100 protein-coding genes and 10 tRNA genes (2 of these 110 only partly in view) are annotated in these 115,343 nt (G+C 60.5%); 25 read left to right on the top strand and 85 right to left on the bottom strand.

Annotation, left to right across the window (positions count from 1 at the left end; translation table 11 throughout):
* From AC0R79_RS11155 to AC0R79_RS11105, 11 genes are all read right to left on the bottom strand, one after another.
* A protein-coding gene (locus AC0R79_RS11155; protein WP_007956055.1) for an ABC transporter permease crosses the window boundary here: on the bottom strand, positions 1 to 930 show its 5' portion. 93 nt of this gene lie to the left of the window's left edge; only the first 930 of its 1,023 coding nucleotides appear in the window; its start codon is at positions 928 to 930; the stop codon falls past the left edge of the window.
* 57 nt (positions 931 to 987) lie between these two features.
* Positions 988 to 2,553 (bottom strand): sugar ABC transporter ATP-binding protein, encoded by a 1,566-nt coding sequence (locus AC0R79_RS11150; RefSeq protein WP_474734410.1) that lies wholly within the window; start codon positions 2,551 to 2,553, stop codon positions 988 to 990.
* Between the two features lie 70 nt (positions 2,554 to 2,623).
* Positions 2,624 to 3,550 carry a sugar ABC transporter substrate-binding protein gene (locus AC0R79_RS11145; protein WP_007956051.1) on the bottom strand — a complete coding sequence of 309 codons (927 nt, stop codon included), beginning with the start codon at positions 3,548 to 3,550 and terminating at the stop codon, positions 2,624 to 2,626.
* A 160-nt stretch (positions 3,551 to 3,710) separates the two neighbouring features.
* Entirely contained in the window at positions 3,711 to 4,760 is a 1,050-nt protein-coding gene (locus AC0R79_RS11140; protein ID WP_221534585.1) for a Gfo/Idh/MocA family protein, read from the bottom strand.
* A gap of 66 nt (positions 4,761 to 4,826) precedes the next feature.
* Positions 4,827 to 5,852, bottom strand: a complete 1,026-nt coding sequence (iolG, locus tag AC0R79_RS11135; protein WP_474734409.1) for a bifunctional inositol 2-dehydrogenase/D-chiro-inositol 1-dehydrogenase — start codon at positions 5,850 to 5,852, stop codon at positions 4,827 to 4,829.
* Positions 5,853 to 5,887: 35 nt separating this feature from the next.
* A complete protein-coding gene (iolD, locus tag AC0R79_RS11130) occupies positions 5,888 to 7,819 on the bottom strand; it encodes a 3D-(3,5/4)-trihydroxycyclohexane-1,2-dione acylhydrolase (decyclizing) (protein ID WP_474734408.1) in 1,932 nt (643 codons plus the stop codon).
* 45 nt (positions 7,820 to 7,864) lie between these two features.
* A complete protein-coding gene (locus tag AC0R79_RS11125) occupies positions 7,865 to 8,686 on the bottom strand; it encodes a TIM barrel protein (RefSeq protein WP_375746514.1) in 822 nt (273 codons plus the stop codon).
* Positions 8,687 to 8,711: 25 nt separating this feature from the next.
* Positions 8,712 to 10,214 (bottom strand): CoA-acylating methylmalonate-semialdehyde dehydrogenase, encoded by a 1,503-nt coding sequence (locus tag AC0R79_RS11120; RefSeq protein WP_474734407.1) that lies wholly within the window; start codon positions 10,212 to 10,214, stop codon positions 8,712 to 8,714.
* A gap of 30 nt (positions 10,215 to 10,244) precedes the next feature.
* Entirely contained in the window at positions 10,245 to 11,054 is an 810-nt protein-coding gene (gene iolB / locus AC0R79_RS11115; RefSeq protein ID WP_474734406.1) for a 5-deoxy-glucuronate isomerase, read from the bottom strand.
* Positions 11,051 to 11,944 carry a myo-inosose-2 dehydratase gene (iolE, locus tag AC0R79_RS11110; protein ID WP_007956043.1) on the bottom strand — a complete coding sequence of 298 codons (894 nt, stop codon included), beginning with the start codon at positions 11,942 to 11,944 and terminating at the stop codon, positions 11,051 to 11,053. Before iolE ends, iolB begins: the two co-directional genes overlap by 4 nt.
* Before the next feature lie 43 nt (positions 11,945 to 11,987).
* On the bottom strand, positions 11,988 to 13,925 hold the full coding sequence (locus tag AC0R79_RS11105; protein ID WP_474734404.1) for a bifunctional 5-dehydro-2-deoxygluconokinase/5-dehydro-2-deoxyphosphogluconate aldolase: 1,938 nt from the start codon (positions 13,923 to 13,925) through the stop codon (positions 11,988 to 11,990).
* Between the two features lie 308 nt (positions 13,926 to 14,233).
* Between AC0R79_RS11105 and AC0R79_RS11100 the strand changes: the two genes are divergently transcribed.
* Entirely contained in the window at positions 14,234 to 15,154 is a 921-nt protein-coding gene (locus AC0R79_RS11100; protein WP_085607793.1) for a MurR/RpiR family transcriptional regulator, read from the top strand.
* 120 nt (positions 15,155 to 15,274) lie between these two features.
* A complete protein-coding gene (locus AC0R79_RS11095; protein ID WP_474734403.1) occupies positions 15,275 to 16,396 on the top strand; it encodes a Gfo/Idh/MocA family protein in 1,122 nt (373 codons plus the stop codon).
* Between the two features lie 144 nt (positions 16,397 to 16,540).
* Here AC0R79_RS11095 and AC0R79_RS11090 read toward each other — a convergent pair.
* From AC0R79_RS11090 to thrS, 9 genes are all read right to left on the bottom strand, one after another.
* Positions 16,541 to 16,617, bottom strand: a tRNA-Pro gene (locus AC0R79_RS11090).
* An 89-nt stretch (positions 16,618 to 16,706) separates the two neighbouring features.
* Positions 16,707 to 17,063, bottom strand: coding sequence for a MerR family transcriptional regulator (locus AC0R79_RS11085; RefSeq protein ID WP_003179985.1), 357 nt, complete (start codon positions 17,061 to 17,063; stop codon positions 16,707 to 16,709).
* Positions 17,044 to 17,346 carry an integration host factor subunit alpha gene (ihfA, locus tag AC0R79_RS11080; protein ID WP_002553164.1) on the bottom strand — a complete coding sequence of 101 codons (303 nt, stop codon included), beginning with the start codon at positions 17,344 to 17,346 and terminating at the stop codon, positions 17,044 to 17,046. Before ihfA ends, AC0R79_RS11085 begins: the two co-directional genes overlap by 20 nt.
* 3 nt (positions 17,347 to 17,349) lie before the next feature.
* The gene (gene pheT / locus AC0R79_RS11075) at positions 17,350 to 19,728 is read right to left on the bottom strand and encodes a phenylalanine--tRNA ligase subunit beta (protein ID WP_474734400.1); all 2,379 of its coding nucleotides are present in this window, start codon (positions 19,726 to 19,728) and stop codon (positions 17,350 to 17,352) included.
* Between the two features lie 26 nt (positions 19,729 to 19,754).
* Positions 19,755 to 20,771 (bottom strand): phenylalanine--tRNA ligase subunit alpha, encoded by a 1,017-nt coding sequence (pheS, locus tag AC0R79_RS11070; RefSeq protein WP_011333387.1) that lies wholly within the window; start codon positions 20,769 to 20,771, stop codon positions 19,755 to 19,757.
* A 109-nt stretch (positions 20,772 to 20,880) separates the two neighbouring features.
* Positions 20,881 to 21,237 carry a 50S ribosomal protein L20 gene (gene rplT / locus AC0R79_RS11065; protein WP_007913489.1) on the bottom strand — a complete coding sequence of 119 codons (357 nt, stop codon included), beginning with the start codon at positions 21,235 to 21,237 and terminating at the stop codon, positions 20,881 to 20,883.
* A 30-nt stretch (positions 21,238 to 21,267) separates the two neighbouring features.
* Positions 21,268 to 21,462, bottom strand: a complete 195-nt coding sequence (gene rpmI, locus AC0R79_RS11060; protein WP_002553160.1) for a 50S ribosomal protein L35 — start codon at positions 21,460 to 21,462, stop codon at positions 21,268 to 21,270.
* A gap of 60 nt (positions 21,463 to 21,522) precedes the next feature.
* Entirely contained in the window at positions 21,523 to 22,074 is a 552-nt protein-coding gene (infC, locus tag AC0R79_RS11055; protein WP_170929410.1) for a translation initiation factor IF-3, read from the bottom strand.
* Entirely contained in the window at positions 22,074 to 23,996 is a 1,923-nt protein-coding gene (gene thrS, locus AC0R79_RS11050) for a threonine--tRNA ligase (RefSeq protein WP_007956031.1), read from the bottom strand. Before thrS ends, infC begins: the two co-directional genes overlap by 1 nt.
* Before the next feature lie 372 nt (positions 23,997 to 24,368).
* Here thrS and AC0R79_RS11045 point away from each other — a divergent pair, with 372 nt between their 5' ends.
* Both AC0R79_RS11045 and AC0R79_RS11040 read left to right on the top strand, forming a co-directional pair.
* Positions 24,369 to 24,671, top strand: coding sequence for a hypothetical protein (locus AC0R79_RS11045; RefSeq protein ID WP_011333385.1), 303 nt, complete (start codon positions 24,369 to 24,371; stop codon positions 24,669 to 24,671).
* 289 nt (positions 24,672 to 24,960) lie between these two features.
* Positions 24,961 to 25,173 carry a cold-shock protein gene (locus AC0R79_RS11040; protein WP_007956027.1) on the top strand — a complete coding sequence of 71 codons (213 nt, stop codon included), beginning with the start codon at positions 24,961 to 24,963 and terminating at the stop codon, positions 25,171 to 25,173.
* Between the two features lie 72 nt (positions 25,174 to 25,245).
* Here AC0R79_RS11040 and AC0R79_RS11035 read toward each other — a convergent pair whose 3' ends face one another.
* Together AC0R79_RS11035 and AC0R79_RS11030 are read right to left on the bottom strand one after the other, a co-directional pair.
* Entirely contained in the window at positions 25,246 to 25,563 is a 318-nt protein-coding gene (locus tag AC0R79_RS11035) for an I78 family peptidase inhibitor (protein ID WP_127797499.1), read from the bottom strand.
* A gap of 167 nt (positions 25,564 to 25,730) precedes the next feature.
* On the bottom strand, positions 25,731 to 26,036 hold the full coding sequence (locus AC0R79_RS11030; protein WP_007956024.1) for a hypothetical protein: 306 nt from the start codon (positions 26,034 to 26,036) through the stop codon (positions 25,731 to 25,733).
* Between the two features lie 128 nt (positions 26,037 to 26,164).
* Between AC0R79_RS11030 and AC0R79_RS11025 the strand changes: the two genes are divergently transcribed.
* Positions 26,165 to 26,377: a hypothetical protein gene (locus AC0R79_RS11025; RefSeq protein WP_474734397.1), complete on the top strand. Its 213-nt coding sequence runs from the start codon at positions 26,165 to 26,167 to the stop codon at positions 26,375 to 26,377.
* A 33-nt stretch (positions 26,378 to 26,410) separates the two neighbouring features.
* Here AC0R79_RS11025 and AC0R79_RS11020 read toward each other — a convergent pair whose 3' ends face one another.
* The 8 genes from AC0R79_RS11020 to AC0R79_RS10985 form a co-directional block, all read right to left on the bottom strand.
* Positions 26,411 to 27,439, bottom strand: coding sequence for a nucleoside hydrolase (locus tag AC0R79_RS11020; RefSeq protein ID WP_085612793.1), 1,029 nt, complete (start codon positions 27,437 to 27,439; stop codon positions 26,411 to 26,413).
* A gap of 44 nt (positions 27,440 to 27,483) precedes the next feature.
* Positions 27,484 to 27,888: a D-ribose pyranase gene (rbsD, locus tag AC0R79_RS11015; protein ID WP_007956017.1), complete on the bottom strand. Its 405-nt coding sequence runs from the start codon at positions 27,886 to 27,888 to the stop codon at positions 27,484 to 27,486.
* The gene (gene rbsK / locus AC0R79_RS11010; protein ID WP_474734395.1) at positions 27,885 to 28,802 is read right to left on the bottom strand and encodes a ribokinase; all 918 of its coding nucleotides are present in this window, start codon (positions 28,800 to 28,802) and stop codon (positions 27,885 to 27,887) included. The genes rbsD and rbsK overlap by 4 nt, the downstream gene beginning before the upstream one ends.
* A gap of 23 nt (positions 28,803 to 28,825) precedes the next feature.
* Entirely contained in the window at positions 28,826 to 29,845 is a 1,020-nt protein-coding gene (locus tag AC0R79_RS11005) for a LacI family DNA-binding transcriptional regulator (protein WP_474734394.1), read from the bottom strand.
* 3 nt (positions 29,846 to 29,848) lie between these two features.
* Positions 29,849 to 30,826: an ABC transporter permease gene (locus AC0R79_RS11000; RefSeq protein ID WP_007956013.1), complete on the bottom strand. Its 978-nt coding sequence runs from the start codon at positions 30,824 to 30,826 to the stop codon at positions 29,849 to 29,851.
* Positions 30,823 to 32,376 (bottom strand): sugar ABC transporter ATP-binding protein, encoded by a 1,554-nt coding sequence (locus AC0R79_RS10995; RefSeq protein ID WP_474734392.1) that lies wholly within the window; start codon positions 32,374 to 32,376, stop codon positions 30,823 to 30,825. The genes AC0R79_RS11000 and AC0R79_RS10995 overlap by 4 nt, the downstream gene beginning before the upstream one ends.
* 55 nt (positions 32,377 to 32,431) lie before the next feature.
* A complete protein-coding gene (locus AC0R79_RS10990; protein WP_474734391.1) occupies positions 32,432 to 33,388 on the bottom strand; it encodes a substrate-binding domain-containing protein in 957 nt (318 codons plus the stop codon).
* 200 nt (positions 33,389 to 33,588) lie between these two features.
* Positions 33,589 to 34,041, bottom strand: a complete 453-nt coding sequence (locus AC0R79_RS10985) for a hypothetical protein (RefSeq protein ID WP_127797496.1) — start codon at positions 34,039 to 34,041, stop codon at positions 33,589 to 33,591.
* Positions 34,042 to 34,390: 349 nt separating this feature from the next.
* Here AC0R79_RS10985 and AC0R79_RS10980 point away from each other — a divergent pair, with 349 nt between their 5' ends.
* The 3 genes from AC0R79_RS10980 (at position 34,391) to AC0R79_RS10970 (ending at position 36,629) form a co-directional block, all read left to right on the top strand.
* Positions 34,391 to 35,479 (top strand): asparaginase, encoded by a 1,089-nt coding sequence (locus AC0R79_RS10980; RefSeq protein ID WP_007956004.1) that lies wholly within the window; start codon positions 34,391 to 34,393, stop codon positions 35,477 to 35,479.
* Positions 35,480 to 35,665: 186 nt separating this feature from the next.
* Complete coding sequence (locus tag AC0R79_RS10975) at positions 35,666 to 35,935, top strand: DUF1654 domain-containing protein (RefSeq protein WP_371857356.1); 270 nt, start codon at positions 35,666 to 35,668, stop codon at positions 35,933 to 35,935.
* Positions 35,936 to 35,939: 4 nt separating this feature from the next.
* The gene (locus tag AC0R79_RS10970) at positions 35,940 to 36,629 is read left to right on the top strand and encodes an endonuclease (RefSeq protein WP_007956001.1); all 690 of its coding nucleotides are present in this window, start codon (positions 35,940 to 35,942) and stop codon (positions 36,627 to 36,629) included.
* A gap of 55 nt (positions 36,630 to 36,684) precedes the next feature.
* On the opposite strand, the gene AC0R79_RS10965 is transcribed toward AC0R79_RS10970, so the two are convergent.
* On the bottom strand, positions 36,685 to 37,587 hold the full coding sequence (locus AC0R79_RS10965; RefSeq protein ID WP_474734389.1) for a siderophore-interacting protein: 903 nt from the start codon (positions 37,585 to 37,587) through the stop codon (positions 36,685 to 36,687).
* Positions 37,588 to 37,673: 86 nt separating this feature from the next.
* A complete protein-coding gene (locus AC0R79_RS10960) occupies positions 37,674 to 38,039 on the bottom strand; it encodes an SPOR domain-containing protein (protein WP_007955999.1) in 366 nt (121 codons plus the stop codon).
* A 251-nt stretch (positions 38,040 to 38,290) separates the two neighbouring features.
* On the opposite strand from AC0R79_RS10960, the gene csrA reads away from it, so the two are divergent.
* Positions 38,291 to 38,485: a carbon storage regulator CsrA gene (csrA, locus tag AC0R79_RS10955; RefSeq protein WP_003179932.1), complete on the top strand. Its 195-nt coding sequence runs from the start codon at positions 38,291 to 38,293 to the stop codon at positions 38,483 to 38,485.
* Positions 38,486 to 38,692: 207 nt separating this feature from the next.
* Here csrA and AC0R79_RS10950 read toward each other — a convergent pair whose 3' ends face one another.
* The 3 genes from AC0R79_RS10950 to AC0R79_RS10940 all read right to left on the bottom strand — a co-directional run bounded on the left by AC0R79_RS10950 (position 38,693) and on the right by AC0R79_RS10940 (position 40,171).
* Positions 38,693 to 39,148 carry a DUF2214 family protein gene (locus AC0R79_RS10950; RefSeq protein WP_127797493.1) on the bottom strand — a complete coding sequence of 152 codons (456 nt, stop codon included), beginning with the start codon at positions 39,146 to 39,148 and terminating at the stop codon, positions 38,693 to 38,695.
* 341 nt (positions 39,149 to 39,489) lie between these two features.
* Positions 39,490 to 39,951: a GNAT family N-acetyltransferase gene (locus tag AC0R79_RS10945; RefSeq protein ID WP_127797492.1), complete on the bottom strand. Its 462-nt coding sequence runs from the start codon at positions 39,949 to 39,951 to the stop codon at positions 39,490 to 39,492.
* Between the two features lie 143 nt (positions 39,952 to 40,094).
* Positions 40,095 to 40,171: transfer RNA gene (locus tag AC0R79_RS10940), tRNA-Val, on the bottom strand.
* A gap of 184 nt (positions 40,172 to 40,355) precedes the next feature.
* On the opposite strand from AC0R79_RS10940, the gene AC0R79_RS10935 reads away from it, so the two are divergent.
* A complete protein-coding gene (locus AC0R79_RS10935; protein ID WP_375746433.1) occupies positions 40,356 to 41,639 on the top strand; it encodes an NAD(P)/FAD-dependent oxidoreductase in 1,284 nt (427 codons plus the stop codon).
* 52 nt (positions 41,640 to 41,691) lie between these two features.
* Here AC0R79_RS10935 and AC0R79_RS10930 read toward each other — a convergent pair whose 3' ends face one another.
* The 23 genes from AC0R79_RS10930 to leuC all read right to left on the bottom strand — a co-directional run bounded on the left by AC0R79_RS10930 (position 41,692) and on the right by leuC (position 66,438).
* Positions 41,692 to 42,663, bottom strand: a complete 972-nt coding sequence (locus AC0R79_RS10930; RefSeq protein WP_474734386.1) for an XdhC family protein — start codon at positions 42,661 to 42,663, stop codon at positions 41,692 to 41,694.
* A gap of 2 nt (positions 42,664 to 42,665) precedes the next feature.
* Positions 42,666 to 43,901 (bottom strand): c-type cytochrome, encoded by a 1,236-nt coding sequence (locus tag AC0R79_RS10925; RefSeq protein WP_474734385.1) that lies wholly within the window; start codon positions 43,899 to 43,901, stop codon positions 42,666 to 42,668.
* A gap of 2 nt (positions 43,902 to 43,903) precedes the next feature.
* Positions 43,904 to 44,443, bottom strand: a complete 540-nt coding sequence (locus tag AC0R79_RS10920) for a (2Fe-2S)-binding protein (RefSeq protein WP_007956473.1) — start codon at positions 44,441 to 44,443, stop codon at positions 43,904 to 43,906.
* A complete protein-coding gene (locus tag AC0R79_RS10915) occupies positions 44,436 to 47,267 on the bottom strand; it encodes a xanthine dehydrogenase family protein molybdopterin-binding subunit (protein WP_474734384.1) in 2,832 nt (943 codons plus the stop codon). Before AC0R79_RS10915 ends, AC0R79_RS10920 begins: the two co-directional genes overlap by 8 nt.
* A gap of 422 nt (positions 47,268 to 47,689) precedes the next feature.
* Positions 47,690 to 47,766 (bottom strand) — tRNA-Asp (locus AC0R79_RS10910).
* A gap of 93 nt (positions 47,767 to 47,859) precedes the next feature.
* Positions 47,860 to 47,936, bottom strand: a tRNA-Asp gene (locus AC0R79_RS10905).
* Positions 47,937 to 47,991: 55 nt separating this feature from the next.
* Positions 47,992 to 48,067: transfer RNA gene (locus AC0R79_RS10900), tRNA-Val, on the bottom strand.
* Positions 48,068 to 48,157: 90 nt separating this feature from the next.
* Positions 48,158 to 48,934 (bottom strand): SDR family oxidoreductase, encoded by a 777-nt coding sequence (locus AC0R79_RS10895; protein WP_007956470.1) that lies wholly within the window; start codon positions 48,932 to 48,934, stop codon positions 48,158 to 48,160.
* On the bottom strand, positions 48,931 to 50,142 hold the full coding sequence (locus AC0R79_RS10890; RefSeq protein ID WP_064594841.1) for an O-succinylhomoserine sulfhydrylase: 1,212 nt from the start codon (positions 50,140 to 50,142) through the stop codon (positions 48,931 to 48,933). The genes AC0R79_RS10895 and AC0R79_RS10890 overlap by 4 nt, the downstream gene beginning before the upstream one ends.
* A gap of 80 nt (positions 50,143 to 50,222) precedes the next feature.
* On the bottom strand, positions 50,223 to 51,728 hold the full coding sequence (purF, locus tag AC0R79_RS10885) for an amidophosphoribosyltransferase (RefSeq protein ID WP_007956466.1): 1,506 nt from the start codon (positions 51,726 to 51,728) through the stop codon (positions 50,223 to 50,225).
* A gap of 41 nt (positions 51,729 to 51,769) precedes the next feature.
* Positions 51,770 to 52,330 carry a CvpA family protein gene (locus tag AC0R79_RS10880; RefSeq protein ID WP_007956464.1) on the bottom strand — a complete coding sequence of 187 codons (561 nt, stop codon included), beginning with the start codon at positions 52,328 to 52,330 and terminating at the stop codon, positions 51,770 to 51,772.
* Positions 52,331 to 52,428: 98 nt separating this feature from the next.
* A complete protein-coding gene (locus AC0R79_RS10875) occupies positions 52,429 to 53,097 on the bottom strand; it encodes an SPOR domain-containing protein (protein ID WP_459796958.1) in 669 nt (222 codons plus the stop codon).
* On the bottom strand, positions 53,081 to 54,388 hold the full coding sequence (folC, locus tag AC0R79_RS10870) for a bifunctional tetrahydrofolate synthase/dihydrofolate synthase (RefSeq protein WP_474734382.1): 1,308 nt from the start codon (positions 54,386 to 54,388) through the stop codon (positions 53,081 to 53,083). Before folC ends, AC0R79_RS10875 begins: the two co-directional genes overlap by 17 nt.
* On the bottom strand, positions 54,385 to 55,305 hold the full coding sequence (accD, locus tag AC0R79_RS10865) for an acetyl-CoA carboxylase, carboxyltransferase subunit beta (RefSeq protein WP_007956457.1): 921 nt from the start codon (positions 55,303 to 55,305) through the stop codon (positions 54,385 to 54,387). Before accD ends, folC begins: the two co-directional genes overlap by 4 nt.
* Before the next feature lie 192 nt (positions 55,306 to 55,497).
* On the bottom strand, positions 55,498 to 56,112 hold the full coding sequence (locus AC0R79_RS10860) for a phosphoribosylanthranilate isomerase (protein ID WP_127797484.1): 615 nt from the start codon (positions 56,110 to 56,112) through the stop codon (positions 55,498 to 55,500).
* A gap of 64 nt (positions 56,113 to 56,176) precedes the next feature.
* The gene (truA, locus tag AC0R79_RS10855; RefSeq protein ID WP_474735089.1) at positions 56,177 to 57,001 is read right to left on the bottom strand and encodes a tRNA pseudouridine(38-40) synthase TruA; all 825 of its coding nucleotides are present in this window, start codon (positions 56,999 to 57,001) and stop codon (positions 56,177 to 56,179) included.
* A gap of 151 nt (positions 57,002 to 57,152) precedes the next feature.
* On the bottom strand, positions 57,153 to 59,816 hold the full coding sequence (locus tag AC0R79_RS10850; RefSeq protein WP_474734381.1) for a motility hub landmark protein FimV: 2,664 nt from the start codon (positions 59,814 to 59,816) through the stop codon (positions 57,153 to 57,155).
* Between the two features lie 209 nt (positions 59,817 to 60,025).
* On the bottom strand, positions 60,026 to 61,036 hold the full coding sequence (locus AC0R79_RS10845; RefSeq protein WP_007956453.1) for an aspartate-semialdehyde dehydrogenase: 1,011 nt from the start codon (positions 61,034 to 61,036) through the stop codon (positions 60,026 to 60,028).
* 193 nt (positions 61,037 to 61,229) lie between these two features.
* Positions 61,230 to 62,342 carry an aspartate-semialdehyde dehydrogenase gene (asd, locus tag AC0R79_RS10840; protein WP_085607866.1) on the bottom strand — a complete coding sequence of 371 codons (1,113 nt, stop codon included), beginning with the start codon at positions 62,340 to 62,342 and terminating at the stop codon, positions 61,230 to 61,232.
* Between the two features lie 66 nt (positions 62,343 to 62,408).
* Entirely contained in the window at positions 62,409 to 63,491 is a 1,083-nt protein-coding gene (gene leuB, locus AC0R79_RS10835) for a 3-isopropylmalate dehydrogenase (protein WP_085655206.1), read from the bottom strand.
* 69 nt (positions 63,492 to 63,560) lie between these two features.
* Positions 63,561 to 64,328, bottom strand: coding sequence for a class I SAM-dependent methyltransferase (locus tag AC0R79_RS10830; protein WP_474734379.1), 768 nt, complete (start codon positions 64,326 to 64,328; stop codon positions 63,561 to 63,563).
* Positions 64,329 to 64,363: 35 nt separating this feature from the next.
* Positions 64,364 to 65,008, bottom strand: coding sequence for a 3-isopropylmalate dehydratase small subunit (gene leuD, locus AC0R79_RS10825; RefSeq protein WP_007956446.1), 645 nt, complete (start codon positions 65,006 to 65,008; stop codon positions 64,364 to 64,366).
* Positions 65,009 to 65,019: 11 nt separating this feature from the next.
* Entirely contained in the window at positions 65,020 to 66,438 is a 1,419-nt protein-coding gene (gene leuC / locus AC0R79_RS10820) for a 3-isopropylmalate dehydratase large subunit (protein WP_007956445.1), read from the bottom strand.
* A gap of 140 nt (positions 66,439 to 66,578) precedes the next feature.
* Here leuC and AC0R79_RS10815 point away from each other — a divergent pair, with 140 nt between their 5' ends.
* From AC0R79_RS10815 to AC0R79_RS10805, 3 genes are all read left to right on the top strand, one after another.
* Complete coding sequence (locus AC0R79_RS10815) at positions 66,579 to 67,469, top strand: LysR family transcriptional regulator (RefSeq protein WP_007956444.1); 891 nt, start codon at positions 66,579 to 66,581, stop codon at positions 67,467 to 67,469.
* 68 nt (positions 67,470 to 67,537) lie between these two features.
* Positions 67,538 to 70,816, top strand: a complete 3,279-nt coding sequence (locus AC0R79_RS10810) for a PAS domain S-box protein (protein ID WP_474734377.1) — start codon at positions 67,538 to 67,540, stop codon at positions 70,814 to 70,816.
* Positions 70,817 to 70,924: 108 nt separating this feature from the next.
* Positions 70,925 to 72,616, top strand: coding sequence for an Hsp70 family protein (locus AC0R79_RS10805; protein WP_474734375.1), 1,692 nt, complete (start codon positions 70,925 to 70,927; stop codon positions 72,614 to 72,616).
* Here AC0R79_RS10805 and AC0R79_RS10800 read toward each other — a convergent pair.
* The 12 genes from AC0R79_RS10800 to gltX form a co-directional block, all read right to left on the bottom strand.
* Positions 72,613 to 75,309 carry a DUF805 domain-containing protein gene (locus tag AC0R79_RS10800; protein ID WP_474734373.1) on the bottom strand — a complete coding sequence of 899 codons (2,697 nt, stop codon included), beginning with the start codon at positions 75,307 to 75,309 and terminating at the stop codon, positions 72,613 to 72,615. The two genes, AC0R79_RS10805 and AC0R79_RS10800, sit on opposite strands and share 4 nt — an antisense overlap.
* A complete protein-coding gene (locus AC0R79_RS10795; RefSeq protein ID WP_474734371.1) occupies positions 75,306 to 76,001 on the bottom strand; it encodes a DUF1266 domain-containing protein in 696 nt (231 codons plus the stop codon). Before AC0R79_RS10795 ends, AC0R79_RS10800 begins: the two co-directional genes overlap by 4 nt.
* Positions 76,002 to 76,187: 186 nt before the next feature.
* Positions 76,188 to 76,634, bottom strand: coding sequence for an Hsp20 family protein (locus AC0R79_RS10790; protein WP_063429319.1), 447 nt, complete (start codon positions 76,632 to 76,634; stop codon positions 76,188 to 76,190).
* Positions 76,635 to 76,754: 120 nt separating this feature from the next.
* Positions 76,755 to 77,714 carry a tRNA dihydrouridine synthase gene (locus AC0R79_RS10785; protein ID WP_127797474.1) on the bottom strand — a complete coding sequence of 320 codons (960 nt, stop codon included), beginning with the start codon at positions 77,712 to 77,714 and terminating at the stop codon, positions 76,755 to 76,757.
* A 35-nt stretch (positions 77,715 to 77,749) separates the two neighbouring features.
* Positions 77,750 to 78,211 carry an acyl-CoA thioesterase gene (locus AC0R79_RS10780; protein ID WP_011333342.1) on the bottom strand — a complete coding sequence of 154 codons (462 nt, stop codon included), beginning with the start codon at positions 78,209 to 78,211 and terminating at the stop codon, positions 77,750 to 77,752.
* A gap of 47 nt (positions 78,212 to 78,258) precedes the next feature.
* Positions 78,259 to 79,092, bottom strand: a complete 834-nt coding sequence (locus AC0R79_RS10775; protein WP_007956433.1) for an alpha/beta fold hydrolase — start codon at positions 79,090 to 79,092, stop codon at positions 78,259 to 78,261.
* A 30-nt stretch (positions 79,093 to 79,122) separates the two neighbouring features.
* Positions 79,123 to 79,662 carry a TetR/AcrR family transcriptional regulator gene (locus AC0R79_RS10770; protein WP_007956432.1) on the bottom strand — a complete coding sequence of 180 codons (540 nt, stop codon included), beginning with the start codon at positions 79,660 to 79,662 and terminating at the stop codon, positions 79,123 to 79,125.
* A gap of 183 nt (positions 79,663 to 79,845) precedes the next feature.
* Positions 79,846 to 79,921, bottom strand: a tRNA-Glu gene (locus tag AC0R79_RS10765).
* 78 nt (positions 79,922 to 79,999) lie between these two features.
* A tRNA-Ala gene (locus AC0R79_RS10760) sits at positions 80,000 to 80,075 on the bottom strand.
* A gap of 53 nt (positions 80,076 to 80,128) precedes the next feature.
* Positions 80,129 to 80,204 (bottom strand) — tRNA-Glu (locus AC0R79_RS10755).
* Positions 80,205 to 80,283: 79 nt separating this feature from the next.
* Positions 80,284 to 80,359 (bottom strand) — tRNA-Ala (locus AC0R79_RS10750).
* Positions 80,360 to 80,561: 202 nt separating this feature from the next.
* Positions 80,562 to 82,043 carry a glutamate--tRNA ligase gene (gltX, locus tag AC0R79_RS10745; protein WP_007956429.1) on the bottom strand — a complete coding sequence of 494 codons (1,482 nt, stop codon included), beginning with the start codon at positions 82,041 to 82,043 and terminating at the stop codon, positions 80,562 to 80,564.
* A gap of 230 nt (positions 82,044 to 82,273) precedes the next feature.
* Between gltX and AC0R79_RS10740 the strand changes: the two genes are divergently transcribed.
* Positions 82,274 to 83,323 (top strand): HlyD family secretion protein, encoded by a 1,050-nt coding sequence (locus tag AC0R79_RS10740; RefSeq protein WP_085607876.1) that lies wholly within the window; start codon positions 82,274 to 82,276, stop codon positions 83,321 to 83,323.
* Complete coding sequence (locus AC0R79_RS10735; protein WP_474734368.1) at positions 83,313 to 84,863, top strand: MDR family MFS transporter; 1,551 nt, start codon at positions 83,313 to 83,315, stop codon at positions 84,861 to 84,863. Before AC0R79_RS10740 ends, AC0R79_RS10735 begins: the two co-directional genes overlap by 11 nt.
* A gap of 60 nt (positions 84,864 to 84,923) precedes the next feature.
* Here the strand turns inward: AC0R79_RS10735 and uvrB are convergent, their stop codons facing one another.
* Entirely contained in the window at positions 84,924 to 86,939 is a 2,016-nt protein-coding gene (gene uvrB, locus AC0R79_RS10730; protein ID WP_007956424.1) for an excinuclease ABC subunit UvrB, read from the bottom strand.
* Positions 86,940 to 87,275: 336 nt separating this feature from the next.
* Here uvrB and AC0R79_RS10725 point away from each other — a divergent pair, with 336 nt between their 5' ends.
* Entirely contained in the window at positions 87,276 to 88,472 is a 1,197-nt protein-coding gene (locus AC0R79_RS10725) for an amino acid aminotransferase (RefSeq protein ID WP_007956422.1), read from the top strand.
* A gap of 111 nt (positions 88,473 to 88,583) precedes the next feature.
* Complete coding sequence (locus tag AC0R79_RS10720) at positions 88,584 to 88,784, top strand: hypothetical protein (RefSeq protein WP_007956421.1); 201 nt, start codon at positions 88,584 to 88,586, stop codon at positions 88,782 to 88,784.
* On the opposite strand, the gene AC0R79_RS10715 is transcribed toward AC0R79_RS10720, so the two are convergent.
* A complete protein-coding gene (locus AC0R79_RS10715; RefSeq protein WP_007956420.1) occupies positions 88,781 to 89,011 on the bottom strand; it encodes a hypothetical protein in 231 nt (76 codons plus the stop codon). The genes AC0R79_RS10720 and AC0R79_RS10715 overlap by 4 nt on opposite strands.
* Before the next feature lie 228 nt (positions 89,012 to 89,239).
* On the opposite strand from AC0R79_RS10715, the gene AC0R79_RS10710 reads away from it, so the two are divergent.
* Positions 89,240 to 89,315 (top strand) — tRNA-Asn (locus tag AC0R79_RS10710).
* A 122-nt stretch (positions 89,316 to 89,437) separates the two neighbouring features.
* On the opposite strand, the gene AC0R79_RS10705 is transcribed toward AC0R79_RS10710, so the two are convergent.
* On the bottom strand, positions 89,438 to 90,958 hold the full coding sequence (locus tag AC0R79_RS10705; protein WP_007956419.1) for a nucleobase:cation symporter-2 family protein: 1,521 nt from the start codon (positions 90,956 to 90,958) through the stop codon (positions 89,438 to 89,440).
* A gap of 348 nt (positions 90,959 to 91,306) precedes the next feature.
* On the opposite strand from AC0R79_RS10705, the gene AC0R79_RS10700 reads away from it, so the two are divergent.
* Positions 91,307 to 91,636, top strand: coding sequence for a BrnA antitoxin family protein (locus AC0R79_RS10700; protein WP_474734366.1), 330 nt, complete (start codon positions 91,307 to 91,309; stop codon positions 91,634 to 91,636).
* A 3-nt stretch (positions 91,637 to 91,639) separates the two neighbouring features.
* Here AC0R79_RS10700 and AC0R79_RS10695 read toward each other — a convergent pair whose 3' ends face one another.
* Positions 91,640 to 92,467, bottom strand: a complete 828-nt coding sequence (locus AC0R79_RS10695; RefSeq protein WP_474734364.1) for an arylamine N-acetyltransferase family protein — start codon at positions 92,465 to 92,467, stop codon at positions 91,640 to 91,642.
* Between the two features lie 100 nt (positions 92,468 to 92,567).
* Positions 92,568 to 93,362: an exodeoxyribonuclease III gene (locus AC0R79_RS10690; protein WP_474734362.1), complete on the bottom strand. Its 795-nt coding sequence runs from the start codon at positions 93,360 to 93,362 to the stop codon at positions 92,568 to 92,570.
* Between the two features lie 117 nt (positions 93,363 to 93,479).
* Between AC0R79_RS10690 and AC0R79_RS10685 the strand changes: the two genes are divergently transcribed.
* Complete coding sequence (locus AC0R79_RS10685; protein ID WP_127797464.1) at positions 93,480 to 94,067, top strand: GNAT family N-acetyltransferase; 588 nt, start codon at positions 93,480 to 93,482, stop codon at positions 94,065 to 94,067.
* Positions 94,068 to 94,070: 3 nt separating this feature from the next.
* Here AC0R79_RS10685 and AC0R79_RS10680 read toward each other — a convergent pair whose 3' ends face one another.
* Positions 94,071 to 95,513 (bottom strand): mechanosensitive ion channel family protein, encoded by a 1,443-nt coding sequence (locus tag AC0R79_RS10680; RefSeq protein ID WP_273900015.1) that lies wholly within the window; start codon positions 95,511 to 95,513, stop codon positions 94,071 to 94,073.
* 139 nt (positions 95,514 to 95,652) lie between these two features.
* Complete coding sequence (locus tag AC0R79_RS10675) at positions 95,653 to 96,519, bottom strand: pirin family protein (protein WP_474734360.1); 867 nt, start codon at positions 96,517 to 96,519, stop codon at positions 95,653 to 95,655.
* Between the two features lie 221 nt (positions 96,520 to 96,740).
* Here AC0R79_RS10675 and dkgB point away from each other — a divergent pair, with 221 nt between their 5' ends.
* A complete protein-coding gene (gene dkgB, locus AC0R79_RS10670; RefSeq protein ID WP_474734358.1) occupies positions 96,741 to 97,544 on the top strand; it encodes a 2,5-didehydrogluconate reductase DkgB in 804 nt (267 codons plus the stop codon).
* A gap of 4 nt (positions 97,545 to 97,548) precedes the next feature.
* Here the strand turns inward: dkgB and AC0R79_RS10665 are convergent, their stop codons facing one another.
* The 7 genes from AC0R79_RS10665 to AC0R79_RS10635 form a co-directional block, all read right to left on the bottom strand.
* Positions 97,549 to 100,767 carry an ATP-binding protein gene (locus tag AC0R79_RS10665; protein WP_474734356.1) on the bottom strand — a complete coding sequence of 1,073 codons (3,219 nt, stop codon included), beginning with the start codon at positions 100,765 to 100,767 and terminating at the stop codon, positions 97,549 to 97,551.
* Positions 100,768 to 100,775: 8 nt separating this feature from the next.
* The gene (locus AC0R79_RS10660; RefSeq protein ID WP_127797459.1) at positions 100,776 to 101,405 is read right to left on the bottom strand and encodes a response regulator transcription factor; all 630 of its coding nucleotides are present in this window, start codon (positions 101,403 to 101,405) and stop codon (positions 100,776 to 100,778) included.
* 107 nt (positions 101,406 to 101,512) lie between these two features.
* Complete coding sequence (locus AC0R79_RS10655; RefSeq protein ID WP_474734354.1) at positions 101,513 to 101,947, bottom strand: chemotaxis protein CheY; 435 nt, start codon at positions 101,945 to 101,947, stop codon at positions 101,513 to 101,515.
* A gap of 109 nt (positions 101,948 to 102,056) precedes the next feature.
* A complete protein-coding gene (locus AC0R79_RS10650; protein ID WP_085607898.1) occupies positions 102,057 to 102,773 on the bottom strand; it encodes an MgtC/SapB family protein in 717 nt (238 codons plus the stop codon).
* A gap of 55 nt (positions 102,774 to 102,828) precedes the next feature.
* Positions 102,829 to 105,528 carry a magnesium-translocating P-type ATPase gene (gene mgtA / locus AC0R79_RS10645; protein ID WP_474734352.1) on the bottom strand — a complete coding sequence of 900 codons (2,700 nt, stop codon included), beginning with the start codon at positions 105,526 to 105,528 and terminating at the stop codon, positions 102,829 to 102,831.
* Between the two features lie 585 nt (positions 105,529 to 106,113).
* Positions 106,114 to 107,451: a lysine N(6)-hydroxylase/L-ornithine N(5)-oxygenase family protein gene (locus AC0R79_RS10640; RefSeq protein WP_085607901.1), complete on the bottom strand. Its 1,338-nt coding sequence runs from the start codon at positions 107,449 to 107,451 to the stop codon at positions 106,114 to 106,116.
* A 113-nt stretch (positions 107,452 to 107,564) separates the two neighbouring features.
* Positions 107,565 to 108,047, bottom strand: a complete 483-nt coding sequence (locus tag AC0R79_RS10635) for a sigma-70 family RNA polymerase sigma factor (protein ID WP_007956380.1) — start codon at positions 108,045 to 108,047, stop codon at positions 107,565 to 107,567.
* A gap of 319 nt (positions 108,048 to 108,366) precedes the next feature.
* Here AC0R79_RS10635 and AC0R79_RS10630 point away from each other — a divergent pair, with 319 nt between their 5' ends.
* From AC0R79_RS10630 to AC0R79_RS10620, 3 genes are read left to right on the top strand one after another with little or no spacing between them, the layout of a single operon-like run.
* Positions 108,367 to 109,539 (top strand): efflux RND transporter periplasmic adaptor subunit, encoded by a 1,173-nt coding sequence (locus AC0R79_RS10630; RefSeq protein WP_375746379.1) that lies wholly within the window; start codon positions 108,367 to 108,369, stop codon positions 109,537 to 109,539.
* Entirely contained in the window at positions 109,540 to 111,513 is a 1,974-nt protein-coding gene (locus AC0R79_RS10625) for a MacB family efflux pump subunit (protein WP_127797455.1), read from the top strand.
* A 7-nt stretch (positions 111,514 to 111,520) separates the two neighbouring features.
* A complete protein-coding gene (locus AC0R79_RS10620; protein ID WP_127797454.1) occupies positions 111,521 to 112,915 on the top strand; it encodes an efflux transporter outer membrane subunit in 1,395 nt (464 codons plus the stop codon).
* A gap of 131 nt (positions 112,916 to 113,046) precedes the next feature.
* Here the strand turns inward: AC0R79_RS10620 and pvdP are convergent, their stop codons facing one another.
* Positions 113,047 to 114,666, bottom strand: a complete 1,620-nt coding sequence (gene pvdP, locus AC0R79_RS10615; RefSeq protein WP_127797453.1) for a pyoverdine maturation tyrosinase PvdP — start codon at positions 114,664 to 114,666, stop codon at positions 113,047 to 113,049.
* Positions 114,667 to 114,840: 174 nt separating this feature from the next.
* Here pvdP and pvdM point away from each other — a divergent pair, with 174 nt between their 5' ends.
* On the top strand, positions 114,841 to 115,343 hold the 5' end (the start) of the coding sequence (gene pvdM, locus AC0R79_RS10610; protein WP_007956370.1) for a pyoverdine-tailoring dipeptidase-like protein PvdM. 868 nt of this gene lie beyond the right edge of the window; only the first 503 of its 1,371 coding nucleotides appear in the window; the start codon lies at positions 114,841 to 114,843; its stop codon lies off the right edge, out of view.

Below are 115,343 nucleotides of genomic sequence, written 5' to 3'. Positions count from 1 at the left end.
GACCCCGACAAACGTGAACCCGCTGGCCATCACCCCAAGAATCAGAGCGCCAATCACCGTGCCGGTGATGCGCCCCACTCCGCCCGCCAGACTGGTACCACCGATAACTGCGGCGGCAATCGCATCCAGCTCATAGGACATGCCCATCCCGGCCTGCCCGGTGGCGGCGCGGGCCGAAGCCACTACGCCTGCCAGCCCCGCCAGCAATCCGGCGATGCTGTAGACGATGACCAGATGGCGTTTGACGTTGATACCGGATGTGCGCGCCGCCTGCATGTTGCCGCCGATGGCGTAGGTGTATTTGCCGTACTTGGTGTAGCGCAGCGCGATGTGGAAGATCACCGCCACCACCAGAAAAATGATCACCGGCATCGCGCCGTGGCCGATGGCCGTGTAGGAATCCGAGAGCATGCTCACCGGCTGGCCTTCGGTGTAGTAACGCGCCAGGCCACGGGCCGAAACCATCATGCCCAGCGTGGCAATGAACGGCGGAATCCCGGTGATGGCGATGATGCTGCCATTGATCGCCCCCGCCAGCAGCCCGACACCGAGCCCGGCAATCACCGGAATCCAGACCGGCAAATCGGTCAGTGACGGGAACACCGCCCGAGCGAAATCCGAAGTCTGCGCCAGACTGGCCGCGATCATCGCCGACAACGCGAGCACCGAGCCCGACGACAGGTCGATACCCGTGGTGATGATCACCTGAGTCACGCCAATCGCCAGCAGGCCGATGATCGACACTTGCAGGATCATCAACACCAGCCGCTGGGAGTTCATCAGGAAGCTCTGGTCGCGCACGATCCAGCCGAACAGTTCGAACACCAGGCCAATGCCGATCAGCACCAGGAAAATGCTCAGTTCCGTCGGAAAGCGCCGGCGACTCTTGACCGGTGCCGTGGCCGGTTTGTTTTCCAGTATCGCGTTCATAACCACTCACCTTTCTATCGCATCATCGACGGCGGCCTCGGCCACCAGCGGTATCCATTAATGAACCGAGGACAGGCCCGAAGCCAGTTGCATCACCCGCTCCTGAGTCGCCTCGCTGCGGTCGAGGGTGCCCATCAGGTCGCCCTCGTGCATGACCATTACCCGGTCACTCATGCCGAGCACTTCCGGCAGTTCCGAAGAAATCATGATCACCGCCATGCCTTCGCTGGCGAGGTAGGCGATGAGCCGGTAAATCTCGGCCTTGGCGCCTACATCGATGCCACGGGTCGGCTCGTCGAGAATCAGGATGCGCGGGTTGGTCATCAGCCAGCGGGCCAGCAAGGCTTTCTGCTGATTGCCACCTGACAGGGTGTCGATGCACTGCTCCAGCGACGGGGTTTTCACCCGCAGCTTCTTGCACATGTCTTCGCACAAGGCGCGCAAGGCTTTTTGCTGGATGAACCCGTGGCCGGCGTAGTGCGGCAGCACTGCCATTTCCATGTTTTCCAGCACCGAGAGGCACGGGAACAGACCACTGAGCTTGCGATCCTCGGTCAACAGCGCGAAGCCCTTCTCGATCGCCATGTGCGGATCGCTGATGCGCACCACCTCGCCATCGAGGCGGATCTCGCCACCGTCGCTGGGCGTGATGCCGAAGATCGCTTCGGCCACGTTGGTCCGGCCGGAGCCCATCAACCCGGCGATGCCGAGGATTTCCCCGGCGTGCAGGTCGAAGGAAACACCCTTGAAGATGCCATCGAGCTTGAGGTCGCGCACCGACAGCAACAGATCGCCGATCGGCTTTTCCCGCACCGGAAACAACTGGCTCAACTCGCGCCCGACCATCATCGAAATCAGGCTGTCGCTGTCCATGGAATCGGCCCGCTGCAGGCCGATGTAGGCACCGTCGCGGAACACCGCCACTTCATCGGCGATCGCGAACACTTCGTTCATTTTGTGGGTGATGTAGATGATGCCTTTGCCCTGGCTTTTCAGGTCGGCAATGATCGAGAACAGATGGGCGACTTCCTTGTCGGTGATGGCCGACGTCGGTTCGTCCATGATCAGGATGTCGGAATCGTAGGACACGGCTTTGGCGATCTCGACCATCTGCCGCTCGGCGATACTCAGGTTGCCGACCAGCTCTTCAGGGTCGAGGTTGATCCGCAGGCGCTCCAGCAGTTTCGCCGTGCAGCGGTGCATTTCCCGGTGGTCGATCATGTGCAAGCCGTTGAGCTGCTCGCGGCCGATCCAGATGTTTTCGGCGATGCTCATGTGCGGCATCAGGTTGAGTTCCTGGTGGATCATCGCGATCCCGGCCTGAAGCGCTGCCAGTGGCGTTTCGAACACCACCGGCTTACCCCGCAGGCGCAGCTCGCCGGCGTCTGGCTGGTAAATGCCGGCAATGATTTTCATCAAGGTGGATTTGCCCGCGCCATTCTCGCCCATGAGCGCCAGCACGGAACCGGGGCGTACCCGCAGTTGCACATCGGACAATGCCACCACACCGGGAAAACCCTTGCTGACGTTGACGATCTCCAGCAGGTACGGCTCTTCGACAGGTGTTGCAGTGGGCGGGCTCCCCGTCAAAGGGGTGCTCGAAGCAGTCGCTGAAGCGAACATGATCAGGTACTCCATCAGCAAGGTCGCGATCGCCACCTTGCGGGCTTATTGTTGTTATTGAACGGACGGACTATTTGAACTGGTCAACGTTTTGCGGCGTGATCAGGCGGAATGGCACCCAGACTGCCGGCTCGACCGGCTCGTTCTTCGCCATTCTCACCGCGGTATCGATGGAGCCGTCGGCCTGACCCTTGGCGTCCTGGAACACGGAAGCGGCCAGGGAGCCCTTCTTCACAGCGTTCAAGCCGTCCGGCGTACCATCGACACCCGCGATCAACACGCTGCCTTTGGCGACGCCGGCCTGTTGCAGGGCCATCGCGGCACCGATGGCCATTTCGTCGTTGTTGGAGACGACCGCGTCGAACTTGCGGCCCTGGGTCAGCCAGTCATTGACCAAGGTCATGCCCTTATCTCGCAGCCAGACGCCGCTCTGTTCCTGCTCGACCTTGATGTCCGGGTATTTGGCCAGCACCTCTTTGACGCCCTTGGTGCGGTTGGTGGTGGAGTTGTTCGCCAGATCGCCCAGCAGAATCACGATGTCGCCCTTGCCGCCCATTTTGTCGGCGAGGTACTGCATCTGCATCTCGCCGGCCTCCAGGTCGTTGGAGGCGACAGTCACTACACCTTTGGGCAGGTTCAGGTCATCGGGGCGGCGGTTGACATAGACCAGTGGGATGCCGGCCTTCACTGCCGCTTCAGTAATCTTTTTGGTGGCGGCGGTATCCACCGGATTGACCACGATGGCGTCGACCTTCTGGCTGATGAAGCTTTCGACCTGGCTCAGTTGCTTGACCACGTCGCTGCGGGCGTCTTCGAACTGCAGCTTGACGCCGTCGGGATAGGACTTGGCTTTCTTGTCCATGGATTCACGCAGGTAGGTCAGCCAGGTGTCATCGAACTGGGACATGCTGACGCCGATCTTCATATCGGCCAGCGCAGCGCCGCTGGCGAACATCAGGGACAAGGCCAGTGAGGCAAAACGGGTCTTGGTCTTCATGAAAAGTCTTTCTCCACATTCTTGTTGGTTTTATGGATAAGGCATGACGATTTCAGTAAGCGGACAAGCAGTCGAAGCGTTGGAACGTATCCCGAGACAGTGAATCTGGAATCGACTTTATTGGAAAATATTTTCCATATCAACCCGTTTTAGAATTTTATTATGATTTTATTCCATGGCTTGCAAACTCGCTCAGCTCCACCACCTGATGACGCTTGAAACTCAGTCGCGCAGCGTCTAGCACGCGGGTTGTCGCCAGTGCATCACGGGCGTCCACGGGCAGTGGGCCACCGTTTTGCAACGCGATTTGTAGCTGCAAATAGAACTGACTCCAGCAGCCGCGCTCAGACGGAACCCGTTCGCGTTCTTCTCCGTGCTCGAACCAGCCCCAACGGCGGTGCTCCTCGACGCCCCAGCGCTCGCCTTCGGTTTTCGGCGAGAGCCCGGCCAGTGCCTGGGCCTCCTGCCCGTCCAGCCCCTCGACGCTGTAACAACCCAGCGTACCGCTCACCCGAAAGCGCGGGCCGGGGCTGTTCTGCAGGCAACTGCCGCCCAGGTGCGAGGTCACGCCGCTGGCGTGGGTCAGGGACATGAAGAAGCCGTGATCGAAGGTCTGGTCTTTTTCCAGGTAGTCCAGTTCGGCGTAGACCCGTGTCACCGGGCCGAACAGCAACAGCGCCTGATCGACCAGATGACTGCCAAGATCGCGCAGGAAACCACCGCCGCTGCCGTTGTGAACCGACGACGGCGAGTAACGCTCGATCCGCGACTCGAACCGGCTGACCTGGCCCAGCGCGCCGGATTCGATGAGTTTGCGCACGGTTAGAAAGTCCGAATCCCAGCGCCGGTTTTGATAGACACTGAGCGGTACATTCTGGCGCTCGGCCATGGTGATCAGGGTTTGCGCCTGCTGCCAGTCGGCGGCGAACGGCTTGTCGCTGACCACCGCCACCCCGTGTTCGATGCCGTCCAGCACAAGTGCCGGCCGCCCTTTGAGGGGCGTCGATACCACCAGCACATCGATCCCGGCTTCCACCAACTGGCCGATGCTGTCGAAGGCCGGCACACCCGGATGCTCCGCCGCCAGCAACTGTCGGCGCTCCGCTGAACGGGTGACCACACCGACGAACGTCGCCGCCGGCAGGCTGCTGATCAGCGGAGCATGAAAAAACCGGCCGCCATGGCCGTAACCGACAAGTCCGATGCGCATGTCTGAACTCCTTCTTATTGTTATGTCACCGCGTTTCGGGAAAACGCGGTGGTTGTGGGAGCAGCGTTAACCGTAGAACCTCGGGCGGTCTGGCAGTGCGACCTTGACGATCGCGCCGCTGTTCTGCGCTTCGATGCACGCATCGGCGGCAACCGCTGCGGCAAAGCCATCCCACGCCGACGGCCCACCGACCTGCCCTGCCCGCACGCCATCGATGAACGCCTGCAACTCGACGTCATAGGCCGCGATGAAGCGATCCTTCCAGTCCATCAGAATCGCGTTGGACAGCTTGGCCCCGCTGCGCAATTGCACCTGGGACGGCTCCGGCAGCTTGGCGATGCCGGTCTCCCCCACCACTTCACACTGGATGTCGTAGCCGTACTGGCAATTGACGAAAACTTCCACGTCGATGCGCGTGCCCTTGGCGGTTTCCAGCAGCACAATCTGCGGATCTTTCAAATGTGCGAGGGCCTTGCTGCTCTTGCGCGGGAACACCACCTGCACCGAGACGTAATCGTCGTCGAGCAACCAGCGCAACACGTCCAGTTCATGGATCAGCGTGTCGGTGATCGCCATGTCGGTCTTGTAGTTTTCACCCACGCTCGGGTTGCGGTGGGCGCAGTGCAGCATCAACGGTTCGCCGATCTGGCCACTGTCGATCACCGACTTCAACGCGCGATAACCTTCATCGTACGGACGCATGAAACCGACCTGCACCAGCCGTTTGCCGTGGGCCACTTCGGCCTCGACAATTTTGCGGCAGCCTTCGGCGGTGACGGCCAGCGGCTTCTCGCAGAACACCGGTTTGCCCGCCGCAATCGCGGCCAGCACGAACTCTTCGTGGCTCGGGCCCCAGGAGGTGACGAGGATCGCGTCGACGTCCGGCGCCTGGATCAGCGCGTGGCCATCGGGATAGACCTCGGCGGTCAGTTTCAGGTCAGCCACGACCTTGGCCGCCTGCTGCAGATTGATGTCGGTAACCGCCACGACCTGACTGTTGAGCAAGGTCTGGCTGCAACGACGGATGTGATCCTGGCCGATGGCCCCGGTGCCGATGACGCCTAGCCGCAACGCTTGGGAAAGCAATGACATGAAAGGATTCCTTGTGGTTGTTCGATTCAGGGCAATCAGTACTGACGGGCCTTGGCCAGTCGTTCGTTCAGGGTTTTGGCCACCGCGTCGGTGCGGGCGCTGGTGGAGACTTGCGCCACGCCGACCCGCCACCACGACAGGTAACCGTGAATCATGGTCTTGGGCAGAACCTTGATGTCGATCAGGGTCGAGACCGTCTGCAAACGTGCATCGGCCAGCGCCGCCTGCAACTCTTCAACGGTGTTCACCTTGTAGGTCTTGCAGCCGTAAGCCGCCGCGCTCATGGCGAAATCCACCGGCACGAAAGTGCCGTCGAGCTTGCCGCTTTGCGGGTTACGGAAACGGAACTCGGTGGCAAAGCTGTCCATGCCGTTGCCCATCTGCAGGTTGTTGATGCAACCGAAGGTCATGTTGTCGAACAGCACCACGTTGATCTTGCGTCGCTCCTGGATCGAGGTGGCGAGTTCCGAGTGCAGCATCATGTAAGAGCCGTCGCCCACCAGCGCATAGACCTCGCGCTCGGGTTCGGCGAGCTTCACGCCCAGCGCGGCATTCACCTCATAGCCCATGCACGAATATCCGTACTCGACGTGATAGGTGTTCACCCCCTTGCTGCGCCAGCTGCGCTGCAAATCGCCGGGCAGACTGCCGGCAGCGGCGACGATCACCGCGTCGTCGGCGAGGGTTTCATTGAGTACGCCGAGCACGCGGCTCTGGGTCAGGCAGGAACCGGTCAGCTCGATGAATTCGCGCAACACCGCCGGATCGAGGTGGTCGTTGATTTCCGGGACGAAATCCCGTGCCTGGTAGTCGATCTGATACAGGCGGTCCACTTCCTCATCCAGTTGCGCCCGGGCCTGAAGGGGTTGATCGCCCCAGCCGGAACGGTAGTCGCCCAGCGCTTCAGCCAGCGCCGACAAACCTGTCCGGGCATCCGCCAGCAGTTGCACGCCGTCGAGTTTCAAGGCATCGCACGGACTGATGTTGAGGTTGAGAAATTGCACGTCAGGGTGCTGGAACAAGGATTTCGACGCCGTGGTGAAATCGCTGTAGCGAGTGCCGACACCTATGATCAGATCTGCGTCCCTGGCCAGCAGGTTCGCCGCAAGGCAACCGGTTTCGCCGATGCCGCCCACGTTCAGCGGATGGCTGGATACCAGCGCGCTCTTGCCGGCCTGGGTTTCGGCGAAGGGAATATCGAAGCGCTCGGCAAACGCCTGCAACGCCGCGTTGGCGCCCGAGTATTTGACGCCGCCGCCACAGATGATCAGCGGTTTGCGTTTAACTTTGAACAACGCCACGGCATCGCCGAGCATCGCTTCAGTGGCCGGGCGACGCTCGATCCGGTGCACGCGTTTTTGCAGGAAATAATCGGGATAGTCGTAGGCCTCGGCCTGCACGTCCTGCGGCAAGGCCAGGGTCACGGCGCCCGTTTCGGCGGGATCGGTGAGCACGCGCATGGCGTGGATTGCCGCCGTCATCAATTGTTCGGGACGGTTGATGCGATCCCAGTATTTGCTCACGGCCTTGAACGCATCGTTGGTGCTGATGCTCAGGTCGTGGAACTGCTCGATCTGTTGCAACACCGGGTCCGGTTGACGGCAGGCATAGACGTCGCCCGGCAACAGCAGCAAGGGAATCCGGTTGGCGGTCGCGGTGGCGGCAGCGGTCAGCATGTTCGCCGCGCCCGGCCCCACGGACGAGGTGCAGGCGTAGATCTTGCGTCGCAGATGCTGCTTGGCGAAACCGATCGCCGCATGGGCCATGCCTTGTTCGTTGCGACCCTGATGGACAATCAGGTCACCGCTGTCCTGCTCCAGCGCCTGCCCCAGACCCAGCACGTTGCCGTGGCCGAAAATGGTAAAGATCCCGGCGACAAACTTGCTCTGAACGCCATCGACCTCGATGTACTGGTTGTCGAGGAATTTCACCAGGGCCTGGGCCATGGTCAGTCTTGTTGTGGTCATAACCGCACCTTTCAAATTCAGATCCGATCCCTGCGAGGGGCACTGTCAACTCAGGGATTTGCTCAGGTAGTCCATACTCGCGCCGAGCGCCGTCTGGATATCCGCCAGACCATGGACGCTGTCGGCGAACGGCTCAAACGACAGGTAGCCGCTGTAGCCGCCAGCGAGCAGGCTGTTGATTTGTGCCGCGTTGCCGAGAATGTCATCCGCGCCCACCAGCACCCGATGGCCATCGCCAAGGGTCGCCAGCGGCGCCTCGGTCTCCTCGACACCGGAGATGTGTACCAGCCCGGTCAGCTCAGGGAAAAACTCCTGCTCACCGGCCAAATGGTGATGAAAGGTGTCGTGCACCAGACGGAACACATCCAGCCTGCCGACTGCCTTGATCGCCTCCACCGCCGTGCGTTTGCGGCGCAGCGAGCAGGCTTTGAAACCCAGCGGCTCGATGAACCCCAGCAGGCCGTGATCACGCAGGATCGGCGCCAGCTCGCTCAACGCGGTGCGCAGGCCCGACGCACGTTCGGCGACGCTGCGCGGATCGGCGCGGTCGTTCAACGGACACATCACCAACCCCCGCGCACCACAATCGCGGGCATACGCAGCGAGCTTCAAGGCTTGCGCGCGGCGCTCGTCATTCCACACATCAAACGGATACAGCGCGTTGATCGACAGCACGTTGATGCCGTGGGCCGCGCACAACTCACGCACGTGTCCGGGCGCGGTGCCGTCCTCGATCTCGATGCCTTTGAGGTCGTTGCGGATCTCGATGGCGTCGGCCTTGAGGGTCACCGCCAACTCGATGAACGCCGGCAGGGACAAACGTGGAGCGACCATTCGGTTCAGGGCAAAACGCAGGGGAGTACTCATTCTTGTTGTTCTCCGCGTAGATGATTTATTTGGCCGTCGGCATGCTGAATTCCGGGCCCTTGGCAATGCTGTCGGGCCAGCGCTGCATCACGCTTTTGTAGCGACTGTAGAAACGAATGCCTTCCTCCCCGTAGGCATGGTGATCGCCGAACAGCGAGCGCTTCCAGCCACCGAACGAATGCCAGGCCATGGGCACCGGAATAGGCACGTTGATGCCGACCATCCCGACCTTGATGCTGCGGGCGAAGGCGCGGGCGATCCCGCCATCGCTGGTGAAGCACGACACGCCGTTGCCGAATTCATGGGCGTTGATCAGCGCCACGGCACTGGCGAAATCCGGCACGCGCACGATGCCCAGCACCGGGCCGAAGATTTCCTGCTGATAGATGCTCATGTCGGTGGTGACGTGATCGAACAGCGTCGCGCCGACGAAAAAGCCCGCCTCGGCCCCCGGCACCTTGAAATGGCGGCCGTCGACAATCAGCTGCGCGCCCTGGGCCACGCCCTGATCGATAAAGCCTTCCACCCTGGCCTTGTGTTCGGCGGTGACCAGCGGCCCCATGTCGTTGTCGCCTTGCAGACCGTTGCCGACTTTCAATTGATCGATGCGCGGCAACAGTTTGGCGATCAGTTGATCGCCGACTTCGCCGACCGCCACCGCAATCGAAATCGCCATGCAGCGCTCACCGGCCGATCCGTAAGCGGCGCCGATCAAGGCATCCGCCGCCTGATCCAGATCCGCGTCAGGCATGACGATCATGTGATTCTTCGCGCCGCCCAGCGCCTGCACTCGCTTGCCGCGCGCGGTGGCCTGCTGGTGGATGTATTCGGCAATCGGCGTCGATCCGACAAACGAAATCGCCTCGATGTCCGGGTGCTGCAGCAAGGCGTCGACCGCCGTCTTGTCGCCCTGAACCACGTTGAACACGCCGTCCGGCAAACCGGCTTCGGTCAACAGCCGAGCCATCAGCAAACTGGCGGACGGATCGCGCTCGGACGGTTTGAGGATGAAGCAGTTGCCGGTAACCAGCGCCAGCGGAATCATCCACAGCGGCACCATCACCGGGAAGTTGAAGGGCGTGACCCCGGCGCAGACGCCGAGTGGCTGCCGCAGGTTCCAGTTGTCGATGCCGCCGCCTATGTTGTCGCTGAACTCGGTCTTCAACAGGTTCGGCGCACCGCAGGCGTACTCGACGATTTCAATGCCTCGGGTGACTTCGCCCTTGGCGTCGGAAAACACCTTGCCGTGTTCGCGGCTGATGATTTCGGCCAGTTCGTCGTGATGACGATCGAGCAATTCCTTGAACTTGAACATCACCCGCGAACGGCGCAGGGACGATTGCTCGGACCAGGCCGGGAATGCCTTGAGCGCCGAAGCGACGGCAGCGTCCACGGTCTTCTGGCTGGCCAACCCGACCCGCGCCTGAACGCCGCCGGTGGCCGGATTGAAGACATCGCTGAATCGTTCGCTACCGCTGTCGTGCACCTGACCGTCGATGTAATGGCCTATGACCGGGGCGTCGCTCATTGTTCTTGTTCTCCGTGCGAAAGTTGGAATTCAGTGATCCAGCAGCCAGCTGTGCTGCGGGTCGTTATGGAATTGCCAGACGCGTTTCGGCCCGGCCATCACGTTCAGGTAGTAGGACTCGTAGCCATACGGCACGCTGACCGGGTGATAGCCCTTGGGAACGACGACGAGGTCGCTGTTTTCCACGGCCATGGCCTGATCGATGCTGCGGTCGTCGGTGTAGACCCGCTGGAACACGAAACCCTGGGGCGGGTTGATCTGGTGGTAGTAGGTTTCTTCGAGAAAGCTCTGGTGCGGCAGGTCGTCGGTGTCGTGCTTGTGCGGCGGGTAGCTCGAGGAATGCCCCGACGGCGTGCGCACTTCCACCACCAGCAGCGAATGGGCCGGCTCGCTGTCCGGCAGGATGTCGCAGACATAGCGGGTGTTGGCGCCCTTGCCGCGCACGCTGCGCTTCATGGTTTCAGGCCTGATCAGGCGCGGGCCGAGGTCCGTGGTGGTCGAACCGGGAGCGGCGCAAACCGCCACTTGCGCATCACTCAATGCCACCACCTGCGCCTGACTGCCGGGTGGCAGGTACGCGGCGAACGGGGATTTGTCTTCGAACACCGACTGGCGATCACCGAGGTTGTCCCAGTTGAAAGCCCCCTGCCCCGGCGCTTCGCCGTGGATGCCGACCCGACCGCTGAGCAGCACCAGGCACAGCTCCTTGTCGCCCGCTGCGACTGGCAAGGTTTCACCCAGGCTCAACCGGTAGGCGGCGAATCCCACGTATTGCAGTTCACCTTCAGCCAGCTCGACCATGGTCCGGCCACGGGCATTGCTTTTGACCAGCAGGCTCATCGCGCAGTCCTCTCGTCGAGCAAGGCACGCAAGGTGTCGAAGCCTTTTTTCGCGTAGACATAACTCGGCGCCACTGCCGGATCCTGCTCGGCCTCGACCACCAGCCAGCCGTGGTAGTCGGCCGCCAGCAGCACGTCCAGCAACTCGGCGAAGTCGATGTCACCATCCCCTGGCACGGTGAAGGTGCCGTTGATGATGCAGTCGGGGAAGCTCCACAGGTTGTTGCGCGCCAGTTGCACCACCGGTTTGCGCACGTCCTTGAAATGCACGTGGCAGATGCGCGACAGGTGTTTGCGCAGCACCTGCAAGGGCTCGCCGCCGCCCATGTAGCAATGGCCCGAATCGAACAGCAGCCCGACTTCATTACCGGTCAACGCCATCAGGGTGTCGATGTCCGACGGCGATTCGACGTAGGCGCCCATATGGTGGTGATACGCCAGACGCACGCCCTGGGACAGGGTGAAGCGCGCCAGTTCGGTCAGCTTGTCGGCGTATTGCTGCCACGCCTGCTCGGTGTGAAAACGCGGGCGCTCGACCAGCGGAATCCGTTGGCCCTGAATGGAATCGGCGACTTCACCGTAAACCAGCACGTTCGCGCCGTTCTTTGCCAGCAGCTCGACATGGCTGGCAATCGCGTCGATTTCCTCGGCTACCGAACGGCGCGCGAGGCGACTGGAATACCAGCCGGACACCAGCGCCAGGTCATACGGACGCAGCACGTCGCCAACGCCTTTGGCGTCCTTGGGAAACTTGCCGTTGAGTTCGAAACCTTCATAACCGATGGCCTTGCCTTCGCTGAGGGCGGTGCTCAGCGGCGTTTCACCGCCGAGGGACGGCAGGTCGTCGTTGCTCCAGGAAATCGGGTTGATGCCAATTCGGATAGCGGGCATGGCTGCACCTTTTATTGTTATTTCTAGAATGTTCAACCGCGGCTCAGGCCCGGGCCGTACGCCAGGCATCGATCAGCTCGACGAAGGTGCCCTGTACCTGGCGGATCAGCGTTTCGTCGCCGATCTCCCCGGCCAGCCAGGCGCGGCTCGGCTCCTGGAAAATCGTCCGGCCCACGGCGAACCCGCGGCAGGTCTGGCTCTGACTGGCCTGTTGAAAGCCCTCTGCCAATGCGGATGCCGGGGCATTCAGGCCCAGCAGCACCACACCCCGGCAATAGGGATCGCGCGCCTGGATCAGTTTGTCGAGCTGTTGCCATTCCTCGGCGCTTTGCGCTTCGATCTTCCACCACGCCGGGTAGATGCCCAGGTTGTAGAGGCGTTTGAGCGCGCGATACAACACGTCGGGATGCGGTGAGGGGTGATCCTTGGGCGGGATGATTTCCAGCAGCAATTCATGACCGCTGACCTGCGATGCCTGATACAACGCCTTGATTTGCGCTTCCTGCTCCAAGCGCAGCATCGGTTCGTCGTCCGGGTGGAATTGCACCAGGCATTTGATGATTTGCTCTTGCGGCCAGGCGATCAGGTTGCTGCCGATCGAGCGCCCGTGCTCGAAGGCCAGCGGCCGCGAGCCCTGCACCTCGACCGGCCGCGCCACCCACCAGCCACGACCGGTGGCGGCATTCAGCGAGTCCTGGCCGAAACGCTGATCCGCCAGCAGCCCGACATCGGCTTCGATGCCCTGCTCGCGCAAGTCGCTTTCGACCCGTTCCACGGCCTTGATGAACAGTTGCTTGAGTTCGCCGATGGCGCCGAGGTCGCGTCCGCCCTTCTGGGCCAGTTCCACCAGTTGCCCGCGATGGTCGAAGGCAAAGATGAACAGTTGCTTCCACTGTTTGCGCGGCACACTGACCTGATGCAGGCGTTGCAGGGTGGCGTCCTGATCCGGCCGGGTAATCGGCACCGGGCTGCTGAACAAGTAATCGAGTTCGGCACGGGTCGGCATCGCCGGCGCGCAGGCATGGCGCGACACCACCAAACCACCGCAGGCATTGGCCAACTGGCAGCAACGCTCGTCGCTGGCATCCTCCAGCCAACCGCTGAGGAAACCCGACATGAACGCATCGCCGGCGCCCAGTACGTTCAGCACCTCGACCCGCACGCCGGGATAAATCGCGCCGTCTACAAGACGTTGTGGAATCTCCCCGTGGATCACTGTGCAACCTTGCGGGCCGAGCTTGACCACCAAGGTCGCAGCGCTCAATCGCCGGACATTGCGCAGCGCAGTGAGCAAATCCTCGGAACCACCGGCCATCAGAAACTCTTCTTCCGTCCCGACCACAAGATCGAAGCGCGGGAGAATTTGTTGCACATGTTGAGTGACGTTCTGATCGGCAACGAAACGGGTTTCGCCGTCCGCCTTGCCGGCGAGCCCCCACAGGACCGGCCGGTAGTCGATGTCCAGCACCCGTTTGACGTTGTGCTTTTCGGCGTAGTCCAGCGCCTGGATGCTCGCCTTGTAGACGCCATCGGTGGAGAAATGAGTGCCGGTGATCAGCAAGGCTTTGCTGGAGGCGATAAAGGCTTCACTGATGTCTTCGGCCCGCAGCGCCATGTCGGCGCAATTTTCACGGTAGAAGACCAGGGGAAAGGTTTCCCGATCCTTGAGACCGAGCAGCACCATGGCGGTCAGACGCTGCGGATCGACCTTGATGCCACTGACATCGCAGCCTTCACGAGCCAGGGACTCGATCAGGAAACGCCCCATGTGATCGTCGCCGGTTCGGCTCAGCATCGCCGACCTGAGCCCCAGCCGGGCGGTGCCGAACGCGATGTTGGCGGACGAGCCACCGAGGTATTTGGCGAAGCTGCTCACATCCTCCAGCCGTGCCCCGACTTGCTGCGCATAGAGGTCGACGCCGAGGCGCCCGAGGCAAATCAGATCCAATTGACGTCCACTGGCAAAACGAGTCTGGCCCATGCTGGCTCCTGTTATTTTTATCAGCCTGTGCCCAACGCGATGACCGCGCCGGACACTCTTGGTGGATGCAGACTAAAACGAGCCGGATCGAACAATCAATAAATATTCCAATTATTTTTCATGTGGAATATTTTTTCCAATAAACTTCAGTACAGGCGCTCCAGAGGCAGTGCATCGTTTCAGCAGGCATCCCGCTGGCGCAAGCCCAAGATTTTGTCCGGGCCGAGCCTGTAGACTGCGCACAGCCAAACTATTGTCAGGGGACGAGACGTAACCGTTCCTATAAGAACAAGCCAGAAGGATTATTTATGTCCCGCACCGATCAGCCGGCTACCGCCGAGAGCACGCCCGAGAGCGATCTTGCCAGCCCCCCGATCAATGCCGAGCGCCTGCTGCAGCTCATCACCACTGAATACGAAAGCCTGCCGCGCCAGCTCAAACGCATCGCCAGTTATATGAGCCAGCAAAGCGACCGCATCATGGTCGACCGTATCAGCGACATCGCCCGCGAGTGCGAAGTGCATCCGTCGGCCATCGTGCGGTTTTCCCAGCGTTTCGGTTTCAGCGGATTCAGTGAAATGCAGGCGCTGTTCCGCGAGGCGTATACCCACAAAGCCACGCCGGTACAGAACTACCAGCAGCGCATTCGCAGCATGATCGCCAACAAGTCGCAGAAAGCCAGCGGCGGCGACCTGGCCCGCGAGTGCATCGACGCCACCCTGTCGGGCATCGAACGCCTGGGCCAGGAACTGGATGACCAGGCCTTTGAAAAGGCCGTGGATCTGGTGGTCAATGCCGACAATATCTATGTGGTCGGGGTGCGACGCTCGTTCGCCGTGGCGGACTATCTGGTCTACAACCTGCAACACACCAACAAGCGCATTCACTTGGTCTCGGGCCTCGGCGGCAGCTATCGCGAGCAGATGCGCAGCGTGCGCGCCAATGACCTGGTGATCGCCATCAGCTTTACGCCGTATGGCAAGGAAACCCAGCATTGCCTGCGTATCGCCCAGCACCATCAGGCAAAAACCCTGATCATCACTGACAGCAATCTCTCACCGCTGGCAAAGCGCGCCAACACTTTGCTGCTGGTCAACGAAGGCAGTTCGTTTGCATTCCGTTCCCTGAGTGCGACCTTGTGCCTGTGCCAGGCGTTGTTTATCGCCGTGGCCTATCGACTGGAGTTGAAGGTGGATGAGATTCACGAGCAGGTCGGGTTTGAAGACTGACCGGAACACCGGCATCCCAGCGAATGCGGCAATTCAAAATATTTATTCCATTATTTGAATGCAGGGAATATTTATTCCATAAACAGGATCTCTGAAAACAAGAACTCAAAGGATCCTGTCATGCGTGAACTCGGAATCGGCCTTATCGGCACGGGCTTCATGGGGCGTGCCCACGCCTTGGCCTTTCGCAACGTCAGCGGAGCATTCGAACTGCCCTTCACCCTTCGCCTGGCCGCCCTGGCTGACGCCGATCCCGCACGCGCACAAGCCTGCGCCACCGCCTGGGGTTTTGAGCAGGCCCATGGCGACTGGCAGCGATTGATCGATGACCCCAAGGTCAACCTGATCGCCATCACCACACCCAATCACCTGCACTACCCGATGGCCATGGCAGCCCTTGCTGCCGGCAAACCGGTTTACTGCGAAAAGCCATTGGCGGTGAATCTTGAACAAGCTCATGCCATGCACGTGGCGGCGAAGCATGCCGGCGTCGTCACCCGGGTCGGCTACAACTACCAACACAACCCGCTCATCGGCCTGGCACGCGAGCTGATCCTGAGTGGCGAACTCGGCGAGATCATCAGTTTTCAAGGTGAATTCAGCGAAGACTTCATGGCCGATCCTGCCTCCCCTTGGTCGTGGCGCTGCGAACCCGAACATGCCGGTGGAGCACTGGCGGATCTGGGCAGCCACTTGCTCGCCATGGCGCGCTATCTAATGGGTGATGTCGAAGCGGTGTGCGCCGACTCCCAGACCGTCCATGGCCAGCGCCCGGCCACAACCGGCAGCCAGGAACAACGCCGCATTGCGGTCGACGATCAGGCCCATGCGCTGCTTCGCTTTGCCAGCGGCGCGCGCGGCACCTTCAGCAGCAGTTGGCTCAAGCATGGCTACAAGAATCATCTGAGCTTCGAAATCAGCGGCACCCGAGGCACCCTGGCGTTCGATCAGGAGCGTTTGAACGAGCTACGCCTGTGTCGCGCCGGCCAGGGCGGCTTCCAGCGTTTACTCGCAGGACCGGACTTGCCCGGCTACGCAGCATTCAGCCCGGCGCCGGGACATCAGCTGGGTTACAACGAGCTGAAAACACTGGAAGTGCATGAGCTGATCATGGCGTTGGCCGGGAACGGGCAAACGGGCACTGATTTCGAGAAGGCGTTTGAAGTTGAGAGGCTGGCGACGGCGATTCGGGTCGCGGCTGAGGAGCGGCGCTGGGTGTCTGTCAGTGAAATCACTGACTAGTTTTGTGCGGGCACAAAAAAGCCGATCTGGATGATCGGCTTGAGTGTCTGACTTTGATGAGGAGGGAAGCTGGATTCCCCTGCAAAAGTCACTGCGCATGAAAAAGCCCAACTCGCTAAAGTTGGGCTAAGTCATTGAATTATATGGTCGGGACGGAGTGATTCGAACACTCGACCCCTAGCACCCCATGCTAGTGCGCTACCGGACTGCGCTACGCCCCGACTAGGTTTGAAACTCGTTCTCCATCTCGAAGAACGCTCAAGAATATATCGCAAGCTTTTGAAAACTGGAAGTATTTAAAAGCAGGAAATTATTTCTTGAGGACCACCAGAACATCTTCGAGCTCGGCGATCATCTGGCGGATCATTTGCTTGTATTGGGTGGTGTCGTCTTTGGCTTCATCGCCGGACAGACGCAAGCGCGCGCCGCCGATGGTGAACCCCTGATCATAAAGGAGCGCACGGATCTGCCGGATCATCAGCACGTCCTGGCGCTGGTAATACCGGCGGTTTCCGCGGCGTTTGACGGGGTTGAGTTGAGGAAACTCCTGCTCCCAGTAGCGCAGCACGTGTGGTTTTACCGCACACAGCTCGCTGACTTCACCAATGGTGAAGTAGCGTTTGCCCGGGATAACGGGTAGTTCGTCGTTATGACTTGGTTCCAGCATAAGCCTCAACTCGGGCCTTCAACTTCTGCCCTGGACGAAAGGTGACCACACGGCGAGCCGTGATCGGGATTTCTTCCCCCGTTTTCGGGTTGCGGCCAGGCCGCTGGCGTTTGTCCCGAAGGTCGAAATTGCCGAAACCCGACAATTTGACCTGCTCGTTGTCTTCAAGAGCGTGCCTGATTTCCTCGAAAAACAGTTCAACCAATTCCTTGGCTTCCCGCTTGTTCAGGCCCAGCTCTTCATACAGACGTTCCGCCATCTCAGCTTTCGTCAAAGCCCCCATACGTCACTTCCTTAACGTGGCGTTCAACCTTTGTTCGAGCGAGGTGAGGATATTTTGCGTCGTCGAATTCACCTCATCGTCATTAAGAGTGCGCGATGGATGCTGCCAGGTCAAGCCGACTGCAAGGCTTTTTCTATCAGGATCAATGCCTTTACCCTGATACACGTCAAATAGCCTGAGGTCTGTCAGCCATTCGCCTGCATTTTCACGGATTACGTCCAGTACAGCCGAGGCTGCAACGTCTCTGTGCGCAATCAATGCCAGGTCACGACGCACTTCAGGAAAGCGCGACAACTCGTGGAATTTCGGCATTTTACCCAGAGCGACTTCAGCCAGGATCAGCTCAAAGACGAAGACCGGACGGTCGAGACCCAGGGATTTCGACAGCTCAGGGTGAATCGCGCCGATAAAGCCGACTTCACGCCCTTCCCGTTCGATGCGCGCGGTCTGACCCGGATGCAGTGCAGGGTGTTTGCCCGGTGCAAAAGTGAACTGATCCAGCGCACCGGCAAAGCCCAGCACCGCTTCTACGTCAGCCTTGACGTCGAAGAAGTCCACGGTATCGCGACCTTGCGCCCAGCCTTCCGGCAGACGGCTGCCGCATACCACACCGGCGATCATCGGCTCTTGCTTCAGACCTTCCAGCTGACCGACAAAGCGCAGACCGCTCTCGAACAGACGAACACGATCCTGCTGACGGTTGAGGTTGTGCTGCAACGCCTTGACCAGACCCGGCCACAGCGACGAACGCATGGCGGCCATGTCATTGGAGATAGGGTTCGCCAACAGCAGCGGCTCCACGCCCGGGTTGAACAGCTCGAACTGCTTCGGATCGATGAAACTGTAAGTGATCGCTTCCTGGTAACCACGAGCAACCAGCAGACGACGCAGTTCCGGCAGATCGCTGCGCGCTTCGGCCTTGGCCTGTGGCGCCAGACGAGCTTGCGGGTAACGAACCGGCAAGCGGTTGTAACCGTACAGACGTGCCAGCTCTTCGATCAGATCGACTTCCAGGCTGATATCGAAGCGATGGCTCGGCACTTCTACGCGCCACTGTCCTGCTCCGTCGGCGGAAACTTTCAGACCCAAAGCGTTGAGCAGACGCTCGACTTCGGCCGAATCCATTTCCATGCCCAGCATCTGGGTAATGCGCTGAGCACGCAGGGTGATCGGCGCGATCGACGGCAGATGCGGCTCGCTAACGGTCTCGATGATCGGGCCGGCTTCGCCGCCGGTGATTTCCAGCAGCAGGCCAGTGGCGCGCTCCATGGCTTCACGGGCCAGTTGCCAGTCCACGCCACGCTCGTAGCGGTGCGAAGCGTCGGTGTGAAGACCGTATGAACGAGCCTTGCCCGCCACCGCGATCTGATCGAAGAACGCACTTTCAAGGAATACGTCGCGAGTGGTCGCGGACACGCCACTGTGCTCGCCACCCATCACGCCGGCAATGGCCAGAGCGCGAGTGTGGTCGGCGATCACCAGCGTATCGCTACGCAGGCTGACTTCCTGACCGTCGAGCAGCACGAGCTTCTCGCCCTCTTCCGCCATGCGCACACGGATGCCGCCATTGATTTCGGCGAGATCGAAAGCGTGCAGCGGCTGGCCCAGCTCAAGCATCACGTAGTTAGTGATGTCGACGGCGGCGTCGATGCTGCGGACTTCGGCGCGACGCAGACGCTCAACCATCCACAGCGGCGTCGGCCTGGACAGGTCAACGTTACGTATGACACGGCCCAGGTAACGCGGGCAGGCAGCAGGTGCCAGGACTTCTACCGAGCGCACTTCATCGTGCACCGCCGGAACGGTCATCACCACCGGGCGAGTGACCGGAGCGTCGTACAGCGCGCCGACTTCACGGGCCAGACCGGCCAGAGACAGGCAGTCGCCGCGGTTCGGAGTCAGATCGACTTCGATGCTGGCGTCTTCCAGGTCCAGATAAACACGGAAATCTTCACCTACCGGCGCATCGGCCGGCAGCTCCATCAGACCGTCATTGCCTTCACCGACCTGCAACTCGGATTGCGAGCACAGCATGCCGTTGGACTCGACACCGCGCAGCTTGGCCTTCTTGATCTTGAAGTCGCCCGGCAGCTCGGCACCGATCATCGCGAACGGAATCTTCAGGCCCGGACGCACGTTTGGCGCACCGCACACGACCTGGAAAGTTTCCGCGCCGTTGCTGACCTGGCACACGCGCAATTTGTCGGCATCGGGGTGCTGCTCGGTGCTCAGCACCTCACCCACGACCACGCCACTGAAAACACCGGCGGCCGGCGTAACGCTATCGACCTCAAGACCGGCCATCGACAGACGTGCAACCAGCGCGTCGCGATCTACCTGCGGGCTGACCCAGCCACGCAGCCATTGTTCACTGAATTTCATCCTGCTCTCCTAAGAATTCGTTACGACTAGCGAAATTGCGCGAGGAACCGCAAGTCGTTGTCGAAGAACAGACGCAAGTCGTTCACGCCGTAACGCAGCATGGCCAGACGCTCAACGCCCATGCCGAAGGCAAAGCCCGAGAACTCTTCCGGATCGATCCCGGACATGCGCAACACGTTCGGGTGAACCATGCCGCAGCCCATCACTTCCAGCCAGCCAGTCTGTTTGCAGACGCGGCAGCCTTTACCGCTGCACATCACGCATTCCATGTCGACTTCGGCGGAAGGTTCGGTGAACGGGAAGTACGAAGGACGGAAACGCACGGCCAGTTCTTTTTCGAAGAACACCCGCAGAAACTCTTCGATCGTGCCTTTGAGGTCGGCGAAGTTGATATCGCGATCGACCAGCAGGCCTTCGACCTGGTGGAACATTGGCGAATGGGTGATATCGGAGTCGCTGCGGTACACACGGCCTGGGCAGACGATGCGGATCGGCGGCTTTTTCGATTCCATGGTGCGGACCTGTACCGGCGAGGTATGGGTGCGCAGCAACATGTTGGCGTTGAAATAGAAGGTGTCATGCATCGACCGGGCCGGGTGGTGGCCTGGGATGTTGAGCGCCTCGAAGTTGTGATAGTCGTCTTCGACCTCAGGGCCTTCGGCAATGCCGTAGCCAATATGGGTGAAGAACTGTTCGATACGTTCCAGAGTCCGGGTTACCGGATGCAGACCACCGGAGGTCTGACCACGGCCCGGCAGGGTCACGTCAATGGATTCGGCAGACAGTTTGGCAGCCAGTTCGGCTTCCTCAAACAGAGCCATGCGCGCATTGAGAACGCCTGTGACACGCTCCTTGGCAACGTTGATCAGGGCGCCGACCTGCGGACGCTCTTCTGCCGGCAAATTCCCCAGGGTCTTCATCACCTGAGTCAATTCACCCTTTTTGCCAAGGTATTGAACCCGGATTTGCTCCAGGGCATTGATATCTTCAGCGCTTTGCACAGCCTCTAGTGCTTGAGAGACCAGCGCATCCAGGTTTTCCATGTACAGACTCCAGATACAAAATAGGGGAAGAGCTTGAAGGCTCTTCCCCTATTTAAGACGTTTACCACCTGGCCCCACGGAGGTGGGGCCGGGTGATTGTCGGGGGTACTTAAGCCAAGGTGGCTTTAGCTTTCTCGACAATCGCAGCAAACACCGCTTTTTCGTTCACTGCCAGATCAGCCAGAACCTTACGGTCGATCTCGATGGACGCTTTTTTCAGGCCAGCGATGAAACGGCTGTAGGACAGACCGTTAACACGAGCACCAGCGTTGATACGAGCGATCCACAGAGCGCGGAACTGACGTTTTTTCTGACGACGGTCACGGTAGGCGTATTGGCCTGCCTTGATTACCGCTTGCTTGGCAACACGGAATACGCGGGAGCGTGCGCCGTAGTAGCCTTTAGCAAGTTTCAGAATTTTTTTGTGACGTTTACGGGCAATGACGCCACGCTTTACACGAGCCATGAGTTACTTCCTCTATTCTTGATCCAAAAATTAACGAAGGCGCAGCATGCGCTCGACTTTTGCCACGTCAGACGGATGCAGCAAGCTGCTACCGCGCAGTTGACGCTTACGCTTGGTCGACATTTTGGTCAGGATGTGGCTCTTGAAAGCGTGCTTGTGCTTGATACCGTTAGCAGTTTTCAGAAACCGCTTAGCAGCACCACTTTTGGTTTTCATCTTTGGCATGTTCGGATACTCCGCATTCAGTTGATAAACATAATCAGAAGGCCTGCCGTGCCCTGTTGATTACTTCTTCTTTTTCGGGGCGATGACCATGATCAGCTGGCGTCCTTCCATCTTAGGATGCTGTTCGACCGAACCGTACTCGAGCAGGTCAGCTTCAACCCGCTTGAGGAGTTCCATCCCCAGCTCCTGGTGGGCCATCTCACGGCCGCGGAATCGCAAGGATACCTTGGCCCTGTCCCCGTCACTCAGGAAACGTACCAGGTTGCGCAGTTTTACCTGGTAATCCCCTTCCTCCGTCCCTGGACGAAACTTGATTTCTTTTACCTGAATCTGCTTCTGGTTCTTCTTCGCCGCAGCAATCTGCTTCTTCTTTTCGAAGATCGATTTGCCGTAGTCCATCACCCGGCAAACCGGTGGGACTGCGTCGGCAGAGATTTCTACCAGATCAAGCTTTGCTTCTTCAGCAATACGAAGCGCTTCATCAATCGAGACGATGCCAATCTGCTCGCCATCAGCGCCAATTAACCGAACCTCGCGTGCCGAGATATTCTCGTTGATCGGGGCTTTCGGTGCAGCTCGTTTATCTTGTCTCATTTCACGCTTAATAATAATTACTCCGAATCTGGGCGACCACGCCGGGAAACCGCTTGCGCGAGAAACTCAGCGAACTGGGCGACGGGCATCGAGCCCAGGTCAGCACCTTCACGAGTACGCACAGCGACAGTCTGCATCTCGACTTCCTTATCCCCAATAACCAAGAGATATGGAACCTTGAGCAAAGTATGCTCGCGGATTTTAAAGCCGATCTTTTCATTTCTCAAGTCGGACTTGGCACGAAACCCGCTTTCGTTGAGAGTTTTTTCGACCTGAGCGACGAAATCTGCCTGTTTATCAGTGATATTCATGATCACTGCCTGGGTTGGCGCCAGCCACGCAGGGAATGCACCTTCGTAGTGCTCGATCAGAATCCCGACGAAACGCTCGAACGAACCGAGGATCGCACGGTGCAACATCACCGGATGCTTGCGGCTGTTGTCTTCGGAGACGTATTCGGCTCCCAGACGCACAGGCAGGTTGAAATCGAGCTGCAAGGTACCACACTGCCACACACGGCCGAGGCAATCTTTCAGCGAGAATTCAATCTTCGGACCGTAGAACGCACCCTCACCCGGCTGCAGATCGTACGGCAGGCCAGCGCTATCAAGGGCTGCAGCCAGGGCTGCTTCGGCGCGATCCCACAGCTCGTCGGAACCGACGCGCTTTTCCGGACGAGTGGACAGTTTCATCTCGACATCGGTAAAGCCGAAGTCGCGGTAAACATCCATGGTCAGCTTGATGAACGCAGCGGATTCAGCCTGCATCTGCTCTTCGGTACAGAAGATGTGGGCGTCGTCCTGAGTGAACGCGCGCACACGCATGATGCCGTGCAACGCACCCGACGGCTCGTTACGGTGGCAGGCACCGAACTCGGCCAGACGCATCGGCAGCTCACGGTAGCTCTTCAGGCCCTGGTTGAACACTTGCACGTGGCAAGGGCAGTTCATCGGCTTGATGGCGTAGTCGCGGCTTTCCGACTCGGTGGTGAACATATTGTCGGCGTAGTTGGCCCAGTGCCCGGATTTCTCCCAGAGGCTGCGGTCAACGACTTGCGGCGTCTTGATCTCGAGATAGCCGTTGTCACGCTGCACCTTGCGCATGTACTGCTCAAGTACCTGGTACAACGTCCAGCCATTCGGGTGCCAGAACACCATGCCCGGCGCTTCTTCCTGGGTATGGAACAGGCCCAGGCGCTTGCCGATCTTACGGTGATCGCGCTTTTCAGCTTCTTCGATACGCTGGATGTAAGCAGCCAGTTGCTTCTTGTCTGCCCAGGCAGTGCCGTAAACGCGCTGCAATTGCTCGTTCTTGGCATCACCGCGCCAGTAGGCGCCGGACAGTTTGGTCAGCTTGAAAGATTTCAGGAAGCGGGTGTTCGGCACGTGCGGACCGCGGCACATGTCGACGTATTCTTCGTGATAGTACAGGCCCATGGCCTGCTCGTTCGGCATGTCTTCGACCAGACGCAGCTTGTAGTCTTCGCCACGGGCCTTGAACACTTCGATCACTTCGGCACGCGGAGTGACTTTCTTGATGACGTCATATTCTGTATCGATCAGCTGTTGCATGCGCTGTTCGATGGCCGCCATGTCGTCCGGCGTAAAAGGACGTTCGAAGGCGATGTCGTAATAGAAGCCTTCGTCGATAACCGGCCCAATGACCATTTTGGCAGTCGGATACAGCTGCTTGACCGCATGGCCGACCAGGTGGGCGCAAGAGTGGCGAATGATCTCCAGCCCCTCTTCATCCTTTGGCGTGATGATTTGCAGCGTCGCGTCGCTGTCGATGATGTCGCAGGCGTCGACCAGCTTGCCGTTGACCTTGCCGGCCACGGTGGCCTTGGCCAGACCTGCACCAATGGATGCGGCGACCTCGGCTACGGAAACCGGGTGGTCGAATGAACGTTGACTGCCGTCGGGAAGAGTAATAGTTGGCATGGCGCCTCCTCTCCTAGTGGTGACCCCTACCAAAGGTCACGTGGGTTGGGATGAGCCAGTACAAGATCCGATCCAGGCCATTCAATGACGAACGCCTGCCTTACAGCGGCAGGAGCCTTGCGGCCAACCGGAAAACCGAACCAGAGTGACTGGGATTCAAATCAGAAAATTCGTGCACTGCCGCTACCGGGACTGAAGGTCATCCGGAGCCTGCGAACGCCCGAGCCAGGCATGCTAGCACAGATGAACGGTCACCGATGCACTCTGGTTTTTACCGAGAGGCAAATCGTCTGTTTTATGCCAGAGTGCTGAACTTGATCGGCCTTTGAGCCCTCAGATAACAAGACATTGACCCACAAGGAGCATCCTCGCATGCGTCTTAATACCCTGCTTGCTGCAGTCGCCCCCCTCGTTTTGCTGCTGCCGCTGAGCGCCCACGCTGACTGGCCAAAGGGCGAGCGTGAGAAATACATGGCTCAGTGCACCCAGGCGGCCACTCCGCAAATCGGTGCCGCTGCCGCAAAATCCCACTGCGCGTGCGGTGCCGATGCCATCAAGTCCTACCCGGCCAGCGACATTCAGGCATTGATGGACAACAAGGCCACGCCTGAACTGCAACAGAAAGCCTTGGGGCAAATTGCCAAATGTAAGGCCAATACCCCGGCGAAAAAATGATGAAACAGGCCTTTTCAGTGCCCCCAGCACTGCTAAAAGCATCTGAATCAGGCCTTTTCGTACGATTTATGCAGGTTTTACAGGTTTTTTTGTTGTCTTTATTTTTCGCTCGAGGCCTTATAAACCGGGGCCTCCAGCCGAAACAGGCAGTAAAGAAAACACGACTGATTGGCAAACAGCACGTCCGGGGGGCTACCAAAGCGAACATTTCGACTATGATACCCCGGTGTGCCCAGTTGGCCTGAGCAGCACAGTACTACTGAAAATATATGTTTCTTGGAGATACACCATGTCTAATCGCCAAACCGGCACCGTTAAATGGTTCAACGATGAAAAAGGCTTCGGCTTCATCACTCCTCAAGGTGGCGGTGACGACCTGTTCGTACACTTCAAAGCTATCGAAACTGACGGTTTCAAAAGCCTGAAAGAAGGCCAAACCGTTTCCTTCGTGGCTGAGAAAGGCCAAAAGGGTATGCAAGCTGCACAAGTTCGCCCAGAGTAATTTCTCGGCGCACTAAAAAAACCCCGTCCATGTGACGGGGTTTTTTATGGGTGAAACAAAAGTCCGAAAGGCTCAGCCGCAGTTGACGCGGGTAACCACCAGGTTCTGATCGGTATTCAGGTTGAGGCGATCGGAGCGGTACTCCAAAGTAATCATGTCATTCGGCTTGAGGAATCGGGCGTTCTGCGCACCGGCTTTCTTGCGTGCTTGCTCCAACAGCTCCGGCGAAGCTTTCTTGCCCAGAGCGAACTCCGCTGCCGACGCTTCACAACGACCATGTCCGGCCTCAGTCGCCACGGGTTCCTTCTGCGACTCGCTGGAGGTCGTAGAGCAACCAGCCAACAGAGCAACGGCCATCAGTGCACCCAGTGACGCGAACTTCCAAGGCATTGAAGCCTCCTTATTTCAATTTTGAGCAGAGATCGTGCGACCGCCAATACGGCGTTTGGTTTCACGGTGAGTGCTATCACCCTGCCCCACGATCGGAAAAACGCCGAGTGTGCCTGAGCAACACCTGAAGCATCACCCCGTAAAACGTCACTGAATATTAATGACGCTCAGTACACATCAATGTAGTCGTAGGGCGGATTCGGCCAGTTGTCTTTGAGCGCATTGAAAATCTGCATGACCCAGACTTCATCGCTGGCCGCGACATTTCCCACGTACCCCGAGCCTTTTGCCCAGGTCTCCAGACGAAACAGCAGGCCATCGATGTCCTGACCGCCAGTGACACCCGAAGAGATATAGGCAATCCCGCCCTTGGTCACGCGCAGTTGGGTGTGTTCGTCATCACTGGCCGACGCCAGCATCCGGCGGACAGCATCAAGGGTCAGGCCGTCGGGACTATTCAAATCGATCTGCACAGCGCAATCCTTGTTTTTTGCGGAAACGACCAAGTGTCGCATAGCCCTGCGCTCATGCCTAAGTCGCAGTGCCAAACGCTCGGCAAAGTGGTTAACTCAAAACTCCGATCCCGCGACCGAGCCTTGCCATGACCACCGTAAGCATTACCGCCGACATCAAGGCCACCTGGCCACAAGGGCACAGTTCTTACAGTCCGGGCAGTCCGGAGGAATTGGCATTGATCAGCATTGACTTGCTGGTGAAGACGCTGGGAACACAGGGCGCGCAATCGTTCATCGCCCAGCTGTTCGAGAAGTATTCCGATGACTTCAAAGGGACATCGGACACCGAGAGGGAGTAAAAGCCCGCAAGCTGGCACCTGCGGGCATATGGCTTACTTCAGACGTTTGAGACGTTCGGTCAGCAGATCGAAGAAGCCCTGGGCATCGCCGTTCTCCACCCAGAAGGCGTTCTTCGGCGCCTTGAGGCCGTCATACCAGTCGACAATGGTCTGGCCGAAGGTCGGGCCTTCGCGGCTGTCGACCACCACATTTACCGACCGGCCAGTGAACAGCTCAGGCTTGAGCAGATAAGCCACGACGGTGGCGTCATGCACCGGGCCACCCGGAATGCCGTAGTGCTCCATATCGCCTTTGATGTACTCGTTGAGGATGTCGCCGACAATCTTGCTCGCATTGTTGTTCAGCGCCGCGATCTGCTTCAGGCGCGCATCACTGGTCAGGATCTTGTGGGTCACGTCCAGCGGCAGGTAAGTCAGTTTCACACCACTTTTTAGCACCACTTCCGCTGCTTGCGGGTCGGCGTACAGGTTGAACTCGGCCACTGGCGTAATGTTGCCGCCATTGAAGTGGGCGCCACCCATGATCACCACTTCCTTGATCCCCTGAACGATCTCCGGCTCCTGAATCAGCGCCAGGGCGAGGTTGGTCTGCGGGCCGAGCATCGCGATGGTGATGCTGTGCGGCTTGGCTTTTTTCAGGGTGTCGATCAGGTAGTTGACCGCATTGCCTTCAGCCAGGCCTTTCTTCGGCTCATGCACGGTGACACCCGACAGGCCTTCCTTGCCATGGATGTTTTCGGCGTAGATCGGCGTGCGCATCAGCGGTTTCGGCGCGCCGGCGTACACCGGAATCTCTTCCCGCCCTGCCCACTCACGGGCCAACCGCGCATTGCGCGAAGTCTTGTCCAGACGCACGTTGCCGGCCACGGTGGTCAACGCGCGAATGTTTAGTTCCTCCGGGGAAGCCAGGGCAAACAACAGGGCGACCACGTCGTCGGCGCCCGGATCGGTGTCGATGATCAGGTCGATCTTTTCCGCCGCCTGGGCGCCGGTCGCGGTTATCACGGACAAAAGAAGCAGACTCCGAATCAGTTGATGCATTTTTTGAGCATAGCGGTGCATGGCGCATTCCTTGTGCAGATGAAATCAAAAGGGGCGAACCCTGTTTAGAACGTAACTCCAGACACCAGCACGATGTTGCAGTACGGCTGGCATTCGCCCGTACGAACAATCGCTCGTGCCTGTCGGCTGAGTACTTTGAATTGCTCGTGACTGAGCAGGTCACGCCGCCCTAGCGAGCCTTCGTCATTCAGCTCGTCCAGCGTGGACAGCGCGGTCGGTTGCTTGTCGAAAATCTCCTTGGCCAGTGCGTGGCTTTCCACCTGCATCTCGCTAAGCACGACTTTCAGGGTGCTGACGAAATCCGGAACGCCGTGCGTCAACGCGAGGTCGATCAACTCGACACCCGGTGGCACCGGCAGGCCGGCGTCGCCGATCACGACCATGTCGCCATGCCCAAGGGAAGCAATCAGCCGCGACAGGGCGACATTGAGCAAAGGAGTCTTTTTCATGCGGGTTTGAAGGCCTGTACGTCGGAGGTAGTGGGAATGGAGGGCTGGGCACCTGCCCGGGTAACCGACAGGGCCGCAGCGACCTGCCCGAAACGAATGGCCTCGTCCTCGGTTTTGCCAGCCGCCAGCGCCGCCGCAAATCCGCCGACAAAGGTATCCCCGGCGGCAGTGGTATCGACAGCCTTCACTTTGGGTGCAGGAAAATGCTGGTAACCCGTGCCGTTGGCGAACAATGAGCCTTGAGCCCCCAGCGTGATGATGACCTTTCCGGCGCCCAGTGAAATCAGGTGCGCCGCAGCTTTTTCAGCAGTCGCCAACGAGTCCACCGGCAAACCGCTGAGGGCGGCGGCCTCGCTCTCGTTGGGAATCAGGTAATCGATGGCGGCAAACCAATCCGCCGGCAGCGGTCGACTGGCGGGCGCCGGGTTGAGGATGACAGTTTTGCCCAGTTCACGTCCGCGCTTGAGTGCATGGCCTACCGTGGCGTCGGGGATTTCCAATTGGCAGATGATCACGTCGGCCGCTTGCAGCACAGCGTCGAACCGGTCGATGACCGCCGGGGTCATCGAGCCATTGGCACCGGCCACGATGACAATCGCGTTCTGACTGTTGTCATCGACCACGATCAGCGCCACGCCACTGGAATCATCCACCACGCTGACCGCCTGACAATCGATCTGCTCGGCCAGCAACGCGTCGCGCAATTGCACGCCATAGTCATCGTTGCCGACACAGCCGACCATCGACACTTGCGCACCCAATCGCGCAGCGGCTACTGCCTGATTGGCGCCCTTGCCACCGGACACGGTCGTGAAGGAATGGCCGATCAGCGTCTCACCACCCCGGGGCAAGCGCGGCGCCCGGGTGACCAGGTCCATGTTCAGGCTGCCTATTACCACTACATTTGCGGACATACATCACTACTCTTCAATTTGTTTCAGCGGTATTCGGTGAACACGCCGGACAGCGGTGCAGTCGATTCGCGCAGGACAATACTCGGGGTCACGATCCGCTGATCCGTCGCCAGAGCCGGGGTGGCAATTCTTCGCAACAAGACTTCCGCCGCCATTTCCCCCAACTGAAGGATCGACTGGCCCACGGTCGTCAACGCTGGATACACATAGCGACTCATCTGGATATCGTCGAAGCCGATCACCGACAGCTCGGCGGGCACGCGCACGTTACGTTCCGCAGCGGCCCGCAACACACCTATGCCAATCATGTCGTTACCGGCAAAGATCGCGCTCGGCGGGTTGCGCTCAAGTAGGACCGAAGCCGCGTTGTAACCGCCGGTGCTGGTGAAGTCGCTTTCCAGCATGCGCGACGGAGATACTTCAACACCGGCCTCTTTCAGCGCTCGAGCAAAACCGGCCTGACGCATTTGCGCGACACTGGTGCTGGCCGGACCACCGATCGTGGCGATATCGCGATGACCGAGCTCAAGCAGATGCCGCGTCGCGAGGTACGCGCCATATTCGTGGTCGATGCGCACCAGGTCGGCGTCCACGCCTTCGAGTCCACGGTCGACCATCACCATCGGCGTCTTCACGCCCGCCAGTCCTTGCGCCAGACCGCTGTCGCCACCCGCCGAGGCGACGATCAAGCCGTCGATGCGCTTTTCCAGCAGGACCCGCAGGTAGCTGCGTTGCTTGTCCGGGTTGTCGTCGGAGTTGCAGAGAATCACGCAGTAGCCGTTACGCTCGCAATAATCCTCGATCCCGCGCGCCAGTTCGGCGAAGTACGGGTTGAGGCTGTTGGGCACCAGCAAACCAATGGTGGCGGTGGTTTTCGCTTTCAGCGAACGGGCCACCGCGCTCGGCACATAGTCGAGACTCTTGATTGCCGCCTCGACCTTGAGCCGCACTTCTTCGCTCACTGGTCGGGTCTTGTTTACTACGTGGGACACGGTCGTGTAGGAAATTCCTGCAAGTGCCGCCACATCCTTGATCGTTGCCATTTATCAGCCCCGTCGGCTTGCGCGTTGACTGCGATAGGTGTCGAGCACCACGGCGATCACGATCACCGCACCGGTGATGATGCGCTTGGTCGGCTCGGTCGCGCCAATCTGCGCCAGACCGGCCGCCAGCACGGAGATGATCAACACGCCGAAAAAGGTGCTGATCACCGAACCACGCCCACCCATCAGGCTGGTACCGCCGATCACCACCGCAGCGATGACTTGCAGTTCAAGGCCGGAACCCGCATTCGGATCGGCCGCTTCCAGTCGGGAAATCTGGAACAGCGCCGCAATGCCGGCGAGCAGGCCCATCAGGCTGAACACCAGGATCTTGTAGGGCTTTGGATTGATCCCCGCCAGCCGCACCGCTTCTTCGTTGGTACCAATACCGATCAGGTAGCGACCGAACACGGTACGGGTCAGAACGGCCTGGGCAATGAAGATGACCAGCAAGGCGATGATGAACGATGGCGAAATACCGAAGGCGATCGGGTTCGACAGCCAGGCGAAGGAATCACCGATGTAGGCCGTGCGCGAACCGGTCATCTGATAGGCCAGACCACGGGCCATCTCCAGCACACCGAGCGACACGATGAACGACGGAATTCGCCACGCCACGGTAATCGAGCCGGTAACCGTGCCGGCCAACGCCGCAACGGCCATGCCCAACAAGGCAGCCGGCAATACGCTCCAGCCCCAGCCAAGAATCGCCACGCTGACCGTGGAGGCCGCGAGTGCCAGTACCGAGCCTACCGACAGGTCGATCCCGCCGATGATCAGGACGAACGTCATGCCCACCGCCAGAACCATCAGGTCGGGAATCTGGTTGGCCAGGGTGCTGAAGGTGTTGTACGACAGGAAATGGCTGCTCATGACCGAGAACAGCGCAATCATTGCCAGCAACGCGCCAGCCAAGCCCAGATAAGTGCCGAGGCCGTAGAAATTGCCACTGGATTTGCCGGCGGAAGATGCAGTTTTCATGGGAGATCCCTAGGCGCTGCTTCGTTGAGCAACGCATCACGTTTCTGGTAGCCGGCGAACGCGGCGGCAAGCAAGTCATCCTGGGTCCAGCTGTCGCGCTCAAAGGTGTCGATCAGGCGCCCCGCCGACAACACACCGATGCGGTCGCAGATCAGCATCAGTTCGCGCAAATCGCTGGACACCACGACCAGCGCTTTGCCCTGACGGGTCAGTTCGCCGAGCAAGGCATAAATATCGAACTTGGCGCCGACATCGATACCACGAGTCGGCTCATCAAACAGCAGCACCGAACAGTCGCGCTCGAGCCAGCGACCGATCACCACCTTTTGCTGATTACCGCCGGACAGCTCGGACACCAGTTGCGTCGGGCTGGAACTGCGGATGCGCATGGCGTCGATCTGGCGTTGCGCGAGCTTCGTTTCATCGCCGTTGTTGACGAACCCGCCGCTGGAAATCTCCGGCATGTTGCCCAAAGCAATGTTGGCGCTGATCGATTGACTCAACAGCAGGCCTTCGCCCTTGCGATCTTCGGTGATCAAGGCGATGCCATTGCGCACGGCGTCGACTGGCGAGCGAATGCTCACCACCTGGGCCGGAGAACCGAGTGCCACCGTGCCGCTGTCCGCGACGTCGGCGCCGAAGATCAGCCGCAAAAGCTCGGTGCGCCCTGCCCCGATCAGCCCCGAAATGCCAAAAATCTCACCGGCGCAAACCTCAAAGGACACGTCGCGAACCTTGTCGGAGCGGGTCAGGCCTTTGACCGTCAGGGCCGGCGCGCCGATATGGCGAGCCCCCAGATCGATATGCTCGCCCAGCTCGCGACCGACCATCAGGGTGACCAGTTGCTCGCTGTTGTAATTGGCCATCGGCTCGACGCAAACGAGGTTACCGTCACGCAGCACGGCAATGCGCTGTGCGACCCGGGCGAGCTCTTCGAGGCGATGGGAGATGTAGATGATCGAGACGCCACGCGCCTGCAACCGGGTGATCTGCTCGAACAACATCTCGACTTCGCGCGCGGTCAGCATTGCGGTCGGCTCGTCGAGAATCAGCACGTGACAATCGCCGATCAGGTTGCGAGCGATTTCGACCATTTGCTGGTGACCGATACCCAGCTCGCCGACCAGTGTGTCCGGATCGATGGCATCGAGGCCGACTTGAGCCATGGCTTCGATCGCGGCCTTGCGCAGCTGCTTGCGGCTGATCCAGCCACCGTTGCTCGGCAGATTGTCGAGGAACAGGTTCTCGGCCACCGACAGCGTCGGCAGCAGATTGAGCTCTTGCATGACCATGCGCACACCCAGCTCTTCAGCCTGCGTGCGACTGCCGGGGCGATACTCCTTGCCCTGGAATTGCATCTGGCCGGTGGTGGGTGTGACCAGACCGCCGATGATCTTCGACAGGGTGCTTTTGCCGGCACCGTTCTCTCCGGTCAACGCCAGCACTTCACCACGCATCAACGTCAGGTCGATGCCGGTCAGAACCGGTTGCGCATAGGTCTTGCCGATACCGCTGACCGAGAGGACAGCGTTCGGAGCGGAAACTGACATAAAAATCTCCATGCGCTCGCCCGGACGGACGAGCGCCATTGTGTCGCCAGTGGACTTATTTGGTGACCAGCTCGACCGGCGTTTCGATCACACCGTTCGCACCACTGTCGACTTTCTCGCCCTTGATGATTTTCAGCGCGGTCTCGATGCCAAACACCGCTTGCTTCGCGGCGTACTGGTCAGCAGTCGCCAGAACGCGGCCGTCCTTCAGCATGGGTTTGATGGCATTGATGTTGTCGTAACCGACAACCTGCACCTGACCGGCCTTGCCGGCAGCGCGCACGGCGGAAACGGCGCCCACGGCCATGCTGTCGTTGCCGGCCAGCAGCGCCTTGACGTCCGGGTATTCGCTGAGAATCGAAGCGGCCACCTTGTTGCCCTTGTCGATTTCCCAGTCACCGGACTGCAGGGAGACAACCTTGATCTGTGCAGCCTCCATCGCATCCTTGAAGCCAGCGGTACGCTGCTGGGCGTTGGTCGTCGTGGAGACACCTTCAATGATGCCGACTTCGTCACCGGCCTTCAGTTGCTTGGCCAGGTACTCACCCACCAGACGCGCACCTTTGCGGTTGTCCGGGCCTACGAACGGAACGCTGATGTTCTTGCTTTTGATCACAGCCGGATCGAGTTGGTTATCGATGTTGATCACGGTGATACCGGCATCGACGGCCTTCTTGATCACTGGCACCATCGCCTTGGAATCAGACGGTGCGATGACCAGTGCGTTGACCTTTGCCAGAATCATCTGCTCGACGATGCGTGTCTGCCCCGCCGTGTCGGTTTCGTCCTTGATGCCGTTGGAGATCAGGTCGAAATCGGCGGAATGTTCTTTCTGGTAGGCCTTGGCGCCATCTTCCATGGTCAGGAAGAACTCGTTGGCCAGGGATTTCATGACCAGGGCGACTTTTGGTTTTTCAGGGGATTCGGCGAAGGCCGAAGAGACAGGCAGTGCGGCGGATGCGGCAGCCAGTATGGCGACAGCAAGAAGACGTCCAGCGAATGGCAGCTTCATGGGTTCACTCCGATCTTATGATTATTGTGAGCAACGCTTGCGCTGGCGTAAGCTCGCTGCACCCCACGACAATTCAATCTATCGCGAAGGCCGCGCAAACGTTTGCGTAGACCGAACTATGCGAATCACGCCTTCATTTGTCAACAATCAGAAATCGGTATTGCGTTGCAGGGCGAATCATCGATCCGCCCCTTGAGCGCTCAAGCCGTGGTGTTGACCACGTTACCAGCAGAAGAACCCTTCGACATTTCCTTGACCAGTGCAGCCGAGACTTCCAGCAGTGCACCGCTGGTTTGAGCGATCTGCCCCTGGATGGACATCACCGCTTGCGACTTGGCTTCGGGCGTCGGGTAACTCGCAGCTTGCGCGGCAGCCAGTTGCTGTTGCTGCTCCTGAAGCTGCTTTTGCAGTTCCTGCATCCGTTTCAGCAGCGTCTTGATAGTGACGCTCAGATTGTCACCGCCTTCAGCCTCGCTTGCGCTTGCTTCCTGGGCAGGACCACCGGTTCTGACCTGATTGGTTTCAACCTTCTCGGTACCCAGTGCCTCGGCAGACGCGTCGGCTTCAGCTTCACTCATTGCATTGATCGTAGCAGCCGTTTTGCCGCCGATCGTGACCGAACCGGGATTTGAAAAACCGATAGTCAATGACATTTGAACTCCTGAAAAATTGGATCCCTATAAAGGCGCATCGGCCAGCGCGCCGTTTTCTTTAGCAGATATCTGGAAAGCAGCCAGTTCAGTCTGTGGACGAGGCTCGTAGTCCTTTTCGGTGAGCCGAACGAGAAAACATCCCACGTTCGGAAACCCGGATGAGCGAGGGAAGCTCAGAGCCAATCTTCGAATAAATCTTGATTTAAATCATAAGGTTAAACATTTATCTCAAGCACAGTACGACTGGTACAGATCCTGCTCCCTTCCTGCACCCCTGGCATTCAGATCGGCCCGGGGCGCATCTAGATGAACCTGCATCAGCACCGTCTCACTACTAGAGAGAAAAATAATGACATCTGCTTTGAAGAGTTTCGTTCCGGGCGCTTTGGCCCTCCTCCTGCTCCTGCCAACCGCCCTCCAGGCAAAAGAAGCTGAAACCCAGGCCAAACTGGCCAACGTTGTGGTCTTGGCCACCGGCGGCACCATCGCCGGCGCGGGCGCAAGCGCAGCCAACAGCGCGACCTATCAGGCTGCGAAAGTGGGCATCGAACAATTGATCGCCGGCATTCCCGAACTGAGCACGCTGGCCAATGTGCGCGGCGAACAGGTCATGCAAATCGCCTCGGAAAGCATCACCAACGAAAACCTCCTGCAATTGGGTCGTCGTGTTTCCGAACTGGCCGACAGCAAAGACGTCGATGGCATCGTCATCACCCACGGCACCGACACCCTGGAAGAGACCGCGTACTTCCTGAATCTGGTGGAAAAAACCGACAAGCCGATCATCGTCGTCGGCTCCATGCGTCCGGGTACCGCCATGTCCGCAGACGGCATGCTGAACCTGTACAACGCCGTGGCCGTCGCCAGCAGCAAAGAAGCTCGCGGCAAAGGCGTACTGGTCACCCTGAACGATGAAATCCAGTCGGGTCGCGATGTCAGCAAGATGATCAACATCAAGACCGAAGCCTTCAAAAGCGCCTGGGGCCCGCTCGGCATGGTGGTAGAAGGCAAATCCTACTGGTTCCGCCTGCCAGCCAAGCGCCACACCATGGATTCGGAGTTCGACATCAAAAACATCAAGAGCCTTCCTGATGTAGAAATCGCCTATTCCTACGGCAATGTCAGCGACACGGCCTACAAGGCCCTCGCCCAGTCCGGCGCCAAGGCGATCATCCATGCCGGTACCGGCAACGGTTCGGTTTCCTCCCGCGTGGTTCCGACCCTGCAAGCGCTGCGCAAGGACGGCGTGCAGATCATTCGCTCGTCTCACGTCAATGCCGGTGGTTTCGTCCTGCGCAACGCCGAACAGCCTGACGACAAATACGACTGGGTGGTTGCTCACGACCTCAACCCACAGAAAGCCCGCATCCTGGCCATGGTCGCGTTGACCAAGACCAACGACAGCAAAGAGCTGCAACGGATGTTCTGGGAATACTGATTTGACCTCGCCTGATCCTTTCCTGATCGGGCACTGACTTCACCCTTCGTCAATTTGACGGAGGGTGAAGCTTGCGCCTCCTCCAAAGAAAAATTTCACCTGAGTGACATCAAAACCGGAAAACCGCTGTCAGAGGATTTTCTTGAATTTTAAGCAGTTGCGAAAATGCCTACAGTTAAATACTGTATGCACGTACAGCTTAATAAGGATAACCTCGTGGCCACCTCCCCTGATGCTCCTGACGCTTACGAACGCATGGGCATGCGCGTTCAAAAAATCATCAACTCCCCCACCGCACAAAAAGCCAAAGCCGCACTGATCTTCCGCCTTCCGGACGAGCCGGTGGATGACTGGGAGCGCTTGCTGGAAGAGATCGACGAGAACGACAACGTCACCCTTGCCTACCGCGACGATGGCGGCGTACAGATTTTCTGGGTTGTGCCGAAGGAAGATTGATTCAATGATTCTGCGTTTTGCTGCTGTGCTGTTGCTGTTCATTTCCCTGGGTGCGCACGCCGGCGCACCGCGTACATTCACCGAGGCCAAGAAGGTCGCCTGGAAGCTGTACGCACCACAATCCACCGAGTTCTATTGCGGGTGCAAATACACCGGCAACAAGGTCGATCTGGCCGCGTGCGGCTATGTCCCACGCAAGAACGCCAAGCGGGCGTCCCGCATCGAATGGGAGCACATCGTTCCCGCGTGGCAGTTCGGCCATCAGCGTCAATGCTGGCAGGAAGGCGGTCGCAAGAATTGCACCCGCTACGACCCGAGTTATCAGAAAGCCGAAGCCGACCTTCACAACCTGGTGCCGAGCATCGGCGAGGTGAATGGCGACCGCAGCAATTTCAGCTACGGCTGGCTGCCGGTCGAAAAGGGTCAGTACGGCTCCTGCCTGACTCAAGTCGACTTCAAGGCGAAGAAGGTCATGCCCCGCCCTTCGATCCGCGGCATGATCGCCCGCACCTACTTTTACATGAGCAAACAATACGGCTTGCGCTTGTCGAAGCAGGATCGGCAACTGTACGAAGCCTGGGACAAGACTTATCCGGTGCAAGACTGGGAACGTCAGCGCAACCAGAGCGTGGCGTGCGTAATGGGACGCGGCAACGAATTTGTCGGCCCGGTGAATCTGAAAGCCTGCGGTTGATCGCCTGATCAAAAGAAAAGGCCTTGAGCGATAAACTCAAGGCCTTTTTTTGTGCTCAACCGCCGGACTTGTTGTAACGCCAGTAGCCCATCAGATTGAGCGACTCGCGAGGGATGCCACGCTCCTTGATCAGGTATTTGCGCAGACTCATGACCGCAGCGGACTCTCCGGCGATCCAGCCATAGAACCCCTCGCTGGCCGCATCGGCGATCTCCCACAGAATCTCTTCTTCGATGTCGACATCCGCCAGTTCGACCGCTTGCCCCACCGGCGATGCATCGACAGGCAACGTCGCCTGCCGCACGGCTTCCACCATCAACGTGCCGGCAGCTGCGTGATCGCGGATCAGCCATTGCACCGAAAGCCCGGGCCAGTCAGGAACCGCCAACATGTCTTCACGACTGTCGACTTCAAAAAACGCCTGGGTCTGCGGCGGTTCAGCCAGTGCCGCCAGCTCTTCCAGAATCCCCATGGCGGCCGGCAACGCTGTGGCGTCGGCGACCAGCAGAAGTTGCTTGAGCGTTTGCGGAGGTTTCCATTCAAATCCCCCCGCCTCTTTTGCCGAGAATCGGCTGTCGGGCGCCAGAATCTGCATCGACTCGCCAGGTTGCGCTCGCAACGCCCAACGGGAGGCGGGGCCGGTTTCGCCATGCAGGACAAAATCGATATCGACTTCACCTGACTCAGCTCGCAAATGACGGATGGTGTAGGTGCGCATCGCCGGGCGACGATCGATCAGCATCGAGCGGAAACGGGCGTACCACCCCTCGCCCTGAGAAAGCCTGGCGGGTGAGCCGTCTGCGGCAGGAAAAAACAGCTTCACTCGCTGATCCGGCGCCCAGGTCGCCATCTCGGTGACCGTGGGGCTTGCGAGCGTGATCCGCATGAGATGCGGGCTCAACTGCTGCTTGTGACGCAAAACGACGTCGAACAATTTGTAAGGATTGGCGGAGGCCATGCGGAGCTCCTTCTGGGTAACTTCAGTGACTCCTTGAAAAACGAATCACGCGGGACACCCTTTAGTCAGCTCCGCCGAATGGATCCTTATTGTGTCGCCGTGCGCTCGATCACCAGCGTTTCGATGTTCTGCTTCTTCGCCTTGACCAGCGCCGCATTCACATCCGCCTGACGCGCCTCTGCGTCAGCCTTCGAATTGAAAGGGCCGAGGAGGATCCGGGTCTTGCCGCTGGCGTCCTTGATGACACTGGCCACAAAACCATGCTCGATCAGCCAGCCGCTGAGGTCGCTGACGGCCTGAGGGGTTTCACCGCGCACTTCGAGATCCCACTGGGGGCCCACCGCAGCAGGTGCCGTTACCACCGCCGGTTTCGGCTTTTGCGCATCCACACTTTTGCCTTCGCCACATCCTGCAAGTGCCAGTGCCGCGACTACCCAGACCAATTTGCGCACAACGCTTCCCTCTGAATTTTCAAAGCGGCGATCTTAACATTCGAGGATACTTTCCGAGCCCCGCAAATTGCGGCATAAAACTACGAGATTGATGCCGACGGCCCCTGTATAGTTACGCGCTGGGAATTAATGCCGCTGCTGCGCGTCAGAAAGAGGCACCCAAACTGTAAGACTTCGCACTAATCTATACGTACCACCGACCTCTGCACTGTCTGAATCAGGTGCCCTACAAAGCAATCAAGGAGAAGACCATGCTGATACTCACCCGCAAAGTCGGTGAAAGCATAAACATTGGTGATGACATCACGATCACCATTCTCGGCGTCAGCGGCCAACAAGTTCGAATCGGCATCAATGCTCCGAAGAACGTTGCAGTGCACCGGGAAGAGATCTACCAGCGCATCCAGGCTGGCCTGACCGCTCCGGACAAGCCACAAACGCCCTGAGCCCTACCGCAGTCAGTAGCCAGTTCGTTTGCCTGCGCGCAATGACTGGCTAAAGATTCAAGCGCCGTATTGCCATTCCCCCACCTCCTTGGTGACGGCGCGTGCCACGCCCCTTCCTGCCTCAACCCTTCTCGCAACCGATACTAACCGTCATTCAACGGGCTGGCTGTCGGACATTTCCGAATAGCGGCCGGGAATCTCGCCCGCCTAGCCGAATGTAACGCCACGCGCCATCCCGGTGGCCGCCACGACCATCAATATCAACAGCAGCGCTTCGGCATGACTGATCCGCGCGAATACCTTCGCACGTCCTGTATCAGGGGCAGCGCCGCGCGCCTTGGCCATGCGCCACTTGATCAGGGTGATCATCGGAACGAGCTCCAGAAGCAGAATAAGCACAAACAGCGTCATCTTCAGATGGAACAGCGGCTGGTGCAGGTAGTAGTCGGTTCCCTTCTCATAACCTCCGAAGGCGCGCATGCCGCCGGTGATGAGCAAGACCAGCGCCGAAAGCCCCCAAAGATTGTCGGCAAGCAATACGCGCCCGACCTCACCGGAGCCGGACGCCAGACGGCTGAAGGCCGTTCCACGCGTCAACACCGCCCAGAAGCCCAAGGCAAACGCCAGTAAATGAATCGCTGCAAGAAACCAATGAACCAGCATCGATGAACTCCTGTCCGGCAGAGTTGAAATCAGCCAAACAGTAGTAGTCGAAAAAGTGTGGGCTTGCCTGTCACCCTTCCCGTAAAACAGAAGCGGGCGAGAGGAGAGAATGGGCGGAGGTGCGGGAAAGGCAAATCGCGGGCAAAAAAAATCCCAAGCAGCTGATGGAAGCTTGGGATTTAAAAATGCATAAACCGTGGTGGTGAACGCGGGGCGGATATTACTGATTTTTCCAGTATGTAACAACGTATTTTTGATAACCGGATGGTTAATAAAATCCGTAACCCCTTAAATATCCACACTATTTAAAAGGTCGCTCGCGACGGTCGGTGACGAATGGATCAAAATCCATCACGATCAATACGCGCCCGGCTCAAGAATTTTACAAAAATGAGCTCGGGATCCCCCGGATCAAGGTTCTCCACCATGCCGCTGTGCTGATATCCAAGATTGGTCAGCAGCTGTCGCATCGGCGAATTGGACGCATTGGTCGACGTGAAGATCTTTTCTGCACCGGCATGCTGCTCCAGACCGCTCACGATCTGCCGCCCCACGCCGGAACGCCTGTTCGCACTGGAGACGACCACGAGAGGTATGAACCACTCTCCAAAAAAGCTTCGATCCAGACATCCGTAGCCGAGGGGAACGCCAGGATCGTCCGCCTCGCAGACAACCCAGCACTCCCCTGCCCTAACGGCCCTCGTGATGTACTCGCGACGATAGGTATCTTTTTCAGCGACTGGATCAATCTTCAACAGGCTTTCGATTTCGCCTGGTCCGGCGCGCCTGAATTGGCGACTCATGAATACACCTCTGCAAATGTGCCGAAGTGTAGCTGCGGTCGACCAAACCGAAATTTTGCAAAGGTTCTGAAAATCGCAGACAACAAAAAAGGGCCCACCTTTCGGTGGGCCCTTCCAGACCGCCCAGCAGAGCGGATTTTGTTTGGTAGGCGCGATTGGACTCGAACCAACGACCCCCACCATGTCAAGGTGGTGCTCTAACCAACTGAGCTACGTGCCTGCTGTGAGGCGGCATTCTACGGAATTCCGGAGGGGTGTCAACACCTTTTTTTCACCTAACCCTATGAATATGCAAAATATTTAATTTCGACCCGGCGCAAGAAGATTTCCCGGTGGCTGGCGGAGGTTTTTCAACTGGGGTAGGATCGCTGCACTCGTAAAATATATTAAACAGAGGCTGCAGGATGGCGAACACCCCTTACCCAGAGTCTTATTACGCTGCGTCGGCCAACGCCGTACCACCACGCCCTGCCCTGCAGGATGATGTGGAGACGGATGTCTGTGTGATCGGCGCTGGTTATACGGGACTTTCCTCGGCCCTGTTCCTGCTGGAGAACGGTTTTCGCGTGACCGTGCTGGAAGCCGCCAAGGTCGGCTTCGGCGCTTCGGGGCGCAATGGCGGGCAAATCGTCAACAGCTACAGCCGTGACATCGACGTGATCGAACGCAGCGTCGGCCCGAAACAGGCGCAACTGCTCGGGCAGATGGCGTTCGAGGGCGGCCGGATCATTCGTGAGCGCGTCAGCAAGTACAACATTCAGTGCGACTTGAAAGACGGCGGTGTATTCGCTGCCATTACTGCCAGGCAGATGGGTCACCTGGAATCGCAGAAGCGCCTGTGGGAGCGCTTCGGCCATACCCAACTGGAACTGCTCGATCAACGCCGCATCCGCGAAGTGGTCGCCTGCGACCAATACGTCGGCGGCATGCTCGACATGAGCGGCGGTCACATCCACCCGCTTAACCTTGCGCTGGGCGAAGCCGCCGCCGTGGAATCCTTGGGCGGCACCATCTATGAACAGTCACCAGCCGTGCGCATCGAACGCGGCGCCAATCCGGTCGTGCACACACCGCTGGGCAAGGTCAGGGCCAAATTCATCATCGTCGCCGGCAACGCCTACCTCGGCAATCTGGTGCCGGAACTGGCGGCCAAATCGATGCCATGCGGCACACAGGTCATCACCACCGAGCCACTGGGCGATGAGCTGGCGAAATCCCTGCTGCCGCAGGACTACTGCGTCGAAGACTGCAATTACCTGCTCGACTACTACCGCCTCACCGGCGACAAACGCCTGATCTTCGGCGGCGGCGTGGTATATGGCGCGCGGGATCCGGCAAACATCGAAGCGATCATCCGCCCGAAAATGCTCAAGGCCTTCCCGCAGCTCAAGGACGTGAAGATCGACTACGCCTGGACCGGCAATTTCCTGCTGACCCTGTCGCGCCTGCCTCAGGTCGGACGCCTGGGCGACAACATCTATTACTCCCAGGGCTGCAGCGGCCACGGCGTAACCTACACGCACCTGGCCGGCAAGGTATTGGCCGAGGCACTGCGCGGACAAGCCGAGCGCTTCGATGCGTTTGCCGACCTGCCGCACTACCCGTTCCCTGGCGGGCAACTGCTGCGCACACCGTTTGCCGCGCTCGGCGCGTGGTACTACGGACTGCGCGACAAGCTCGGTTTCTGATGAGCGAAAAAAAGGGCCGCTGAAAAGCGGCCCTTTTTACATCCAGCATCAATCACAACTGATCCCGCGCAATCCCGCTGCGAATCCGCAAGATATCCGCGAGCACCGCCAAAGCAATTTCCGCCGGCGTCTTGCTGCCCAGGTTAAGGCCGATCGGCGCATGAATCCGCGCCAGCTCGCTCTCCCCCAGACCACCGATCCGACGCAAACGCTCGAAGCGCTTCTGCGACGTCTGCTGCGAGCCCATTACGCCAATGTAGAACGCTTCCGTGCGCACTGCTTCCATCATCGCCAGATCGTCGATGCGCGGATCGTGGGTCAACGCCACCACCGCCGTATCACGGTGGCAACCGCCGTCGGCGATAAACACCGACGGTAATTGCCGGCGGATCTCCACGCCATTGAGCACCACGCCTTCCAGCACCTCATCGCGCGGGTCGCAGAGAATCACTTCAAAGCCGAGACCCACCGCGAACTCTGCACAGGCCTGCGCCACGCTGGAATATCCCGCCAGCAACAAACGCTGAGCGGCGCCGATGCGGATCCGTACCCGATCGATTTCACGCTCGATCCGCGCACCCTGCTCGTGATCTGCAAACAGGCTGCGCGCGCCAGTGGCCAGATCGACCTCGCGAATCAACCGGCGCTGCCCCAGCAACGCCGATTCGAGTTCACGCAGGTGCGCCTGCACATCGCAACCGGCGTCAAATTTCTCTACCAGCACATCGAGAATGCCGCCGCACGGCAGGCTGACCCGCGAACGCGGATCGTCACCTTCGCCATAACGCACGACATTGATCGCATCGAGAAACGCACCTTCGGCGACGCGCTCGAGAAAGTCTTCCTCGACACAACCACCGGACAGCGACCCGATCCACTGTCCGCCGTCGTTCACCGCCAGCAGCGAACCCGGCGCGCGCGGCGCCGAGCCATAGGTGGTCAGCACGGTGCAGAGCCAGATGCGCTGCCCCGCCGTCGACCACTCCAATGCCCGCCGAACCACTTGCAGATCGAGATGCTGCATGATCAGTGCGCCTTGTGCTCGATGGACGGGGCGTCAGCCTGAAGCTTTTGCACATCGCCGACTGCCAGTTCGGCCGACTGACCACCCCAACCCTGACGCAGGTAGTTCAGCAGATCAGTCAGTTGTTCAGCACTGAGCTTGTCGGCAAAACCCGGCATCGGCTGCATGTGTTCGAACCCGGCGAATTTCTGTTCGCCGATGCCATCCTCGACCACTCGCAACAGGTTACGCGGGTCTTCCAGACGCAGCGTGGTGTTGCCGCGCATGGCCACCGCAATGTGCGGCTTACCCTCGCCACCGGCCGCGTGACAACCGGCGCAGACGTTCAAGTATTCCTGACGGCCGCGTTGAGCGCTGGCACTGAGTTTTTCCACCGGAACTTCGGTCAGCTCTTTCGCCGCCGGAGGCTTGTCGCCCAGCAGGAAAGTCGCCATCGCCGCCAGATCCGGATCATTCAGGCCCTGGGTGCTGTTGTGGAACACCGGGAACATCTCGTTGAACATCGTGCCCTGGGCGCTCATGCCGTGCTTGAGGAACGTGCTCAGGTCCTGATGATTCCAGCCGCGCGCCGCCAGATCCGTTGCCAGCAGGCTCGGCGCCAGATAGCCATTGAGGATGCCGCCGGTCAGGCGCTTGTCCAACTGCATCGCGCCCGGCAGGCCGCGCGGCGTATGGCACTCGCCACAATGGCCGAGCACTTCGACCATGTACTGGCCGCGTTTCCAGGCGTCGCTTTTGCCTTCGGCAGGCTCCAGCTTCAAGGCTTTGCCGTACATCATGTTCCAGCCGATCAAGCCCGGACGCACGTTGAACGGAAAGCTCAGACTCGTCACCGGCGCTGCACGCTCGATTGGCTCGATGGTTTTCAGATACGCGTGAATCGCATCCGAATCCGCACGCGGCATCAAGTGATACGAGGTGTACGGCATCGCTGGATAGAGGTTCGCGCCGTCACGACGCTTGCCTTCAGTCAGCGCAGCGAAAAACTCGTCGTCGTTGTACAAACCGATGCCGTGCTCTTTGCTCGGGGTGATGTTGGTGCCGTAGATCGTGCCGAACGGCGACACGATCGGCAGGCCTCCGGCAAAAGGCGCGCCGCCGGGTGCCGTGTGGCATGCCATGCAGTCGGCCGCGCGGGCGAGGTATTCGCCGCGCTTGACCTGATCATCCGCGTGCACCGCCAACACAGGCACAGCCAGCCCGACCGCCAGGGTCAGGCGGGTCAGTAATTGCTTCATGCTTAACCCTCCTTGACCAGGCCGAGATCGGTCAGCACGTTGCGGGTGGCGTTGTAGTAACGCACGTACCCGGTGCAACGGCAGACGTGATGACCGAGGCTGTCCTCGATGACTTGTTCCAGTTTGCTTTTGACGATTGGCTGGCGCTGCAGCTTTTCCACCAGCACGGTCGCGGCGTTGACGAAGCCCGGCGCGCAATAGCTGCACTGGAAGGCGAATTCATCGACGAAACGCTGCTGGATCGGGTTCAGCTCGGTGACCTGGCCTTGCTCGTCACGTTTGGCGTGGCCTTCGATGGTCCGAACCTTCTTGCCCTCGAAGTAATGCGCGCCGGTGATGCAGGTACGCACTTCTTCGCTGGTGCCGTCCGGGTTGTCGACGATCACCACGCAGGCGTGGCAGATGCCCTGGCCGCAGCCCAGGCGCGAACCGGTGAGGTTCTTGTATTCGTGCAGGTAATCGATCATCGGCAGGTCATCAGGGATGTCCACCGGGCCGACGGATTGACCGTTGAGGGTCAGTTGAAGCGGACGGTTAGCCATTGAGGGCCTCCTTGATGCGCGCAGCAGTGATTGGCAGATCGCGAACACGTTTACCGATGGCGTGGGCCACGGCGTTACCGATTGCACCGACCACCGGGATCATCACCACTTCGGCGATGCCTTTGGACGGGTCACTTGGGGACAGCGGCGGCAGGATTTCCGACGTCTGTTTCCAAACAGCCACGTGGCGCGCCATCGGCAGGCGATAACGGTTGAAGTTCCAGTCACCCTCCCCCGGCCCGCCTTCGTACAACGGCATCTCTTCCATCAAGGCGTGACCGATGCCCATGGCGATCCCGCCTTCGAGCTGGCCACGAACCAGTTCTTCGACCAGCACCCGGCCGCATTCCAGCCACGAGTGATGGTTGAGCACTTCGACTTCTGCCGAACCTTTGTTGACCTTCAACTCGACCAGCGTTGCGACCGGGCTGTAGTAAGTCACGGCGGCGTTGTTCAACTGAACTACCGGATAGGCGATGTTCTGCCGATCCAGCAGGTGGAAACCGGCGCTGGTCATCTGCGCTTTCTTCGCCTTAGGGGCGCCGTCACCGTACTTCACCGCCAGACCGTCGAGCGGCAGACGCTCGCGCACGCCGTCGATGCTGTATTCGGCTTCTGCCCAGCTCCAGCGGTTGAAACCGTGGACCGTGGCGCCGGTGACCAGACCGCGCTCGTGAGCACGCTTGGCCAGCTCTTCGAAGGTCAGTGGCTGCATGCCATTGGCGGTCAGTTTGCCGTCGACCCAATGCGCATCTTCGCGACGCACCACGTAAGGGTTGGCCTGGCCGCCGTAAGGGCCCTGACGCCAGATCTCCATCGCCGCCGGCCACAGACCGTGGTTGAACAACACGCGCGCCGCTTCACGGGTGGCGTGGCTGAAGTAGTAGGCGGAGTTGGTCGCCGACGAGGCCGAGGCCAGCTTGCCGACCCAGCGTGGATTGCGCAGGAAGTTGTCCTGCTCGGCCTGGCTCATGATGTAAGGGTTGCCGGCGGTCACCAGCTGCATTTCGTCCCACTCGGTTTCGCCGGTCTTCACGTCGTGAGCCGCGCTGCCGAGGAAATCAGCCACCACCAACGCTTGCGAGGTGGACATGCCGGTACCGATCTCGATGCCAATGTGGCGCAGGGAAATGCGCCCGTCAGCGGTGAACTCGATGCTGGCCATCGGCGCTTCGGAACCGGTGCCGAAGTCTTTCTGGCAAATGGCGAAACCCACGCCATACCAGTTGTCCGGGTCTGCCGCCTCGCGCTGCTTCTTGATCGCGTCGCGGTTTTTCCAGACTTCGTGCAGCGAAGCCTTGTCGAGAATCTCGTGCAGGCGCAACGCACCGGCCGGGATCGCACCCTGGGTGTTTTTCATCCCCGAACGCAGCGCATTTTTGCGGCGCAGATCGATGGCATCGACACCAAGGCGATCGGCGATTTCGTCGACCATCATCTCGGTGGAAGCCATGCTCTGCAGCGTGCCGTAGCCGCGCATCGAACCCGCTTCAACGGCGCGGGAATGGTAAGCGGTGACCTGCAGGTCGTTCTGCGGCATGTAGTAGATCGACTGCGCCGCAGTAGCGCCAACGGCGGCCACCGACGGGCTGTAGTTGATCCGACCGCCGCCATCGACGCTCATCTCGGCACGGAAAATCTTGAAGCTGTGATCGGTCTTGTCCACCGCCAACTGATAGCGGATGTCGAACGGGTGGCGCTTGATGCCGCTCTGGAATTGCTCGTAACGGTCGTTGGCCAGGCGAATCGGCACACCTGCGCCGTACAACGCCGCCAGGGCCGCGTAGTAGACGAAAATATTGTGGTCCTTGGAACCGTAACCGACGGTATAACCCGGGTGCATGTTCAGGTTCGCCAAGCCGAAACGCGAGGGCCCGATCATCTTCGCGGTTTCAGTGGCGGTTTCCAGCGGGCACTGAGTGGCGACGACGAAATGCAGGGACTTGGTCACCGGGTCGTACCAGCCGTTGCCGTTGTCCGGTTCCATCGCAGCGGGTTCGATCGACGGAGTCTTGTAGCGCTCGTCGAACACCAGCCAGTTGTCCGGCGGGGTGTCGATCTCTTTTTTCATGCGGTCGGCGTAGAACAGGCCGCGTTCGGTCAGGTTGCCGTGCAGGTTCGGCTGGGAATTCCACACCGGACGACGGTTCTTCAGCATCGGGAACAGGATCGAGTCCTTGAGGCTGGCGAACTCGTCCTCGTCCGCCGACGTCGGGCCACCGACACGCACGTAGCGGAAACTGCCATAGGGATCGCCTTCGTAGAACGGTACTTGCGCACCGTAACGAATCGCTTTGTCATTGAATTTGAGTTTGTTCTTGGCCTGACGGAAACGCTCGAAATCGTTCCAGATCAGGATTGCGACCGGGTGACCGATGAACATCGGCACCTTGCCTTCCGGCAGCAGAGGATCCGGCGCGTGCTCTTCAGGGAACACGATGCCGTCCTTGTCCAGGTCAGCGGCGGTAACGATACGATCAGGCTGCAGATCGGCGCCGAGCCACGACAGGTCGTAACCGTCGTAGATGCGGTCGGCCTTGATGGTTTTCAGCAACATGGCGTGGCCTTGCTGCTGGGGCCAGCCCGGCATGTCCTTGGAACGGATGTCGCGGGCAAACACCTTGCTGCCGCAGACCTTGGACAAGGCATCGTTACGCTGGCGCGCCTTGCCGTTGTTGCCGAGCCACTGCTCGGACGGCACAGTCACGCTGTTTTCCATCAAGGCAGCCAGCGCCTGACTGCTGAGCGGCGTGAGCGTAACGCTCACACCCGCCACCAGCCCGCCCTGAAGGAACGAGCGCCGGGATATTTCACGGTTGGACATGGATCATCCTCTGGACGGTTATGGATCCGCCCTTCTGGTTATCTACTGGGAATCTCGAGTCTTGCAGAAGCCCTTTTTGGCTAAACAAAGGGCGTGATGACAGTGCAAAGCTGACCGAAAGGTTAACTTTAAAGGTTTCTGCGCTCGCAGCAAACAACCAGTTACAAAAATTTGACCAAAGAATCAAAAATCAATGCGGCATCGCATCGCAGCGACCCATGGACGCAGGCCAGATTGCTAGGCGGCATCGAACGAGCCAAGGCTTACGATCATCGCTGGATTTCAGAGGAGGTATTTGGGAAAGGTCAAATTTCAGACACAAAAAACCCCGGTCTTTCGACCAGGGTCTTTGCTATCGATGCCGAATCAACCAGAGGTTGCTTTCGGTGTTTCAAGGCGTTCAGTGGTCCTTGAAACAGATATGGCGCAGCGGACGGGACTCGAACCCGCGACCCCCGGCGTGACAGGCCGGTATTCTAACCGACTGAACTACCGCTGCGTATCGCTTTGAGCTGACGCTCAAGTAACTCGTTTGACTGAAAGCTTCGGTGCTTTTCAATCGCGAACCAGACAGTGTCTAACTCGTTAAATATGGCGCAGCGGACGGGACTCGAACCCGCGACCCCCGGCGTGACAGGCCGGTATTCTAACCGACTGAACTACCGCTGCGCGTCGGTGCAGGCACTTTCAGCCTACGTTCTTGCTTACGCAAGTATCTCGGGATTGGTGGGTGATGACGGGATCGAACCGCCGACATTCTGCTTGTAAGGCAGACGCTCTCCCAGCTGAGCTAATCACCCGTTTGCATCTCCGAGGCCGCGAAATTTACGCAGGTAGCGAACCTAAGTCAATAGCAGGATTGAAGTTTTTCTAAAAAAGACGAAATTGCTTCATTCCGTATAAATCATCTTCTTGGTCATGCCGCCATCGACCACGAATTCCTGCCCCGTCACAAACCCCGCATTCTTCGACAGCAACCACGCCACCATCGCCGCCACATCCTCGACCGTCCCTACCCTCCCCGCCGGATGCTGGGCATGATCGGTATCGGTCAGCGGCTCCGCGCGACGGGCGGATGGATCCCGCGCATCGATCCATCCCGGACTGACCGCATTGACGCGAATCTCCGGCCCGAGGCTGATCGCCAGTGCGTGAGTCAACGCCAGCAAACCGCCCTTGCTCGCCGCATAGGCTTCCGTATCAGGTTCCGACTGCGCCGCACGGGTCGAGGCCAGATTGACGATCGCCCCGTTGTGCGCACGCAGATACGGCGCGCAGTGCTTGGCCAGCAACATCGGCCCACCGAGGTTCACCGCCAGCACCCGATTCCAGTAAGCCAGGTCGAGGCTTTCGAGTGTGATGTTGTGCGGATCGGCCACGGCGGCATTGCACACCAACGCATCCAGACGACCGAACTGTCCCAGCACCTCAGCGACACCCAACGCCACCTGGCTTTCGTCCGCAACGTCCATGGCGATGAACCAGGCGTTTTCGCCCAGCACCTTCGCCACTTTCGAACCCCGCGCGCGGTCCAGATCCGTCAACACCACCTGCCAGCCCTCGCTGATCAGCCATGCCGCGATGCCCAGACCGATCCCGCGCGCGGCACCCGTGACCAATGCAACGCGGCCATGGGTGCCGATCTTTGGCGTAGACAACTCGATCACAACGCCGCCAGACCGCGCGACAGGTCGGCTTGCAGGTCAGCGACGTCTTCCAGACCGACCGCGATGCGGATCAGGCTGTCACGAATGCCCGCCGCTTCACGCTCCTGCGGCGCCAGACGGCCGTGGGACGTGGTGCTCGGGTGGGTGATGGTGGTTTTGCTGTCACCCAGGTTGGCGGTGATCGAGATCAGACGGGTCGCATCGATGAAGCGCCACGCGCCCTCTTTGCCGCCCTTCACCTCAAAACTCACCACCGCGCCGAAACCTTTCTGTTGACGCTGAGCCAGTTCGTGCTGCGGATGGCTCTTGAGGCCGGCGTAATGCACCTTCTCGATACCGTCCTGCTGCTCCAGCCATTCGGCCAGTTGCTGGGCGTTGGCGCAGTGCGCCTTCATCCGCAGGTTCAGGGTTTCCAGGCCTTTAAGGAAAATCCAGGCGTTGAACGGGCTGAGGGTCGGCCCGGCGGTACGCAGGAAGCCGACGATTTCTTTCATCTGCTCGCTGCGACCGGCAACCACGCCACCCATGCAACGGCCCTGGCCATCGATGAACTTGGTGGCCGAATGCACAACGATGTCTGCGCCCAACTTTAGCGGCTGCTGCAAGGCAGGCGTGCAGAAGCAGTTGTCGACCACCAACATCGCACCCTTAGCGTGCGCGATTTCCGACAGCGCGGTGATATCCACCAGCTCAGCCAACGGATTGGACGGCGACTCGACGAACAGCAATTTGGTGTTGGACTTGATCGCTGCGTCCCAGGCGGACAGATCGGCCAGCGGCACGTAATCGACTTCCACGCCAAAACGCTTGAAGTACTTCTCGAACAGGCTGATGGTCGAGCCGAACACGCTGCGCGACACCAGCACATGGTCGCCGGCGCTGCACAGGCTCATCACCACCGCCATGATCGCGGCCATGCCGGTCGCCGTGGCCACCGCTTGCTCGGCGCTTTCCAGCGCGGCGATGCGCTCTTCGAAGGCGCGAACGGTCGGGTTGGTGTAACGCGAGTAAACGTTGCCCGGCACTTCCCCGGCAAACCGTGCGGCGGCGTCAGCGGCGGTACGGAACACATAGCTGGAAGTGAAGAACATCGGATCACCGTGCTCGCCTTCCGGCGTACGGTGCTGACCGGCACGTACGGCCAGGGTATCGAACGCTACGCCTTCGAGGTCGCTGTCCAGCCGACCGGCATCCCATTCCTGACTCATGCTGTCACTCCTTGCCCTGTTCTCGGTAAATAAAAGTCTTTTGCCAGATACAAAACCGGCCCTTAAGGGCCGGTTGAAACTCAGTTGTTGTACAGATCGATGATCGCACTGACCGCCTGGGTCTTGACCTTCGAGGCATCGTTGCGTGCCTGTTCGATCTTGTTCAGGTAAGCCTCGTCGACGTCGCCGGTGACGTACTTGCCGTCGAACACTGCGCAATCGAAGTTTTCGATCTTGATCTTGCCGCCGCCGACCGCTTCGATCAAGTCAGGCAGGTCCTGATAGATCAGCCAGTCGGCGCCGATCAGGTCAGCGACATCCTGAGTCGAACGGTTGTGCGCGATCAGCTCGTGAGCGCTCGGCATATCGATGCCGTACACGTTCGGGAAGCGCACAGCCGGAGCCGCCGAGCAGAAGTAGACGTTTTTCGCGCCGGCTTCGCGGGCCATCTGGATGATCTGCTTGCAAGTGGTGCCGCGAACGATCGAGTCGTCCACCAGCATCACGTTCTTGCCGCGGAATTCCAGTTCGATGGCGTTGAGCTTCTGGCGTACCGATTTCTTGCGCGCGGCCTGGCCGGGCATGATGAAGGTACGGCCGATATAACGGTTCTTGACGAAACCTTCGCGGAATTTCACGCCCAGATGGTTGGCCAGCTCCAGCGCTGCGGTGCGGCTGGTGTCCGGAATCGGGATGACCACGTCGATGTCGTGCTCTGGACGCTCGCGCAGGATCTTCTCCGCCAGCTTCTCACCCATGCGCAGACGGGCCTTGTAGACCGATACGCCGTCGATGATCGAGTCCGGACGCGCCAGGTAGACGTGTTCGAAAATGCACGGGGTCAGGGACGGGTTCGTCGCGCACTGACGGGTGTGCAGCTTGCCGTCTTCAGTGATGTAGACCGCTTCGCCCGGTGCCAGGTCGCGGATCAGGGTGAAGCCAAGCACGTCGAGCGAAACGCTTTCGGAAGCGATCATGTACTCGACGCCTTCGTCGGTGTGACGCTGGCCGAACACGATCGGGCGGATGCCGTGCGGGTCACGGAAACCGACGATGCCGTAACCGGTCACCATCGCCACGACCGCGTAACCACCGACGCAACGGTTATGCACGTCGGTCACGGCGGCAAACACGTCTTCTTCGGTAGGTTGCAGCTTGCCGCGCTGGGCCAGCTCGTGAGCGAACACGTTCAGCAGCACTTCCGAGTCGGAACTGGTGTTGACGTGACGCAGATCGGATTCGTAGATCTCTTTGGCCAACTGTTCAACGTTGGTCAGGTTACCGTTGTGCGCCAGAGTGATGCCGTAAGGCGAGTTGACGTAGAACGGCTGAGCCTCGGCCGAGGTCGAGCTGCCGGCAGTCGGGTAACGGACGTGGCCGATACCCATGTGGCCGACCAGGCGCTGCATGTGACGCTGTTGAAACACGTCACGCACCAGGCCATTGTCCTTGCGCAAGAACAACCGGCCGTCATGGCTGGTCACGATACCGGCAGCGTCCTGGCCGCGGTGCTGGAGCACGGTTAGCGCGTCATACAGCGCCTGATTGACGTTCGACTTACCGACGATACCGACGATGCCACACATGCGACGCAACCCCTACTTAATGGATCTGAACTGAACAACACTCACTGAGGCGTTTTGGCCGACGGCAAGAGTTGCTCCTTGAACGGAATATCAGCGGGTACGCTGATTCCGCTGGCAAGCCACTGACTGCTCCACCCGAGAATCAGGTTCTTGGACCAGTCTGCGACCAATAGAAACTTTGGCACGAGCTGTGATTCTTTCCACCACCCGTCCTGCTGTACCGGCCCCAGGCTCAACAGCCCGACCGCCACGACCACCAGCAACACGCCACGCGCAGCGCCGAAGGCCATGCCGAGGAATCGATCGGTCCCGGACAACCCGGTGACGCGAACCAACTCGCCGATAAGATAATTGATCATTGCGCCCACGATCAGTGTGGCGACAAACATGATGGCACAGCCCGTGATCACACGAGCCGACGGTGTTTGAATGTATCCGGCGAGGTACTCGGACAGTGAGCCACCGAACATCCAGGCAACGGCTCCTGCGATGATCCAGGTCACCAGCGACAATGCTTCTTTGACGAAGCCGCGGCTCAAACTGATCAAAGCGGAGATGGCGATGATTGCAACGATCGCCCAGTCAACCCAGGTAAATGGCACAGTGCAGCCTACAGACGGATAAGGCGGCGCATTTTAGCAGAGCGCAGGGCTGTCGGTAAGCTGCGAATGTCAGTGCATTTCAATCGGGGCGATAGATTTCAGCCACGCTCGGGCTGGAAGCGCACCACAAACCCCTTGAGGTTCTGCTGGCGGCTCAACAGATCGCGCAGACGATCGGCTTCGGCACGCTCGATCAGCGGACCGACGAACACCCGGTTCTTGCCATCGGCGGAACGGATGTAAGCGTTGTAGCCCTGACTGCGCAGGGTTTTCTGCAGGCTTTCAGCGCTGGCGCGGCTGGACAGACTGGCCAGTTGCACCGACCAGCTCACCGACAGGCCATTGGCATCGACGCGGCTTTGAGTGGTATCCGGTTTGGCAGACAGCGCAGCGATCGGCTGGGCCGGGGCTGTGGTTGGCTTGACCACGGGAGCTGGAGCAGGCGCCGGCGCAACCGGTTTGGCTACCGGCGCCGGAGCCGGGGCTGGCGCGGCGGAAGCAATCGGTGCCGTTGGCGCCACTTGCTCGGCGACTTCGTCATCGCTCGGCACGGGCTCTTGCGGCAGAACCTGCGGCTCGGGCACGGCCACGGTTTCCATCTGGATCTGCGCCACGGCAGGCGCCTGCGGTGCGGCCGGCGCATCGACAGTCACCTGACGCTGCTCATCCTGACGGGAAAACAGCATCGGCAGGAAAATCACCGCCAGCGCCACCAGCACCAGGGCACCGACCATGCGCTGTTTGTACGCTTTATCCAGCAAAGCCATTTGCCGCTTCCTCCGTGGAGCGCCGAGACAGCCATTCGAGGGCCTCGGCGACACAATAAAATGATCCGAACAGCAAGATCTCGTCGTCGCTGGTGGCCACTGCACACTGCCCTTCCAGCGCAGCCGCCACACTGTCATAAGACGTGACCGATGCGCCAAGGTTCTGCAGTGCAACATTCAATTCAGCCACCGGACGCGCACGCGGCGAATCCAGCGGCGCCACCGCCCAATGCTGGACACTGGCATTCAATTCACCGATGACACCGTCCAGATCCTTGTCCGCCAACAGGCCGAACACCGCCAGACGCTTGCCGACCGGCGGACGCCCCGCCAGACGCCGTGCCAGATACTCCGCCGCATGCGGGTTATGGCCAACATCCAGCAACAGGTTCAAGCGCTTGCCGTTCCATTCGAACGAACGACGATCCAGGCGACCAACCACGCGAGTCGCCTGCAACGCCGCAACAATCTGTTTGGCATCCCATGGCAACCCGAGCAGCAGATAAGCCTGCAACGCCAACGCGGCGTTTTCCATCGGCAGATCGAGCAACGGCAAATCGCGCAGCTCGACGACCTGACCGTCAGCATCGGTACCGCGCCACTGCCAGAATTGATCCGTGATACCCAGATCGAAATCACGCCCGCGCAGGAAGAACGGGCAAGCGAGCTCGCGCGCCTTGTCCAGCAGGGGTTGTGGAGGATTCAGATCGCCGCACAACGCAGGTTTGCCCTGACGGAAAATCCCGGCCTTCTCGAAGGCCACGGATTCGCGAGTATTGCCCAGGTAGTCGGCGTGATCGACACCGATGCTGGTGACCAGCGCGATATCGGCATCGACCACGTTGACCGTGTCCAGACGCCCGCCCAGCCCGACTTCCAGCACCACCGCATCAAGCCCGGCCTGTTGAAACAGCCAGAACGCCGCCAGGGTGCCCATTTCGAAGTAAGTCAGGGAAATGTCGCCGCGCCCCGCCTCGACCGCCGCGAAGGCTTCGCACAGCTGCGCGTCAGTGGCTTCGACGCCATTGAGCTGCACCCGCTCGTTGTAACGCAGCAGGTGCGGAGAATTGTAGACACCGACGCTCAGGCCCTGCGCCCGCAGCAATGAAGCCACGAAAGCGCAGGTCGAACCCTTGCCGTTGGTGCCGGTGACCGTAATCACCCGAGGCGCCGGCTGGCCCAGTCCCATGCGGGACGCTACCTGTTGCGAACGCTCCAGCCCCATGTCGATGGCCGATGGATGCAACTGTTCAAGGTAGGCGAGCCACTCGCCAAGGGTACGCTCGGTCATACGTTGGCAGGCACCGGCGGAACGACGATCGGCTCGATCGGCGCGGCAACGAAGGTCGGGGTCGGCTTGCCGGTCAGTTGCGCCAGCAGGTTGCCCAGACGCGGACGCAGTTCGCGACGGTCGATGATCAGGTCGATTGCACCGTGCTCCAGCAGGAACTCGCTGCGCTGGAAGCCTTCCGGCAGTTTCTCGCGCACGGTCTGCTCGATCACGCGTGGACCGGCGAAGCCGATCAGGGCTTTAGGCTCGCCGACGATCACGTCGCCCAGCATCGCCAGACTGGCGGAAACGCCGCCGTAGACCGGGTCGGTCAGCACGGAGATGAACGGAATGCCTTCTTCACGCAGACGCGCCAGCACAGCCGAAGTCTTGGCCATCTGCATCAGCGAGATCAGGGCTTCCTGCATCCGCGCGCCACCGGAGGCGGAGAAGCAGACCATCGGGCAACGGTTTTCCAGCGCGTAGTTGGCGGCGCGTACGAAGCGCTCACCGACGATGGCGCCCATGGATCCGCCCATGAAGCTGAATTCGAACGCCGAAACCACAACCGGCATGCCCAGCAGGGTGCCACTCATGGAAACCAGTGCGTCTTTCTCGCCGGTCTGCTTCTGGGCAGCGACCAGACGGTCCTTGTACTTCTTGCCGTCGCGGAATTTCAGACGGTCAACCGGCTCCAGGTCGGCGCCCAGTTCGGCACGGCCTTCGGCGTCCAGGAAGATGTCGATGCGCGCACGTGCGCCGATGCGCATGTGGTGGTTGCACTTAGGGCAAACGTCCAGGGTCTTTTCCAGCTCCGGACGATACAGCACAGCCTCGCAGGACGGGCATTTGTGCCACAGACCTTCAGGGACCGAGCTCTTCTTGACCTCGGAACGCATGATCGAAGGGATCAGCTTGTCTACCAACCAGTTGCTCATGCTTTCTTTCTCCAGTACCGGCGGCCCGAACGCTCTGGTTCGCGGCCCCGCGTATGCCCTTCAGCTAAATTCATGTGTGGCGATGATCGCCCGGGCTGCCGGGTCAGCGGAACTGACCTGCGTACACCCCGAAAAGACCCTCAGCCTCTTTTCTACAGAGCTGTGGACGGCGGCAGTCTGCCAGCCGTCACATCAGCGTACGGCGTTGATGAATGCACGAATCTTTGCGTGATCCTTGATGCCCTTGCTCGCCTCTACCCCGCCGCTGACATCCACGGCATACGGCCGCACCCGGGCGATCGCATCGGCGACGTTCTCCGGCGTCAGGCCGCCGGCCAGAATCAACGGCTTGCTCAAGCCTTGCGGAATCAATGACCAGTCGAACGCCTCGCCGGTTCCGCCGGGCACGCCTTCGACATAAGTGTCGAGCAGCACGCCGCTGGCGCTCGGATAGGCATTGCAAGCGGCGGCGATGTCATCGCCGGCCTTGACCCGCAAGGCCTTGATGTACGGCCGGTGCCAGCCTTCGCAGTCGGCGGCGCTCTCGTCGCCGTGGAACTGCAACAGATCCAGCGGCACGGCATCGAGGATTTCCCCGAGCTCGCAGCGGCTGGCATTGACGAACAGCCCGACCGTGGTCACGAACGGCGGCAATGCGGCGATGATCGCCCGCGCCTGCTGCACGGTCACGGCCCGGGGACTTTTAGCGTAGAACACAAAACCGATGGCATCGGCCCCGGCCTCGACGGCTGCCAACGCATCTTCTATGCGGGTAATCCCGCAAATCTTGCTGCGAACGGCTGACATGTCGATAAAAACCCCAAGGCAAATCCGAGAAAGTCCCGGATGGTAACAAATGCGTTCGAGGGCGTCAGCCGTCAAGTTCCGAGAAACCCGTAAGGAAATGTGGCCCGATGAAACGCTCGGGCAACGGGAACTCGTCGTGGTACTCGACCTGCACCAGATACAGGCCGAAAGCATGCGCCGTGACCCCGCCGGAACGCCGCTCGCGGCTCTCCAGCACTTCTTTCATCCACTCCACGGGCCGCTCGCCGGCGCCGATAGTCATCAGCACACCGGCGATGTTGCGCACCATATGGTGCAGGAACGCGTTGGCGCGGATGTCCAGAACGATCATTTTGCCGTGACGGGTCACGCGCAGGTGGTGCATCTTCTTGATCGGCGACTTGGCCTGGCACTGGCCGGCACGGAACGCACTGAAGTCATGGGTACCGATCAGGTACTGCGCGGCCTCGGCCATGCGCTCGACGTCCAGCGGACGGTGATTCCAGGTGATTTCTTCGTTGAGATGCGCCGGGCGGATCTGATCGTTGTAGATCACGTAGCGATAGCGCCGGGCAATCGCCTTGAATCGCGCATGGAAATGCGCCGGCATGACCTTCGCCCAACTGACGCTGATGTCGTGGGGCAGATTGATGTTGGCGCCCATGACCCAGGCTTTCAGCGAACGGTCGACCTGGGTATCGAAATGCACCACTTGCCCGCAGGCATGCACACCGGCGTCGGTGCGCCCGGCACATTGCAGCGAGATCGGCGAGTCGGCGACCTTCGACAGGGCTTTTTCCAGGGTTTCCTGCACGGTAAGCACACCGGTGGACTGGCGCTGCCAGCCGCTGTAGCGCGAGCCCTTGTATTCAACGCCCAGCGCGACGCGGAAAAAGCCTTCGGGTGCCATTTCGGCGGCCGGGTTATCTATGTTTGCCAAGTCGGTACAGCCTGCTGATCTACAAAGGCGGGCATTATAAGGCGGCGGGACAGGGAAACCAGACCCAAACAAAAACGGCAGCCTCATGGGCTGCCGTTTTTGTTTACCGCTGAATGCCGACTCAGGCCAGATGCGAAAGCATTTCGCTCGCTTCGCTCTTCTGCTTGTCGTTCCCCTCGCTGATGACTTCATTGAGGATGTCGCGCGCACCGTCGTTGTCGCCCATGTCGATGTAGGCCTGAGCCAGATCGAGCTTGGTCGCGGCTTCGTCGGTGCCGGACAGGAAGTCGAAGTCATCCTCACCCAGATCATCGCCCAGCGCGGCATCAGCTTCGGTGAAGCTTGGCTCGTTGATGCTGCTCGACAGACGATCCAGCTCGGCGTTGACGTCGTCCAGTTCGGCGGCGAAAGCATCCGGCTCGGCTGGCGCCGCGTCCATTTCGTCGGCCAGGGACAGGTCGAAATCGGCTGGCAGCTCCAGATCGTCCTGCGGCACGTCGGCCACGGTCGGGGTTTCGACCAGCGACAGATCCTTCACGCCTTCATCCAGATCCAACAGGAAATCATCGTCTGCCAACTCGACCGGCGCAGGCGCCGGATCGGCACCGAGGTCCAGATCCAGATCCAGATCGAAGTCCGACAGGTCGTCGAGGTTTTCCTTGATGTCGGTCTGCTGTTGCAGCACGGACTCGAAGCTCAGATCGTCGTCCGACGGGAATTCGTCGAGCTCGACCGGTGCTTCCGGCTCGACAGCCGCCACAGGCTCAACCGGCGTGATGTTGTCGAGATCGTCGAGGCTCAGGTCGAAAGCGCTGTCCAGTTCGTCATCTGCCGCAACAGGTGCTTCAGGCTCGTCGAGCAACAGGTCCTTGACGTAATCCTCGTCCAGCTCGGCGGCAATGGCCGCTGCCGCCAGACCGCTGGCCGCAACGACCGCCATGGCCGGGAAGCGGCTTTTCAGCTCTTCGACTTTGGCGAAGTTGTCGCCATTGGCAACCAGTTGGCGCTCCTGGCCGACGAAGGCATCGCGATCACCCTGGCGACCGTAGACTTCCATCAGCTTCAGACGCAGATCGCTGCGCTGCGGCTCCAGGCTCACGCCCTCCTCCAGCAACGCGGCGGCTTGATTCAGACGACCGCCATCGATGTGCGACTGCGCCTTGTCCAGCACGTCGTCGGAACGCTCGGCGGCCGGTGCCACCAACGGCGCGGCGATCGGCTCGGCCATCACCACTGGCGCAACTACAGCAGCAGCGGCGGCAGGCGCTGGAGCTGGAGCTGGAGCTGGAGCTGGAGCTGGAGTCAGCTTGACGCTGGCGGCTGGCACTTCCAGACCTTCGAAGCTGCTTTCCGGCAGATCGAGGTCCTGGGAGAAGGATTGCTCCTCCAGCGCGCGGGCCATGCGCAGGTGTTTTTCGGCTTCCTGTTGCGCCTTGCGGCGGCGGGCCAGCAGCAACAGCAGGAGCAGCAGAACCACTGCACCGCCACCGACCAGACCCAGCAGGATCGGATTGGTCAGCAGTTCGTTGAAGGTTTTCTCGTCATCGGCAGCCGGTTTGGTTTCAACCACAGGCTCGACAACCGGCTCGACCGGCGCCGGAACAGCAGCCTCAGGCGCAGGCGTAGCCGGTGCAGCCTCTGCCGGAGTAGCCGGCGGTGTGGCTGCCAGTTCCGCGGTGATCGCCGGCACCACTGGCGCAGTGGCGGAGGTCGCGGGGGCAGCGCCCGAACCTTCGGCCTGCATTTTCGCCAGTTGATTGTTTTTCAGCTCGATCAGGCGTTGCAGCTTGTCCAGCTGGCTTTGCAGATCGGCCATGCGGCTTTTCAGTTCTTCGTTGTCACGACGGGTGGTGTCGAGACTTTCCTGAGTCACCGCCAGTTTGTTGCTCAGGGCCTTGGCGTCGCCAGCCGGGCCCTTGCCACGCGCCTTGGCGCTTTCGGCGGACACCAGGCTCAGGTTGTCCTTGGCGTTTTGCGCAGCACCGGTATTGGCGCGGCCACGATTGGTCGCATCGAGCTGCTGCTGACCGGTGCCCGGCTTGGCCACATAACGACGGCCCTGACGCCAGGCTTCGTTCTGCGCCGCCACTTCGGCAATCGCTTTGGACTGCGGCAGCGCGGTGCTTTGCACCTGATCCGGAAGACGCAGCACCTGACCGGTTTTCAGGCGGTTGATGTTGCCGCCGATGAACGCGTCCGGGTTCAGGGCCTGGATCGCCAGCATGGTCTGCTGCACCGAACCGCCGGTGCGCGCCTTGGCGGCGATTTCCCACAGGGTGTCGCGCGGCGTGGTGGTGTGGGTCGAATGCGTGGCGCCGGTGGTCGGTGCGGTGATGGTTTGCGCTGGCGCTGGTTGAGCGGCGGCGTCAGCGGTCTGCGGCGAGAACTTCGACGGATCCAGCAGCACGCTGTAGTCACGCAGCAGACGGCCGTTCGGCCACATCACCTGCACGAGGAATTTCACCATCGGTTCCGACAGCGGCTTGCTCGACGTTACGCGCAGCACGCTTTTGCCGCTGGCGTTGAGCACCGGGGTGAAGGTCAGATCATTGAGGAAGGCCTGGCGATCGACGCCGGCCTTGGCGAAATCTTCCGGCGAGGCCAGGCTCGGCACCACTTCGGCAGCGGTCAGATCCTTGACATCGAGCAGCTCGATTTCCGCCACCAGCGGCTGGTTCAGGGTCGACTTCAGGGTCAGCTCCCCGAGCCCGAGGGCATGCGCCATACCGGAGGACAGCGCCGAGGCGGCCGCTATTGCTAACACCAGTTTGCGAACTTGAACCATAGCCTCTTCCTTTGTTTGAACGTTCCTCGGCCAGCGAGAAGATATTGATTGTCGCTGCCGTAAGGCATTGCGCGCGACGACGACAGCATGCCGCGCGCGATCATTTCTTTGATGCCCCGGAAAGTCCCGGAGGGTGACACGTCATCGAGTGCTCCGGCCAAGCATAGCGCTCGCCTAGAATCAGTCGACAAATTGTTGCCAAGTATCTTTTACAGCAGGTCTTTTATCAACAACTCGGCGACCTGCACGGCGTTGAGGGCCGCACCTTTGCGTACGTTATCTGACGTCAGCCACAGATTAAGTTCCGACGGCTCGTCGACACCAGCACGCACGCGCCCGACGTAGACCACGTCCTGCCCCACCGCGTCACCGACGGCGGTCGGATAATCGCCCGCCTCTACAAGCTCGATACCCTCGGCCTCTTCAAGCGCGGCGTTGACCTTTTCCAGGTCGACCGCGCTCGCTGACTGCAAGGTCACGCTAAAGCTATCGCCAAAAAACACCGGGGCTTGAACGCAAGTTGCGGAAATCTTTAATAAAGGCTTGGCCAACACCTGACGCAGCTCGCGAACCAGACGTTTTTCCAGCAGCGTGTGGCCTTGCGCGTCCGGCGTGCCGACTTGAGCCAGCAGGTTGAAAGCCATCTGCCGGTCGAAGAAAGTCGGCTCCAGCGGACGCATGTTCAGCAGTTCGGCGGTCTGGCGCGCCAGCTCGGTCACGGCTTCGCGGCCTTGGGCGGAAACCGCCAGATTGGCGGTGACATGCACGTATTGCAGCTCGATCAGATCGAGCAGCGGCGCCAGAACCACGGCCAATGTGGTGGCCGACGGGCTCGGGCTGCTGACCTGAAACGGCACTTTCAAACCGGCCAGTACATCGGCATTGGCTTCCGGCACCACTTGCGGCGCCTGATCCGCCGGCAAGGCGCCGGACAAATCAACCAGCGAGCAACCTGCCGCATGCGCACGTGCGGCGTAACTCAAAGTGATGGCCGGACCGGCGGCGAAGAACGCCAGCTTGACCTTGCTGAAATCGAACTCGTCGACTTCACGCACGCGCACGTTCTTGTTGCGAAACAGCACGGAACTGCCGGCGGATTCGCTGCTGGCCAGCAGGTGCAACGTGCCGACCGGAAAGTCGCGCTCTTCGAGAATCTGCACGAGGGTTTCGCCGACAGTACCGGTGGCGCCGATCACGGCAATATCAAGGGTCTGGGTCATGTTGCTACCTCTGGCGAAACGGGGGGAGCGGCACTTTACCGGGTGAGTCGCACACAGGCAATTCGCGCCCGCCACGAAGAGCGGACGCGGAGCGTCCATGGCTGCATTCCCACGCAGAGCGTGGGAACGATCAACAGGTACAAAAAAACCCGCGCCTCTCGCAAGGCGCGGGTTCTTTCATTGCATCAAGCGATCAACGCTCAAGCAGGATCCGCAGCATGCGGCGCAGCGGTTCGGCCGCGCCCCACAGCAGTTGGTCGCCGACGGTGAAAGCACCGACGAACTGCGAACCCATGTTCAGCTTGCGCAGACGACCGACCGGTACGTTCAGGGTGCCGGTGACTTTCGTCGGGCTCAGCTCCTGCATGCTGATTTCGCGCTGGTTAGGCACCAGTTTGACCCAAGGGTTGTGCTGGCTGATCAGCCCTTCGATGTCGGCGATCGGCACGTCTTTGTTCAGCTTGATGGTCAGCGCCTGGCTGTGGCAGCGCATGGCGCCGATGCGCACGCAGATGCCGTCGACCGGGATCGGGCTCTTGAAGCGACCGAGGATCTTGTTGGTCTCGGCCTGGGCCTTCCATTCTTCGCGGCTCTGGCCGTTCGGCAGTTCCTTGTCGATCCACGGGATCAGGCTGCCGGCCAACGGTACGCCGAAGTTTTCGGTCGGGTACGCGTCGCTGCGCATGGCGTCGGCCACACGACGGTCGATGTCGAGGATCGCGCTGGCAGGATCAGCCAGTTGATCGGCGACAGCGGCGTGGGTCGCACCCATCTGCTTGATCAGTTCACGCATGTTCTGCGCGCCGGCACCGGAGGCCGCCTGATAGGTCATGGCGCTCATCCACTCGACCAGACCGGCCTCGAACAGACCACCCAGGCCCATCAGCATCAGGCTGACGGTGCAGTTGCCGCCGATGTAGTTCTTGGTGCCCGCGTCGAGCTGCTGGTCGATGACCTTGCGGTTGACCGGGTCGAGGATGATGACGGCGTCGTCGTTCATCCGCAGGCTCGAGGCCGCGTCGATCCAGTAACCCTGCCAGCCGGCTTCGCGCAGCTTCGGGAACACTTCGCTGGTGTAGTCGCCGCCCTGGCAGGTCAGGATCACGTCGAGGGTCTTCAGCTCTTCAATGCTGTAAGCGTCCTTGAGCGGAGCAATGTCCTTGCCCACGGACGGGCCTTGGCCACCGACATTGGAAGTGGTGAAAAACACCGGCTCGATAAGATCGAAATCCTGCTCTTCCAGCATCCGCTGCATGAGCACGGAACCGACCATGCCGCGCCAACCGATCAGACCTACACGTTTCATCGCAACTACACCTTCTTGAAAAGTGGGCCGCTGCTTTGTATTGAATTTCGCAGCGGGCCCGAGAGATTACAGATTCCGCAGCGCGGCGACTACTGCGTCACCCATTTCCTGCGTACCGACTTTAGTGCAACCGGTCGAAAAGATATCGCCGGTGCGCAGACCTTGATCCAGCACCACGCTGACCGCTTTCTCGATGGCATCGGCCGCTTCGTGCAGATTGAAGCTGTAACGCAGCATCATCGACACCGACAGAATGGTCGCCAGCGGGTTGGCGATGCCTTTGCCCGCGATGTCCGGCGCCGAACCGTGGCAAGGCTCGTACATGCCCTTGTTGTTGGCGTCCAGCGAGGCCGACGGCAGCATGCCGATGGAACCGGTGAGCATCGACGCTTCGTCGGACAGGATGTCGCCGAACATGTTGTCGGTGACGATCACGTCGAACTGCTTCGGTGCGCGCACCAGTTGCATGGCGGCGTTGTCGACGTACATGTGGCTCAGTTCGACGTCCGGGTAATCCTTGGCGACCTGCTCGACCACTTCACGCCACAGCTGGCTGGACGCCAGCACGTTGGCCTTGTCCACCGAGCACAGTTTCTTGCCACGTACGCGGGCCATGTCGAAACCGACACGGGCGATGCGGCGGATTTCGCTTTCGCTGTATGGCAGCGTGTCGTAGGACTGGCGCTCGCCGTTTTCCAGGGTACGAGTGCCGCGCGGCGCGCCGAAGTAGATGCCGCCGGTCAGCTCACGGACGATCAGGATGTCCAGGCCGGCAACGATTTCCGGCTTCAGGCTCGAAGCGTCGGCCAGTTGCGGATACAGGATCGCCGGACGCAGGTTGCCAAACAGGCCCAGTTGTGCACGGATTTTCAGCAGGCCGCGCTCAGGGCGGATGTCACGCTCGATGGTGTCCCATTTCGGGCCGCCGACGGCGCCCAGCAGCACGGCATCGGCGGCGCGGGCGCGGTCGAGGGTTTCGTCGGCCAGCGGCACGCCGTGCTTGTCGATGGCGGCGCCACCGATCACGTCATGGCTCAGCTCGAAGCCCAGGCTGTACTTGTCGTTGGCCAGCTCCAGCACCTTGACCGCTTCGGCCATGATTTCCGGACCAATACCGTCGCCTGGGAGAATCAGAATCTGCTTGCTCATGCTTTCCTCGTGTCTTCAGTCGGTGCGCCATCGACTGGCGCGCCCGGAAAAATACTTATTGTTCCAAAGTTACTTTTCAGCCCAGAGCACCAGTACATCTGTACTGAACGAACCATCGGCCTCAATCTCAAAATATTCGCGCACTTCGTTGCCCATCGATTGCTGCAACTGGCGGATCGCGGCGCGCATCACTTCGGGTGTGCGCATGCGCTCGACCCAGCTGTTGTACTCCAGACGCAGGCGCTGACGCGTGGTGCTGCGGGTGTGCAGCCCCGATTCGCTGACCTGGCGCATCCACTCACTGGCCGAATAATCGCGCACATGGCTGGTGTCACGCAGCACTTCGACGCTCTGCAAATAGGTGTCGAACAGCGGACTGCCCGGCGACAGCACATCGATGAACGCCGCCACGCCATCCGGTTTCAGCACCCGACGCACTTCGCGCAAGGCCACGCCGAGGTCGCTCCAATGGTGCGCCGAATAGCGGCTGAACACGAAGTCGAACTCGCCATCGACGAACGGCAGGCGCTCCGCGGCGCCATTGACCGTGGACACGTTGCTCAAACCGCGATCAACCGCAGCGGCGGCAACCACGTCGAGCATCTGCTGCGACAGGTCATAGGCCACCACTTCTTTCACCAACGGGGCGACGTGAAAACTCACGTGGCCGGCGCCGCAACCCAGATCCAGCACCCGCGCCTCGCCCTGCCCCGCCAATTCAGCCTGCAGCAGCGCAAATTCAGTGCCTTGAGCGTGAACGGCGCTGCTCAGGTAGGCGGCGGCCTGTTCACCGAATTGCTTTTGTACAACCTGACTGTGCTGGGCGGTGTTGGTCATGAGTACGTCCTTTTCTGGGTTTCAACCTTTCAAATTCACGCGTCGCGGAACAACCACGGCTGGCTCGCGCGATGCTTGGCTTCGAACGCGGCAATCGCATCGCCGTCCTGCAGAGTCAGGCCGATGTCGTCCAGGCCGTTGAGCAGGCAGTGTTTGCGGAAGGCGTCGATCTCGAAGCGGTAGACCTTGCCGTTCGGGCTGGTGACGGTCTGCTCGTGCAGATCGATCTGCAACTGATAGCCCGGTGCGGCCTCGACCTGTTTGAACAACTCGTCGACTTCCGCATCGCTCAAGATGATCGGCAGCAAGCCGTTCTTGAAGCTGTTATTGAAGAAGATGTCGGCGTAGCTCGGCGCGATGATGCTGCGGAAACCGTATTCTTCCAGCGCCCACGGCGCGTGCTCACGGCTGGAGCCGCAGCCGAAGTTTTCGCGGGCGAGCAACACGCTGGCGCCCTGATAACGCTCGGCGTTGAGCACGAATTCCTTGTTCAGCGGACGCTTGGAGTTGTCCTGATACGGCTGACCCACATCGAGGTAACGCCACTCGTCGAACAGGTTCGGACCGAAACCGGTGCGTTTGATCGACTTCAGAAACTGTTTCGGAATGATCTGGTCGGTGTCGACGTTGGCACGATCCAGAGGCGCGACGAGACCAGTGTGCTGGGTAAAAGCTTTCATGCTGCGCTCCTTTAGATCAATTCACGAACGTCGATGAAACGACCGTTCACCGCCGCCGCAGCGGCCATGGCCGGGCTGACGAGGTGGGTACGGCCACCGGCGCCCTGACGGCCTTCGAAGTTACGGTTGGACGTCGAGGCGCAATGCTCGCCGGACTCCAAACGATCCGGGTTCATAGCCAGGCACATCGAGCAGCCCGGTTCACGCCATTCGAAACCGGCTTCGAGGAAGATCTTGTCCAGACCTTCGGCCTCGGCCTGCGCCTTTACCAGACCCGAGCCCGGCACCACGATGGCCTGCTTGATGGTCGACGCAACCTTGCGGCCCTTGGCAATCACCGCCGCAGCGCGCAAGTCTTCGATCCGCGAGTTGGTGCAGGAACCGATGAATACGCGGTCGAGCTGAATGTCGGTGATCGCCTGATTGGCGGTCAAACCCATGTATTTCAAGGCGCGGACGATCGAGTCGCGTTTGACCAGATCCATCTCTTTAGCCGGGTCCGGTACGTTCTGATCAACGGCCAAGACCATTTCCGGCGAAGTGCCCCAGCTGACCTGCGGCTTGATCTGCGCAGCGTCGAGCTCGACCACGGTGTCGAAATGCGCGTCGGCGTCGGACACCAGGTCTTTCCAGGACTCGACCGCCAGATCCCACTCGGCGCCTTTCGGAGCGAACGGACGACCGTTGACGTAATCCACAGTCTTCTGGTCCGCCGCTACCAGGCCCACGCGGGCGCCGGCTTCGATGGACATGTTGCAGATGGTCATGCGGCCTTCGATCGACAGATCGCGGATCGCGCTGCCGGCGAATTCGATGGCATGGCCGTTACCGCCGGCGGTGCCGATCTTGCCGATCACCGCGAGGACGATGTCCTTGGCGGTCACGCCGAACGGCAACTGGCCTTCGACGCGCACCAGCATGTTCTTCATTTTCTTGGCGACCAGGCACTGGGTGGCGAGCACGTGCTCTACCTCGGAAGTGCCGATACCGTGAGCCAAGGCGCCGAACGCGCCGTGGGTCGAGGTGTGTGAGTCGCCGCAGACCACGGTCATGCCCGGCAAGGTCGCGCCCTGCTCCGGGCTGATTACGTGAACGATGCCCTGGCGCACGTCGTTCATCTTGAATTCGACGATGCCGTATTCATCGCAGTTGTCGTCGAGGGTCTGAACCTGCAAACGCGAGACCTGGTCGGCAATGGCTTCGATGCCGCCCTTGCGCTCCGGGGTGGTCGGTACGTTGTGGTCCGGGGTGGCGATGTTGGCATCGATGCGCCACGGCTTGCGCCCGGCCAGACGCAGGCCTTCGAAGGCTTGCGGCGAGGTCACTTCGTGGATGATGTGACGATCGATATAGATCAGCGCCGAGCCATCGTCGCGCTGCTTGACCAAATGCGAATCCCAGAGCTTGTCGTAGAGCGTTTTGCCGGCCATCAGACGGTTCCTCATCAGCTTGTTTCTATGCCCTGGGCTTATCAATAACCCTTTGGCTTGTGAGGCCGATCCTATGGGGTTAGATTAAATAACTCAAATTCATATTTTTTATGCTTTGGATAACCAACTGGAATACGAACATGGACCTGGCCAACCTCAATGCTTTTATCGCGATTGCCGAGACCGGAAGCTTCTCCGGCGCCGGTGAACGGCTGCACCTGACGCAACCGGCGATCAGCAAACGCATCGCCGGGCTGGAGCAACAATTGAATGTGCGGCTGTTCGACCGGCTCGGTCGTGAAGTGGGCCTGACCGAGGCCGGCCGGGCCCTGCTGCCACGGGCTTATCAGATTCTCAACGTGCTGGACGACACGCGGCGCGCCCTGACCAACCTGACCGGCGAAGTCACGGGTCGCCTGACCCTGGCCACCAGTCACCACATCGGTCTGCACCGCTTGCCGCCCTTATTGAGGGAATACACTCGCCGCTACCCACAGGTGGCGCTGGATATTCAGTTCCTTGATTCGGAAGTGGCCTACGAGGAAATTCTCCATGGCCGCGCAGAACTGGCGGTCATCACCCTGGCGCCGGAGCCGCATACGCTGGTCAAGGCCACGCCGGTCTGGGATGACCCGCTGGATTTCGTGGTCGCCCCGGAACATTCATTGATCAGCAACGGCGCCGTCACATTGGCGGACATAGCCGGCCATCCGGCAGTTTTCCCCGGCGGCAACACCTTTACCCACCACATTGTCCAACGGCTGTTCGAGGCTCAGGGCCTGACGCCGAACATCGCCATGAGCACCAACTACCTGGAAACCATCAAGATGATGGTGTCGATCGGCCTGGCCTGGAGCGTTTTGCCGCGCACGATGCTCGATGAACAGGTGGCGCGCATACCTTTACCGGGCATACAGCTCAGTCGCCAGCTAGGCTATATCCTGCACACTGAAAGGACGCTGTCGAATGCTGCACGGGCGTTTATGGCCCTGCTGGACGCTCAAATCGATCTGCCAGGGACTCTCGGCTAACTTGTGCTACTCCTATAGAGCTGCCGTCCCTGTGCCTAACGCCCAAATCAGCTCAAGGCCCCTTAACAATGCCGAAATCTGTTGACCGTATTCCGCCGATGCCGCGTATTCAGGCCATTGATCCACGGCGTTCCGAGCAGAGCTGGGAGAGCGCGCCGCAATTGCTCGCGGCGCTCAACGGCGCCCGCCTCGGCGCCTGGTACTGGGACATCGAGCGCGGGCAGATCAGCTGGTCGCGCGGCACTCAGGCCTTGTTCGGCTTCGATCCACGGCAACCGCTGCCCGAAGACCTAGAATACCTCGACCTGCTGCCACCGGAAGACCGGGCGAAAACCATCCGCGCCTTCCACGCGGTAATTGCCGGCGCGCCGCTTGAACAGGCGATGCACCATCGCATCCGCTGGCCCGACGGCAGCCTGCACTGGCTGGAGATCAACGGCAGCCTGCTGCCGGACAAACACGGCCGGCCCCGAATGATCGGGGTGATCCGCGAAATCACCCACCAGCGGCAACGGGAACAGGCACTCAGCAGCTCCGAGAAACGTTTCGCCACGCTGTTTCACCTGTGCCCGAACATGGTGCTGCTGACCCGTCAGGAAGACGGCCTGATCAGCGAGGCCAACCAGTATTTCGAAAGTCTGTTCGGCTGGCCGGTGCAGAGCGCCATCGGTCGCACCACCCTGGAGCTGGGCCTGTGGGTACATCCCGAACAACGGGCGGAGCTGGTCAAGAAAACCAAGGCCAAGGGCGAACTGATCAGCATGGAGGTGCAGTTCCGCGCCAGCAATGGCCAGATCCACGACGGCATCCTCAGTGCGCAAAAGGTCGAACTCGAAGGCCAGCCCTACTTGCTCAGCACCTTTCTCGACACCACCGAACGCAAAGCCGCCGAACATGCCCTGAAAGACAGCCAGGAACGCCTCGACCTGGCGCTGGATTCGGCGCAACTCGGCACCTGGGACTGGCACATTCCCAGCGGCATGCTCTACGGCTCGGCCCGCGCTGCGCAATTACACGGCCTGGAGCCGAAACCGTTCCATGAATCGTTCGAAGAGTTCTTCGAGGGCGTCCCCGGTGAAGAGCGCGACAGCATGCGCGATGCCTATCGCAGCCTGCGCGAAGGCCCGGCGGGCAATTATCAGCTGACTTACCGCGTGCAACTGCCGGACGGCAGCTCACGCTACCTGGAAAGCCGCGCCCGCCTCTATCGCGACGACAACGGCGTACCGTTGCGGATGGCCGGCACCCTGCTGGACATCACCGATCAGGTTGAACGCGAGCAACGGCTGGTGGCTTCGGAAGAAAAATTCGCCACGCTGTTCCAGGTCAGCCCCGACCCGATCTGCGTGACGCGCCAGGAAACCGGGGAATTCATCGAGATCAACTCCAGCTTTTCCCAGACCTTCGGCTGGAGCGCCAGCGATGTGATCGGCCACACCGCCGAAGAAATCGGCTTGTGGGACGCCTCGGCGAAAAGCCTGCAACGCATCGAACGGGTGATCCGCGAACAGGGCCTGAGCAATGTCGCGATCATCGTCCAGCACAAGGACGGTCAGTCGCTGACCTGCGTGATTTCCAGCCGCCAGATCAGCGTCGGCAACCAGCCGTGCATTGTCACCACGCTGCGCGACATTACCCAGCAACAGCGCTCGGAAGCGGCGCTCAAGGCCAGCGAAGAGAAATTCGCCAAGGCGTTTCACTCCAGCCCCGACGCGATCACCATCACCGAGCGCGACACCGGGCGTTATCTGGAGGTCAACGACGGTTTCTGCCGCCTCACCGGCTACCGTGCCGACGAAGTCGTGGGCAAAACCGTGTATCAGGTCGGCATCTGGGCCGAAGAAAAACAACGTTCGGCACTGCTCGCTGAGCTGCAGATCAAGGGCCGCGTGCACCATCAGGAAATGCTCGGGCGCAACAAGCGCGGCGAGATCCTGACGGTGGAAGTCTCGGTCGAACCGATCACCCTCAATGAAACCGCGTGCCTGTTGCTCACGGCCCGGGACGTCAGCCTGCTGAAGAACGCCGAAGCGCAGATCCGCCACCTGGCCTATCACGACCCACTGACCAACCTGCCCAACCGCGCGCTGTTGATGGATCGACTGAGCCAGCAGATCGCCCTGCTCAAGCGCCACAATTTGCGCGGTGCGCTGCTGTTTCTCGATCTGGATCACTTCAAGCACATCAACGACTCGCTGGGTCACCCGGTCGGCGACACGGTGCTGAAAATCATCACCGCACGGCTTGAGGCCAGCGTGCGCATGGAAGACACGGTTGCGCGGCTCGGTGGCGATGAGTTCGTGGTGTTGCTCAGCGGTCTGGAAGGCACCCGCAATGAAGTCAGCGCCCAGGTGCGCGAGCTGGCCGACACCATTCGCGAACTGCTGTCGGAGCCGATGTTCCTCGACGGTCAGCGCCTGCAAGTGACACCGAGCATTGGCGTGGCGCTGATTCCCGATCACGGCTCAACCCCGACCGACCTGCTCAAACGCGCCGACATCGCGCTGTATCGCGCCAAGGATTCCGGGCGCAACACCACGCAGATGTATCACAACACCATGCAGAAAGCGGCGAGCGAACGGCTGCGCATGGAGACCGACCTGCGCCTGGCGCTGTCCCGGGGCGAATTCGACGTGCATTACCAACCGCAGATCGACGCCCAGGACAACCGCATCATCGGCGCTGAAGCCCTGGTGCGCTGGAATCACCCGGAACTCGGCGCGCAATCGCCCACCGAATTCATCAAGGTGCTGGAGGACAGCGGGCTGATTCTGGAGGTCGGCACCTGGATCCTCGATGAAGCGTGTGAAGCCTTCAAGCAACTGATCGCCGAAAAGCTGATCGATCCACTGGCCTTCAGCCTGTGCGTCAACATCAGCCCCCGGCAGTTCCGCCAGAACGACTTCGTCGAGCGCATCGAGCGCAGCATGAGCAGCCACGGCCTGCCCTGCTCCTTGCTGAAACTGGAAATCACCGAAGGCATCGTTATTCAGAACCTGGAAGACACCATCAGCAAAATGCGTCGCCTGAAAAAACTCGGCGTGAGTTTTGCCATGGACGATTTCGGCACCGGTTATTCATCGCTGACCTATCTGAAACGACTGCCGGTGGACACGCTGAAGATCGACCAGTCGTTCATCCGCGACGCCACCACCGACCCCAACGACGCCGAGATCATCCGCGCCATCGTCGCCATGGCCCGCAGCCTGGAACTGGAAGTGATCGCCGAAGGCGTGGAAACCCCGGAACAGCTGGCCTTCCTGCAAGGGTTGGGCTGCCATTTGTATCAAGGATATTTGCACAGTCGGCCGTTGCCGCTGGAGGGGTTGAAGGGATTGCTGAAATGACCAGACACCTGCGGTCGCTTACCGCAGGCATTGTCGCCAGGCCGGTAATTGCCAGGGTTGACGGCAACCTGTAGGGTCGCGTTTTTTCGCGCCGTTTCGAGATTGATCATGCAGGATGCAACCCTCCCCCGCCCGGCCCTGCTGGGCATTGACCTTGGCACCACTAACAGTTTGATCGCCGTCTGGCAGGACGGTCAGGCCCGATTGATCCCCAACGCCCTCGGCGAGGTACTGACCCCGTCGGTGGTCAGCCTCGATGAAGACGAGACCATTCTGGTCGGCAAAGCCGCACGCGCACGCCTGACGACCCACCCGGAGCGCACAGCCGCCGCGTTCAAGCGATTCATGGGCAGCGACAGGCAGATCGAACTCGGCACCAAAACCTTCAGCCCCGAAGAGTTATCGGCACTGGTGCTGGGCTCACTCAAGCAGGACGCCGAAGCCTTTCTCGGCCACCCGGTGGCTGAAGCGGTGATTTCCGTGCCGGCGTATTTCAGTGACGAGCAACGCAAACGCACCCTGTTCGCCGCCGAACTGGCGGGACTGAAGGTTTCCCGACTGATCAACGAGCCGACCGCCGCCGCGATGGCCTACGGGCTGCACGAGCAGAAATTCGAACGCACGCTGATCTTCGATCTGGGCGGCGGGACGTTCGATGTCACGGTGCTGGAATATGCGTTGCCGCTGATTGAAGTGCATGCGTCCACCGGGGACAACTTTTTGGGTGGGGAGGACTTTACCGCTGCACTGCTGAATGCCTGTCTGAAAAACTGGCGACTGACCCCGTCGATGATTGATCCGCAAGGCATGGCCAGCCTGGGCGATGCCCTGGAACAACTCAAATGCAAACTCGGCGAAGGCCCTCAATCTTTGAGCTGGCACCATGCCGACAAACTGCACGAATGGTCGCTGGACGAAGCCGCTGCCGTGAAGATCTGGGAACCGCTGCTGACGCGATTGCGCGCGCCGATCGAACAGGCCCTGCGCGATGCGCGCCTGAAACCACGGGATCTCGACAGTCTGGTGCTGGTCGGTGGGGCGACGCGGATGCCTGCGGTACAACAGTTGGTCGCCACACTGTTCGGACGCCTGCCCCACCGGCATCTTGATCCCGACACCCTCGTTGCATTGGGCGCGGCCACGCAAGCGGCCTGCAAGGCGCGCGATGGCGCGATCGAAGAACTGATTCTGACCGATGTCTGCCCGTATACACTGGGCATCGCAACCATGCGTGGCAAAGGCATCGACGGCGCCTTTTCGCCGATCATCGAACGCAACACCATCATCCCGACGTCACGGGTAGAGCGCTACCACACAACCCATCCCCGACAGGAGCTGCTGCGCATTGCCGTTTATCAGGGTGAGCGGCCATGGGTACGTGACAACATCCTCATTGACGCTTTCGATGTCACCTTGACGCCCACCGATAACATTCAGGAGCTGGACGTACGCTTCAGTTACGACATCAACGGTCTGCTCGAAGTCGATGTCACGCTGCTAGAGACCGGCGAACGCCACAGCCACAGCATCGATCGCAGCCCCACCGGGCTGGATGAACAAGCGCGCAGAGACAGCCATAACCGACTGTCAACGCTGAAGGTCCATCCGCGCGACGCATTGCCCAACCGCACACTACTGGCCCGCCTGGAGCGGGCATGGATGCAGAGTCTGGGCACGCAGCGCGAACACATTGCAGAGTGGCTGCACAATTTCACCACAGTACTCGGCGGACAGCAGCCGGCAGAAATCGCCAGCCACCGCTCAGAGCTCAACAAAGCGCTGGACCAACTGCGCCTCTAACCGTTGAGTCGCCGCAGAGCAGCCTGCAAACCACCGGACAGCATTTCACTACCGCCGCTGTCCGGTGGCACCCCGTACTGGTTGGGCAACTTGTCACCGGGAAAGCCGAACAGCAGCAGCGGCAGGAACGGCAAGACCGGCGACAAGGCCACGAATATCAGCAATGTGGGCAGGCCTCGTCCCATATCATGCAAACGACGCAGAGTGGCGCCGAATAACAGCAGAACACCCAGTAACAGGATCAGAATGCCAAAGAATGTGGTGCCGCTGATCAATCCTGCCACCGGCGTAAACACCACACACCCCAGGACCTGAGCGATAAAAGCCTTGCGCCCCAGCCGCGACCCCAGGCGCCAGATCGCCAATGCCGGCACCGGCTGAATATCACTTTTGGCCAGCATCAAACGCTCCGACCAGGACAGCAAGGCACACAGCGCCAGGCGCAAGCCGATACTGTTCTTCACGTCATCCTTGCCCTGCTGCAATTGGCGCAGCACTCGCGTTTTCGGCACTCCGGCAGCGCCATAGCGAACCATGGCCTTGAGCGAATCGAGGGCCTCGTACGCCAACAGTTTGTCAACCCCAAAATCCGTCAACACCTTGCGCGGCGGCCACACCGGCTCGCCCTTGATCAAGCCGTCACGAAACCCTTCGAACCAGTCGTCCTCGCAACTGACTGCTGCGATGGATTGCAGCAAGGCACGATGCTGCTCGGCGCTCAGGCTCGGGTCGTGATAGAGCACGCCCCAGAACATCAACAAACCCAACAGATCATCGCCACACGCAGCGCGGTCGCTTTCGATGCAGGTGTAAAGCAGGGTGTTGGCAGGCAATCGGGCGCTGTCGAGCGCCTGCTGCACGCTGAACAATTGCTGCACCAACAAGCCGTGCACCGGATCGTTGCCTTGCAGCCAGCCCAGTAAACCATCGCAATTGCCTTGCTCGCGTTGCAACCGCCGCAACAGTGGCTGCAGTCGGCTCAAAGGATGAGCCGGACTGAACGGCAGACGCTCCAGGCACTGCCCATCGATCATTGGCAGCCAGCGCTCCGGCTGATCCAGCAACGCCAGCAAAAACACAGTTTGAGCGTGCCACTCCCAGGCAGCCTCGCCCAGCCCGGCCGGCGGCAACCCTATCCCGCGACGGCTCAATTGAAGAAGCAGATCGAGTTCGGACAAGTCACAGTCGTCTTTGACGGCGCCCAATTTGAACGCTTCAGCGATGCGCTCCAGGGCGGTGTCACTATAGGGCCGCAAGCGACGCAGCCACAGGCGACAGACCTTGTGCAGCTCGCCTGTTGTCAGTTCCTGCGGCAATTGCTCTGATGTTGAATCCGCTTCGCTGAAGGCGCTCATCACCTGCGCAATCGGCGCATTCTCCAACCAGCGCAGATGTTGTCCGGCCTGAACTTTGAATCCGCTCAATACCAGGCACTCAAGCGCATCGACCGGCAGCGGCTGATCCAGAATCCGCTGCAGCAAGACCGCATCACCGCGATGCAGCGCCCAGGCATGCCGGTACAGTTGCAGCAGCCGGCTGTCGGCATTCTCACCCAGCAGCTGGGCAAGCAACGGGAGCTCATCGCCTGTCATGTGCCAATCGACAAAACTTTGCGCCAGGCTATCGAGCTTCAACCGTCCAACACCCAACCAACGGTTCAGCGTCTCGGGGCGTTGTGACGGACTGCCGTATACCTGGGCGTCATCCCCAAGATTCGCAGGCCACTCAGAGAAATCGCCCAGACAATCGAACGCCTGAATCAGCAGAGGCAGAAAAGTCGGTTGCCGTTTGGCACACAACTCCAGCAGACGGCTTTCGGCCATCGGATGGCGAAACTCGTTCCACAGCCTGATCCAGCACGGCAATGCCTGATCGTCGCGCCCCAGCAGACTGCTCTGACACGCCAACAGGTAGAGCCAGTCCACGTCATCCGGTGCTTCCAGCTGTTTTTCGATACAGCACTGCAAAAATATCGGCGCACCGATGCCCGCCTGGGTGAACTGCACCAGCAAACGCTTCATGAACGCAGCATCATCCGGCAACGGCAGACACGTGTGCTGGCTGGCGAAGTCGGCAAACTCATGGAGGGGACGCTGGGTGAAAATAAAGTCGAGGCTGCGGGCGTACCAAAGTGTTTCGGTCTGCGCAGGCACTGACCAGGCGCTCATCAGATCGGTATCGAACGGGTCAGGCGTTTCGATTCGCTGCAAAAAGGCTTCCACCCGATGCGCGTCGTTGAACTCCAGATCCAGTAACTGCTGATGCCACGCCATACGCTTGGCCAACAGATTCGCGCAGCGGTAAGACAGCGGGCCGGCATCGGCCATCCGGTGGTAGAGCCCCCAACTGAGTTCATCGAGCTGTTCCAGCGACAGCTCATCCAGCGCCCGGACAAATGCCTGCCACGCCTCGAAGTTGAAACGCCGCGCGGGATCGTCAAGCAACTCGCAGAAATCCGCGAACGCCTGCGGGATCTCGACAACCTCCTGCCCTGACTCTTCAGTTTTTTCCTCGGGCGCTTCTTCCTCGTCTTCACGCGCCAGACGCAGCGCGTTTTCGTAGGCCATGCGCAGCGCCTGAAATCCTTCAGGATCGGTTTCCGGATGATGCGACGGCAATCGTGCGCGGTAGGCATCGCGAATCAGGGTTTCGTCGGATGTAGGCTCGATGCCCAAGCGAATCCAGCAACTCATGACCAGTCGAACTCCTTGAGCGATGCCGGACGGGGTAACGAATCAATTTCCATGTGCCAGGGCAGGTCGGCCAGAAAGTGCGGGATGTTCTGGGCGAGGCCGCGGGTGATCCGCAGGTTATGAACACTGTCCCCTTGCCGCTCCAGCTCGCAAGCCAGCTCGTCGTCGCTTGTGTCCAGGCAACACCAAAACGTACGCCCCACAACAAAGCCATTGAAGTAGGACATCCAGCTACCGTAGTGAAATTGCGCCCTGACGGCTAAACGGCTGTGCAGCCAGTTGCTTTCGGCCAGATCAATCCACTGATTGCGCACTGCGCAACGCAAGAGAAACCCCATTCGCCCGTAATCCCAGGACAAGATCCCTCCTGGACCGCAACCGCCGAAAGTTCGACTGGCAAACTCATGCAGAACCCGCTCGCGAGGGCTCAGCTCTTCGAGCAGGCGCTGCCATTCACTCGGCAGACAACGTTGCCATGCCAAATAGGCACCACTCAGGTGCTTTGCATGTCCGTCGTCCGTCATCAACTGGAGCATGTCGAACAATTGCCGCCGGTCATCGATTCCCCAGCTGCCTTTCAGATCGATGTAGCGGTCGTCGCAGAAGGCAGGGTCGTCATACCCGGCGCCGGTGTTGAGCGCTGCCATCGGCGCAGAAAGGGCGCACAGCCAGCGCTGTTGAATATCGTCCATGAAAAAAGGCTCCAGGCCGACCGATAAGGATGGGGTCGGCAAAACTGCGGCGGATTGTAGAGAAACCGCCGCTGGCGGCAAAGTCGAACAGCCATTTTCCTGCGCCCACAAAAAAGGCCCCGACGTATCGGGGCCTTCATTCAGCGGCTTATCGCCCGTTCAGACGATTGTGTTTCTGCAAGTGAATCAGTGTTGCAGAGCCGGCTTCTGCGCCCCATTGATCGGGATGCGCTTGGCTTTCGCCTCTTCCGGGATCACTCGCAACAGGTCGATGCTCAACAGACCGTTGCTCAGGCCGGCGGCCTTGATCTCGATGTGATCGGCCAAGCGGAAGGACAACTTGAATGCACGCTGGGCAATGCCCTGGTGCAGGAACGTGACGCCTTCGTTGGCATCGCGCTTGCCGCCACTGATGGTCAGCACGCCTTTTTCGACTTGCAGTTCCAGGTCTTCTTCCTGGAAACCGGCCGCCGCCACGACGATGCGGTATTGATCGTCACCGTGTTTTTCCACGTTGTAAGGCGGATAGGTGCTGCCTGGCTCGTTGCGCAGAGCGGTTTCGAACAGGTCGTTGAAACGGTCGAAACCCACCGAGGAACGGAACAGTGGAGCGAGGGAAAATGCGGTACTCATGGTTCAAATCTCCTGAAAACAATCAGCAAGGTTTTTTGTCTCCGCGACCCGAATTCGGCATCGCGTAACCCTTAGATAGGGACCTGCGTTTTGTTTTCAAGAGATCGTTTGAAGATTTTTTCAGGCGGCTTCAGCGACCGGCAAACCCAGCAAACGCGAGACCTGATCCGGCTCGGTCTCCCGGCGCAGCACGGTAAACAGTTCGACGGCTTCGGGATAATTGCGGGTCAACATGGCCAGCCATTGCTTCAAACGGCCCGGCGATTGGCGTGGCGTCATCTGCGCCTTGGCTTGCAGCCAGAAGTCCTGGATCAGTGGCATCAGCTCGGCCCAGGTCATCTCGACGACTTCCTCGCCGGCACGGGCGGCGGCGATCTGTTTGGCCAGATCCGGACGCGACACCAGACCACGACCGAGCATGATGTCTTCGACGCCGCTGATTTCCCGGCAGCGGCGCCAGTCTTCGACGCTCCAGATGTCACCGTTGGCGAACACGGGCACCTTGACCACGTCCTGCACACGCGGAATCCACTCCCAGTGGGCAGGCGGCTTGTAGCCGTCGACCTTGGTCCGGGCGTGAACCACGATGTGCTCGGCACCGCCCTCGGCCAGCGCGGTGGCGCAGACCAGCGAGCCGTCGGGGCTGTCGAAACCGAGGCGCATCTTGGCGGTGACCGGAATGTGTGCGGGTACGGCGCGACGCACGTGCTCGACGATCTGGTTGAGCAACTCCGGCTCCTTGAGCAGCACCGCACCGCCACGGGATTTGTTGACGGTCTTGGCCGGGCAGCCGAAGTTCAGGTCGATCACTTCAGAACCGAGCTCGCAGGCCAGCGCCGCGTTTTCCGCCAGGCACACCGGATCGGAACCCAGCAATTGCACGCGCAGCGGCACGCCGGAAGCGGTGCGCGCACCGTTGAGCAGTTCAGGGCCGAACTTGTGGAAATAGGCCGGGGTCAGCAACTGGTCGTTGACCCGAATGAACTCGGTCACGCACCAGTCAATACCGCCGACACGGGTCAGGACATCGCGCAGGATGTCGTCGACCAACCCTTCCATCGGCGCCAGAGCAATTTGCATGGGAAACACACACTCAAGGAAAAACGTGCGGCAGTTTACTGGGTTTCGCGGGTTAAACCCATGTCCGCCGTCTGTATGGCCGGGCCGTAGCCTTCGATGAACTCGGCAGGCATGCGCTTGGGCCTGCCGGTGGACAGCTCGATGCAGACGAAGGTGGTCTGGGCGCGCAGCAGCGTGGCGTTGTCGCTGGGGCGAATCAGCTGGAAGTGACGAGTCATTTTCAAGCGCTGATCCCAATCAACGATCCACGTCGCCAATTGCAGCTCGTCGCCTTCGTAGGCGGCGGCCAGGTAATCGATTTCGTGGCGCACAACGGCCATCGCCCGATCCAGACGCCGGTACTCGACCAAATCCAGGCCCAGGCGCTGCGAGTGGCGCCAGGCGCAGCGCTCGAGCCAGGTCACGTAGACCGCGTTGTTGGCGTGACCCAGCCCGTCGATGTCCTCGGCGCCTACTTGCAGATCAATGGTAAACGGCGTTGCCCGATCCCAGCCCATGCCCTACTCCCGGTCAAATGATTCAACCGGGGCAGTGTAACGGATGACTACGCCGATTGCCGCGCCTGAAGGCTGCGACCGGCCAGCAGTGATAGCACGCCATCAATCACCCGAGGGTCGGCCAGCACGCGCTGATGGCCGCCGGCTTCGAGGCGCAGCAGTCGGCTGTCGAACCAGGATTCGTGGATCAGTTGGGATTCCTTGACCGAGACGAAGGTGTCGTCCTCGGCATGCACGATCAGGCCCGGCATATCCAGTTGATAGTGGGCAACATCGAGGGTGGCGGCGCGCATGCCGACGTCCTGTTCAACCTCGCGAATGAACGCGGAACGAGCTCTGGGCGGCATGCCGACGTAACGGGCAAATCCGCGCAACACACCAAGAATTCGCGCCGGAGCGGCGATGCTGACCAGGGTTTCAGTGCGCAAGCCCAATTGCACGGCGAGCATGGCACTGGCGCCGCCCATGGAGTGACCGATGACCGCTTGCAACGGCGGCAGCTCAGCAGCGGCCTCAAGCATCGCACGGGCGAACAGCACCACATTGGCTTCGCGCCCCGGTGAGCGGCCGTGGGCCGGACCATCAAGCGCGACTACGGTGTAGCCCGCCTCGACCAGCGCAGTGATCAATGCAGCAAACTGGGTGGGCCGCCCTTCCCAACCGTGCATCAGCAAAACCGTCGGGCCTTGTCCCCAGCGCAGGGCCGAAAGACCGAAACGCAAGGTAATGCGCTCGGATTTGGCCAGCAGGGGCAATTCCCAGTCCCGCGGTGTATTCGCGCGCGGCGTCATGAACGCCAGCCGCATTTTGCTCGCTACCAGTTTTGGTGCGAACCAGCCCAAGGTGCCATTAACGCCGCGAACCCACTTCAACGTGCTCATCGCTCTCTCCTCGGGCTTGTTGCCTTCAGGTCAACGCACCGCCGACTTGGCAGCGCGCAGCAATCGATCGGATAAATCACCAGGTCCCAACGCCCTTGAGAGCGCCAGACCACCTACCATCAGGGCCACGTCGGCCAACGCTTTATCGATGTCTTCAGGGCTTGAAGCCAACTGCGCAATCATCAGTTCCAGGTGCTCGTTCAGCGCTATGCGGAATTCTTCCGGCAACCGCCCAAGCTCGCCGATGGAGGCTGGAATCGGGCAGGCCGAATCGCTGGAATCGCGATGCTTGCGCGACAGGTAGAACGCGGCCACAAGCGCGCGACGCTCTTCACCGGTCAGCTCGCTGTCCATGTCGGCAATCAGGTCGCGACGGCGACCGAGCAATTGCTTGAACGCCTCAAGCATCATTGCGTCCTTGCTTTCGAAGTGTGCGTAGAAGCCACCGACGGTCAGGCCGGCCGCACCCATCACTTCGCCCACGCTCGGTTCAGCCGGGCCGCGCTGGATCAGTGCAGCACTGGCGGCCTTGAGAATGCGTTCGCGGGTTTGAGCTTTCTTGTCGTTCATCGTCGCCTCCGAATATTACGATAGCAATATTATTCTCATAATAATATTCCGCAAGTCACAAGCGTGACCGCTGGTCTGAAGCACAGTGTTAAGGAAAAAGAGGATTTGGCCAAACGCCAGACAAACAAAAGGGCCATTCAATAATTGAATGACCCTTATAAAATCCCGCAGAGCGGGTAATCGTGGCGTCCCCTAGGGGACTCGAACCCCTGTTACCGCCGTGAAAGGGCGGTGTCCTAGGCCACTAGACGAAGGGGACACAAACCTTCTATACAACTGATCAGCGCTGAGTACTGATCGATTCAAGGCCGGTGTGGCCAGACCTTGAACTGTAAATTGGTGGAGCTAAGCGGGATCGAACCGCTGACCTCCTGCATGCCATGCAGGCGCTCTCCCAGCTGAGCTATAGCCCCGGATTTTTCGCCTCTCGGCGGAGCGACATCTTGCAACATCGCTTCTGTAAAACTGGCGTCCCCTAGGGGACTCGAACCCCTGTTACCGCCGTGAAAGGGCGGTGTCCTAGGCCACTAGACGAAGGGGACGCAAACCCTTCTATACAACTGATCAACGCTGAGTGTTGATCGCTTCGAAGCCAGTGTGGCCAGGCTTCGAAGTGTAAATTGGTGGAGCTAGACGGGATCGAACCGTCGACCTCTTGCATGCCATGCAAGCGCTCTCCCAGCTGAGCTATAGCCCCTCATCGTTGATGTCATCGCTGAGGACGGGGCGAATCTTAAGGGCGTATCGAAAGTCTGTCAAACTTATTTTTGAAAAATTTCAAAATTTTTTGTCGGCATTACAATCACTTACCGCCCTCCCCCCGTAAATTCGGGGGAAAACACCGAAGGACAGGATCAAAAGATCCTGACCTTCGGCGCGTCCTGCAGAGTCAAACGCAATCAGGCGATGGCGCCCAACAGCTTTTCCCACTCTTTGTTTTCTTTCTTCGACACGCCGCCCAGCAGGTCAATCGCCTGGCGCAGACGGAAACGGGTCAGGTCCGGCCCGAGGATTTCCATCGCATCGAGCACCGACACCGAACTCGCCTGCCCGGTGATCGCGGCAAACATCAGCGGCATCGCATCACGCAGCTTCAGCTCGAGGGATTCGACCACCGCCTGAATCGTCGCGGTGATGCTGTCCTTCTCCCACTGACGCAGGCTTTCCAGCTTCCACAGGATCAGCTGCATCAACTGACGGACCTGATCGCCCGAGAGCTTTTTCGATTCGAACAGCTTGGCATCCGGATTCACGCCACCGGCGAAGAAGAACCCGGCCAGCGGTGCAACCTGGCTGAAGGTTTCGACGCGGCCCTGAACGTGCGGCGCGATCTTCATCATGTACTCGGAATTGAACGCCCACTTCTGAACGCGAGCGGCGAACTCTTCCACCGGCAGATCACGCAGCCACTGGCCATTGAGCCACGACAGCTTCTCGATATCGAAAATCGGCCCACCCAGCGACACACGCTTGAGGTCAAAGTTGTCGACCATTTCCTGCAGCGAGAACTTCTCGCGCTCGTCCGGCATCGACCAGCCCATGCGACCGAGGTAGTTGAGCATCGCCTCAGGCATGAAACCCATGCGCTCATAGAACGTCACCGAAGTCGGGTTCTTGCGCTTGGACAGCTTGCTCTTGTCCGGGTTACGCAGCAGCGGCATGTAGCACAGCTCCGGTTGTTCCCAGCCGAAGTACTCATAAAGCAGGATCAGTTTCGGCGCCGACGGCAACCATTCTTCGCCGCGCAGCACGTGGGTGATGCCCATCAGGTGATCGTCGACCACGTTGGCCAGGAAGTACGTCGGCAGGCCGTCGGTCTTCATCAGCACTTGCATGTCCATGCGATCCCACGGGATCTCGACGTCGCCACGCAGCATGTCCGGGACCACGCAGACGCCTTCGCTCGGCACCTTCATGCGGATCACGTGCGGCTCGCCGGCAGCCAGGCGACGGGCGACTTCTTCCTTGGACAGCAGCAGTGCACGGCCGTCGTAACGCGGGGTTTCGCCGCGGGCCATTTGCTCGGCGCGCATCTGGTCCAGCTCTTCGGCGGTGCAGAAGCACGGGAAGGCGTGGCCCATGTCGACCAGTTGCTGGCAGTACTTCTGGTAGATGTCGCCGCGCTCGCTCTGACGGTACGGGCCGTGCGGGCCGCCGACGTCCGGGCCTTCGCTCCAGTCGATGCCCAGCCAGCGCAGGGCGTCGAAGATCTGCTGTTCGGACTCGCGGGTCGAACGCAACTGATCGGTGTCTTCGATCCGCAGGATGAACTCACCGCCGTGCTGCTTGGCAAAGCAGTAGTTGAACAGTGCGATGTAAGCGGTACCTACGTGGGGATCCCCGGTAGGCGATGGCGCGATGCGAGTGCGGACGGTGGTCATGGCATGTCTCGAAAAGAATGAAAAGCAAAGAACGATCAAGCGGCGAATGGTAACAGGCGACACCCGCCCCGCTCCAGCGGGCAGGGCATTTAAGCCAAGGTTGCGTCTGTAACGCCCGTTGGCCGCGGTGAATGGCCGAATATCAACAGACGGCATTTACCGTTCATCGGCTGTATGCCAGATTCGCCTGCTGATAACTTTCCTTACAATTCCTCGACTACAGTTTGCCCATGCCTGCCCAACTCAAGCGCCGCCTGTTCATTTTCCTGCTGCTCGTCCTGCTGATAGCCGGGGGCTTTTTTGCTCATTGGTTTTTCAAGGGACGCTTTTATGAAAGCACCGACAACGCCTATGTCCAGGGTGAAATCACCCGCGTGTCGAGCCAGTTGAGCGCACGCATCGACGAAGTCCTGGTGCAGGACAACCAGCACGTGGAAAAAGGCCAGTTGCTGATCCGTCTCGAAGGCGACGACTTCCGCCTCGCCGTCGATCGCGCCAACGCCGCCCTCGCCACTCGCGAAGCCGAGCGCCTGCAAGCCCAGAGCAAACTGACCCAGCAAGCCAGCCTGATCGCCGCCAGCGACGCGCAGGTCGCCACTACCCAGGCGACGCTCGGTCGCTCGCAGGTGGATTTGTCGCGGGCAGAAACCCTGCGTAAACCCGGCTACGTCTCCGAGGAACGGGTCACTACCCTCTCCGCCGACGCCCACATCGCCCGCTCGCAAGTGGCCAAGGCCCAGGCCGATGCCCAGAGCCAGCGCCAGCAGGTCAACGCGCTGACCGCCGAAATCAAACGCCTCGACGCGCAGATCGCCAACGCCCGCGCCGACCTCGCCCAGGCCGAACTGAACCTGACCCGCAGCGAAATTCACGCACCGATCAGCGGCCTGATCGGCCAGCGCGCCGCACGCAATGGTCAAGTGGTACAGGCCGGCGCCTATCTTTTGTCGATCGTTCCGGACGAAGACATCTGGGTGCAGGCCAACTTCAAGGAAACCCAGATCGGCCACATGCAGCCGGGCCAGAAGGCCGAGCTGCTTTTCGATGCCTATGGCGATACGCCGATCGAAGCGCGGGTCGACAGCCTGTTCGCCGCCTCCGGCGCGCAATTCAGCCTGTTGCCGCCGGACAACGCCACCGGCAACTTCACCAAGGTCGTGCAGCGGATTCCGGTGAAACTGACGTTCAAGGCCGATAACCCGCTGCACGGCAAGATTCGTCCAGGCATGTCCGTCACCGCCACCGTGAACATCAAAGACGCCCCTGACAATGGCCGGTGATTCACTGATCCGCCCGGTCGGTGAACCGACCCGGCGGGACTGGATCGCGGTGATGAGCGTAATGCTCGGCGCCTTCATGGCGGTGCTCGACATCCAGATCACCAACTCCTCGCTCAAGGATATTCAGGGCGCCCTGTCGGCGACCCTGGAAGAAGGCTCGTGGATTTCGACGTCTTATCTGGTGGCGGAAATCATCATGATCCCGCTGACCGCCTGGCTGGTGCAGTTGCTGTCGGCACGGCGGCTGGCGGTGTGGGTGTCGCTGGGGTTTCTGATTTCGTCGCTGCTGTGCTCGATGGCCTGGAGCCTGGAAAGCATGATCGTGTTTCGCGCCATGCAAGGTTTTACCGGCGGCGCGCTGATCCCGCTGGCGTTCACCCTGACCCTGATCAAACTCCCCGAACACCACCGTGCCAAAGGCATGGCGATGTTTGCCATGACCGCCACCTTCGCCCCGTCCATCGGCCCGACCCTCGGCGGCTGGCTCACGGAAAACTGGGGCTGGGAATACATCTTCTATATCAACATCCCGCCGGGGCTGATCATGATCGCCGGGCTGATGTACGGGCTGGAGAAGAAAGAAGCGCATTGGGAACTGCTGAAAAGAACCGATTACACCGGCATTCTCACGCTGGGCATCGGCCTCGGTTGCCTCCAGGTTTTTCTTGAGGAAGGCCATCGCAAGGACTGGCTGGAATCGAGCCTGATCGTGACGCTGGGCAGCATCGCCCTGCTGAGTCTGATCACCTTTGTGATCGTGCAGATTTCCAAGCCCAATCCGCTGATCAACCTTGGCATCCTGCGCAATCGCAATTTCGGTCTTTCGAGTATTTCCAGCCTTGGCATGGGCGTCGGGCTGTACGGTTCGATCTATCTGCTGCCGCTGTACCTGGCGCAGATCCAGAATTACAACGCCCTGCAGATCGGCGAAGTGATCATGTGGATGGGCGTGCCACAGCTGTTCCTGATTCCGCTGGTGCCGAAGCTGATGAAATTCGTCTCGCCGAAATGGCTGTGCACGATAGGTTTCGGGCTGTTCGGGCTGGCGAGTTTTTCATCCGGCGTGCTCAACCCTGATTTCGCCGGGCCGCAGTTCAATCAGATCCAGATTATCCGGGCGCTGGGCCAGCCGCTGATCATGGTGACCATCTCGCTGATCGCCACGGCGTACATCCTGCCGCAGGACGCGGGCTCGGCATCGAGCCTGTTCAACATCCTGCGCAACCTCGGTGGCGCCATCGGTATCGCCCTGCTCGCCACCCTGCTGGACGCGCGCACCAAGACCTACTTCGATTACTTGCGTGAAGCGGTGGTACCGACCAACCCGCAGGTGGCCGAACGCCTGGCGTCGATGACCGATCGGTTCGGCAATGACACGGCGGCGTTGGCCAAGTTGAGCGAGATCGTGCATCAGCAGGCGCTGATCATGGCCTACAACGATGCGTTTCATTTTGTCGGGATTGCGCTGGGCATCAGCATGTTGGCGATTTTGCTGACCAAGAAATTGCCCGCCGGACTGAAGGCCGGCGAGGCGCATTAACCTTGAGCGGACGCAGAGCGTCCAGGGCTGCATTCCCACGCGGAGCGTGGGAACGATCTGTTAAACGGCCAACAGCCGCTCACGCAGCTTGGCGATTTCGTCGCGCATCTGCGCTGCCGCTTCGAATTCCAGGTCGCGGGCCAACTGGTACATCTTCTCTTCCAGCTGGCGGATACGCTTGGTGATCTCGCTCGGCGAGCGCAGTTCGGCTTCGTACTTGGCGTTCTCTTCGGCGGCCTTGGCCATGCCTTTGCGCTTCTTGCTGCGCGAACCGGGCACGGTGGCGCCTTCCATGATGTCGGCGACGTCCTTGAACACGCCCTTCGGCGTGATGCCGTTGGCCAGGTTGAAGGCGATCTGCTTGTCGCGACGACGCTCGGTTTCGCCAATCGCCCGCTCCATCGAACCGGTGATCCGGTCCGCGTAGAGAATCGCCCGGCCATTGAGGTTACGCGCCGCCCGGCCGATGGTCTGGATCAGCGAACGCTCGGAACGCAGGAAGCCTTCCTTGTCCGCATCGAGAATCGCCACCAGCGATACTTCCGGCATGTCCAGACCTTCACGCAGCAGGTTGATCCCCACCAGCACATCGAAGGTGCCAAGGCGCAGGTCGCGGATGATTTCGACCCGTTCGACGGTGTCGATGTCCGAGTGCAGATAACGCACGCGCACGCCGTGATCGGCCAGGTAATCGGTCAAGTCTTCGGCCATGCGCTTGGTCAGCGTGGTGACCAGCACTCGCTCCTCCACCGCCACACGCTTGGTGATTTCCGACAATAGATCGTCGACCTGGGTCAGCGCCGGGCGCACTTCAACCTGCGGGTCGACCAGACCGGTCGGGCGCACAACCTGTTCGATCACCCGTCCGGCGTGCTCGGCTTCGTAGTTGCCGGGCGTGGCCGAGACGAAAATCGTCTGTGGGCTCACCCCTTCCCACTCGTCGAAGCGCATCGGCCGGTTGTCCAGCGCCGACGGCAGGCGGAAGCCGTATTCCACGAGGGTTTCCTTGCGCGAACGGTCGCCCTTATACATCGCGCCGACTTGCGGCACGCTGACGTGGGATTCGTCGATTACCAGCAGCGCATCCGCCGGCAGGTAATCGTAGAGCGTTGGCGGCGCCGCCCCAGCCGGGCGACCCGACAGATAGCGCGAGTAGTTTTCGATGCCGTTGCAGTAACCGAGTTCGAGGATCATCTCCAGGTCGAACCGGGTGCGCTGCTCCAGACGCTGGGCTTCCACCAGTTTGTTGTTGTTGCGCAGGTATTCGAGGCGCTCCTGCAACTCGACCTTGATCCCCTCGATGGCGTCGAGCAGGGTTTCCCGGGGCGTCACGTAGTGGCTCTTCGGATAGAAGGTGAAGCGTGGAAGTTTGCGGATGACTTCGCCGGTCAGCGGGTCGAACGCGGAAATGCTCTCCACTTCGTCATCGAACAGCTCGATACGGATCGCTTCGAGGTCGGATTCCGCCGGGTAGATGTCGATCACATCGCCGCGCACCCGGAAGGTCGCACGGGCGAAATCCATGTCGTTGCGGGTGTATTGCAGGTCGGCCAGGCGCCGCACCAGCGCACGCTGGTCGAGCTTGTCGCCGCGATCGACGTGCAAGACCATTTTCAGATAGGTTTCCGGGCTGCCCAGACCGTAGATGCACGACACCGTGGTGACGATGATCGCGTCCTTGCGCTCGAGCAATGCCTTGGTCGCCGACAGACGCATCTGTTCGATATGGTCGTTGATCGACGCATCCTTCTCGATGAAGGTGTCGGACGACGGCACGTAGGCTTCGGGCTGGTAGTAGTCGTAGTAGGAAACGAAGTACTCGACAGCGTTGTTCGGGAAGAACGACTTGAACTCGCCGTACAACTGCGCGGCCAGGGTCTTGTTCGGTGCCAGCACCAGGGTCGGACGCTGCACCTGGGCGATCACGTTGGCGATGCTGAAGGTCTTGCCCGACCCGGTCACCCCGAGCAGCGTCTGGTGCGCCAGCCCGGCTTCGATGCCTTCGACCATCTGGCGAATGGCTTCGGGTTGATCGCCGGCGGGGTCGAAACGGGTGACGAGCTGGAATTCAGACATAAACACCTCTGGAATCGCGCCGCTGCGGGCAAACCGCAGCACCACGAGAAAGACCGCAAACGACCGATGTCGCGCAAGGAAAAACGAAGATTGTGCTGAATGTGGAGCCGATTGCCTCGCCTTTCAAGGCAAACGTCCTACATCCGGTAAAGTCTCCGACAGGTTCATTCGACTAACGGTCGAGAAATAATCGGAAAAACTTACCTTAAAAGCCGATTCGCCTGTCGCCATTGATCGATGATGGCCTCTATACTAGCTCCCCGTTTGTGCACCGCTCTAGTGCATTCGGCTGGAGCGCCACACGTCCCTCCACTCTCCATTAGAGCTGCCGCAAAAATGAGCCTGTTCTCCGCTGTCGAAATGGCACCCCGCGATCCAATCCTGGGCCTCAACGAAGCATTCAACGCCGATACCCGGACCAATAAGGTCAACCTCGGGGTGGGTGTGTACTGCAACGAAGAGGGGCGAATTCCACTCCTGCGCGCCGTCATCGAAGCCGAAACCATTCGCGCTGCTCAGCACGCCTCGCGCGGCTACCTGCCAATCGACGGCATCGCGGCCTACGACCAGGCCGTGCAAAAACTGCTGTTCGGCAACGATTCGCCACTGCTGGCCGCTGGCCGCGTAGTCACCACTCAGGCCGTCGGCGGTACCGGCGCACTGAAAATCGGTGCCGACTTCCTCAAGCAACTGCTGCCCAATGCCGTTGTGGCGATCAGCGACCCGAGCTGGGAAAACCACCGCGCGCTGTTCGAAACCGCCGGTTTCCCGGTGCAGAACTACCGCTACTACGACGCCGCCACCCACGACGTGAACCGCGCCGGCCTGCTGGAAGACCTGAACGCCCTGCCGAACGGCTCGATCATCGTGCTGCACGCCTGCTGCCACAACCCGACCGGCGTCGACCTGAGCCCGGCGGACTGGAACAACGTGCTGGAAGCGGTCAAGGCCAAGGGTCACGTGCCGTTCCTCGACATGGCTTACCAGGGTTTCGGTGACGGCATCGCCGAAGACGCCGCTGCCGTGCGTCTGTTCGCTGAATCGGGCCTGACCTTCTTCGTGTCGAGCTCGTTCTCCAAGTCGTTCTCGCTGTACGGCGAGCGTGTCGGCGCCCTGTCGATCGTCAGCGAATCGAAAGAAGAAAGCGCCCGCGTCCTGTCGCAAGTCAAACGCGTGATCCGCACCAACTACTCCAACCCGCCGACCCACGGTGCAAGCGTCGTCGCCGCCGTGCTGAACAGCCCGGAACTGCGCGCCCAATGGGAAGCCGAACTGGCTGAAATGCGCCTGCGCATTCGTGGCATGCGCGAGCAGATGGTTGCTCTGCTGGCGAAGAAAGCCCCGCAGCGTGACTTCAGCTTCGTCGGCCGTCAGCGCGGCATGTTCTCCTACTCCGGCCTGACCACCGAACAGGTTCACCGCCTGCGCAACGAGTTCGGCATCTACGCCCTGGACACCGGCCGCATCTGCGTCGCCGCGCTGAACCAGAGCAACATCGAAGCCGTGACAGACGCCATCGTTCAGGTCATCTGATCCGGCGCTGCACTAAAAACGGGAAGCCTTCGGGCTTCCCGTTTTTATTTGTCTGAAGAAAAGCCGCCATACCCTCTAGACTGCACCCAAACGATATTTCAGAGAGACGACATGAAAAACGATGACCTGCGCGCCGACCGCGACGATCTGGATGACTTCATCCCCCGCGCCCCGGCCAAACGCGGCAACAACCTGGTACTGCAAGTCGCGGCCGGGGTGTTTCTCGGCGGGCTGGCGCTGTGGCTGGTGCAACTGGGCGCAACGATGCTGTACGCCAAACTGATGCTCGGCACCTTCACGTTCGGCGGTTAAGCCAGTTCCGCTGCACGCTGAGTCGCCGCATCGTCATAAACGACGTAGAGCGATTCGGCGACCTGGCTCTTGATGGCCTTGGTGCTTTCCAGACCAAGGACAAAACCCTCGGCCTTGCCGCCTGCGCGGTTCAACTCTTCAGCCGTGGCGGCCTGAGTGATCGCGTCGAAAAGTTTTTCAGCGTGTGGGCCGACGCCTTTGGGCAGGCTGATTTGTGCGGTGCTCATGCGAACACCTCGACAGGACGACGGGTGAGGATGGGGCTATTCATGGCGCGTACCTTTTCGGCGAATGGCCGGCAGCGCGTGTGACCACTTCCGGGCGGCCATGGTAGACCTCTGCTACGGTTCTGGTAACCGCCAATCGCCGATAGATCGCCGCCCGTCCTGACTTTTCCAACAAATTTACAACTGGCGCTTGACTAGTCTTTTTAAATCAGTAACATACGCACCAATTCCGCAATAGCTCAGTTGGTAGAGCAAGTGACTGTTAATCACTGGGTCCCTGGTTCGAGTCCAGGTTGTGGAGCCAAATACAGAGCCCCTGAATCGAAAGATTCAGGGGCTTTTTTGTGGTCGCTGAAAAAGCGGCGCCATAGAAAAAGGGCCGATCAGTTTCGCAACTGATCGGCCCTTTTCATTCAACTACAGCGCTCAGACGTGCTCGCTGCTCTTGGCATGCGCCTTCGGCGCGCCATGACCGTGATCCGCATCCGGATCGATCACCGGCACTTCGTTGCCGTCGCAGTCATGCAGCTTGCCGTCGCTGAAGTAGTCGCCTTCACGCAGCGCTGCCAGATCGCGATAACGCAGGGTCCGCTCTTCTGCCGCCGCAAACACCGACTGCTGATCCGAGTTGCCCGCCGTGAAGTGGTTGAACGCCAGGTTCAGCAGGATCGCCATGATCGCCGACGAGCTGATGCCCGAATGGAAAATGGTCGCGAACCAGCTCGGGAAGTGATCGTAGAAGTTCGGCGCGGCAATCGGGATCATGCCGAAGCCGATCGAGGTGGCGACGATGATCAGGTTGACGTTATTGCGGTAATCGACCTTGGACAACGTACGGATACCACTCGCCGCCACGGTGCCGAACAGCACGATACCGGCGCCGCCAAGTACCGAGGTCGGCACGGCTGCGATGACCCGGCCCATGAACGGCAGCAGGCCGAGAATCACCAGAAAGATGCCGCCGGTCGCCACCACATAGCGGCTCTTGATCCCGGTCACCGCCACCAGCCCGACGTTCTGGGCGAAGGCGCTTTGGGTGAACGAGCCGAAGATCGGCGCAAACATGCTCGACAGCATGTCCGCCCGCAGGCCGTTGCCCAGACGCTTGGAGTCAACCTTGGTGCCGATGATTTCACCGACCGCCAGGATGTCCGCCGAGGTTTCCACCAGGGTCACCATGACCACGATGCACATCGACAGGATCGCGGCGAAGTGGAAGGTCGGCATGCCGAAATGGAACGGCGTCGGGAAGCCGAACATCGGGCCCTGGGTAACGTTGGAGAAGTCCGCCATGCCGAGGAACACCGCCAGCACCGTGCCGATCACCATGGCCAACAGGATCGACAGACGCGAGATGGTGGAACTGCCGACCTTGCTCAACAGAAGTACCAGCACCAGCGTGACCGCCGCCAGCCCGATGTTCTGCATGCTGCCGAAGTCAGGCGCGTGGCTGTTGCCGCCCATGGCCCAGCGTGCGGCCACCGGCATCAGCGTCAGGCCGATGGTGGTGATCACAATGCCCGTGACCAGCGGCGGGAAGAACTTGGTGATTCGCGAGAACACCGGCGTGATCAGCAAGCCAATCAGCGACGCCGCAATCACCGCGCCAAGCACCGACTGGAAGCCGCCCTCCCCGCCACTGCTGACAATCGCCACCATCGTGGCAACGCCGGAGAACGACACGCCCTGTACCAGCGGCAACTGACAGCCGAAAAACGGTAAACCCAGGGTTTGCAGCAACGTGGCCAGCCCCCCCGCAAACAATGAAGCAGCAATCAACAGACCGATGTCCGCCGGCGAAAGCCCGGCGGCCTGACCGATGATCAGTGGCACCGCGACGATACCGCCATACATGGTCAGAACGTGTTGCAGGCCGTAAGCCATATTCGCGCCGACCCCGAGATTCTCGTCCTCGGGCCGTTGGTGTGAAACATGGGGCGTTTTCATGGTGGGGGAGTTCCCTGGTTTTTGTTATGCGCACACTGTATGCAAGAGTCAGGACAAATGTCCATAGACTTGTATACAACTTATCAGTCACATAATGGTTAGCTAGCCACCCAACCTTCTATCCCGCTGCTTTCATCCCCCACAAATCCGGCAACACATCCTCAATCGAGTGCACGTTTTATCCGCCTAGGCTGAAATGTTCATGGCGACCGACGGCGCGGTCGCACCCTTTTTATACATATAAAGTATGCATAATGAAGTCATTCAAGATTCAGTTCGACAAAAGCAAGAATGCTGCCAACGCATTCGAGCCCAGCGAGCGATGGCAACTTTGCGCAGAGGTGATCAATGAAGGATGAATACGATTTCAGCCAAGGTAAACGCGGCGCCATCGCGCCGACCAAGGGCAAGACCCGCATCACCATCATGCTCGATGACGCGGTGATCGAAGCCGCGCGCGAGGTCGCTGAAAGCGAGGGCTACGGCTATCAGACGGTAATCAATAACACCCTGCGCCACGCCCTGCTCGACAGCCGTGGCACAGCCGATGAACTCGAACACTCCAGCGGGCAATTCAAGCAAGGCATCACCGCCACCGACCTCAAGAGCCTTGAGAAAAAACTGTCGGCGGCCGTGAACGAGATCCGGCGGGTGCTGGAGCCGGAGGCAAAACCTTAGGTTTCAAACCGGCTGAATCAAGCGCGCCAGCGCCAGACGTGCACCGGGCTGGTGCGGCAAGCGCAGGCCGAATTCCCGTTCCAGCAATTCGATCAGTTCATCGACATCCGTCACTTCACGCCGCTCGCTCTCGGCGCCGATGCGGTGGATCGCGAAACTGCCGTTGTTCAGCGTACGCCGCCAGCCGTCACCGGTACGCGCGACCATCAGACGCTGGGCGAACGGTGAGTCCGGGTGGGTCGAGACGTACCAGTTGCCGAGGATGTAATCGATGTCTTCCTGGCGCTGCAGGTCGAACAGGTACATCGGCCGCCATTCGCCGGCGACTTTGGCCCGCAGCATGTAGCCATCGGCCTGCGCTTCGATGCGATACGGTTCGTGCGGCGTGGATTGCTCGGCGTCGATATCGAGCACCAGCGGCGCGGTCGGCACCATGCCGCCGAAGCCGACGTCGGTGATGTAGCGCACGTCGTCAATCGTCACCAGGCTCAAGCGGTGGGTGCGCGCTGTCCAGCTGCCCTCGGGCTGATTCATGACCACTCGCCCGCTGATGCCCCGCGCATCGAATCCCAGTTCCAGCAGCAACGCCAGAAACAGGTTGTTCAGCTCGTAGCAGTAACCGCCCCGGGCGTCATTCAAGACCTTGCGTTCGATGGAGGGCAGATCGATCAGGACGGGTTCGCCACTGAGCGTTGACAGGTTTTCGAATGGAAAGGCGCCGGTATGGCGCAGTTGCAACAGGCGCAGGGTTTCAAGGGTCGGTGCCGGGGGCGCATCGAATCCCAGGCGTTGCAGGTACTGTTTCAGATTCGTCAGGCGTGGCTCGCTCATGGCTGGGTCCTTTTGCATGGGGCGCGGATCGTTCCGCCGATGGTCGCCATGTATACGGGATCCGGGCATCGAATCGACAATTGAATTAACCAATCACCTGCTAGCGTCTTTTACGCGAATCGATGCGAATCCACGTCGGCGCGTGGTCACTGGCATGCGGTTCGTTGCGCACCCAGGCATCCACACCGGCCTCGTGCAGATAGGGGCTCAGCTTAGGATTGAGCAGCAGATGGTCGATCCGCAGCCCGGAGTTCTTCTGCCAGTGCTGGCGGAAATAATCCCAGAACGTATACAGCCGATCTTCGGGATACAGATGCCGCAACGAATCGGTCCAGCCCTGATCCAACAGACGCTGATAGCAATCGCGGCTTTCCGGTTGCAACAGCGCATCCTTGAGCCACGAACGGGTGTTGTAGATATCCAGATCGGTGGGCACCACGTTGTAATCGCCGGCCAGGACCACCGGGTGATCGCTGCTTTGCAGATCCCGGGCGTATTTGATCAGACGCTCGAACCAGGCCAGTTTGTAGTCGAACTTCGGCCCCGGTTGCGGGTTGCCATTGGGCAGGTACAGACACCCCACCAGCACTCCATGTACCGCCGCTTCGAGGTAGCGGCTGTGTTTATCGTCGGGATCGCCGGGCAGGCCGCGCCGGCTCTCCAGCGGTTGCGCATCGCGAGCAAGAATCGCCACGCCGTTCCATGACGCCTGACCGTGCCAGATGGCGCCATAACCGGCGGCCTCCAGATCGGCGGCGGGAAATGCGCTGTCCACCAGTTTCAGCTCCTGCAAACAGACGATGTCCGGCTGCTCGCGCCTGAGCCACTCCAGCAGGTTCGGCAGTCGGGCCCGCAGGCCGTTGACGTTGAACGTGGCAATGCGCATTTTTTTCATCGTCCGGGTTCCTGCCATTGACCGATAAAAACTGTGACATCCGCCCACCGCGACGGTTGCGTCGGATCCTTTGCGTACGGCGTAATAAGCCCTCGCCCGATCGCCGAGAATCCCCACATGCAAACCACGCTGCAAGGCCAGGGCATCATCCTGCGCCCGCTTCAATACACCGACGCCGATGCCCTGCTCCACGCTGCCGCCGACGGTGAACTGTGGAACCTCACGGTCACCGTGGTGCCCTCCGCCACCACCGTCGACGCTTACCTGAAAAAGGCTCTCGACGGCCGTGAGGCGGGCACAGTCATGCCGTTTGTCATCGTGCTGAAGGAAACCGGCGAAGTGATCGGCTCGACCCGCTTCTGGAAGATCGACCCGCTCAATCGCAAGCTGGAGATCGGCAGCAGCTGGATTTCGGCACGCTTTCAGAAAACCTTCGTCAACACCGAGGCCAAGTATCTGATGCTGCGCCACGCGTTCGAGGTGCTCGATTGCGTACGCGTGCAGTTCACCACCGACGAAAACAACCAGAAATCGCGCAATGCGATCCTGCGGCTCGGCGCGCAACAGGAAGGCATCGTCCGCCACGAACGCATCATGCCGGACGGCCGCAAGCGCAACTCGGTGCGCTTCAGCATCATCGATGACGAATGGCCGCAAGTACGCCTGAACCTGGAACGCAAACTGGCGGACTACGGACTGCGCTGACGGTCAGACGCGATTGCGCAGCCATTGCAGGAAACCTTTCTTCGGCGCCGCCACCGGTGTTTCTTCCGTCAGGGATTGCGCCTTGTGCAGGCGGAAATCGAGCAGCGCCTGCATCGCGTCGTTGATGTCATGACGGGCATCCAGGCACGGCTTGAGATAAGACTTCTCGATGCGGTACAGCGCGCAGAAGGTCTTGGCGGAGAAGTCGGCCGGCAATGACGTATCGGACAGAATCCCCGCCTCGCCAATCACTTCGCCCGGCCCCATACGCCCGGATTCGAACGGTGTGCCGTGGCGCTTGAGCGTCACCGAGACCACGCCGGACTCGATGATGAACAGATGATCGCTGACCTCGCCGCCCGCGAGAATCATCTCGCCGGCACGGAAGGTCTGCAGGGTCATGTTCTGGCTGAAGGTTTCCTTCTCTTCCTGACGCAGGGTGGAGAAAATCGGCGAACTGTCGAGCAGCGCCCGTGGCCGCGAGAGGTTGCTCGCCACGCCCGGCTCATCGCTCGACAGCAGATTGACCCCGGACGCTTGCAAGTGTCGGTACGCTAGGTCGAACAACTGATTGCGCACCACGCGCTTTTCGCTCATCGAGGCGACGAACCCGCTGATTTCATATTCGGCGCCGGCACTGCTGGAGCTCTTCAGCGCGACACTCGGCGCCGGGCTCTCCAGCAATTGGCGACAGCCCTGCATCGCCCGCTCCAGGGCATCGATCACCGAGCTGGGCCGCGCATGGGGGCTGACCTGCACGCTGACGGCCACCCCGAACATATTGCTCGGCCGGCTGAAGTTGATGATCTTGGCCTTGGCCGCCAGCGAGTTGGGAATCACTGCCATGCTGCCCTGACTGGTTTGCAGCCGCGTGGCGCGCCAGTCGATGTCAGTGACCCGGCCTTCGGTACCGTCGATGGAGATCCAGTCATCCAGTTGATAAGGCTTGGTGGTGTTGAGCACGATCCCGGAAAACACGTCGCTCAAAGTGCTCTGCAACGCCAGACCGACGATGATCGCCAACGCCCCGGACGTCGCCAGCACGCCTTTGACCGGCAGATCCAGCACGTAGGCCAGCGCCGCGATAATGGCGATCAGGAAGATCACCGCACCCAGCAGATCCTGCAACAACCGCCCGGTGTGCCCGACCCGCTGCATCATCACCGCGCCGATCAGCACCGTCAGAGTACGCGCGCCGAACAGCCACCAGCCGATCTGCAAACCGGTCGCCGCAAGGTGCAACGGCACATTGTCGGCCCAAGGCGCAGGCTCCATCGGGTTGAGCCCTTCGTTGAACAGCAGAATGCTGAACAGGGCAAAAATCAGCACCCGCACCAACAGTTTCCACGCGCTGCCGTGGGAGCTGATCAGACGCCACAGACCGAGATCGATGAGGATCAGGATCAAGGCGCAAAACAACGGATGATCGGTGAGCAGAGACAGCATCAAACAACTCCGACAGGGGCCAGTCGCGAGAAGATCGCACAGATTGGGCTCAGTGTAGGAGGAATTGATTTGGCGGGATGAGCGCCACTGCACGCGCTCAAAAAAAACCGGCAGGCGCACGTGGCGCCTGCCGGGATTTTCAGCCGTGCATCTGGCCGAAGCGGCCGGACTGGAAGTCGGCGAAGGCCTGATGGATTTCCTGCTCGGTGTTCATCACGAACGGGCCGTGGCCGACGATCGGCTCGTCGATCGGCTCGCCGCTGAGCAGCAGCACCACTGCGTCCGCGCTGGCTTCGAGGGTGATGCGATCGCCATCACGTTCGAACAGCGCCAACTGCCCTTCGCGCATCGACTCCCCACCGTTGATTTGTACCGAACCTTTCAACACCACCAGCGCCGTGTTGCGGCCTTCGTGCAGATCCAGCGTAAGCAGCTTGCCGGTGTTCAGCCGCAGATCCCACACATCGATAGGCGTGAACGTGCGGGACGGGCCCTTGTGGCCGTCGAACTCACCGGCAATCAGACGCAGGCTGCCGGCACCGTCCTTGAGCGCGATATTCGGGATATCACTGTCCAGAATGGTCTGGTAACCGGGCGTGGCCATTTTGTCCTTGGCCGGCAGATTGACCCACAGCTGCACCATTTCCAGATTGCCGCCGGTTCGAGCGAAGTTTTCCGAGTGGAATTCTTCATGCAGGATTCCGGAAGCCGCCGTCATCCACTGCACATCGCCCGGGCCGATGGTGCCGCCGCTGCCGGTGGAATCGCGGTGCTGCACTTCGCCTTCGTAAACGATGGTCACGGTCTCGAAGCCACGGTGCGGATGCTGACCCACGCCACGGCGTTCGGTGGTCGGAGTGAATTGCGCGGGCCCGGCGTGATCCAGCAGCAGGAACGGGCTGATGTGCTTGCCCAAATTGTCGTAGGAAAACAGGGTACGCACCGGAAACCCATCGCCGACCCAGTGGCCGCGAGGGCTGGTGTAGATACCGATAAGGTTTTTCATGGTGGACTCCGCAATCAGGTTGATCATGGACCGATCATAAATTCGCCACGTATTTAGTACTAGTCAGCCAAAACCGTCCTCATCGTTCTACTGATGGAACGATACCGATCGCGGTGATTCGTGACTTCCAGTCAACAGTACTTTGCCCCGACAGCGGTTTTTCCCGAGGAATCAGACGCGGATACTCCTGCCCATTCCCACTGCAACCCTGGAGTTCCTGCATGTCTGTTCCCGCTTTCGGTCTTGGTACGTTTCGCCTGCAAGGTCAGGTGGTCATCGATTCGGTGAGCACTGCCCTTGAGCTCGGTTACCGGGTCATCGACACCGCGCAGATCTACGAAAACGAAGCCGACGTTGGCGAGGCCATCGCTGCCAGCGGCATCGCCCGCGAGGAGCTGTTCATCACCAGCAAGATCTGGATCGCCAACTTCGCCAAGGATCGCTTGATCGAAAGCCTCAGGGAGAGTCTGCAAAAACTGCAGACCGATTATCTGGACCTGACGCTGATCCACTGGCCATCGCCGGAAGATCAGGTGCCGGTCGAAGAATTCATGGGCGCGCTGCTGGAAGCCAAACGCCTGGGCCTGACCCGGCAGATCGGCGTGTCCAACTTCACCATCGACCTGATGAAACAGGCGATTGCTGCGGTCGGCGCGGAAAACATCGCCACCAACCAGATCGAGCTGCACCCGTACCTGCAAAACCGCAAGGTCGTCGAGTTCGCGCAAAGTCAGGGCATTCAGATCACCTCGTACATGACCCTGGCCTATGGCGAAGTGCTGAAGGATCCGCTGATCGTGCAGATCGCCGAGCGTCTGCAAGCCACCCCGGCGCAGGTCACTCTGGCGTGGGCGATGCAGTCGGGTTACGCGGTGATTCCGTCCTCGACCAAACGCGCCAACCTGCAAGGCAACCTCGGCGCCACGGCGCTGACCCTGAGCGACGCCGACATGGCGCTGATCGCCTCACTGGAGCGCGGCCATCGCCTGACCAGCCCCAAAGGCATCGCGCCGCAGTGGGACTGACCGATCAGGCCTGAAGCTGCTGCGCGAGGTCGTGCATGGCCACGCGCAGCAACTCGATGGCGGCCGTCAATGCCGCTTCAGGCTCATCGTCACGGCAGGCCTGCTCGAGTACCCGACACGCGGAGACCACGCGCTCGGCACCGATCATGTGAGCCCCGCCTGTGACGTGATGCGCCAGATCACGTAAATCTGCGCGATCACTTTTACGGCCCGATTCCTCCAGACGCTTCAGGTCGATGCGCAGACTGCTCAGTACTTCCTCACGCAATTGCCCGATCAGCGGGTTGTCAGCGCCTGCCAGTTCGAACAGCGCGCTCAGATCGAACTCGGCCACTGCTGGATCGTCCACATTTTCGATCTGCGCGCCTTCGGATGTTGCGGCCATCAGGGCCTGGCTCAATTCACGCAGCAGAACCGGTTTGAACAGACAATCGTCCATCCCGGCCGCCCGGCATCGCTGCTTCTCTTCCATCTGCGCATTGGCGGTAAATCCGAGGATCAGACAAGGCGCCCTGCCCGTTGCGGCTTCTTCCTGACGCACCGCTCGCGTCAGCTCGTAACCGTTGAGCCCCGGCATGTTGCAGTCGGTGATCAGTGCATCGAAGGCGTGCCCGCGCCAAAGCGCCATCCCCTCCTCACCGCCGCCGGCGTCAACGGCACGATGCCCGAGTTCACTCAGCTGCCGGCACAACAACAGGCGATTCACCGGATGGTCATCCACCACCAGCACGTTCAGCGAGTTAACCATCGTCGCCGCTGGCGCCGGTGCGGCCTCTTGCACAAGCGGCGCCAGCACCGGCAGTTCCATTCGCAGCATGACCTGAGTGCCCCTTCCCGGTTCGCTGGTCATCCACAAATCACCGCCCATCATCCGGCACAGATTGCGGCTGATCACCAGCCCCAGGCCAGAACCGCCGTGCGCCACAGATTGATGATTGCCGACCTGCACAAACGGTCTGAACAACCGCTGCTGATCCTCGGCGCTGATCCCCCGGCCACTGTCTTCAATGGCCACGCCCACTTCAATCAGCCCGTCCTGTTCGCCGAACACGCGCAGGCGCAGGCTCACCTCGCCGTCCTCGGTGAACTTGATTGCATTGCTCAGCAGGTTCGACAGCACTTGTTTGAACCGCAGGGGATCGAGCATCACCACGACGTTGCTGCGCTCATCCATTTCTACATGCCACAACAATTGTTTCTGCCGGGCCAGGCCTTCGAAAATCCGACACACCGACGCCACCACTTCATGCAGATTGACGCGCTCGGGGGCCAGCGACAGATGCCCGGACTCGATGCGTGCGATGTCGAGAATATCGCCGATCAATGCCAGCAGTTGCTGGCCGGCGCTGGACGCCACCTCGATCGCCTGGCGATCGGTCACGCCTTCATCGGCACGTTTGAGGGCGAGTTCGAGCATGCCGATCAGGGCGTTCATCGGTGTGCGGATTTCATGGCTCATGGTCGCCAGAAAGGTGCTCTTGGCGCGATTGGCTTCATCGGCTGCGTCCTTGGCCTCCTGCAACTGCCCAAGCCATTGCTGGCGCTGGCGGATCTGCCGACGCTGAAAGCCGATCCAGCCCAACGCCAACAGCAACAGCCCTGCCGCCACTGCAAACCCGCGCAGTATTTGCGTTTGATGACGCTGCCAATAGCTGTCTTGCAGCACCACATTACGACTCCAACGCGCGACCAGACCGTCAATTTCCTGGGGGGCGATGCTCAGCAGTGCCTTGTTCAGAATCGATTGTAACTGCGGGGCGTCGAGCGCTGTCGCCATGGCAACCCGGGCCGGCAAATCGCCCAGCGTGGAGACAATCCGCAAGCGATCGCGGTATTGGTGATCGATCTGGTAGCGCGCCACCAGCAACGAGCTCAATGTCGCATCGGCCTTGCCGTCGAGCAGCGCCTGCGTGCCGTCGGCCGGGCTTGGCAACTCGATCAGGCTGATCTGCGGCACGTTCTTCAGCAGATAATCGCGCAACGGACTGCCGCGATAGAGCGCCAGACGTTTGCCCGTCATGTCGTCCAGGCTGCGCGGCCCCTGAGCCTTCGAATCGGCAATCAGCACAAAGGGGCTGTTGACGTACGATCGGGTGAACAGCATTTCAGTTTCGCGCTCGCGGCTCGGTGTCAACACCGGCAACAGATCCAGCGCACCGCCTTTGAGTTGCTCGACCTGACGATCCAGCGACCGACCGCGCACCACCTCGAATGTCAGGCCACTGCGCTGACTGATCAGGTTGAGCAATTGGGCGGCCAGCCCACTGAAACGGCCATCGGCGTCAAAGAATGTCAGCGGTGCAAAATCATCGATAGCGCCGACCCGCACCACCGGATGCTGATCCAGCCATTGTTGCTCGCTGTCGCTCAGGCTCACCTGCGACTGCGCAGCCACGTCCGCGCGACCGGCGCTCCAGCGCAGCTCGATGGCTAGGCGCTGTTCCATGGGAATGGCCAGCAGGGCTTTGTCGACCAGACCTTTCAAACGCGTATTGCTGCGGGCCAGGGCAAAGCCGAACGGGTTGGCGTCAAGGCCCGAAGGCCCGGCCAGTTGCAGGTCGTTGTGAAAGATCGTGTTGAGCAGATAGCTGGCGCTGATGAAGTCGCCAACGTAGACCGCATCCGTGCCGTACGCCACCGCGCCGAGGGCATCGAAAATCGACCTGTAACGCTGCAGGGAGGCTTGTGGGTAAGCCTCCTGGATGGTCGAGGCTGGCAGGTAGTCGTCCACCATGGCGATGCGTTTGCCAGCCAGATCGCCGGGCAACGGTTCGTCGATCCGAGTCACCCACATCGGCTGATCCTCGGCGTAGGCACGGGACAGCATGAGGTCGGAATCAGCTTCTTCGAACTTGTTCGACGTGCCCAGCAGGTCTACCTCACCGGCCTTGAGCGCAGCCATGGCGCTTGCGCGGTCGGAATAGCACCAGACTTCAACGGCTATGTTCAAAATCTGTGCAATTGCGTTGGCGTAATCGGCCGTAAGACCTTCCAGTTCATGGCGCTTGCGGGTCAACTCAAACGGCGGGTAATCCGGCCAGGAGGCGCCGATGCGCAATACCGGATGCGCACGGAGCCACTGCCGATCCTGCTCATCCAGTTGAATCTGCACACCCTCAAGGCGGGTGCGGGAGACGATTTCCAGCCTTTGTGCCTCGGTCGCGTGCACTGCGCTTGCAAGCATCAGTATCGACAGAAGAACCAACCGCAGAAGACACATCATGGGGCGGCCTATGGAAACAGGCCGTTGCGTCTGACAAACTCTCGCAACACCACCAGCGAGCTTACCCCGAGTTTCAGCATCAAGCGGGTCTTGTAGGTGCTGATGGTTTTGTGACTGAGGTTCATCTTCAGAGCAATATGCTTGTTGGATTCACCTCTGGCCAGCTTCAGCATGATCTCCATTTCGCGGGTGGACAGAAGTGCAATCAACTCTCGCTCATCGCGGTGCGCTTCGGATTGCCCGGCATTGACCAAAGGCATTTCGGGAAAGTAGGTATAACCCGAACGGACGGCCTTGATTGCATTTTGCAAATGCTGCATCGAGGCGGATTTGGCGACAAAAGCCATCGCCCCCGCACGTCGGCAACGCATCAGATAGTGTTCAGGGTCGGCCGCGGTGAAGATCAACACTTTGCAGACCAGCCCGATGGCCCTGATGCGCGCCAACACCTCCAGGCCGCCGAAGCCATCGAGTTTCAGGTCGAGCACGACCAGTTCCGGCGCGTGTTCACGTAGCATCGACACCACGTCGACACCTTTGCCAGTCACATGGATCGGTTTGTAACCCGCGGACTCCAGAACCATACGAACGGCACCCACCACCACTGGGTGATCATCAACAATCAATGCTGAACCCATGACCACTCCCGGGGCGAATACCTGACATGGCGCCACCGATCTTGGATGAACGGGACTATTGGTAGCTGCGCTACTACTGTTGCACGCTGTGCACGCTGAATCACCTGTCAGATCTGACAGTTGTGCGCCAGACCGATCTGTGATCGAACACGCGATGGGCGCCCGAACGAAGCCTCGACCGAGGTCATCAACTGTTCGATGGCACGAATTGAAGGCAACAGCGCAGGGCTGGTGATGATCTTTGCCCCGAATTGCCCGGGAACACCTGCAGAATCCGCCGACTCACCATAGACCAGCGCCCGCCGGATTTGCGGATGATCAAACAGAAAACCGCGCAAGTCCGCGATCCCGGCCGCCAGTTCGGCATTGATCACCAGGACATCGAACGGCTGACCGCCGTAATCGACCAGCGTCAGCAGTTCGGCAAGGTTCTGCACCGGTGCAATACGGTAGTACTCGAGGCCGTTGAACATCCGCTCGATTTTCATCCGGTGAAAATGCTGCAAGTCGGCGATCAGGATGCGCAGGGTTTTGTCGGTCAATGTGAAAGTCCGGGTAGTCGCTTGAAGTGACGGCAAGACTACCCAAGCATCGGGATACGCTCTGTAGGACTTTTCCGAAAAAACCCGTCACTCATCCGGATTAAAAAAGTTACTCCGTCGTGCTCGGACTCCAGAACGCCTGCACTACCAGGCTTGAAGTGGAAATCCGCTTCACCAGTGCATCCAGTTCATCACCGTCCACCGAAGTGGTCGCCAGCGTCGCTTCGATCTCGATTTCGTCGGCACCGAAGGCGTGCACATCGACGTCACTGGCCGGGTAGTTGCTGCGTTCGAGCTCGGCTTCAAGCAAGGCGAACACGGCGGTCTGCTGCGAACGCCGGGCGATGACGTAGACGATGTTGGTGACTTCCGCCGAGACCACATCCAGCGGCTGACGGTTGATGTTGTTGACGATCGGCCGCAGCAAGGTATTGGCGGCGAGCACGAACAAAGTGCCCAGCACCGCTTCGGCCAGCAGGTCGGCACCGGCGCAGGCGCCGACCGCTGCCGAGGTCCAGAGCGTGGCGGCGGTGTTGAGCCCGCGCACGTTGCCTTCTTCGCGCATGATCACGCCGGCACCGAGAAAACCGATGCCGGAAACCACATACGCGACCACCCGGACCGCGCCTTCGGCACCGGCGAGACGGTTGGCCATGTCGACGAAAATCGCCGCCCCGACCGCCACCAGCACATTGGTGCGCAAGCCCGCCGTGCGTTGCCGGTACTGGCGTTCGAAGCCGATCAGGCCGCCGAGGATGAACGCCGCGCTGAGGCTGACCAAAGTGTCGAGCAATGAGGTGAGGTTGAGATTGTTGATCGCTTGCATGTCGAACTCCTTGAAACCGCCCCCCTTGCTCCCACAAGGGGGGAATTCTTGCCTGTTACTGCCAGCCGAACCGGCGGATGTAGAAGCCTTTGACGGCTTGAGTCAGCGCCATGTACGCCAGCAGGATCACCGGCAGGAACACGAAGTACATCGACGGCAGTGCCTGCAATTTGAAGTAGTGCGCCAGCGGCCCCATCGGCAGGAAGATGCCCACGGCCATGATGATTCCGGTCATCACCAGCAACGGCATGGCCGCGCGGCTTTGCAGGAACGGAATCTTCGGCGTGCGGATCATGTGCACGATCAGCGTCTGGGTCAGCAGCCCCACCACGAACCAGCCGGACTGGAACAGGGTCTGGTGATCCGGGGTGTTGGCATCGAACACGTACCACATCAAGGCGAACGTTGTGATGTCGAAGATCGAACTGATCGGGCCGAAGAACAGCATGAAGCGCCCGACGTCCCCTGGCTGCCAGCGTTGCGGCTGTTTCAGCATCTCGTCGTCGACGTTGTCGAACGGGATCGCGATCTGCGAAATGTCATACAGCAGGTTCTGCACCAGCAGGTGCATCGGCAGCATCGGCAGGAACGGAATGAACGCACTGGCGACCAGCACCGAGAACACATTGCCGAAGTTCGAACTGGCGGTCATCTTGATGTACTTGAGCATGTTGGCGAAGGTCCGGCGCCCTTCCAGCACGCCCTCCTCCAGCACCATCAGGCTCTTCTCCAGCAGGATGATGTCGGCCGCTTCCTTGGCGATGTCCACCGCGCTGTCCACGGAAATGCCGATGTCGGCGGTGCGCAGCGCCGGCGCGTCGTTGATACCGTCGCCCATGAACCCGACCACGTGGCCGTTGCCCTTGAGGATGCGCACGATGCGTTCCTTGTGGGACGGCGTCAGCTTGGCGAACACGTTGGTGGTCTCCACCGCCACGGCCAGTTCCGCGTCGCTCATACGCTCGATGTCGTTGCCCATCAGCAGGCCTTGCTGGGCCAGGCCCACTTCGCGGCAGATCTTGGCAGTCACCAGCTCGTTGTCGCCGGTCAGCACTTTCACGGCCACGCCGTGTTCGGCCAGGGCCTTCAGCGCTGGTGCGGTGCTTTCCTTCGGTGGATCGAGGAACGCCACATAACCGATCAGCGTCAGTTCCTGCTCGTCGCTCAGGCTGTAAGTGTCGCGTCCTTCAGGCATCGACCGTGCCGCCACCGCTACCACGCGCAAGCCTTCAGCGTTGAATGCTGCAGTGACCTGACGGATTTTCGCCAGCAATTCATCGCTCAAGGCTTCGTCGACTTCACCGTGACGAACCCGGCTGCACACCGACAGAACTTCTTCCACCGCGCCTTTGCAGATCAGTTGATGCGGCTGACCGCGCCCTTCGACGACCACCGACATGCGCCGACGATTGAAGTCGAACGGGATCTCGTCGACCTTGCGAAACGCCGTGCCGACCTTCAGCTCACGGTGGATTTCCACGTGTTCCAGCACCGCCACATCAAGCAGGTTTTTCAGGCCGGTCTGGTAGTAGCTGTTGAGGTAAGCCATTTCCAGCACGTCATCGGAGTCTTCGCCCCAAACGTCGACGTTACGCGCCAGGAAGATCTTGTCCTGGGTCAAAGTGCCGGTCTTGTCGGTGCACAACACGTCCATGGCACCGAAGTTCTGGATCGCATCCAGGCGTTTGACGATGACTTTCTTGCGCGACAGGAATACCGCGCCCTTGGCCAGCGTCGAGGTGACGATCATCGGCAGCATTTCCGGGGTCAGGCCCACGGCAATCGACAGCGCGAACAGCAGTGCTTCGGTCCAGTCGCCCTTGGTGAAACCGTTGATGAACAACACCAGCGGCGCCATGACGAACATGAAGCGGATCAGCAGCCAGCTGACTTTGTTCACGCCTTGCTGGAACGAAGTCACCGCACGATCAGTCGCCCCGACCCGCTGCGCCAGCGCCCCGAAATAGGTGCTTTTGCCGGTGGTGAGAATCACCGCCACCGCCGTGCCGGACACCACGTTGGTGCCCATGAACAGGATGTTGTCGAGTTCCAGCGGATTGTGCGTGTCACGATCGGCCTGACGCGGGAATTTCTCCACCGGCATCGATTCGCCAGTCATTGCCGCCTGGCTGACGAACAGATCCTTGGCGCTGAGCACCCGGCAATCGGCAGGAATCATGTCGCCGGCCGAGAGCACGATGAGATCGCCGGGCACCAGTTGCTTGATCGGCAGTTCAGCGCGCGGCGCATCCCGGCGCAGCACGGTGGCGGTGTTGCTGACCATCGCTTTGAGCGCGTCGGCGGCCTGGTTGGATTTGCTTTCCTGCCAGAAGCGCAGCAGCGTGGACAGCACCACCATCGAGAAAATCACGATGGCGGCCTTGAGGTCTTCGGTCAGCCACGAGATCACCGCCAGCAAGGTCAGCAGCAGGTTGAACGGGTTTTTGTAGCAGTGCCACAGGTGGGTCCACCACGGCAGCGGTTGCTCGTGTTCGACTTCGTTGAGGCCATGCTGCGCACGCAGCACATCGACTTCGAAATCGGTCAGGCCGTCGGTGTGGCTGCCGAGGTTCGACAGCAGCACGCCGCTGTCGCAATGGGCGGCGTCCACCAGTGTATTGGCCAAAGTGGGCGGCACTTCACGGCTGACCGTGGTGTCGCTGAGGGTTTCCAGCAAGGCCAGGCGACGGAAGTGCCGGGCGATGTGGCGGGTCCGCAGGAAGCCTGCGAAAAATTCCTTGAGCGTAAGTTTCATGGCTGTTGCCCCTATGGTCAGCCGGGAAACCGTCGAGCAGGTACGTCCTCGTCCCGGGCACCGGAAAACCGGCACGGCAAGGCGTGGCGCGCCGGTCAGAAAAGACAGGCGTGTCGATAGGGCTGCAATGACGACGATGAAGTCGACTTCACAGGCTTTTCAGTGTCGATGAGAAGGACGTCGGGACATGACCGGGACCGGTCATGATCGGGATGCCGCTGCTCGCTGTTCGGCGAGACAACGGCACAAAGGAATGCGCGTTATCTTGCCGAGAATCTGCCGGTTACAAGGACCGGCCGACAACTGTCACTCGAACAAGTACCCACTGTGGGTCTCCGCTATTGATGAAAACGCGCGAAGCTTACGCCCCGATGTCTGGAGAGTAAACCCGCAAAAGGAAGTGTGTCGGGGAATGTGGCGGGTGTTCAGGAAGGGTTCAGGATTGCCCCCGAGATCGCCGAGATCGTTCCCACGCTCTGCGTGGGAATGCAGCCGGGGACGCTCTGCGTCCCATTGGAACGCGGAGCGTCCCTTGAGGCATTCCCACGCAGAGCGTGGGAACGATCAATCTGGTCGAGAGGATACTTAGCTGGCAGTCGCCAACAACAGATCCATCACCGAACGGCTGTGCCCACGGTTCTTGCCATGCTCATACAGCGAGCCGGCAATCTCGTCCGCGCGGATCGGCAGGATCGACAGCAGCGTATCGCTCAGACCGTGGCTGGCCTGGCAGAAGCCCTGCATGTACAGACCGGCCTTGCAGCGCTCGTCGGTGATCAACCGGTAATTGCGGTCGACCTCGAAGTCACCCAGGTACTCTTCCAGCGGCGCCAGCAGTTTGCGGTGCATCTGACGCTCGTAACCGGTGGCCAGCACGACCGCGTCGTAGGCACGCACGGTGACTTCGCCGGTGGCGTTGTTACGCACGGTCAGCTCGATACCGCGTTCGGTGGCAGTGGCTTTCTCGACAGTGGTCAGGGTGCGGAATGCGTGGCGTGCCACGCCCGAGACTTTCTGGCGATAGAAGATGCCGTAGATGCGCTCGATCAGGTCGATGTCGACCACCGAGTAGTTGGTGTTGTGGTACTCGTTGACCAGACGCTCACGCTCGCTGCTCTTCTGCTGGAAGATCAGGTCGGTGAATTCCGGCGAGAACACTTCGTTGACGAACGGGCTGTCGTCCGCCGGCTTCAGCGCCGAGCCGCGCAGGATCATGTCGACCTGTACCGACGGGAACGAATCGTTCAGGTCGATGAAGGCTTCCGCCGCGCTCTGGCCGCCACCGATGATTGCGATGCTCATCGGCTGGTTGTTGATGCACGGCTGCTTGGCCATCTCGGCCAGGTACTGCGAGTGATGGAACACCCGACCGTCGCCTTTCAGCGCCTTGAAGGCCTCGGGAATGCGCGGCGTGCCGCCGGCGCTGACCACCACCGAACGCGCAGTACGTACGAACTGCTGGCCGTCCGTACCACGGGAAATCACCCGCAGCGCTTCGACCTGATGGTTGTGCAGCACCGGCTCGATGGTCAGCACTTCTTCGCCGTAGCGGCTCTGTTCGGTGAACTGCGCAGCCACCCAGCGCAGGTAGTCGTTGTACTCCATGCGGCACGGATAGAAGGTGCCGAGGTTGATGAAGTCCACCAGACGGCCATGGTGCTTGAGGTAGTTGACGAACGAGTACGGGCTGGTCGGATTGCGCAGGGTCACCAGATCCTTGAGGAAGGAAATCTGCAACTCGCTCTGGGTCGACAGGGTGTTGCCGTGCCAGCTGTAGTTGGGTTGTTTGTCGAGAAACAGAACATCCAGTTCCCCCTGGGTCGGGCCGCGCTCTTGCAGAGCGATGGCCAGCGCCAGGTTCGAAGGGCCGAAACCGACGCCGATCAGGTCGTGAACGATGGGCGATGCAATTGCCTGTGTCATTTCCAGTGTCCTCTGGACGAAAAGCCTGAGTGACCTGACCGGCCTTGAGCAGGACAGCAGATCGTCTGTTGAGTAGGAACGAGGACAGTGAAATAAAATTTAACGACGACGGCTCAATGGGCGTCCCATTGTTTGATGCGCAGGCGGCAATGCTTCATGGCGTTGACGATGTGCTTTTCCACCAGAGCCTTGGAAATCCCTAGGTGTTCGGCAATCTCGGGATGCGACAGACCTTCGATCTTGCGCAACAGAAAACTTTCGCGACACAGCGGCGAAAGTTCAGCCAGGGCACGCTGGAGCATCTCCAGTCGCTGGCCGTGATCGAAAGTGTTGTGGGGGGATGGCGTGAAGTAGCGCTCTTCGCTGTCGAGCACTTCCAGCGATTCGACCTGACGCAGGGCATTGCGCCGATGGTCGTCGATCACCAGATTCAAGGCTGTGCGATAGAGAAATGCGCGAGGCTGCTCGATCGGCGTTTCGCTGGATCGCTCCAGCACCCGCAGATAAGCGTCATGCACCACGTCTTCGGCCACCTGACGGTTGCCGAGCCTGGCGTTCAGGAAACACACCAACTCGCGATAGTAGTTTTCCAACATGATTCCCCGCCGCAGCGTGCGGTTTCGATCCTTGAGCCAGATCCGCGACTGTCGAAACAGGCAGTGGCACGGTAGTGGCAATTTCAGGTGCGTAATTTATAGTAATTCTCATATAGATTTAAAGCGCTGTTTCGGTTTGCCCGACAAATTGTTCTCGCCTATACCTGTTACCGCGTTTTTCAGCGCTTAAATTCGCCGCCCCTTCTCTCGTTTAACCAACAGCCCTCCCGTGTCTGTCGTGCCCTGCGACAGCATTCGGCCGTGCCCGCTTGCGGTGCCCGCCGGATGACGGGCCGATTCACACTGGCCGGAACCCCGCATGAAACGTCCCCGCCCCGCCCGACGCGCCCTGCTCATCGCTCTTTGCCTGATCCCCGTGATTGCCGTTGCGGCGTGGCAAGTCCTGCCGCCCGGTCGCGATCAGTTCGCCACCGTTTCCGTCAGCCGTGGCGACATCGAAAGCAGCGTCACCGCGCTGGGCACGCTCCAGCCGCGGCGCTATGTGGACGTCGGCGCCCAGGCGTCGGGGCAGATCCAGAAAATCCACGTCGAGGTCGGTGACGTGGTCAAGGAAGGCCAGTTGCTGGTGGAAATCGACCCGTCCACGCAAAAAGCCAAACTCGACGCCGGGCGTTTCTCCATCGAAAACCTCAAGGCCCAATTGCAGGAGCAAAAAGCCCAGCACGAACTGGCGCAACAGAAATACCAGCGTCAGCAGAATCTCGCCGCCGGCGGCGCGACCCGCGAAGAAGACGTGCAGACCGCCCGCGCCGAACTGAAAGCCACTCAGGCGCGCATCGACATGTTCCAGGCCCAGATCCGTCAGGCCGAAGCCAGCCTGCGCAGCGATCAGGCCGAACTCGGCTACACCCGTATCTACGCGCCGATGGCCGGCACGGTGGTCGCGCTCGATGCGCGTGAGGGCCAGACCCTCAACGCCCAGCAGCAGACGCCGCTGATCCTGCGCATCGCCAAACTGTCGCCGATGACGGTATGGGCCGAGGTTTCAGAAGCCGACATCGGCCACGTCAAACCGGGCATGACCGCCTACTTCACCACCCTCAGCGGCGGCAACCGGCGCTGGAGCAGCACCGTGCGGCAGATCCTGCCGGTCCCGCCAAAACCGCTGGACCAGACCAGCCAGGGTGGCGGCAGCCCCGCCAGCACCAGCAAAAGCGGGAGCGCCCGCGTGGTGCTGTACACCGTGTTGCTGGACGTCGACAACGCCGACAACGCGCTGATGGCGGAAATGACCACGCAAGTCTTCTTCGTCGCTAACCAGGCGCAAAACGTGCTCACCGCACCGGTTGCGGCGCTGCAGGGCAGCACCACCGCCAACCTGCAGACCGCGCAGGTGATCGCCGCCAACGGCAAAATCGAAACCCGCGAAGTGCGCACCGGCATCAGTGACCGCTTGAAAGTGCAGATTCTCGAAGGCCTCAACGAGGGCGATCACCTGGTGATCGGCCCGGCCACCGGCAGCGGAGGTTGAATGCAAACGCCTCTGATCGACCTGCAGGACATCCGTAAATCCTACGGCGGCGGCGACGCGCCCGAGGTTCATGTCCTGCGCGGTATCGACCTGTCGATCCACGCCGGCGAATTCGTGGCGATCGTCGGCGCCTCCGGCTCCGGCAAATCGACACTGATGAACATCCTCGGCTGCCTCGACCGGCCGACCACCGGCGAGTACCGCTTCGCCGGGGAAAACGTCGCCGGCCTGGACACCGACGAACTGGCCTGGCTACGCCGCGAGGCCTTTGGTTTCGTGTTCCAGGGTTATCACCTGATTCCGTCCGGCTCGGCCCAGGAAAACGTCGAGATGCCGGCGATCTACGCTGGCACACCCGCCGCCGAGCGCCATGCTCGTGCCGCCGCCCTGCTCGACCGCCTCGGCCTGGCCTCGCGCACCGGCAACCGTCCGCATCAACTTTCCGGCGGCCAGCAACAACGGGTGTCGATTGCCCGGGCCTTGATGAACGGCGGGCACATCATTCTTGCCGACGAGCCCACCGGCGCCCTCGACAGCCACAGCGGCAAGGAAGTCATGGCGCTGCTCGACGAACTGGCGAGCCAGGGCCACGTGGTCATTCTGATCACCCACGACCGCGAAGTGGCCGCGCGAGCCAAACGCATCATCGAAATCAGCGACGGCCTGATCGTCAGCGACAGCGCCCGCCATAACCCCGAGGCCCAGACCAGCGCCAACCCCGGCGCCTTGCAAGCCGTGGATCTGCGCAAGCGCCTGACTGAAGGCGCCGAAGCGACAGGCGCCTGGAAAGGCGAACTGATCGACGCGCTGCACGCCGCCTGGCGAGTGATGTGGATCAACCGCTTCCGCACCGCGCTGACCCTGTTGGGGATCATCATTGGCGTGGCCTCGGTGGTGGTCATGCTCGCGGTCGGCGAAGGCAGCAAGCGCCAGGTCATGGCGCAAATGGGCGCGTTCGGCTCGAACATCATTTACCTCAGCGGCTCGTCACCCAACCCGCGCACACCGCCAGGCATCGTCACCCTCGATGACGTGGCGGCACTGGCCAGCCTGCCGCAGGTCATGCGGATCATGCCGGTCAACGGCGCCGAGGCCGGTGTGCGTTTCGGCAATGCCGATTACCTGAGTTACGTCGGCGGCAACGACACCAACTTCCCGGCGATCTTCAACTGGCCCGTGGTGCAGGGCAGTTATTTCACGGAGGCCGATGAACGCAATGCCGCAGCGGTCGCAGTGATCGGCCACAAGGTTCGCACCAAATTGCTTAAGGATGTCGCCAACCCCATCGGCCAATACATCCTGATCGAGAACGTGCCGTTCCAGGTGGTGGGCGTGTTGGCGGAAAAAGGCGCCAGTTCCGGCGACTCCGACAGCGACAACCGCATCGCCGTGCCCTACTCCGCCGCCAGCGTCCGTTTGTTCGGCACGCGCAATCCTGAATACGTGGCGATCGCCGCCGCCGATGCGCGCAAGGTCAAGGAAGCCGAACACGCGATCGAGCAACTGATGCTGCGCCTGCACAACGGCAAGAAGGATTTCGAGCTGACCAACAACGCCGCAATGATCCAGGCCGAAGCCCGCACGCAAAACACCCTGTCGCTGATGCTCGGCTCGATTGCCGCGATTTCGCTGCTGGTGGGCGGGATCGGGGTGATGAACATCATGCTGATGACCGTGCGCGAGCGCACCCGCGAGATCGGGATTCGCATGGCTACCGGTGCCCGTCAGCGCGACATCCTGCGCCAGTTCCTCACCGAAGCGGTGATGTTGTCGGTGGTCGGCGGGATCGCCGGCATCGCCCTGGCGCTGATCGTCGGCGGCGTGCTGATCCTCAGCGAAGTCGCCGTGGCGTTTTCCTTGATGGCGGTGCTCGGTGCCTTTGGCTGCGCCCTTGTGACCGGTGTTGTCTTCGGCTTCATGCCGGCCCGCAAAGCCGCCCGACTCGACCCGGTGACGGCCCTTACCAGTGAATGATCGATCTATGAAATCGCGCCTCAGCCTGTTGACCGTGTGCCTGATGCTCAGCGCCTGCGGCAATCCCGTCCAGCGTCCCGACAGCGGCTTGCAGCCACCGGCGACCTGGCAATCGCCCCACGGCGCCAGCGTCGCCCGCATCGATCCGCAATGGTGGAAGCAGTTCGGCAGCCCCGAACTCGACCGCCTGATCGAACAGGCCCGCCTCGGCAGTTTCGACCTCGCGGCCGCCATGGCACGCGTGCGCCAGGCCCAGGCCGGCACCGTGATTGCCGGCGGTTCACAGTTGCCTGAAGTGAAAGCCGGGGCCAATGCCAATCGGCAGAAATTGCTGCGCGGCAACGGCTACAGCCAGCTCGACGCCGACAACAGCAACAAGGCGGTGGATTATTTCGACGCCAGCCTGACCGCTACTTACGAAATCGATTTCTGGGGTGGCAAACGCGCCTCCCGCGACAGTGCCCAGTTTGCCCTGCAAGCCAGCGAGTTCGATCGGGCGACCGTGGAACTGACCTTGCTCAGCGGCGTGGCCAACACGTATGCGCAGGCCTTGTCCCTGCGCGAGCAAAGTCGCATCGCCGAACTGAATCTGGCGAACGCGCAGAACGTGCTGAAACTGGTGCAGACCCGCTTCGATTCAGGCTCGGCCACCGCACTGGAACTGGCCCAACAGAAAAGCCTGGTGGCCGCGCAGCAACGGCAATTACCGCTGGTGCAACAACAGGCCCAAGACGCTTTGATCAGCCTCGCTGCCCTGCTCGGCCGGCCGGTGCAGGACCTGCAAACCGGCGCGGAGCCGTTCGACCGACTGCAATGGCCGACCATCGCCGCCGGCGTGCCCAGCGACCTGCTCAGCCACCGTCCGGACATCGCCCGCGCCGAGGCGCAACTGGCGGCGGCCGAAGCCGACGTCAAGGTCGCCCGCGCCGCCATGCTGCCGAGCGTGACCCTGTCTGCCCAGCTCGGCTCCGGCGCCAATCAGTTCGACGACATCATCCGCAGCCCCTTCTACAACCTCACCGCCGGACTGCTCGCGCCCGTCTTCAACAACGGGCGACTAAGCGCCGAGCGTGACAAGGCCAGGGCCCGTCAGGAAGAACTGTTGGAAACCTATCGCGCCGCCATCATCAACGGTTTCGCCGACGTCGAAAAAGCCCTGAACAGCATTCGCGGGCTCGACGCGCAGCGGCAGTGGCAAAGTGAAGAGTTGAATCAGGCGCAGACCGCGTTCGACATCGCTCAGAGCCGCTATGAGGCCGGCGCCGAAGACTTGCTGACGGTGCTGGAAACCCAGCGCACGCTGTATGCGGCACAGGATCTGAATGTGCAACTGCGGCTGTCGCGATTGCAGGCGAGTATCGGGTTGTACAAGGCACTGGGCGGTGGGTGGCAGGCGCTGTAATCGCAGCGAACTCAAGACCGCTTTCGCGAGCAAGCTCGCTCCCACAGTGACCGCATTCCATCTGAATGGACACGATCACTGTGGGAGCGAGCTTGCTGCATTGGGCGATCCAGCGAACGATGACGCGATCCTCAGACCGCGTCGGTTTTGGCCTTCAGATTGCGCGCATACCACGGTCGCTTCGGCACTCGCCGGAACAACCCTTCCAGCTTCTTCTCATCCGAACCGAACACGATTCGCAGCGCCAGCTTCATGACTTCCGGATCCATCTCAACCGACTTGCCAACCTGCAGCCCCGGCGTAGTGCTGCAACCGTGAGTCGTCGGACCGAGCCACGGGTCAGCGACTTCGACCCAACGCCCAGGCGCAAACCATTTCACACCATTGACTTCAAGTCGCGTGACCTGGCCCGGGTGGAAACGCTCATGGGCGCGGAACCAGTCTTCCACGCGGTCGTCGATCCAGCCGTGGAAATGCCAGAACACCGGGTTCACATGAGATGAAAACGGATCGCCGAGGAAGTCGTTTTCCGGGGCGAACCAGCGCGCGGCAAAATCGTCCAGATCCCGGGCCAGCGGCACCGGCTGACCGTTGGACGGATCGCGCGGCACCGAAGCCCAGCGCATGTGCAGCCAGTCGTGCAGCCCCAGCTCGACTTCGGAGCCGAACTGACCGAGGGTCATCTTCGACAGATACTGTGGATCGCGGTACTGCGACTCCCAGACCTCGAAGTTGCTCTGATAGGTCTCGGCGGTCTTGATGTCGCTGACCCACTGGCTGAATTCATCGTCGCCATCGGCCAGCCAGGTCGGCGGCAACGCGGTGCCGTCGTGATTATCGAAGTAGCGGGCGAAACCCTGACGGTCGCGCACCAGTTCCGGCTGCGGCAGCGGGAAGAACTCCCACGACGGCAGATCCTGCAGCGAACGCGCCGTCCCGAGCATGTGCCGGTGCATGAAAAAGAAATCGATGCCTGAACCGTTGCGATCCTTGCGCTTGCCCCGGGCGTCACGCTCCTGATCGCGGGGGCCGGGCTGCCAGCCGAGGCCGCGTATGGCGTTGCGTTTGTCCTCGGACAGGGTGTGCCATTTGTCCCGCGTCGCGTGCCACACCTGGTGGAACAGCCGATGCTCGGGTGACACCAGCCAGGCCAGCAAAGGCGCATTGAGCGGTGTGCGCTGGCGGGCTTCGGGAAACAGGCATTTGACCGCGATGAAGCGGTGATCCTGCGCCGGCAAGGCCAGCGCGCGATCGAGGCGCTGGACACTGCCGCTGAGGGTGCCGCTGCCGGCGTTGCCGAAATCGGCCCAGACCTCGTCGAGGGTCATGTTCAGTTCGTAGTCGACGCTGCCGCCGGTGCCCAACAGGCGCCAGCTGAGCTTCGAAGCCTCGGCCCCGGCCAGATCGCCGAGTATTCGGTAACGAGGCGTGTCGGCAGAGCGCAGACGCTCCGGCGTGTCGAGAAAACCACACACGCCCCGGCCTTTCTGACCGATGTCGATGAACACCTCCAGGCCCTGGGCCGGCAAGCCGTCCAGGCCCGCGTCACGCCCGACGAAGCGGATCTTCCAGACCCCGCGCAGCGCATTCGCCAGGCGTTGCCCGGCCACGTCGGCGATATCGAAAGACGCCTCACCGGGGGTGATCGTCGGGTCGGGCTTCGTCCATTCGCGATGCCCGAAATAAGCTGCAGGTACGGCAGCGCCGGTCAGCGCCAGGCCTGCCATGAACCATCGTCGAGAAATCCTCATTGCCCTACCTGTGTTCAGCCCTGAAGCAGGCTTTATCCAAGCTAGAACGTTTGCTGAGCGAACAAATTTAAGCGCCCTCGGGGCGGACTAATTTTCTCCCGCGCCCGCTCGTTCTTCCCAGATAGCAAAGGCCTCTGTGCCTGCACCTCGACGGCGAACCTGACTGAGATGGCAATGACAAAACCACGTTCGAAAAAGGCTCTTTACATCGGCCTGCCGCTGGCCCTGGCGATCAGCGCCGGTGCCGGTTTCGCGGTCTGGGATATCTGGTTCAAGGACAATCCCGGCTACCCTCGCAAAGTCATGCAGCAGGCCGAAGAGCTGCACGAACACATGCTCTCGTTCGACAGCCACATCACCATCACCCAGAACTTCGGCACCACCGGCCACGAAGTCGACAAGGACGGCAGCGACCAGTTCGACCTGGTCAAGGCCAATCGCGGACGCCTGTCCGGCGCGGCACTGACGATCTTCGGCTGGCCGGAAATCTGGAACGGCGCCAATGCCCCGCACAAACCCACCGCCGGCTTCGTCGACGAGGCGCGCAACCAGCAGGAAATCCGCTACAAGATCATTTCCGGCATGGTCCGCGACTTCCCCAACCAGGTCGGCATCGCCTACACCGCCGACGACTTCCGGCGCCTGCACGGCGAAGGCAAGTTCGCGATCTTCATCAG

The sequence above is a fragment of the Pseudomonas sp. HD57-3 genome (assembly GCF_056113135.1).
The sequence above is the reverse complement of the archived record's forward strand: the minus strand, read 5'-3'. Positions and strand labels throughout refer to the sequence as shown.

Bases quoted from the DNA above. Each gene is read 5' to 3' on its own strand.
- gltX (WP_007956429.1), bottom strand. From the start codon at position 82,043: ATGACCACCGTCCGCACTCGCATCGCGCCATCGCCTACCGGGGATCCC.
- AC0R79_RS10860 (WP_127797484.1), bottom strand. From the start codon at position 56,112: ATGTCAGCCGTTCGCAGCAAGATTTGCGGGATTACCCGCATAGAAGAT.
- purF (WP_007956466.1), bottom strand. From the start codon at position 51,728: ATGTGTGGCATCGTCGGTATCGTCGGTAAGTCGAACGTCAATCAGGCG.
- AC0R79_RS10980 (WP_007956004.1), top strand. From the start codon at position 34,391: ATGACATCTGCTTTGAAGAGTTTCGTTCCGGGCGCTTTGGCCCTCCTC.
- AC0R79_RS11000 (WP_007956013.1), bottom strand. From the start codon at position 30,826: ATGAAAACTGCATCTTCCGCCGGCAAATCCAGTGGCAATTTCTACGGC.
- AC0R79_RS11145 (WP_007956051.1), bottom strand. From the start codon at position 3,550: ATGAAGACCAAGACCCGTTTTGCCTCACTGGCCTTGTCCCTGATGTTC.
- AC0R79_RS11085 (WP_003179985.1), bottom strand. From the start codon at position 17,063: ATGCTGGAACCAAGTCATAACGACGAACTACCCGTTATCCCGGGCAAA.
- AC0R79_RS10720 (WP_007956421.1), top strand. From the start codon at position 88,584: ATGAAAAACGATGACCTGCGCGCCGACCGCGACGATCTGGATGACTTC.
- AC0R79_RS10920 (WP_007956473.1), bottom strand. From the start codon at position 44,443: ATGGCTAACCGTCCGCTTCAACTGACCCTCAACGGTCAATCCGTCGGC.
- AC0R79_RS10875 (WP_459796958.1), bottom strand. From the start codon at position 53,097: ATGGCTTTGCTGGATAAAGCGTACAAACAGCGCATGGTCGGTGCCCTG.
- leuD (WP_007956446.1), bottom strand. From the start codon at position 65,008: ATGAAAGCTTTTACCCAGCACACTGGTCTCGTCGCGCCTCTGGATCGT.
- AC0R79_RS10775 (WP_007956433.1), bottom strand. From the start codon at position 79,092: ATGAGCACGTTGAAGTGGGTTCGCGGCGTTAATGGCACCTTGGGCTGG.
- leuC (WP_007956445.1), bottom strand. From the start codon at position 66,438: ATGGCCGGCAAAACGCTCTACGACAAGCTCTGGGATTCGCATTTGGTC.
- AC0R79_RS10685 (WP_127797464.1), top strand. From the start codon at position 93,480: ATGCAAACCACGCTGCAAGGCCAGGGCATCATCCTGCGCCCGCTTCAA.
- AC0R79_RS10845 (WP_007956453.1), bottom strand. From the start codon at position 61,036: ATGACCCAGACCCTTGATATTGCCGTGATCGGCGCCACCGGTACTGTC.
- AC0R79_RS10780 (WP_011333342.1), bottom strand. From the start codon at position 78,211: ATGGGCTGGGATCGGGCAACGCCGTTTACCATTGATCTGCAAGTAGGC.
- AC0R79_RS11120 (WP_474734407.1), bottom strand. From the start codon at position 10,214: ATGAGCGACGCCCCGGTCATAGGCCATTACATCGACGGTCAGGTGCAC.
- AC0R79_RS10890 (WP_064594841.1), bottom strand. From the start codon at position 50,142: ATGAGTCAGGAATGGGATGCCGGTCGGCTGGACAGCGACCTCGAAGGC.
- AC0R79_RS11150 (WP_474734410.1), bottom strand. From the start codon at position 2,553: ATGTTCGCTTCAGCGACTGCTTCGAGCACCCCTTTGACGGGGAGCCCG.
- AC0R79_RS10850 (WP_474734381.1), bottom strand. From the start codon at position 59,816: ATGGTTCAAGTTCGCAAACTGGTGTTAGCAATAGCGGCCGCCTCGGCG.
- thrS (WP_007956031.1), bottom strand. From the start codon at position 23,996: ATGCCAACTATTACTCTTCCCGACGGCAGTCAACGTTCATTCGACCAC.
- AC0R79_RS11020 (WP_085612793.1), bottom strand. From the start codon at position 27,439: ATGCACCGCTATGCTCAAAAAATGCATCAACTGATTCGGAGTCTGCTT.
- AC0R79_RS10975 (WP_371857356.1), top strand. From the start codon at position 35,666: ATGCACGTACAGCTTAATAAGGATAACCTCGTGGCCACCTCCCCTGAT.
- AC0R79_RS10665 (WP_474734356.1), bottom strand. From the start codon at position 100,767: ATGATGTGTCTTCTGCGGTTGGTTCTTCTGTCGATACTGATGCTTGCA.
- iolE (WP_007956043.1), bottom strand. From the start codon at position 11,944: ATGCCCGCTATCCGAATTGGCATCAACCCGATTTCCTGGAGCAACGAC.
- accD (WP_007956457.1), bottom strand. From the start codon at position 55,305: ATGAGCAACTGGTTGGTAGACAAGCTGATCCCTTCGATCATGCGTTCC.
- AC0R79_RS10675 (WP_474734360.1), bottom strand. From the start codon at position 96,519: ATGAAAAACCTTATCGGTATCTACACCAGCCCTCGCGGCCACTGGGTC.
- asd (WP_085607866.1), bottom strand. From the start codon at position 62,342: ATGAAACGTGTAGGTCTGATCGGTTGGCGCGGCATGGTCGGTTCCGTG.
- AC0R79_RS10700 (WP_474734366.1), top strand. From the start codon at position 91,307: ATGAAGGATGAATACGATTTCAGCCAAGGTAAACGCGGCGCCATCGCG.
- AC0R79_RS10625 (WP_127797455.1), top strand. From the start codon at position 109,540: ATGCAAACGCCTCTGATCGACCTGCAGGACATCCGTAAATCCTACGGC.
- pheS (WP_011333387.1), bottom strand. From the start codon at position 20,771: ATGGAAAACCTGGATGCGCTGGTCTCTCAAGCACTAGAGGCTGTGCAA.
- AC0R79_RS10915 (WP_474734384.1), bottom strand. From the start codon at position 47,267: ATGTCCAACCGTGAAATATCCCGGCGCTCGTTCCTTCAGGGCGGGCTG.
- AC0R79_RS11005 (WP_474734394.1), bottom strand. From the start codon at position 29,845: ATGGCAACGATCAAGGATGTGGCGGCACTTGCAGGAATTTCCTACACG.
- AC0R79_RS11125 (WP_375746514.1), bottom strand. From the start codon at position 8,686: ATGAGTACTCCCCTGCGTTTTGCCCTGAACCGAATGGTCGCTCCACGT.
- csrA (WP_003179932.1), top strand. From the start codon at position 38,291: ATGCTGATACTCACCCGCAAAGTCGGTGAAAGCATAAACATTGGTGAT.
- AC0R79_RS10800 (WP_474734373.1), bottom strand. From the start codon at position 75,309: ATGAGTTGCTGGATTCGCTTGGGCATCGAGCCTACATCCGACGAAACC.
- AC0R79_RS11095 (WP_474734403.1), top strand. From the start codon at position 15,275: ATGCGTGAACTCGGAATCGGCCTTATCGGCACGGGCTTCATGGGGCGT.
- AC0R79_RS10650 (WP_085607898.1), bottom strand. From the start codon at position 102,773: ATGCAAGCGATCAACAATCTCAACCTCACCTCATTGCTCGACACTTTG.
- AC0R79_RS10690 (WP_474734362.1), bottom strand. From the start codon at position 93,362: ATGAAAAAAATGCGCATTGCCACGTTCAACGTCAACGGCCTGCGGGCC.
- ihfA (WP_002553164.1), bottom strand. From the start codon at position 17,346: ATGGGGGCTTTGACGAAAGCTGAGATGGCGGAACGTCTGTATGAAGAG.
- AC0R79_RS11040 (WP_007956027.1), top strand. From the start codon at position 24,961: ATGTCTAATCGCCAAACCGGCACCGTTAAATGGTTCAACGATGAAAAA.
- rplT (WP_007913489.1), bottom strand. From the start codon at position 21,237: ATGGCTCGTGTAAAGCGTGGCGTCATTGCCCGTAAACGTCACAAAAAA.
- mgtA (WP_474734352.1), bottom strand. From the start codon at position 105,528: ATGAAACTTACGCTCAAGGAATTTTTCGCAGGCTTCCTGCGGACCCGC.
- AC0R79_RS10935 (WP_375746433.1), top strand. From the start codon at position 40,356: ATGGCGAACACCCCTTACCCAGAGTCTTATTACGCTGCGTCGGCCAAC.
- AC0R79_RS10990 (WP_474734391.1), bottom strand. From the start codon at position 33,388: ATGAAGCTGCCATTCGCTGGACGTCTTCTTGCTGTCGCCATACTGGCT.
- AC0R79_RS10715 (WP_007956420.1), bottom strand. From the start codon at position 89,011: ATGAGCACCGCACAAATCAGCCTGCCCAAAGGCGTCGGCCCACACGCT.
- AC0R79_RS11105 (WP_474734404.1), bottom strand. From the start codon at position 13,925: ATGGGCCAGACTCGTTTTGCCAGTGGACGTCAATTGGATCTGATTTGC.
- AC0R79_RS11035 (WP_127797499.1), bottom strand. From the start codon at position 25,563: ATGCCTTGGAAGTTCGCGTCACTGGGTGCACTGATGGCCGTTGCTCTG.
- AC0R79_RS11100 (WP_085607793.1), top strand. From the start codon at position 14,234: ATGTCCCGCACCGATCAGCCGGCTACCGCCGAGAGCACGCCCGAGAGC.
- AC0R79_RS10925 (WP_474734385.1), bottom strand. From the start codon at position 43,901: ATGAAGCAATTACTGACCCGCCTGACCCTGGCGGTCGGGCTGGCTGTG.
- AC0R79_RS10795 (WP_474734371.1), bottom strand. From the start codon at position 76,001: ATGGACGATATTCAACAGCGCTGGCTGTGCGCCCTTTCTGCGCCGATG.
- AC0R79_RS10740 (WP_085607876.1), top strand. From the start codon at position 82,274: ATGCCTGCCCAACTCAAGCGCCGCCTGTTCATTTTCCTGCTGCTCGTC.
- AC0R79_RS10680 (WP_273900015.1), bottom strand. From the start codon at position 95,513: ATGCTGTCTCTGCTCACCGATCATCCGTTGTTTTGCGCCTTGATCCTG.
- leuB (WP_085655206.1), bottom strand. From the start codon at position 63,491: ATGAGCAAGCAGATTCTGATTCTCCCAGGCGACGGTATTGGTCCGGAA.
- iolG (WP_474734409.1), bottom strand. From the start codon at position 5,852: ATGTCATTGCTTTCCCAAGCGTTGCGGCTAGGCGTCATCGGCACCGGG.
- AC0R79_RS10965 (WP_474734389.1), bottom strand. From the start codon at position 37,587: ATGGCCTCCGCCAATCCTTACAAATTGTTCGACGTCGTTTTGCGTCAC.
- AC0R79_RS10985 (WP_127797496.1), bottom strand. From the start codon at position 34,041: ATGTCATTGACTATCGGTTTTTCAAATCCCGGTTCGGTCACGATCGGC.
- pvdP (WP_127797453.1), bottom strand. From the start codon at position 114,666: ATGAGGATTTCTCGACGATGGTTCATGGCAGGCCTGGCGCTGACCGGC.
- folC (WP_474734382.1), bottom strand. From the start codon at position 54,388: ATGACCGAGCGTACCCTTGGCGAGTGGCTCGCCTACCTTGAACAGTTG.
- rbsD (WP_007956017.1), bottom strand. From the start codon at position 27,888: ATGAAAAAGACTCCTTTGCTCAATGTCGCCCTGTCGCGGCTGATTGCT.
- rbsK (WP_474734395.1), bottom strand. From the start codon at position 28,802: ATGTCCGCAAATGTAGTGGTAATAGGCAGCCTGAACATGGACCTGGTC.
- iolB (WP_474734406.1), bottom strand. From the start codon at position 11,054: ATGAGCCTGCTGGTCAAAAGCAATGCCCGTGGCCGGACCATGGTCGAG.
- AC0R79_RS11045 (WP_011333385.1), top strand. From the start codon at position 24,369: ATGCGTCTTAATACCCTGCTTGCTGCAGTCGCCCCCCTCGTTTTGCTG.
- AC0R79_RS10635 (WP_007956380.1), bottom strand. From the start codon at position 108,047: ATGTTGGAAAACTACTATCGCGAGTTGGTGTGTTTCCTGAACGCCAGG.
- AC0R79_RS10805 (WP_474734375.1), top strand. From the start codon at position 70,925: ATGCAGGATGCAACCCTCCCCCGCCCGGCCCTGCTGGGCATTGACCTT.
- AC0R79_RS10660 (WP_127797459.1), bottom strand. From the start codon at position 101,405: ATGGGTTCAGCATTGATTGTTGATGATCACCCAGTGGTGGTGGGTGCC.
- AC0R79_RS10995 (WP_474734392.1), bottom strand. From the start codon at position 32,376: ATGTCAGTTTCCGCTCCGAACGCTGTCCTCTCGGTCAGCGGTATCGGC.
- AC0R79_RS10790 (WP_063429319.1), bottom strand. From the start codon at position 76,634: ATGAGTACCGCATTTTCCCTCGCTCCACTGTTCCGTTCCTCGGTGGGT.
- AC0R79_RS10945 (WP_127797492.1), bottom strand. From the start codon at position 39,951: ATGAGTCGCCAATTCAGGCGCGCCGGACCAGGCGAAATCGAAAGCCTG.
- AC0R79_RS10620 (WP_127797454.1), top strand. From the start codon at position 111,521: ATGAAATCGCGCCTCAGCCTGTTGACCGTGTGCCTGATGCTCAGCGCC.
- AC0R79_RS10810 (WP_474734377.1), top strand. From the start codon at position 67,538: ATGCCGAAATCTGTTGACCGTATTCCGCCGATGCCGCGTATTCAGGCC.
- AC0R79_RS10735 (WP_474734368.1), top strand. From the start codon at position 83,313: ATGGCCGGTGATTCACTGATCCGCCCGGTCGGTGAACCGACCCGGCGG.
- pheT (WP_474734400.1), bottom strand. From the start codon at position 19,728: ATGAAATTCAGTGAACAATGGCTGCGTGGCTGGGTCAGCCCGCAGGTA.
- truA (WP_474735089.1), bottom strand. From the start codon at position 57,001: ATGGCACCCGAAGGCTTTTTCCGCGTCGCGCTGGGCGTTGAATACAAG.
- AC0R79_RS11025 (WP_474734397.1), top strand. From the start codon at position 26,165: ATGACCACCGTAAGCATTACCGCCGACATCAAGGCCACCTGGCCACAA.
- AC0R79_RS10970 (WP_007956001.1), top strand. From the start codon at position 35,940: ATGATTCTGCGTTTTGCTGCTGTGCTGTTGCTGTTCATTTCCCTGGGT.
- AC0R79_RS10950 (WP_127797493.1), bottom strand. From the start codon at position 39,148: ATGCTGGTTCATTGGTTTCTTGCAGCGATTCATTTACTGGCGTTTGCC.
- AC0R79_RS10725 (WP_007956422.1), top strand. From the start codon at position 87,276: ATGAGCCTGTTCTCCGCTGTCGAAATGGCACCCCGCGATCCAATCCTG.
- AC0R79_RS10630 (WP_375746379.1), top strand. From the start codon at position 108,367: ATGAAACGTCCCCGCCCCGCCCGACGCGCCCTGCTCATCGCTCTTTGC.
- AC0R79_RS10785 (WP_127797474.1), bottom strand. From the start codon at position 77,714: ATGCAAATTGCTCTGGCGCCGATGGAAGGGTTGGTCGACGACATCCTG.
- AC0R79_RS10770 (WP_007956432.1), bottom strand. From the start codon at position 79,662: ATGAACGACAAGAAAGCTCAAACCCGCGAACGCATTCTCAAGGCCGCC.
- AC0R79_RS10640 (WP_085607901.1), bottom strand. From the start codon at position 107,451: ATGACACAGGCAATTGCATCGCCCATCGTTCACGACCTGATCGGCGTC.
- AC0R79_RS10705 (WP_007956419.1), bottom strand. From the start codon at position 90,958: ATGAAAACGCCCCATGTTTCACACCAACGGCCCGAGGACGAGAATCTC.
- iolD (WP_474734408.1), bottom strand. From the start codon at position 7,819: ATGACCACAACAAGACTGACCATGGCCCAGGCCCTGGTGAAATTCCTC.
- AC0R79_RS10815 (WP_007956444.1), top strand. From the start codon at position 66,579: ATGGACCTGGCCAACCTCAATGCTTTTATCGCGATTGCCGAGACCGGA.
- rpmI (WP_002553160.1), bottom strand. From the start codon at position 21,462: ATGCCAAAGATGAAAACCAAAAGTGGTGCTGCTAAGCGGTTTCTGAAA.
- dkgB (WP_474734358.1), top strand. From the start codon at position 96,741: ATGTCTGTTCCCGCTTTCGGTCTTGGTACGTTTCGCCTGCAAGGTCAG.
- AC0R79_RS10830 (WP_474734379.1), bottom strand. From the start codon at position 64,328: ATGACCAACACCGCCCAGCACAGTCAGGTTGTACAAAAGCAATTCGGT.
- AC0R79_RS10695 (WP_474734364.1), bottom strand. From the start codon at position 92,467: ATGAGCGAGCCACGCCTGACGAATCTGAAACAGTACCTGCAACGCCTG.
- AC0R79_RS11140 (WP_221534585.1), bottom strand. From the start codon at position 4,760: ATGCGCATCGGACTTGTCGGTTACGGCCATGGCGGCCGGTTTTTTCAT.
- AC0R79_RS10930 (WP_474734386.1), bottom strand. From the start codon at position 42,663: ATGCAGCATCTCGATCTGCAAGTGGTTCGGCGGGCATTGGAGTGGTCG.
- uvrB (WP_007956424.1), bottom strand. From the start codon at position 86,939: ATGTCTGAATTCCAGCTCGTCACCCGTTTCGACCCCGCCGGCGATCAA.